The organism is Emticicia sp. 17c, from assembly GCF_037153985.1.
GTDB lineage: Bacteria > Bacteroidota > Bacteroidia > Cytophagales > Spirosomataceae > Emticicia.
Genome location: NZ_JBBAYI010000002.1, coordinates 115,343 through 230,685, shown reverse-complemented (window position 1 = coordinate 230,685; position 115,343 = coordinate 115,343). Strand labels below are relative to the sequence as shown.

96 protein-coding genes and 2 tRNA genes (1 of these 98 cut by a window edge) are annotated in these 115,343 nt (G+C 40.8%); 58 read left to right on the top strand and 40 right to left on the bottom strand.

Annotated features, from left to right (window positions below; genetic code table 11):
- Together WAA15_RS05495 and WAA15_RS05490 are read right to left on the bottom strand one after the other, a co-directional pair.
- Window positions 1-1,324: the 5' portion of a hypothetical protein gene (locus tag WAA15_RS05495; protein ID WP_337041568.1), read on the bottom strand. It extends 380 nt beyond the left edge of the window; only the first 1,324 of its 1,704 coding nucleotides appear in the window; its start codon is at window positions 1,322-1,324; its stop codon lies off the left edge, out of view.
- Window positions 1,325-1,383: 59 nt separating this feature from the next.
- Window positions 1,384-3,186: an alpha-amylase family glycosyl hydrolase gene (locus WAA15_RS05490; protein ID WP_337041567.1), complete on the bottom strand. Its 1,803-nt coding sequence runs from the start codon at window positions 3,184-3,186 to the stop codon at window positions 1,384-1,386.
- Window positions 3,187-3,390: 204 nt separating this feature from the next.
- Between WAA15_RS05490 and WAA15_RS05485 the strand changes: the two genes are divergently transcribed.
- The 4 genes from WAA15_RS05485 (at window position 3,391) to WAA15_RS05470 (ending at window position 7,607) form a co-directional block, all read left to right on the top strand.
- Window positions 3,391-5,472, top strand: a complete 2,082-nt coding sequence (locus WAA15_RS05485; protein ID WP_337041566.1) for a helix-hairpin-helix domain-containing protein — start codon at window positions 3,391-3,393, stop codon at window positions 5,470-5,472.
- Window positions 5,473-5,875: 403 nt separating this feature from the next.
- Entirely contained in the window at window positions 5,876-6,307 is a 432-nt protein-coding gene (locus WAA15_RS05480) for a GNAT family N-acetyltransferase (RefSeq protein WP_337041565.1), read from the top strand.
- Window positions 6,308-6,322: 15 nt separating this feature from the next.
- Window positions 6,323-6,889, top strand: coding sequence for a DUF1572 domain-containing protein (locus WAA15_RS05475; RefSeq protein WP_337041564.1), 567 nt, complete (start codon window positions 6,323-6,325; stop codon window positions 6,887-6,889).
- Window positions 6,890-7,043: 154 nt separating this feature from the next.
- A complete protein-coding gene (locus WAA15_RS05470) occupies window positions 7,044-7,607 on the top strand; it encodes a DUF4136 domain-containing protein (RefSeq protein WP_337041562.1) in 564 nt (187 codons plus the stop codon).
- Between the two features lie 83 nt (window positions 7,608-7,690).
- Here WAA15_RS05470 and WAA15_RS05465 read toward each other — a convergent pair whose 3' ends face one another.
- A complete protein-coding gene (locus WAA15_RS05465; RefSeq protein ID WP_337041560.1) occupies window positions 7,691-8,839 on the bottom strand; it encodes an acyltransferase in 1,149 nt (382 codons plus the stop codon).
- A 524-nt stretch (window positions 8,840-9,363) separates the two neighbouring features.
- On the opposite strand from WAA15_RS05465, the gene WAA15_RS05460 reads away from it, so the two are divergent.
- Window positions 9,364-10,260 carry a hypothetical protein gene (locus WAA15_RS05460; protein ID WP_337041559.1) on the top strand — a complete coding sequence of 299 codons (897 nt, stop codon included), beginning with the start codon at window positions 9,364-9,366 and terminating at the stop codon, window positions 10,258-10,260.
- Between the two features lie 4 nt (window positions 10,261-10,264).
- Here the strand turns inward: WAA15_RS05460 and WAA15_RS05455 are convergent, their stop codons facing one another.
- Window positions 10,265-10,663 carry a GNAT family N-acetyltransferase gene (locus tag WAA15_RS05455; protein ID WP_337041557.1) on the bottom strand — a complete coding sequence of 133 codons (399 nt, stop codon included), beginning with the start codon at window positions 10,661-10,663 and terminating at the stop codon, window positions 10,265-10,267.
- Between the two features lie 486 nt (window positions 10,664-11,149).
- Between WAA15_RS05455 and WAA15_RS05450 the strand changes: the two genes are divergently transcribed.
- The 17 genes from WAA15_RS05450 (at window position 11,150) to WAA15_RS05370 (ending at window position 29,457) form a co-directional block, all read left to right on the top strand.
- Window positions 11,150-12,394, top strand: a complete 1,245-nt coding sequence (locus WAA15_RS05450) for a c-type cytochrome (protein WP_337041556.1) — start codon at window positions 11,150-11,152, stop codon at window positions 12,392-12,394.
- A 101-nt stretch (window positions 12,395-12,495) separates the two neighbouring features.
- Window positions 12,496-15,534: a TAT-variant-translocated molybdopterin oxidoreductase gene (locus WAA15_RS05445; RefSeq protein WP_337041555.1), complete on the top strand. Its 3,039-nt coding sequence runs from the start codon at window positions 12,496-12,498 to the stop codon at window positions 15,532-15,534.
- 61 nt (window positions 15,535-15,595) lie between these two features.
- The gene (gene nrfD, locus WAA15_RS05440; protein WP_337041554.1) at window positions 15,596-16,975 is read left to right on the top strand and encodes an NrfD/PsrC family molybdoenzyme membrane anchor subunit; all 1,380 of its coding nucleotides are present in this window, start codon (window positions 15,596-15,598) and stop codon (window positions 16,973-16,975) included.
- Between the two features lie 31 nt (window positions 16,976-17,006).
- Complete coding sequence (locus tag WAA15_RS05435; RefSeq protein WP_337041553.1) at window positions 17,007-17,528, top strand: DUF3341 domain-containing protein; 522 nt, start codon at window positions 17,007-17,009, stop codon at window positions 17,526-17,528.
- A 109-nt stretch (window positions 17,529-17,637) separates the two neighbouring features.
- A complete protein-coding gene (locus WAA15_RS05430) occupies window positions 17,638-18,252 on the top strand; it encodes a cytochrome c (RefSeq protein ID WP_337041552.1) in 615 nt (204 codons plus the stop codon).
- 88 nt (window positions 18,253-18,340) lie between these two features.
- Window positions 18,341-19,681, top strand: a complete 1,341-nt coding sequence (locus WAA15_RS05425) for a quinol:cytochrome C oxidoreductase (protein WP_337041551.1) — start codon at window positions 18,341-18,343, stop codon at window positions 19,679-19,681.
- A 91-nt stretch (window positions 19,682-19,772) separates the two neighbouring features.
- Window positions 19,773-20,903, top strand: coding sequence for a cytochrome c oxidase subunit II (locus tag WAA15_RS05420; RefSeq protein WP_337041550.1), 1,131 nt, complete (start codon window positions 19,773-19,775; stop codon window positions 20,901-20,903).
- A 40-nt stretch (window positions 20,904-20,943) separates the two neighbouring features.
- Window positions 20,944-22,821 (top strand): cytochrome c oxidase subunit I, encoded by a 1,878-nt coding sequence (locus tag WAA15_RS05415; protein WP_337041549.1) that lies wholly within the window; start codon window positions 20,944-20,946, stop codon window positions 22,819-22,821.
- A gap of 58 nt (window positions 22,822-22,879) precedes the next feature.
- Window positions 22,880-23,857, top strand: coding sequence for a COX15/CtaA family protein (locus tag WAA15_RS05410; protein ID WP_337041547.1), 978 nt, complete (start codon window positions 22,880-22,882; stop codon window positions 23,855-23,857).
- Window positions 23,857-24,738, top strand: coding sequence for a heme o synthase (gene cyoE / locus WAA15_RS05405; RefSeq protein ID WP_337041546.1), 882 nt, complete (start codon window positions 23,857-23,859; stop codon window positions 24,736-24,738). The genes WAA15_RS05410 and cyoE overlap by 1 nt, the downstream gene beginning before the upstream one ends.
- Before the next feature lie 23 nt (window positions 24,739-24,761).
- Window positions 24,762-25,361, top strand: a complete 600-nt coding sequence (locus tag WAA15_RS05400; RefSeq protein WP_337041545.1) for a cytochrome c oxidase subunit 3 — start codon at window positions 24,762-24,764, stop codon at window positions 25,359-25,361.
- Between the two features lie 69 nt (window positions 25,362-25,430).
- Window positions 25,431-26,177, top strand: a complete 747-nt coding sequence (locus tag WAA15_RS05395; protein WP_337041543.1) for a cytochrome c oxidase subunit 3 — start codon at window positions 25,431-25,433, stop codon at window positions 26,175-26,177.
- A gap of 71 nt (window positions 26,178-26,248) precedes the next feature.
- On the top strand, window positions 26,249-26,587 hold the full coding sequence (locus WAA15_RS05390) for a cytochrome C oxidase subunit IV family protein (protein ID WP_337041541.1): 339 nt from the start codon (window positions 26,249-26,251) through the stop codon (window positions 26,585-26,587).
- Complete coding sequence (locus tag WAA15_RS05385) at window positions 26,584-27,288, top strand: SCO family protein (protein WP_337041540.1); 705 nt, start codon at window positions 26,584-26,586, stop codon at window positions 27,286-27,288. The genes WAA15_RS05390 and WAA15_RS05385 overlap by 4 nt, the downstream gene beginning before the upstream one ends.
- A gap of 12 nt (window positions 27,289-27,300) precedes the next feature.
- Window positions 27,301-27,831, top strand: a complete 531-nt coding sequence (locus tag WAA15_RS05380; RefSeq protein WP_337041539.1) for a DUF420 domain-containing protein — start codon at window positions 27,301-27,303, stop codon at window positions 27,829-27,831.
- A gap of 4 nt (window positions 27,832-27,835) precedes the next feature.
- Window positions 27,836-28,090, top strand: a complete 255-nt coding sequence (locus tag WAA15_RS05375; protein WP_337041537.1) for a hypothetical protein — start codon at window positions 27,836-27,838, stop codon at window positions 28,088-28,090.
- A gap of 164 nt (window positions 28,091-28,254) precedes the next feature.
- Window positions 28,255-29,457, top strand: coding sequence for a Gfo/Idh/MocA family protein (locus WAA15_RS05370; protein WP_337041535.1), 1,203 nt, complete (start codon window positions 28,255-28,257; stop codon window positions 29,455-29,457).
- 33 nt (window positions 29,458-29,490) lie between these two features.
- Here WAA15_RS05370 and WAA15_RS05365 read toward each other — a convergent pair whose 3' ends face one another.
- Window positions 29,491-30,534, bottom strand: coding sequence for a DNA/RNA non-specific endonuclease (locus WAA15_RS05365; protein WP_337041534.1), 1,044 nt, complete (start codon window positions 30,532-30,534; stop codon window positions 29,491-29,493).
- A gap of 254 nt (window positions 30,535-30,788) precedes the next feature.
- Here WAA15_RS05365 and WAA15_RS05360 point away from each other — a divergent pair, with 254 nt between their 5' ends.
- Complete coding sequence (locus tag WAA15_RS05360; protein ID WP_337041533.1) at window positions 30,789-32,630, top strand: family 16 glycoside hydrolase; 1,842 nt, start codon at window positions 30,789-30,791, stop codon at window positions 32,628-32,630.
- Window positions 32,631-32,656: 26 nt separating this feature from the next.
- A complete protein-coding gene (locus WAA15_RS05355; RefSeq protein WP_337041532.1) occupies window positions 32,657-34,585 on the top strand; it encodes a c-type cytochrome in 1,929 nt (642 codons plus the stop codon).
- A gap of 6 nt (window positions 34,586-34,591) precedes the next feature.
- On the opposite strand, the gene WAA15_RS05350 is transcribed toward WAA15_RS05355, so the two are convergent.
- Entirely contained in the window at window positions 34,592-35,470 is an 879-nt protein-coding gene (locus WAA15_RS05350; protein ID WP_337041530.1) for an AraC family transcriptional regulator, read from the bottom strand.
- A 142-nt stretch (window positions 35,471-35,612) separates the two neighbouring features.
- Here WAA15_RS05350 and WAA15_RS05345 point away from each other — a divergent pair, with 142 nt between their 5' ends.
- The 10 genes from WAA15_RS05345 to WAA15_RS05300 all read left to right on the top strand — a co-directional run bounded on the left by WAA15_RS05345 (window position 35,613) and on the right by WAA15_RS05300 (window position 48,397).
- Window positions 35,613-37,265, top strand: a complete 1,653-nt coding sequence (locus tag WAA15_RS05345) for a UxaA family hydrolase (RefSeq protein ID WP_337041529.1) — start codon at window positions 35,613-35,615, stop codon at window positions 37,263-37,265.
- Window positions 37,266-37,302: 37 nt separating this feature from the next.
- Window positions 37,303-38,163: a fumarylacetoacetate hydrolase family protein gene (locus tag WAA15_RS05340; protein WP_337041528.1), complete on the top strand. Its 861-nt coding sequence runs from the start codon at window positions 37,303-37,305 to the stop codon at window positions 38,161-38,163.
- A gap of 5 nt (window positions 38,164-38,168) precedes the next feature.
- Window positions 38,169-38,948 carry an SDR family oxidoreductase gene (locus WAA15_RS05335; protein ID WP_337041526.1) on the top strand — a complete coding sequence of 260 codons (780 nt, stop codon included), beginning with the start codon at window positions 38,169-38,171 and terminating at the stop codon, window positions 38,946-38,948.
- Between the two features lie 2 nt (window positions 38,949-38,950).
- Window positions 38,951-39,289: an L-rhamnose mutarotase gene (locus tag WAA15_RS05330; protein WP_337041525.1), complete on the top strand. Its 339-nt coding sequence runs from the start codon at window positions 38,951-38,953 to the stop codon at window positions 39,287-39,289.
- A 94-nt stretch (window positions 39,290-39,383) separates the two neighbouring features.
- Entirely contained in the window at window positions 39,384-40,844 is a 1,461-nt protein-coding gene (locus WAA15_RS05325; protein WP_337041524.1) for a sulfatase family protein, read from the top strand.
- Between the two features lie 261 nt (window positions 40,845-41,105).
- Window positions 41,106-42,479: an SWIM zinc finger family protein gene (locus tag WAA15_RS05320; protein ID WP_337041522.1), complete on the top strand. Its 1,374-nt coding sequence runs from the start codon at window positions 41,106-41,108 to the stop codon at window positions 42,477-42,479.
- A gap of 8 nt (window positions 42,480-42,487) precedes the next feature.
- On the top strand, window positions 42,488-43,696 hold the full coding sequence (locus tag WAA15_RS05315) for a DUF5691 domain-containing protein (protein ID WP_337041520.1): 1,209 nt from the start codon (window positions 42,488-42,490) through the stop codon (window positions 43,694-43,696).
- Between the two features lie 43 nt (window positions 43,697-43,739).
- On the top strand, window positions 43,740-44,834 hold the full coding sequence (locus tag WAA15_RS05310; RefSeq protein ID WP_337041519.1) for an ATP-binding protein: 1,095 nt from the start codon (window positions 43,740-43,742) through the stop codon (window positions 44,832-44,834).
- A 5-nt stretch (window positions 44,835-44,839) separates the two neighbouring features.
- Window positions 44,840-47,155 carry a DUF5682 family protein gene (locus WAA15_RS05305; RefSeq protein ID WP_337041518.1) on the top strand — a complete coding sequence of 772 codons (2,316 nt, stop codon included), beginning with the start codon at window positions 44,840-44,842 and terminating at the stop codon, window positions 47,153-47,155.
- 45 nt (window positions 47,156-47,200) lie between these two features.
- Window positions 47,201-48,397, top strand: coding sequence for a VWA domain-containing protein (locus WAA15_RS05300; RefSeq protein ID WP_337041517.1), 1,197 nt, complete (start codon window positions 47,201-47,203; stop codon window positions 48,395-48,397).
- A gap of 25 nt (window positions 48,398-48,422) precedes the next feature.
- Here WAA15_RS05300 and WAA15_RS05295 read toward each other — a convergent pair whose 3' ends face one another.
- The 8 genes from WAA15_RS05295 to WAA15_RS05260 all read right to left on the bottom strand — a co-directional run bounded on the left by WAA15_RS05295 (window position 48,423) and on the right by WAA15_RS05260 (window position 58,838).
- The gene (locus WAA15_RS05295; RefSeq protein ID WP_337041516.1) at window positions 48,423-49,907 is read right to left on the bottom strand and encodes a tetratricopeptide repeat protein; all 1,485 of its coding nucleotides are present in this window, start codon (window positions 49,905-49,907) and stop codon (window positions 48,423-48,425) included.
- A 178-nt stretch (window positions 49,908-50,085) separates the two neighbouring features.
- Window positions 50,086-52,827 carry a family 78 glycoside hydrolase catalytic domain gene (locus tag WAA15_RS05290; RefSeq protein WP_337041514.1) on the bottom strand — a complete coding sequence of 914 codons (2,742 nt, stop codon included), beginning with the start codon at window positions 52,825-52,827 and terminating at the stop codon, window positions 50,086-50,088.
- 186 nt (window positions 52,828-53,013) lie between these two features.
- Window positions 53,014-53,087 (bottom strand) — tRNA-Pro (locus WAA15_RS05285).
- Between the two features lie 73 nt (window positions 53,088-53,160).
- On the bottom strand, window positions 53,161-54,813 hold the full coding sequence (locus WAA15_RS05280) for an FAD-dependent oxidoreductase (RefSeq protein WP_337041513.1): 1,653 nt from the start codon (window positions 54,811-54,813) through the stop codon (window positions 53,161-53,163).
- A 158-nt stretch (window positions 54,814-54,971) separates the two neighbouring features.
- Window positions 54,972-55,823 (bottom strand): carboxylating nicotinate-nucleotide diphosphorylase, encoded by an 852-nt coding sequence (nadC, locus tag WAA15_RS05275; RefSeq protein ID WP_337041512.1) that lies wholly within the window; start codon window positions 55,821-55,823, stop codon window positions 54,972-54,974.
- A gap of 41 nt (window positions 55,824-55,864) precedes the next feature.
- A complete protein-coding gene (locus tag WAA15_RS05270) occupies window positions 55,865-56,635 on the bottom strand; it encodes a type III pantothenate kinase (RefSeq protein ID WP_337041510.1) in 771 nt (256 codons plus the stop codon).
- Between the two features lie 159 nt (window positions 56,636-56,794).
- Window positions 56,795-57,169 carry a VOC family protein gene (locus WAA15_RS05265; RefSeq protein WP_337041508.1) on the bottom strand — a complete coding sequence of 125 codons (375 nt, stop codon included), beginning with the start codon at window positions 57,167-57,169 and terminating at the stop codon, window positions 56,795-56,797.
- Between the two features lie 25 nt (window positions 57,170-57,194).
- A complete protein-coding gene (locus WAA15_RS05260) occupies window positions 57,195-58,838 on the bottom strand; it encodes an ArnT family glycosyltransferase (RefSeq protein WP_337041507.1) in 1,644 nt (547 codons plus the stop codon).
- Window positions 58,839-58,974: 136 nt separating this feature from the next.
- Here WAA15_RS05260 and WAA15_RS05255 point away from each other — a divergent pair, with 136 nt between their 5' ends.
- Window positions 58,975-59,754, top strand: coding sequence for a response regulator transcription factor (locus tag WAA15_RS05255; protein ID WP_337041505.1), 780 nt, complete (start codon window positions 58,975-58,977; stop codon window positions 59,752-59,754).
- A 291-nt stretch (window positions 59,755-60,045) separates the two neighbouring features.
- Here the strand turns inward: WAA15_RS05255 and WAA15_RS05250 are convergent, their stop codons facing one another.
- On the bottom strand, window positions 60,046-62,460 hold the full coding sequence (locus WAA15_RS05250; RefSeq protein WP_337041504.1) for an alpha-ketoacid dehydrogenase subunit alpha/beta: 2,415 nt from the start codon (window positions 62,458-62,460) through the stop codon (window positions 60,046-60,048).
- A 286-nt stretch (window positions 62,461-62,746) separates the two neighbouring features.
- Here WAA15_RS05250 and WAA15_RS05245 point away from each other — a divergent pair, with 286 nt between their 5' ends.
- The 5 genes from WAA15_RS05245 to WAA15_RS05225 all read left to right on the top strand — a co-directional run bounded on the left by WAA15_RS05245 (window position 62,747) and on the right by WAA15_RS05225 (window position 68,087).
- Complete coding sequence (locus WAA15_RS05245) at window positions 62,747-63,175, top strand: DUF1573 domain-containing protein (RefSeq protein WP_337041503.1); 429 nt, start codon at window positions 62,747-62,749, stop codon at window positions 63,173-63,175.
- Window positions 63,176-63,362: 187 nt separating this feature from the next.
- Window positions 63,363-64,568, top strand: a complete 1,206-nt coding sequence (locus tag WAA15_RS05240; protein ID WP_337041502.1) for an ATP-grasp domain-containing protein — start codon at window positions 63,363-63,365, stop codon at window positions 64,566-64,568.
- 3 nt (window positions 64,569-64,571) lie between these two features.
- Window positions 64,572-65,921, top strand: coding sequence for a glutamine synthetase family protein (locus WAA15_RS05235; protein ID WP_337041501.1), 1,350 nt, complete (start codon window positions 64,572-64,574; stop codon window positions 65,919-65,921).
- A gap of 12 nt (window positions 65,922-65,933) precedes the next feature.
- Window positions 65,934-67,304 carry a GntP family permease gene (locus tag WAA15_RS05230; RefSeq protein ID WP_337041499.1) on the top strand — a complete coding sequence of 457 codons (1,371 nt, stop codon included), beginning with the start codon at window positions 65,934-65,936 and terminating at the stop codon, window positions 67,302-67,304.
- 90 nt (window positions 67,305-67,394) lie between these two features.
- Window positions 67,395-68,087 (top strand): sulfite oxidase-like oxidoreductase, encoded by a 693-nt coding sequence (locus WAA15_RS05225; RefSeq protein WP_337041498.1) that lies wholly within the window; start codon window positions 67,395-67,397, stop codon window positions 68,085-68,087.
- 67 nt (window positions 68,088-68,154) lie between these two features.
- On the opposite strand, the gene WAA15_RS05220 is transcribed toward WAA15_RS05225, so the two are convergent.
- Together WAA15_RS05220 and WAA15_RS05215 are read right to left on the bottom strand one after the other, a co-directional pair.
- Window positions 68,155-69,003, bottom strand: coding sequence for a T9SS type A sorting domain-containing protein (locus WAA15_RS05220; RefSeq protein WP_337041496.1), 849 nt, complete (start codon window positions 69,001-69,003; stop codon window positions 68,155-68,157).
- Between the two features lie 122 nt (window positions 69,004-69,125).
- Window positions 69,126-69,842: a pyridoxine 5'-phosphate synthase gene (locus WAA15_RS05215; protein ID WP_337041494.1), complete on the bottom strand. Its 717-nt coding sequence runs from the start codon at window positions 69,840-69,842 to the stop codon at window positions 69,126-69,128.
- 226 nt (window positions 69,843-70,068) lie between these two features.
- Between WAA15_RS05215 and WAA15_RS05210 the strand changes: the two genes are divergently transcribed.
- Both WAA15_RS05210 and WAA15_RS05205 read left to right on the top strand, forming a co-directional pair.
- The gene (locus WAA15_RS05210; protein WP_337041492.1) at window positions 70,069-70,518 is read left to right on the top strand and encodes a GatB/YqeY domain-containing protein; all 450 of its coding nucleotides are present in this window, start codon (window positions 70,069-70,071) and stop codon (window positions 70,516-70,518) included.
- Window positions 70,519-70,593: 75 nt separating this feature from the next.
- Window positions 70,594-71,751: an iron-containing alcohol dehydrogenase gene (locus tag WAA15_RS05205; RefSeq protein ID WP_337041491.1), complete on the top strand. Its 1,158-nt coding sequence runs from the start codon at window positions 70,594-70,596 to the stop codon at window positions 71,749-71,751.
- 195 nt (window positions 71,752-71,946) lie between these two features.
- Here WAA15_RS05205 and WAA15_RS05200 read toward each other — a convergent pair whose 3' ends face one another.
- The 3 genes from WAA15_RS05200 to WAA15_RS05190 form a co-directional block, all read right to left on the bottom strand.
- Window positions 71,947-75,633 carry a PVC-type heme-binding CxxCH protein gene (locus tag WAA15_RS05200; protein WP_337041489.1) on the bottom strand — a complete coding sequence of 1,229 codons (3,687 nt, stop codon included), beginning with the start codon at window positions 75,631-75,633 and terminating at the stop codon, window positions 71,947-71,949.
- A gap of 81 nt (window positions 75,634-75,714) precedes the next feature.
- The gene (locus tag WAA15_RS05195; protein ID WP_337041488.1) at window positions 75,715-76,839 is read right to left on the bottom strand and encodes a Gfo/Idh/MocA family protein; all 1,125 of its coding nucleotides are present in this window, start codon (window positions 76,837-76,839) and stop codon (window positions 75,715-75,717) included.
- Window positions 76,840-76,927: 88 nt separating this feature from the next.
- Window positions 76,928-77,755, bottom strand: a complete 828-nt coding sequence (locus WAA15_RS05190; RefSeq protein ID WP_337041487.1) for a sugar phosphate isomerase/epimerase family protein — start codon at window positions 77,753-77,755, stop codon at window positions 76,928-76,930.
- A gap of 143 nt (window positions 77,756-77,898) precedes the next feature.
- Here WAA15_RS05190 and WAA15_RS05185 point away from each other — a divergent pair, with 143 nt between their 5' ends.
- Complete coding sequence (locus WAA15_RS05185; protein WP_337041486.1) at window positions 77,899-78,774, top strand: AraC family transcriptional regulator; 876 nt, start codon at window positions 77,899-77,901, stop codon at window positions 78,772-78,774.
- On the opposite strand, the gene WAA15_RS05180 is transcribed toward WAA15_RS05185, so the two are convergent.
- The 3 genes from WAA15_RS05180 to WAA15_RS05170 form a co-directional block, all read right to left on the bottom strand.
- A complete protein-coding gene (locus WAA15_RS05180) occupies window positions 78,771-79,559 on the bottom strand; it encodes an SDR family oxidoreductase (protein WP_337041484.1) in 789 nt (262 codons plus the stop codon). The two genes, WAA15_RS05185 and WAA15_RS05180, sit on opposite strands and share 4 nt — an antisense overlap.
- A 141-nt stretch (window positions 79,560-79,700) precedes the next feature.
- Complete coding sequence (locus WAA15_RS05175; RefSeq protein ID WP_337041482.1) at window positions 79,701-80,303, bottom strand: YceI family protein; 603 nt, start codon at window positions 80,301-80,303, stop codon at window positions 79,701-79,703.
- Window positions 80,304-80,367: 64 nt separating this feature from the next.
- On the bottom strand, window positions 80,368-80,766 hold the full coding sequence (locus tag WAA15_RS05170; RefSeq protein WP_337041481.1) for a hypothetical protein: 399 nt from the start codon (window positions 80,764-80,766) through the stop codon (window positions 80,368-80,370).
- 138 nt (window positions 80,767-80,904) lie between these two features.
- Between WAA15_RS05170 and WAA15_RS05165 the strand changes: the two genes are divergently transcribed.
- The 4 genes from WAA15_RS05165 (at window position 80,905) to gmk (ending at window position 83,780) form a co-directional block, all read left to right on the top strand.
- Window positions 80,905-81,780, top strand: coding sequence for a winged helix-turn-helix domain-containing protein (locus WAA15_RS05165; protein WP_337041480.1), 876 nt, complete (start codon window positions 80,905-80,907; stop codon window positions 81,778-81,780).
- Window positions 81,781-82,024: 244 nt separating this feature from the next.
- Window positions 82,025-82,636, top strand: a complete 612-nt coding sequence (locus tag WAA15_RS05160; RefSeq protein ID WP_337041479.1) for a sigma-70 family RNA polymerase sigma factor — start codon at window positions 82,025-82,027, stop codon at window positions 82,634-82,636.
- Window positions 82,637-82,769: 133 nt separating this feature from the next.
- Complete coding sequence (locus tag WAA15_RS05155) at window positions 82,770-83,069, top strand: zf-HC2 domain-containing protein (RefSeq protein WP_337041477.1); 300 nt, start codon at window positions 82,770-82,772, stop codon at window positions 83,067-83,069.
- A 108-nt stretch (window positions 83,070-83,177) separates the two neighbouring features.
- Entirely contained in the window at window positions 83,178-83,780 is a 603-nt protein-coding gene (gene gmk, locus WAA15_RS05150; protein ID WP_337041476.1) for a guanylate kinase, read from the top strand.
- Between the two features lie 42 nt (window positions 83,781-83,822).
- Here gmk and purH read toward each other — a convergent pair whose 3' ends face one another.
- The 4 genes from purH to WAA15_RS05130 form a co-directional block, all read right to left on the bottom strand.
- A complete protein-coding gene (gene purH, locus WAA15_RS05145; protein WP_337041475.1) occupies window positions 83,823-85,343 on the bottom strand; it encodes a bifunctional phosphoribosylaminoimidazolecarboxamide formyltransferase/IMP cyclohydrolase in 1,521 nt (506 codons plus the stop codon).
- A 362-nt stretch (window positions 85,344-85,705) separates the two neighbouring features.
- Complete coding sequence (locus WAA15_RS05140; RefSeq protein WP_337041473.1) at window positions 85,706-86,257, bottom strand: cob(I)yrinic acid a,c-diamide adenosyltransferase; 552 nt, start codon at window positions 86,255-86,257, stop codon at window positions 85,706-85,708.
- The gene (locus tag WAA15_RS05135) at window positions 86,254-88,722 is read right to left on the bottom strand and encodes a hypothetical protein (protein ID WP_337041472.1); all 2,469 of its coding nucleotides are present in this window, start codon (window positions 88,720-88,722) and stop codon (window positions 86,254-86,256) included. Before WAA15_RS05135 ends, WAA15_RS05140 begins: the two co-directional genes overlap by 4 nt.
- Window positions 88,706-89,728, bottom strand: a complete 1,023-nt coding sequence (locus WAA15_RS05130) for a hypothetical protein (RefSeq protein WP_337041470.1) — start codon at window positions 89,726-89,728, stop codon at window positions 88,706-88,708. The genes WAA15_RS05135 and WAA15_RS05130 overlap by 17 nt, the downstream gene beginning before the upstream one ends.
- Before the next feature lie 179 nt (window positions 89,729-89,907).
- Here WAA15_RS05130 and WAA15_RS05125 point away from each other — a divergent pair, with 179 nt between their 5' ends.
- The 7 genes from WAA15_RS05125 (at window position 89,908) to nusG (ending at window position 94,920) form a co-directional block, all read left to right on the top strand.
- Window positions 89,908-90,417 carry a hypothetical protein gene (locus tag WAA15_RS05125; protein WP_337041469.1) on the top strand — a complete coding sequence of 170 codons (510 nt, stop codon included), beginning with the start codon at window positions 89,908-89,910 and terminating at the stop codon, window positions 90,415-90,417.
- A gap of 21 nt (window positions 90,418-90,438) precedes the next feature.
- A complete protein-coding gene (locus tag WAA15_RS05120; protein WP_337041468.1) occupies window positions 90,439-91,632 on the top strand; it encodes an S-adenosylmethionine:tRNA ribosyltransferase-isomerase in 1,194 nt (397 codons plus the stop codon).
- A gap of 65 nt (window positions 91,633-91,697) precedes the next feature.
- A complete protein-coding gene (locus WAA15_RS05115; protein WP_337041467.1) occupies window positions 91,698-92,399 on the top strand; it encodes a porin family protein in 702 nt (233 codons plus the stop codon).
- Window positions 92,400-92,531: 132 nt separating this feature from the next.
- Window positions 92,532-93,851, top strand: a complete 1,320-nt coding sequence (gene tyrS, locus WAA15_RS05110) for a tyrosine--tRNA ligase (protein ID WP_337042166.1) — start codon at window positions 92,532-92,534, stop codon at window positions 93,849-93,851.
- A gap of 217 nt (window positions 93,852-94,068) precedes the next feature.
- Window positions 94,069-94,139 (top strand) — tRNA-Trp (locus WAA15_RS05105).
- Between the two features lie 25 nt (window positions 94,140-94,164).
- A complete protein-coding gene (gene secE, locus WAA15_RS05100) occupies window positions 94,165-94,347 on the top strand; it encodes a preprotein translocase subunit SecE (RefSeq protein WP_337041466.1) in 183 nt (60 codons plus the stop codon).
- Window positions 94,348-94,368: 21 nt separating this feature from the next.
- On the top strand, window positions 94,369-94,920 hold the full coding sequence (gene nusG, locus WAA15_RS05095) for a transcription termination/antitermination protein NusG (protein ID WP_337041465.1): 552 nt from the start codon (window positions 94,369-94,371) through the stop codon (window positions 94,918-94,920).
- 69 nt (window positions 94,921-94,989) lie between these two features.
- Here the strand turns inward: nusG and WAA15_RS05090 are convergent, their stop codons facing one another.
- The 6 genes from WAA15_RS05090 to WAA15_RS05065 all read right to left on the bottom strand — a co-directional run bounded on the left by WAA15_RS05090 (window position 94,990) and on the right by WAA15_RS05065 (window position 101,076).
- A complete protein-coding gene (locus WAA15_RS05090; RefSeq protein WP_337041463.1) occupies window positions 94,990-96,225 on the bottom strand; it encodes an RNA polymerase sigma factor in 1,236 nt (411 codons plus the stop codon).
- Between the two features lie 56 nt (window positions 96,226-96,281).
- Window positions 96,282-96,632: a YciI family protein gene (locus WAA15_RS05085; RefSeq protein WP_337041462.1), complete on the bottom strand. Its 351-nt coding sequence runs from the start codon at window positions 96,630-96,632 to the stop codon at window positions 96,282-96,284.
- Window positions 96,633-96,728: 96 nt separating this feature from the next.
- On the bottom strand, window positions 96,729-97,424 hold the full coding sequence (locus WAA15_RS05080; RefSeq protein ID WP_337041460.1) for a hypothetical protein: 696 nt from the start codon (window positions 97,422-97,424) through the stop codon (window positions 96,729-96,731).
- A gap of 128 nt (window positions 97,425-97,552) precedes the next feature.
- Window positions 97,553-97,939, bottom strand: a complete 387-nt coding sequence (locus WAA15_RS05075; RefSeq protein WP_337041458.1) for a hypothetical protein — start codon at window positions 97,937-97,939, stop codon at window positions 97,553-97,555.
- A 10-nt stretch (window positions 97,940-97,949) separates the two neighbouring features.
- The gene (locus tag WAA15_RS05070; protein WP_337041457.1) at window positions 97,950-100,031 is read right to left on the bottom strand and encodes a beta strand repeat-containing protein; all 2,082 of its coding nucleotides are present in this window, start codon (window positions 100,029-100,031) and stop codon (window positions 97,950-97,952) included.
- Window positions 100,032-100,146: 115 nt separating this feature from the next.
- Entirely contained in the window at window positions 100,147-101,076 is a 930-nt protein-coding gene (locus WAA15_RS05065) for an alpha/beta hydrolase (protein WP_337041456.1), read from the bottom strand.
- Window positions 101,077-101,293: 217 nt separating this feature from the next.
- Here WAA15_RS05065 and WAA15_RS05060 point away from each other — a divergent pair, with 217 nt between their 5' ends.
- From WAA15_RS05060 to WAA15_RS05050, 3 genes are all read left to right on the top strand, one after another.
- The gene (locus tag WAA15_RS05060; protein ID WP_337041454.1) at window positions 101,294-104,014 is read left to right on the top strand and encodes a DUF1553 domain-containing protein; all 2,721 of its coding nucleotides are present in this window, start codon (window positions 101,294-101,296) and stop codon (window positions 104,012-104,014) included.
- A gap of 16 nt (window positions 104,015-104,030) precedes the next feature.
- Window positions 104,031-105,497 (top strand): DUF1501 domain-containing protein, encoded by a 1,467-nt coding sequence (locus WAA15_RS05055; protein ID WP_337042165.1) that lies wholly within the window; start codon window positions 104,031-104,033, stop codon window positions 105,495-105,497.
- Between the two features lie 100 nt (window positions 105,498-105,597).
- Window positions 105,598-107,607 carry a TIM barrel protein gene (locus WAA15_RS05050; RefSeq protein WP_337041453.1) on the top strand — a complete coding sequence of 670 codons (2,010 nt, stop codon included), beginning with the start codon at window positions 105,598-105,600 and terminating at the stop codon, window positions 107,605-107,607.
- A 50-nt stretch (window positions 107,608-107,657) separates the two neighbouring features.
- Here WAA15_RS05050 and WAA15_RS05045 read toward each other — a convergent pair whose 3' ends face one another.
- Both WAA15_RS05045 and WAA15_RS05040 read right to left on the bottom strand, forming a co-directional pair.
- Window positions 107,658-108,827 carry a glutathionylspermidine synthase family protein gene (locus WAA15_RS05045; RefSeq protein WP_337041452.1) on the bottom strand — a complete coding sequence of 390 codons (1,170 nt, stop codon included), beginning with the start codon at window positions 108,825-108,827 and terminating at the stop codon, window positions 107,658-107,660.
- 53 nt (window positions 108,828-108,880) lie between these two features.
- Window positions 108,881-109,555 (bottom strand): hypothetical protein, encoded by a 675-nt coding sequence (locus WAA15_RS05040; protein WP_337041450.1) that lies wholly within the window; start codon window positions 109,553-109,555, stop codon window positions 108,881-108,883.
- A gap of 199 nt (window positions 109,556-109,754) precedes the next feature.
- Between WAA15_RS05040 and WAA15_RS05035 the strand changes: the two genes are divergently transcribed.
- On the top strand, window positions 109,755-111,515 hold the full coding sequence (locus WAA15_RS05035) for an ABC transporter ATP-binding protein (RefSeq protein ID WP_337041449.1): 1,761 nt from the start codon (window positions 109,755-109,757) through the stop codon (window positions 111,513-111,515).
- A 44-nt stretch (window positions 111,516-111,559) separates the two neighbouring features.
- Here WAA15_RS05035 and WAA15_RS05030 read toward each other — a convergent pair whose 3' ends face one another.
- The 5 genes from WAA15_RS05030 to WAA15_RS05010 form a co-directional block, all read right to left on the bottom strand.
- On the bottom strand, window positions 111,560-112,129 hold the full coding sequence (locus tag WAA15_RS05030) for a precorrin-2 dehydrogenase/sirohydrochlorin ferrochelatase family protein (protein WP_337041447.1): 570 nt from the start codon (window positions 112,127-112,129) through the stop codon (window positions 111,560-111,562).
- Between the two features lie 2 nt (window positions 112,130-112,131).
- Window positions 112,132-112,623 (bottom strand): GAF domain-containing protein, encoded by a 492-nt coding sequence (locus WAA15_RS05025; RefSeq protein ID WP_337041445.1) that lies wholly within the window; start codon window positions 112,621-112,623, stop codon window positions 112,132-112,134.
- 33 nt (window positions 112,624-112,656) lie between these two features.
- On the bottom strand, window positions 112,657-113,697 hold the full coding sequence (locus WAA15_RS05020) for an LLM class flavin-dependent oxidoreductase (protein ID WP_337041443.1): 1,041 nt from the start codon (window positions 113,695-113,697) through the stop codon (window positions 112,657-112,659).
- Window positions 113,698-113,722: 25 nt separating this feature from the next.
- The gene (locus tag WAA15_RS05015) at window positions 113,723-114,229 is read right to left on the bottom strand and encodes a hypothetical protein (RefSeq protein ID WP_337041442.1); all 507 of its coding nucleotides are present in this window, start codon (window positions 114,227-114,229) and stop codon (window positions 113,723-113,725) included.
- Window positions 114,230-114,307: 78 nt separating this feature from the next.
- Window positions 114,308-115,102: a (Fe-S)-binding protein gene (locus WAA15_RS05010; RefSeq protein ID WP_337041441.1), complete on the bottom strand. Its 795-nt coding sequence runs from the start codon at window positions 115,100-115,102 to the stop codon at window positions 114,308-114,310.
- Window positions 115,103-115,343 lie beyond the last annotated feature (241 nt).

The following is a 115,343-nucleotide window of genomic DNA, read 5'->3' as shown; positions in this document are numbered from 1 at the left end:
TGTTATTAATAGAAGTTCCTTCAAAATAGCCTAATTGGCCTTTACAGATGAAGTCTCCTTTTTCAGAAGTAGTATTAAAAATGAAATGAACATCAAGGCTGCCCTTATTCATGAAATAGGTATGGAAGTCGGCATAACACACAGGGTTTTTCAGTAGTGGCAAGCTATCGTTGGTTGCGTGTAGTACTCGGCCCTTGATATGGTCAAAACTGATAAATCCGGTAAGTTTAGCTTCGGGGTCATATTCCGAATAAGTTACCTTTACGTTACTGATAGAAACGGTGTCGATATTTATTTTAAGACCGAGTTTTTTTAGCAGTTGGTGTGGGTATTCGCCTACCTTGTTCCGAACCTTACGGGGGTAACGCTTATCATTAAACACCTTAACATAGCCACTATCAAGACTCAGATTATTGGCATAAAGTTTAATTTCAGGAAAGAGTTTGTCAGGATGAATGTCTTTCATGATAATATTCTTGAATTGTACTTCGGTGCGGTCGCGGCCACCTGAGGCTTTGGCAAAACTCATTTCATCGAAACGAGGTTTAAGGTGATACTCTTTGACGGTCAGCGTTCTTTTTTTCAGCGAAAAAACCACATCTTTCAACAGGTTATCGGCCAACTGGTTTTTATCGGGCAAAGTGGTTTCCTTGAGTGTAAAAGTGTAATCGTGTGCATAATAAATTCTTTCACCAGATTTATGGGCCAGCGAGTCAATGAGTACATCGGCAATATCAATATTCAAATGCTCAACTACACTCTTTTTCGGTGTTTTTGTCTCATAGTTTTCATAAGTAAGATTTACATCGTTGAGCGAAACCTTGTTTATACTTAATGATGTAAGATACTTTGATATGAACTGATAAGGCGTTTTTCGTTCGGCAGATTGCTTGTCGGCGTTATAGTCAAAATTATTATGACGAAGTGTAATAGCAGGTTTCTGAACAACAATGTTGCTCAGATTCAAGGTTTTACTAAAAATAACCGACAAAGGAAATACTCCTGTGAGGCGTATGGCCGGTACTGAGATGGTGAGCAAATCGTTAGGAGCTTTTTTTAAAGCGTGTAATCTTCTGTAAACCAGTGTATCGGGTGTAAACTTTACATCAGAAATAAATACCTGCCCCATAGACGGATTATAGGTAATGTCAGAAAACGAAATACTATACAGATGGTTTGAGGCCTTTTCGACACCTTTCCTGATACGGCTGGTTACTAGAGGCTTTAAGAAAAAAAAGCCACCGATGGTTAACAAAATCAGGATGACAAGTATACCGCCGGTAATACCAATCGCAATTTTTTGCCATCGATGCTTAATTTTCATAGTGGTTGTGTATTTAAAAAATGAGTGTGCTATGCACGCCAGTGCATAGCACTATATGTTTAATCCTGCGAGAGTACCAATGCACTATAAGGGCCAACAGAAATTTCGCCCATAATAGTGTCATTTTCTGTGAGGGTATTTACTTCTGTGCATTCAGTATGCGTAAAATCAGACTCATAAGATTGTGAGTCGCCATTAAAACGAACCAGCCATTTGCCTTCTGCCGGAAACCTGACAGAATAATTGGTAATTGCTTGGTGAGAAAAATTCATGATTACAACGGTGGTGTCGCGGTTACCTCCTTCAAGCCATCGTTGAAATGCGATAAGTTTTTTATCATGGTCAAGTGCCAGTAGTTCGGTATGTTGCCCCATCAGCCCAGCCGTAGTTCCTGTCAGATTCCTGCGTAAATGAATCATGTCATGGTACATATTTGAGATTCCTTTCAGGTCTTTCAGGCGGTCCCAGTCCAGCGGTTCGGTATCTTTAAACCAGCTATCCTGCTGAATGGTTTGCCCCTGAAATATCATAGGTATACCCGGCGAAGTTAAAACCATAACGGCACCTAGTGTAGCTTTTTTTCTGGCAAACCAGCCTGTGGCATTCCCTGGCTCAACTTCTTCAGCAACTCTGGCGCGTCCGTTAGCTACTTCATCGTGCGATTCTGTAAACACTACACGTCGCATGGCATCATCGTTATAACGGTTCAATAGTGCCGAGCTGATGAGGTTCATGTCGATATATTCGTCTGATGCCTGTGTGAGTACATTACGGAGCGGGTGTACAAAGTCGGCATCCCATTGTGAGCCATAGCCTAGCCCGCCGTTTTGTACATTATCAGTAATGAAATCATGCCCGTGCATATCTTCCGCTACTACAAGCGCGTTAGGGAAACGCTCTTTTACTTCGTTGTTTATCCATTTAATCATGTTTAACCCTTCCTGCAAGTCATGGGCTGGGTTGCCATCGGCATGTACATTTCTGATATAAGGCACCATGTCCATCCGCAAGCCATCTACTTTGTAGTCTTCCAGCCACATAATGGCATTATCTTTAATATATTTACCTACTTCTGGGCGTTCATAGTCGGGGCGGGTATCTCCCCAAGGCGTTGTCGAACGCCAGTCATTATAGAAATAAATACCTCCCTTACCGTTTTCGTGCCAGCCATCAAACTGCCATAAGTCGAGGTCTGACGGCCCAAAGTGGTTATATACCACATCTAAAATAACAGCAATACCTAATTTATGAGCTTCTTTAATAAAATCCTTGAAAGCCACGGGGCCGCCATATTCGGTTTCAATGGCATAAGGGTGTGCGGGGTTATATCCCCATGATAAGCCCCCTGCAAATTCAAAAGGTGGCATAATTTCAACGGCATTAATGCCAAGCCCTTTCAGATACGGCAGCTTTTTGATGGCATCATAAAAAGTACCTACTTTTTCGGGGTCAGGTCTGTTAAAAGTTCCTATATGAAGTTCGTAGATAACCAGTTCGTTCCATGATGGCATCTGGAACTTAACATTTTCCCAGTTATAGGCTTTCGGATTATAAACTATCGAATTGCCCACAGAATTGGTTACTTGACGGGCATAAGGGTCATTTTTGTAAAGATTTAGCTCTCCATTCTTAATAAAAAACTTATATTGCTCTCCTTCTTTAGCATTTTCAACGTTTACACCCCAGCAACCATTTTCTCCGGCAACTAGCGGATTCGCCCCTTCATTCCATTCGTTGAAATCGCCTATTACCGATACGTAGTCTGCATGGGGAGCCCATACTCTAAAAAATACGCCATGTTGGTGGGGGGTAGCTCCCATGCAATTAATATAAATCTCAGTTTGATTTTCTATGTTACGCATATCATAAGTGGGTTTAATATCTACAATTTTATAAGTGGATTTTCTATATACTTTATAGGTAAAAAATATGTGCCAGCTATATGTAGCTATTTGATGGGAAAAAAACTCTACAATACCGTATAGAAAATTGTTTTTATAGGAGAAATTCCTAATTTTGGCTTGATGTGGATTCCCCGCAATTGCTATTAATTTACCTGCCAATTTATGCTCGTTGACCAAAAAAGAGACTGTGATATTAATTATGCAACCAACCAGTTTTTAAAGGCTTTTTTGTCGCTAAAAATGATATTAACAGGCTTGCTAGTTAGTTTTTCAAGCATAGCAGTAGCTCAGGCACCTCCACGCCCCGAAATCAATCTGGATGAGTTCATACAGCGTGTTTTCCCTATGCAGCAAGAGAGTATTAACTATGAAGATGTATATGAGTCGTTGTTTCAACTCTATCAGAACCCCTTAGATTTGAATACGGCTACTTATGAAGAACTTTCGGCTTTATACGTTCTTTCGGTGATACAAATTAAAAACCTGCTGGCTCATCGGGCACAATATGGTAATCTGTTGAGTATCTATGAACTTCAGGCTATAAACGGATTCGATATAGCTACTATTCAGCAACTATTACCTTTTATTGTAATTAAAACAGATTTTCAGCTTCGCGAATTCCCACAGTCGTTGGCGGGGGCTACTGACCATTATCTTGTATTAAGGGCTAGCCAGACACTAGAGCCTAGCAAGGGTTTTGTGCAAGACAAATATCAGGGGTCTCCGCAGCAACTTTATTTACGTTACAGGCTAAGTAAACCAAAGGATTTTCAGATAGGACTACTGGCCGAAAAAGATGCCGGAGAAAAAAAATATCTTGATTTTTACAGCTTTCATGTGCAACTGCAAAACAAAGGCAAGCTGAAAAACCTTGTACTGGGCGACTATCAGGTGCAATTTGGGCAGGGGCTTATATGTGGGGCTGGCTTTTTTCTGGGTAAAGGGAGCGAAGCAGTAACAACTGTTCGCCGGAGTAATATGGGTATTCGGCCTTATGGTTCATTGCTCGAAACCGGCTATTTCAGAGGAGCCGCCGCTACGTACGACTTGAAAAAAGTTGATCTGACAGCTTTTTACTCATTTACCCGCCGTGATGCCAGCGTAGATGAGGGCAATGGCGAACAGGAACAATATTTTAGTTCAATATTAAGTTCGGGGTATCATCGTACAACAACCGAAATAGCCCGAAAAAACCAGATTACAGAGCAAAATATGGGGCTTAATGCTACTTTCAGGTTTAATAACGGTTATATTGGTGCTACCTTGCTGCATACCCAGTTTAATGCTGTGCTGATGCGTAAACCTCGGCTATATAATATTTTTGAATTTACTGGTAAACAAAATACAGTGGTAGGCGCAAATTTTACCTACACATGGCAGAACTTTAACTTTTTTGGCGAAGCCGCCCGAAGCGCCAGTGGTGGAGTAGGTATTACGGGCGGATGGGTAGCAGCGTTGAATAGGCAACTAGAGTGGGCAATACATGTGCGCCATTATGACAAAGACTTTCATAGTTTTTACGCCAATGCACTGGCCGAAGGTACACGTACTATAAACGAACAGGGCATTTACTGGGGTTTGAAATACAGCCCTAAAAGAAACCTCGTTTTTAGTGGTTTTTATGACCGCTTCCGGTTTCCGTGGTTGAAATATCTGGTAGATGCTCCCTCTCAGGGCTTCGATTATCTGTTAAGAGTGGCTTATCAATTAAACAGGAAAGTCTCTTTTTATGCCCAATACCATGAAGAGCAAAAAGGTAAAAACCTGCCTGATAATACTACCCCCACCGACATAGTGGTAAATACTATCCGGCAAAATATACTTGCCAATATGGACTATACCCCTGCACGTAACCTGAAATTACAAACCCGCATACAAGTGAATACTTTTCAGTATGAAGGAAAAACGAAGTCGGTAGGTTTTGCCATCATGCAGGATATTGAGAAAACAATAAAAAGACTTTCTCTCAAAGGTCGTATAGCTTATTTTTTAACTGACGACTACGACTCACGTATTTATGCTTTTGAAAACAATGTATTATATGCCGTTTCTTTTCCGGCTTACTACGGAAAAGGTATAAGAGCATATCTGACAGGGAGTTACAGCATTAATTCCCGAATTGATTTATGGGCGCGCTATGCACGCACGCAACTCAAGAACCAGACAAGTATAGGTAGTGGCAACGACGAAATTAACGGCAACCATAAATCGGATATTAGTTTACAATTACGTTATAAGTTCTGACGAACCTGCAATGACCTGAAAACATGATTGACATCAAAGGTCAATAGTATTGTATCAAAATAGTAATGTAACAATCAATACAGATAAATGATTAATGTTACCAAATATCTGAGATAACCTATTAATATCTTCCCGATTTTGGGTATACCTTCTTTCAGAACGTTAGAATAACTAGGTGTAGCCAGAGTAAGTCTGGGCCTATCTTGTCTGAAAATAGCTCTCAAAACCATGCAAGACATGGCTTTGAAGCTAAAGAATTATGAAGAATTGTCCGAAATTGTGAATAACGATATTTCAACCGATTACCTAAAAGGTTTAGTCAACAAATAGTTGTTTCAGAATGATTTAATTGATTAGTTTTGTAGCCATATCATCTAACCGTAACATTTAAAAAGGAGGAATATTGGCATTAATCATTGCAGAAATGACAGAGAAAGATTTGCCCGCTTTGCGAGAATTATTTTTAAAAGTAAGGCAAAAAACCTTTTTCTGGCTCGATAACAGTAGTTATAATTTATCTTCTTTTGATAAAGAAACCGACGGAGAATATATCATGGTAGCCTATCTTAATCAGGTAGTAGTTGGCTTTGTTTCTCTTTATTCTCCCGATAATTTTATTCATAATTTGTATGTTCATACCGACTACCAGAATCAGGGTGTCGGAACAGCCCTGCTTAAAGCTGCCATCATACAAATGGCACCATTGCCTGTGCGTTTAAAATGCTTGAAAGAAAATAAAAACGCCGTAGCTTTTTATGAGAAAAATGGTTTTCAGGCTAAAAGTCAGGGAATATCTTATGAAGGAATTTATATCTTGTTTGAGTACGAGAGTTAAACCATTTAATTGTCTATGACAGATTATCTTGATAGTGCCCGAAAACAGTTCGAATATTACAAAATGTTAGGCGACAAAACATTTGCTCAGTTGTCGGACGAGCAGTTGTTCTGGCAATACAACGAGCAAAGTAACAGTATTGCTGTAATTGTAAAACACTTGTGGGGTAATATGCTTTCTCGCTGGACGGACTTCCTGACGACTGACGGTGAAAAAGAATGGCGTGAGCGAGACGCAGAATTTGAAAATGATATTGCCAACAAAGAGGAGTTATTGCAAAAATGGCAGCAGGGGTGGGAGTGCCTCTTTCAAGCATTAGATGGCCTTACAACCGAAGATTTAACAAAAGAAATATATATCCGCAATCAGGGGCATTCGGTAGTAGAAGCTATTAACAGGCAATTGGCGCATTACCCTTGCCACGTGGGCCAGATACTATTTATTGGTAAAATGCTTTGCGGCGAAAACTGGAAGTCGTTGTCAATACCCAAAGGAAATTCAGGTGTTTATAATGCCGATAAATTTGCACAACCTAAGCAGAAACAACACTTTACCGATGAGTTTATCAAACCTGCCGAGTAAAAACCTCCGGTTTGATGTTAGTTAATATTTTATGTTCTTCTCGTTGTGGTTTTTAACACTATTTAACATATTATATTGCCCTGTTGTAAACGGAATAAGGCCCAGAAACGTTAATATAGTGTAATAAAACTTAAACCATAAGCGTAGAAGAAAGATGAATGGTCTATTTAAAAAGGCCTTGCTCATCGGGATGATAGGGCTGGGCATTTCAAGCGTAAAAGCACAGGTAAGTACTCATAAAGACCCAACTGCTGACTTTAAAGATTATCATACATTTGCATGGCTTAAGCCTGATGTTCAAACAAAGAACCCACTCTACAACAATGAACTGATTACAAAAAATATTCAGACAAACGTAGATAATGCTTTGTTGGCAAAGGGTATGAGTATTGATACCAAACAACCCGATATATTGCTGAGATTCCATACCGATACCGAGAAAGAAATGACTCGTGGCGGTAGCTTCGGGCCAATGTATCCGATGATTGGGTACGCACGTGTGGGTCGGTATATAATGCCTTACAATATGGGCTATTGGGGTGGTGGATACTCGGCACCTTATAGCTATACCAAAGGAACGCTGGTAATTGATGCCATCGATACCAAAACCAATAGGTTAGTGTGGCAGGGAAGTATCTCTGCGGCAGTCAATTCGCGCAGAATTGATAAACAGATTGAGAAAGGTGTAAGTAAAATCATGAAAAGATACCCTGTCTAGTTAGCTTTGGGCAGGCAGGAGCCAATAAGCAGAAAAACACCTCCGAAAGAGGTGTTTTTCTGCTTATTGAATATATTTAAAAATCAGGCTAGTTTTAAATGCGCTTTCACTCGTTTTTTTAACTTCAAAAAGATAAATACCAGCAAATAACTCAGCGATAAAGCAATAGCAAACAATGCAATCTGAAACAATACAAACCTGCTTGCCGAAAGAGAAACACAATACTTGACCCATGCCGGAAACAAATTCACCAATTGGGTTATAAGTATACTATGTATAAGGTACACGCCATAAACATGGTATTGCGGATGAAGTCTATTAAGCCATAGCAGGCTATCGGTTTTCAGTAAAAGTAAAAAAACAAATGCAAACAACAGCGCATTACTCATTCTGATAGACCCGAAGGCATCGGTGCAGCCTTGTACTTTCAGGTATATACTTTCGGTGCAGGCTACCATAAACAGCAATAAAATGATAAGCCATATTTTATTGGTCTGTATTTTTTCGATAAACTGGTGTACTACCGCTAACTTACGCTTTAACTGAATACCCGCCCACATAAAAAATACATAGCCTAGCCAAGCTTTGGTATGTGTTTGAGGAACCCACCCTAAGTAAAGATTAGCACCATAAAATATACTGATTAATAGTAAAACTAACCCAAACCAATATTGATTTACTACTTTTCTGAAGGCAATAATAATACATGCCGAAAATAAAGAAGCCGGTACAAACCAGAATGAAGTATAAAGCAGAATATTTTTTATAGTAGAAAAGCTTAGAATTATCAGGCTTTTAAGGTACTGAGGGTCGAGCAACTGGCCAATTGATATTTTAGGTAGCATTTCTAACGACACACAAACCATTAGTACTATCAGCCACGGCATTATTGTTTTCCGAAAGCGTTTTTTCAGGTAGGCAAATATGGTATAGTTTGCCAGCTTGCTATTTAGAAAAAAACCTGAGATAATAAAAAATGAAATGGTTCCGATACGGCCAAACTGTACAATAAAAGCCTGAAACAGTTTGTCTGCTACGTGAGGATAGTTTTTGTCTTCAAGCCCAAGCAGAGAATGACACCAGACGATTGAGCAAATAGCTACAAACCTGATTACATTCATTTTATTGGCATACGACTTAGCTAAAGCATCTGTATTTTTGATATTAACAGATTCAGTCTTTTGAAGAGTAGTAAGTGCTTTTTCAAGGTAAGTTATTCTTTGTGTTTCCATCTGGAAGTGAAGTGGTTATATTCTCTTTCTCGAGGACAGAAAGAGGACTTTTAGATAGTGGTTGATTAAATTTTTTAATACGCAACAAAACAGAGCTCTGACGAGCTTTTATGATTTTAATAATTTAGCTAAGGAAAATTACTTTCGACCCAATCAGCCTATGTTGAGTTGAGCAGATAAGTACTTTTCACATTTGTTTTTACCTTAAAATACTAGCAAACAACTTGCCAAGATGAAAAATGAATCGATAAAAATATCAGGTTATTTTTTTTATGGTTGCACGTAAACATTCCTCATCCTTTCAATTACAGCAGTTAATGTAGTTTTGCATCCGAAATAAAAATAACATAGAATTAATTAGCCAGAAGAGATAGAAACAGATGATTTGTTTGAGCCCAAAGCCCTGATAAATCAACAAAAAACAGAATATTGATATCAGCCTGCCACACTGAGAATTTTCGTTGTGCTGAAAAACAAAAAACGCTAAATATCTGTTAGCCAATAATCAGTTTATATGTTTTGCAATGGTAAGAGCAATAGTAAAAGCCTTCTTCTTCGGAAACTATTTTTATGGACTGTGTGCCGTAGCTCTTTCCATAGAGGCTACTTTACAACAAGGGTATACCCTTAGCCAGTCTTATTATTATCTTCTGGTTTTTGCCATAACGGTCTGGTTTTATACATTGGCATATATAACCGACCCGTCGTTGAGTTCGTCGGCTAACCCCAGAGTAAACTGGTACATCAAGCACCGAAAATTTGTTAATTCCAGCCAGATAATATGCCTTTTCATTAGCTTACTGGTGGGTGTATACGTAGCTGTTGTTTATTGGCATAGTATGCTTTATATGTCATTTAAACAATTATTCCCTATTCTTCTCACACCTTTGGCGGCGGTTTTCTATTACGGGCTTAGTTTCTTGCCTAAATATAACTTACGAAAAGTAGGTTGGCTGAAACCCTTTGTTATAGGGTTTACGTGGGCTGGGTTAATTACCATAGCACCCATAATTTTTTATAACCTCACGCATCATTTGCCACAAGGTATCAGCCCTATTGGTTGGTGGTTGTTTCTGAAAAACTTTATGTTCGTATCGGTACTTTGTATTATGTTTGATATTAAAGACTACGCCAGTGACTCAAACTATAACGTAAAAACCTTTGTAGTAACTAAGGGGCTTCGTTATACTATCTTTAGTATTATTCTGCCCCTAAGTGTTGCAGGGTTAGTCAGTTTTCTGATTTTCGGAAGCCTGAATCATTTTTCAAACAAACGCCTTATCCTGAATATATTTCCTTTTATTGCCCTGATAATTGTATCTTATGCACTGCATAAAAGGCGAAATATCTTTTTTTACCTTGTTATTATTGATGGCCTCATGCTTTTTAAAGCCATTTGCGGCATTATTGCTTCATTGTAGAGGGTTATTGTTCACGGAAAATAATAAACCCATTCTCAACGGTATTCATACCTATTTTGGGGTAGTACTCCATAGCCGTAGGCACCGATAACAACAATACCATCGACTGCTCGCCTGCCTGCTCTTTTGTTAACCACACCAGTTTCTTGCCAATACCCGATTGTTTGTAGTCATGTCGTACAGCGAGGTCGGCCAGATAACAACTCCATGCCCAGTCAGTAATCGAGCGGGCAATACCTACAAGAGTGTTTCCATCCCAAGCCGATACAACCAGATTTGAATTGGCATACATTTTGGTAATTCTTTCTATGTCATGAGTAGGGCGGGGCAGTCCGGCATTTTCATATAATTCAATTATTTGTTCAGCCGTTGGCCTTACATCAGTACTGAAATGAATCTCCATGTTTAAGATAATATTAAAATTTGGGGTTAATAATAAAATACTAATACACTTGTATTTAAATATAAATTACTGATATTGAATGATTTAAATAGCTATAATAGCCCAAAAAACAAGCTTGGTATATAGAAGCACGTAGTATCAGGGCGGAAAATTATTGTAAAACAGTTGTAATAAAAATACCTTGACCGTATATTTGTACCCATAATGAACCCTTACCTAAACAGAAAAAAATTAACAAATACTGATGAATATACGTTTCATTTCTGCGTATAATCTTGCTAAAATACCATTCCAGTAATATCGCTATATGTGGATTACGGAATGGTATTTTTTGTTAAGACGCTTATAGTCAAGGGTTTATGTTTTTATTTAAAATTATTCTAAATTACTGTAAAAAATAAAAAAAGTTAAAAAACCTATTTGATTGAATACAATCGTAGCGTAGTTTTGCAGTCTGAAAATTAGGTTATACTACTTACATATAATATGATTCGTAATTTTTATAAATCAATTTTAGCACTTGCTGTTGTTGTCATGGTTTCATTCAGCAGCGCATTTGCACAAGATTCAACCGCCACCGCGGCAGCACCAGCTGGAGGAGGAGATACAGCCAAAGGAGAAACGTTATTCAAAAATAACTGTGCTCAATGTCATGCTCCTACCAACGAACAAGTAGTAGGCCCTGGCTTAGCCGGAATCGAGTCTCGCAGAGACTTCGCTTGGCTTAAAAAATGGATTAACAATCCGATGGGTGTTGTAGCCAGCGGCGACAAATACGCTGTTGAGCTCTTCAACAAGTTTAACAAAACCCAGATGACAGCTTTCCCGAACTTCACTGATGATGACGTGAAAGCAATTCTGGCGTATGTAAAAAGTGCTTCAACGCCAACTACTACCGAAACGAAAGGCCCTAATGGCGGCGGCGATGCCAAAGCAACTGATACAGGTAGCGGTAAGTTCATTAATGTTATCTTGGTTTCTTTGTTAGTAATTATGGGCTTGGTACTAGTTGCCTTGCTAGGTATTCTACAATTACTTAACAAACTTACTGGTGGTAGCACTACTGAAGGCGTTCCAAGTACTTCATTTGGTGAAAGACTTCAGAATGGTATTAAAAATGTGGTAGCCAATAAAACTGTTCGTACAGCTGTTATCTGGGTATTCGTTCTTTTAGCAACCAAAGCTACTTTCGATGGTCTTTACGGCATAGGTATTCATCAAGGATACGCTCCTAAACAACCTATTGCTTTCTCTCACAAGCTGCACGCCGGCGAAATGAAAATCAATTGTGCTTACTGCCATACAGGCGTGTACAAAGGAAAACAATCAGGTATTCCTTCGGCAAATATCTGTATGAACTGCCACAACACTATCAAACGTGAGTCGCCAGAAATTCAGAAAATATATACAGCTATCCAGAACGATAAGCCTATTGAATGGGTACGTGTACACAACCTGCCTGACCTAGCTTATTTCAACCACGCTCAACATACTAATGTAGGTGGTCTTGATTGTAAAAACTGTCATGGCGAAATCGACAAAATGGAAGTTGTACAACAACGTTCTACTTTAACAATGGGATGGTGTGTTGATTGCCACCGTAAAACGGAAGTAAACGGCAAAAACAATGCTTACTACGACAAGCTGATGGAAGCACACAGCATGGCAAGCAAAAACACAATGAAAGTAGAAGATATCGGTGGATTAGAGTGTGCAAGATGCCACTATTAATCTTGTATCATTACACAAAGCAGAATAAATTAATTAACATAGATATTAAGTCCGTTTAACAGGATTTAAAAATATAAATACTTAAATCAGCAGTTATGCTCATGGAGAATACTAATAAAAGGTATTGGAAAGGGGTTGAAGAATTAAAAAACGATATTGAGTTTGTAAAAAATGCAAATCGTGAGTTTAATTTAGACGATATTGACACAGTCGAACCTACGCACCGCCGTGATTTCTTGAAAGTGTTAGGCTTTGGGGTAGCAGCCGTTTCATTGGCCGCTTGCGACGCACCCGTTCGTAAAGCTATTCCTTATCTTAACAAACCTGAAGACGTAGAGCCGGGTATCCCGAACTGGTATGCCTCGACTTATGCAGAAGGTGGCGACTACTCAAGCATTCTGGTAAAAACCCGTGAGGGGCGTCCTGTTAAAATCGAAGGTAACAAGATGTCAAGCCTTACAAGAGGTGGAGTGAGTGCAAGAGTGCATGCATCTGTTTTGAGCCTGTACGATAACGAGAAACTGAAAAATCCTAAAAAAGGAACCAGCGATATTTCTTGGGAAGACCTTGACAAAGAAGTTGTAGCAGGTTTATCGAAAGGAGGTAACATCCGTATTGTTTCAAATACTATTCTTTCTCCTACGTTTAAGAAAGTTATTGCTGATTTTATTGCAAAATACCCATCTGCGAAACACGTTACTTATGATGCTAACTCTGTTTCAGGATTAATTCAAGCCAATAGCGAATCATTCAATCAGGCAGTTGTACCAAGCTACGATTTTAGCAAAGCTAAAGTAATGGTGGGTATCAACGCCGATTTCTTAGGTACTTGGATTTCGCCAGATGTTTATGCAGCACAATGGGCTGACACACGCCGTTTGAGTAGTGCTAAAGGTGGTAAAAGAGAAATGTCTCGTCATTTCCAGTTTGAAACCGGAATGACAATTACAGGCGCATCTGCTGACTATCGTTCAATGATTAAACCTTCGCAAGAAGGAGCAGTAGTTGTTGCTTTATATAATAAAGTTGCTGCCGCTTTAGGAAGCGCACCAATTTCAGGCCCTGCTGTTGAGGTACAAAACCTTGACAAATGTGCTAAAGAATTAGTAGCAGCTAAAGGTGCTTCAATTGTAGTTTCTGGATCGAACAATCCGGCTATTCAAACAGTAGTTAATGCACTGAATAGCTTGCTACAAAACTACGGAACTACCATTGACCTCGGAAATCCTGTAAATTTCCGTCAAGGAAACGATGCCGAAATGAATGCCTTCATTAATGAAGTAAAAGGCGGACAAGTAAGCACTGTATTGTTCCTTTCAAACCCTGTATATGACCACATCAGAGGTGCCGAACTAGGCGAAGCACTTGGTAAAGTAGCTACTTCGGTATCGTTTGCTGCAAAAGCTGACGAAACAGCCTCTAAATGTAAATATATTGCTCCTGCTCCTCATTATCTGGAGTCTTGGGGTGACGCAGAACCTAAAAAAGGTTTCTACTCATTAATGCAGCCTACAATTTCTCTTATTTACAATACACGTCAGGCTGAATCAAGTTTATTAACATGGATTGGTGTTTCAAATGATTATCAGGCTTATCTGAAATCAAACTGGTCAAAAAATATTCTTTCTGGTGGTAAATCGTGGGTACAAGCCTTGCATGATGGCGTATATGAGCCAGGTGCAAGTGCAACAGCCTCGGGTGCTTCATTCGGCGGAAATCTAGCCGCAGCAGCGTCAGCTATTGCAGCTATTAAAGGTTCAGGTATTGAACTTTCAGCGTTTGAGTCTATCGCTATCGGAACGGGTGCACAGGCAAACAACCCTTGGTTGCAGGAAATGCCAGACCCAATTTCAAAAGTAACTTGGGAAAACACCATTGCTATCTCTGAAAAAACAGCAAAAGAAGCAGGTATTGCTCAAGGTGACTGGGCTACACTAACAGTAGGAGGCAAGTCTATCGAATTACCTGTGTTAATTCAGCCGGGTCAGACACATAACACAGTTTCTGTCGCTATTGGTTATGGCCGTACAGCCGCAGGTAAAGCCGGAAACGTTGGTGCTAATGTATTAACATTATTATCAAACGGACAATTCTGGGCAAATGATGTTAAGCTAGCAAAAACAAAAAGTAATTATACATTAGCTCAAACACAAACACACAATACTGTAATGGGCCGTGAGGCAGTAATTCAGGAGTCGGTGTTGAGCGAATACGTGAAGAATGTAAAAGCTGGTCGTTTTGAACCAACAATACAAACTTCAGAAGGTATCAAACGTGCTAACCAGATTACCCTCTGGAATGGACACGAGAAGAAAAACCATAGCTGGGGAATGGTAATTGACCTGAACCTTTGCCACGGTTGCGGTGCTTGTTTAGTAAGCTGCCAAGCTGAAAACAACGTACCAGTTGTAGGTAAAGCAGAGGTAGCCCGCGCCAGAGAAATGCACTGGATTCGTCTGGATCGTTATTATAGCTCTGATGCTCCACATGAAGAAGGTTACAGCCCAAGCGGCTTCAAAGCTATGGAAATAGCTTCTGAAAACCCTGAGGTTGTTTTCCAACCTATGATGTGCCAACACTGTTCAAACGCTCCTTGTGAAACAGTTTGTCCGGTTCTGGCAACCACTCATAGCTCAGAAGGCCTTAACCAAATGACTTATAACCGTTGTATCGGTACACGTTATTGTGCCAACAACTGCCCTTATAAAGTACGTCGTTTCAACTGGTTCAAATACTTTGAAAACGATAATTTTGATTACCACATGAATAACGACTTGGGCCGTATGGTACTTAACCCAGACGTAACAGTTCGTTCAAGAGGGGTAATTGAAAAATGTTCAATGTGTGTGCAACGTATTCAGGCAGGTAAATTAGTAGCTAAAAAAGAACACCGCCGCCCAGTTGACGGAGAAATCCAGACAGCTTGTTCGCAGTCTTGTCCTACTAATGCAATCGTGTTTGGTGATATGTTAGACCCAGAGTCACAAATCTCTAAAATCTTGTCAGTAGAAAAAGAAGGAAGAGCGTTCCACGTATTAGAAGAGATTAACGTTCAGCCACAATTGAGCTATCTGACTAAGATTCGTAACAAAGAAGGTGTTGCAAAATCAGAAGTTAAACACGAAGAACATCATTCGTAATTTTGACTGAAACCAGTCACTTTAGTTAAGAAAATAGCATATTCAATAAATAAAAAAAACTATGCACGTAGTTTCACCTATAAGAGAAACTTTAGTATTGAGTGGTAAAACCTACCACGATGTAACTGAAGACATTTGTAAACAGGTTGAAGGAAAACCTACCAAAGAGTGGAAAATTGTATTCGGAATCTCAGTGTTAGTATTACTGTATGGTACTGCATGGGTATGTTGGACTTGGTGGGAAGGTCTCGGCGTATGGGGATTGAATAAAACCGTAGGTTGGGCGTGGGACATCACCAACTTCGTATGGTGGGTAGGTATCGGTCACGCCGGAACACTTATTTCAGCCGTACTATTGTTATTCCGTCAGAAATGGAGAACATCAATTAACCGTGCTGCTGAAGCGATGACAATCTTTGCCGTAATTTGTGCGGCGTCATTCATCGTAATGCACATGGGGCGTCCGTGGTTAGCTTACTTCGCATTACCATTGCCTAATACCTTTGGTTCTTTGTGGGTAAACTTTAACTCACCTCTTGTTTGGGACGTATTCGCCATTTCGACTTATTTCTCAGTATCTTGTTTGTTCTGGTATATCGGTCTTATTCCTGACCTTGCTACCATCCGCGACCGTGCAACAGGCATTCGTAAAAAAGTTTATGGTGCTTTAGCGCTAGGCTGGACAGGTGGTGCAAGAGGCTGGGCCAGATATGAAGATGTGTCATTGATTCTTGCTGGTCTTTCAACACCACTCGTACTTTCGGTACACACCATCGTATCTTTCGACTTTGCAACTTCCGTAATTCCAGGATGGCACACTACTATCTTCCCTCCATACTTCGTAGCTGGTGCTATTTTCTCTGGCTTTGCCATGGTGCAAAACCTGATGCTCATAACACGCGTAGTATATAAACTAGAAGATTACGTAACTTTAGAGCATATCTCATTAATGAATAAAATCATTACCCTAACAGGTTCAGTTGTAGGTATTGCTTATATTACAGAGTTTTTTATTGCAGCTTATTCGGGTGTTGAATACGAAAAATATGCGTTCATTAACCGTGCTACGGGTCCGCTTTGGTGGTCTTATGCAGCCATGATGTTCTGTAACGTGGTTTCTCCTCAGTTGTTCTGGTTCGAGAAAATCCGTAGAAACATCGTAGTGTCGTTCTTTATGGCAGTAGTTGTAAACATCGGTATGTGGTTTGAGCGTTTCGTAATCATTGTAACTTCGCTTCACAGAGATTATCTACCATCAAGCTGGACGTACTTTACGCCACGTTTGGGGGATATTTCAGACTATATTTTCTCTTTTGGTTTCTTCTTTACAGCATTCTTATTATTTGCCAAGTTCTTACCAGTTATTAACATGGCCGAGGTAAAATCTGTATTGAAATCATCATCAGAAAAGTATCCTGGAAAAGAAAAGAAAACAGCATAATCAATAAGAATCAAGAAACCATTATCAGACAATGGCAGATAACAAATATTTAGTTGGTGTTTTTGACGACGAAGATGAAGTTTTACACGCAGTCGGAGAAGTAAGACACAGTGGTATTAAAATCCATGAAGTATATAGCCCTTTCGCTATTCACGGTCTTGACCGTGCGTTAGGGTATAGCCGCCCAAGAATGGGTATCGCAGCTTTCTTGTTCGGTATTACCGGAACTTGCTGCGCTTTATTGCTGACTTTCTGGACTATGGGTATTGACTGGCCTATTAACGTAGGGGGTAAGAATTTCTTCCCATTCCCAACTAACGTACCTATTATGTTCGAGCTGACAGTGCTTTTAGCTTCTTTTGGTATGGCATTTACTTTCTTTATCATGGAAGGTATGGGGCCAACTGCAAAGCCAATCATCTTTGACGAAAGAAGTTCCGATGATAAATTTGTAATGGCGATTGATTTATCTAAAAACAAATTGTCAGAAGGCGAAATTACCACTATCTTGAAAAAATCAGGTGCGTCAGAGGTAAACGTGAAAGAAGCCTAATTAAAGAAAACAAGGAGTAGGCCAACGGCTATTCGAATCAATATACAAACAGAACATTGATGAGTATCAGAAAACTGACTCATACAATTATACATTAATTTGTTTTCAAATGAAATTTTCAGTCAGAAATATCACGCTTGCGGTAGCAGTAACAACTTTCTCAGCGGTTGTTTTGTCATCATGCCATGATAACAACAGTACAGGCTGGGAGTTCGCTCCTAATATGTACAATTCTCGTGCCTATGAACCATTAACACAATGGCGTGAAAATAAAGTGAATCCTGATGGCAAGAATATGCGTACGCCAGTAGCGGGTACTATTCCTCGTTCAAACTACCATACTTCATTTTTACAAGATGACAGTACCGTGGTTAATGACCTGATGATTTACAACCTGCCAAAGGATAGTATTGCAGTTGCAGAAGTAACTTTAAAGAACCCTATTCCGTGGTCTGATGCAGTAGAAGAAGAAGGAAAGGTGCTTTATGAAAGAAACTGCCAACATTGCCATGGCGAGAAAGGTGCAGGCGATGGCCCCGTAGGTAAAGTCTACAAAGGTGTGCCTAACTATGCTACCGACGCTTATAAAAACATGAACGATGGACACATCTTCCACGTAATTACTTACGGAAAAGGTCGTATGTGGCCACATGCCTCACAGGTAAACCCTGAAGAACGCTGGAAAATAGTTCATTACGTACACAGATTACAATTAGGAAATTAATAACGCACCCCCATCCCCTAAAGGGGCGTGTTAGGAAATATTATCATGATTACCCCTCTTTAGGGGCGGGGTTCAAATTTCAAGAATAATGGCTCATAATACTCACGAAATTCCTTCAACAGAAGAAAGATTTGAGTTTACATCCGAATCTAAAAGCAAATTATTAATTGCTGCAGCCTTAGGTGTGGTTTTGGTTGCACTCGGAATGTTTCTTTTACATAAAGGCTGGTCAATAGGTGTTTGGGAATCACATGGTGCTGAACACGGAGCAGCTGCCGGACATGAAGGCGGCCACGCTGCACATGGTGGTGGCGAACACGGAGCAACCTTGATAAACCGCCTGATTGCCAACCTGTGGATGAACAGTGTATATTTTCTTGGAATTTCGGTGGTTGGTATGTTCTTCATGGCCTACAACTATGTAGCAAAGGCCGGATGGTCAGTATCTATCAAACGTGTAGCTGAAGCATTCCCTTCGTTTATCATTGTTCCAGGTCTTATCCTGATTATTTTATTTGCTATCCCTTCTACACGTCACATGATTCTTCACTGGACACACCACGGAATCATGGAAAAAGGAAGTGAAAACTACGATAAAGTAATTGCAACGAAATCATGGTACCTTAACCTTCCATTCTACGCAATCCGTTTGGTTGCTTATGTAGGTGTATGGTATTTCTTATGGACTTTAGTTCGTAAATACTCTTTGTTGGAAGAACAAGAAGGTGGCTTGGATAACTACTATAAAAGCCGCAATATTTCTAAAATATTCTTGTTATTCTTCGCTGTTACCTCTTCAACCTCAGCTTGGGACTTGTCGATGTCAATCGATACACACTGGTTCTCAACCATGTTCGGTTGGTATCATCTAGCAAGCTGGCACGTAGCAGGCTTGGCAGCTATTATGTTGGCAGTATTAATCTTGAAAGATAAAGGCTATTTGAAAGCAGTAAATGACAGCCACCTACATGACTTAGGTAAATTCATTTTCGGTTTCTCAATTTTCTGGACATACGTTTGGTTCTCGCAGTATCTATTAATTTTCTACGCTAACTTACCAGAAGAAACTATCTACTTCCGTGAGCGTTTCACAGGTTATGGCGGGCGTTACTGGTGGCCATTCCATATAAACTTTGTGCTTAATTTCTTCTTCCCGATTCTTGTCCTGATGGCAAGAGATTCAAAAAGAAGACCAACTTTCTTGAAATTGGCTTGTGGTGCTATTCTGGTTGGTCACTGGTTTGACTTCTACCAAATGCACATGCCTGGTATTGCAAAAGACCAGGGAGGTATCGGAATTATTGAATGGGGAACAACACTTACTTTTGCCTCATTGTTTATCTTCTTCGTTGGAAGAGAATTGGCAAAAGCAAATCTTTATCCGAAAAAACACCCATTCCTTGAGGAAAGTTTGCACCACGACATCTAACAGAATGTCAGGTAATTTAAATGAATATTATCGAATAATTTTTTATAGAATACAAGGATTAAGTACTTATAACTTGTAAATTTTTAGTAACATGACCTTATTAATTGTTATTTTAGCTGTTGTGTTTTTGATATTAACCATTATGGTTATTTCTAAAACCCAAACTCTATTGAAAGGTGTAAAGAAAGAGTCAGAAGTAGAAGACACAATCACTGATGGAGCAAACAACATGAATGCTATTGGATTATTTGTGTTCTGGGTTGTAAGTGTTGTTGGTGTAGTTTGGTCATTTAACTATGCAAAGAAAGACTTCTTAATATCTTTTGGAGACCTGCCAACGGCTTCTTCTGCGCATGGAAAAGATACCGACTACTGGTTCTGGTTTGGTATGACTGTTATTACAATAGCTTTCTTCGTTGTTAATACTGTATTATTTTATTTTCCATTAAAATACCGCTATAACAAAAACCGTAAAGCATATTTCTACCCTCATAACAATACGCTCGAAATAGTGTGGACGCTTATTCCGGCAATTGTAATGGCAGGCTTAGTATTTACAGGCTTGACAGTTTGGAACCGCGTAATGTCAGATGCACCGAAAGATGCAGAAGTAATTGAAATTATGGGTAAACAATTCGGATGGCAAGTGCGTTATGGTGGTGTAGATGATGAAAAACTAGGAAACTATAATTATAAATTAATTAACGACGCCGAAGGTAACGAATTTGGAATAGATTTCACAGATGAACACTCATTTGATGACTTTACAAGTAACACCGAAATACATATTCCGAAAGGAAAACCTGTGTTGTTGAAAATCAGAGCAAGAGATGTATTGCACAGCGTATTTATACCACATATGCGTGTGAAAATGGATGCAGTGCCAGGTATGCCAACTAAGTTCTGGTTCGTTGCTGAAAAAAGTACAGCCGATATGCGTGCTGAATTAGGTAATCCAGATTTTAAATATGAAATCGCTTGTACAGAAGTTTGTGGACGTAGCCACTTTGCCATGAAACTCTTATTAGTAGTTGATGAGCCAGCTGACTATGCAAAATGGAAAAAAGAGCAAAAATCTTTATTAGCTACCAAGCCTGAGTTCATTGAAAAAGTGCCAGCGAACCTGAAAGCAAAAGCAATGAAGTATATTACGCCTGAAGCAAGCTCTGACAGCACGACTGCTTCAACAGGAGGAGCAACAACCTCAGCATCGTTGAGATAATTAATACGTAACTAGAAAAAAATTTAAAAAATAGTAATATATGGCAGCAGTAGCACACGCAGACGTACATGCCAACGAACATGAGCACGCTCACGAGCACCATGAGCAGAGTTTCATCAGAAAGTATATTTTTTCTGAAGACCATAAAGTAATTGCTAAGCAATACTTGATTACTGGTATTGTGTGGGCTTTGATTGGCGGTTTCTTGTCGTTAGTGTTTCGTCTACAATTAGGTTTTCCGGGAATTGACTTAGGTTGGTTAAAACCTATTCTTGGAGAAAGATGGTTTGATGAAGCGGGTAAGCTAGACCCTAACTATTACATTGCACTTGTAACAATGCACGGAACCATCATGGTATTCTTTGTATTAACAGCTGGTTTGAGTGGTACTTTCTCAAACTTCCTTATACCGTTACAAATTGGTGCAAGAGATATGGCATCAGGATTTATCAATATGTTATCATACTGGTTCTTCTTCTTGTCAAGCGTTATTATGTTTGCGTCATTATTTGTTCATGATGGTCCTGCCGGTGGTGGTTGGGTAATTTATCCGCCATTGAGTGCATTGAAAGATGCTGCTCCGGGTTCAGGAACGGGTATGACTCTCTGGTTGGTTAGTATGGCTATCTTTATTGTATCAAGTTTATTAGGTAGTGTGAACTACGTAACTACCGTTATTAATTTACGTACAAGAGGGATGACTTTCGATAAAATGCCTCTTACAATCTGGGCATTTACTTTCACTGCTATTCTGGGTATTTTATCATTCCCTGTACTATTTTCTGCGGCCCTATTATTGATTTTTGACCGTAGTTTCGGAACTAGTTTCTATCTGTCAGATATTTATATTAACGGACAAGCATTGCCTAACCAAGGTGGTAGCCCTATCTTATTCCAGCACTTATTCTGGTTCTTGGGCCACCCTGAGGTATATATCGTAATCCTTCCGGCATTAGGTATGACATCTGAAATCATTGCTACTAACTCTAGAAAACCAATTTTCGGTTACAGAGCCATGATTTTCTCAATGCTAGGTATCATGTTCCTTGCGTTCATTGTATGGGCTCACCACATGTTCATGACAGGTATGAACCCATTCCTTGGTTCAGTATTCATGCTCTTAACCCTGATTATCGCGGTACCGTCGGCCGTTAAAGCCTTCAACTATATCACAACCATGTGGAGAGGTAATATCGTATTTACTCCTGCCATGATGTTCTCAATTGGGCTGGTATCGTTCTTCGTATCAGGTGGTGTAACGGGTATTATTCTAGGAAACAGTGCGCTTGATATTCAATTACACGATACTTACTTTGTGGTAGCTCACTTCCACTTAGTAATGGGTTCTGCTGCTTTCTTTGGTATGGTTGCTGGTGTTTATCATTGGTTCCCTAAAATGTTCGGCAGAATGATGAACTCTACTTTAGGGTATATTCACTTCTGGATTACATTCGCAGGGGTATATGTGGTATTCTTCCCACAACACTATCTGGGTATTGCAGGTTTCCCAAGAAGATACTACTCTTACACAGGTTTTGATTTTACCAATAAATATCAGGATTTAGCAGAACTTAGTACAATTGCGGCAATCGTAGTATTTGCAGCAAATATAATCTTCTTGTTTAACTTCTTCTATTCAATGTTCTGGGGTAAAAAAGCAACAGCTAACCCTTGGAGATCGAATACATTGGAGTGGACAACACCTGTAAATCCAGGGCATGGTAACTGGGAAGGCGAAATTCCGGTAGTTTACCGTTGGCCTTACGATTACAGCAAACCAGGTGCAGCAGAAGATTTTATTCCACAGAATATCCCGTTTTCGGCTACTCTTGAGTCAAATCTGGAGCATGAAAACGAATTGATACAAGAGGAAAAAGAAATTGAAGGAATTAAATTCAATCATGCTATTCCTGATTGATAAAGATTTTACGAGTGAATAGCTTTAGCAATAAAGCTATTCACTAAATAATAAAATCATGGTAACTTTCAGAAAACTTGGTGTCTGGACAATCGGAGCGGTTTATTTACTGATTTTGGTGGGAGGTATTGTTCGAGCAACGGGTTCAGGAATGGGATGTCCTGACTGGCCAAAATGCTTTGGTACATGGGTTCCTCCAACTGACATATCTCAGTTACCTGCTAATTATAAAGAAATCTTTGGAGCAAAGTTAAAAGGCGAAGTCGAGTTCAACGCTGTTAAAACATGGGTTGAATATATAAATCGACTCGTGGGAGTGTCGATAGGTATTCTTATCTTTGCAACATTTATCGCTTCTGTTCGTTCCTTCTGGAGAAAAGACAGAACCATAGTCTGGCTAAGTTTCATTGCATTTATTCTAGTAGGATTTGAAGGATGGTTGGGTTCAAAAGTAGTATCAACAGAACTTCATCCGGTTATGATTACCTTGCACATGTTATTATCAGTAATAATTGTGTTTGTGTTATTATATGCAGTAGCGAGGTCATATAATTCAGTACTGGAAGTTGAAGATATTAAAGAATCATTTTCAATAAGTTTTTTGCTCTCATTACTGATATTACTTACGCTTGGTCAGGTATTATTAGGTACGCAGGTAAGAGAAGTGGTTGACCAAGTGGCAGCTATAATGGGAGAACACCTGAGAAATGATTGGGTGGCCCAGCTTGGAGGAAAATTTGAACTCCATAAATGGTTCTCTTTAGTGGTTTTAGGCTTGCATATTGCGTTTATATATAGAATACTCAAAAACAACGCTCATAGAGGTATTATCTATCGTTTTTCGATTAGTTTGATAACTCTCATAGCAATCGAGATGGCTTCAGGCTTGATTTTAGCTTATTTGGGTCTTCCGGCGTATGCTCAGCCAGTACATCTAACCATTGCTATTCTTATTTTAGGAGTTCAGTTTGTGTTGTATTTGTTATTAAACAAAGAGCGGGTTTTCAGAGGAGTAACGGCATTTTCATCGAGGTAATGAGTCAATCAGTGAGTCAAAATATAATTAGTGTCAAGCTCAGGGCTTTATACGATATAACCAAGTTCAGGCTATCAGCGACTGTGGTTTTTTCAAGTGCCTTTGGGTACATACTAGGTTCTGATGAAGTAGATTGGTCAAAATTAGTTCTTTTCTGTATTGCAGCGTTTTCAACTACGGCAGCAGCTAATATCATTAACCAGATTATTGAAAAAGATCTGGATAAATTAATGAAACGTACAGAAGACCGGCCAATTCCGAGTGGTAGATTATCAGTAAGAGAAGCTGCCTTTTTCGGTTGGGGGCTGGCCGTAATAGCTATGTATATTCTGTTTTATGAATTTAATTTCAGAGCAGGCTTACTGGCATTGTTATCAATGATACTGTACGGGTTTGTGTATACTCCATTAAAAAGAGTAGGCCCAATAGCTGTGGCAGTAGGTGCTTTACCCGGGGCTTTCCCGCCCATGATAGGCTGGTTAGCTGCAACTAATCATTTCGGATTAGAGCCGGGCATTTTATTCGCTATTCAGTTTTTCTGGCAGTTTCCTCATTTCTGGGCTATTGCTTGGGTATTGGATGAAGATTACAGCAAAGCAGGATTTAAGTTGTTGCCATCTAGTGGTGGCCAGAATCTTAATTCTGCCATTCAGATAATGATTTATACATTGTTTTTGCTACCTCTGTGTTGGGTACCCTACTACATGGGCATGACAGGTATAAATTCGGCCGTAGTGGCCATGGTTTTCGGAGTGCTTTTTGTGATTCAGACTTTTCATTTAATGCGAAAAGTTGACAGAAAAGCCGCTTTACAATTAATGTTTGGGTCGTTTATCTATTTGCCAGTCGTTCAGATTGCCTATTTATTTGATAAAATGTAAGACCCACCTAGATTTTTGACAAGATGAGAGAGAAAGAAATAAAATTACCTTTAAGCAAATTAGGCGAAGAACCTAAGCCTGTTTTATCGGTTAATAAGTGGAAATTCATGGTTTGGCTCTTCATTATTACCATTATTATGCTTTTTGCTTCACAAACAAGTGCATATCTGGTAAGAAGAGCAGAAGGTAACTGGGTTGAGTTTAATATTCCAACAATTTTCTGGTTTAGTACGCTTGTATTGATAATAAGTAGTGGTTTTATGCACGTTTCACTTATTTCAGCTAGAAAAAACAACCAGTCGATGTTGAAAATGGCAGTAGCCATTACTTTTATTTTCGGGCTTGCATTTTTAGCAATGCAATACCTTGGTTGGCAAGACCTGCAAAAACAAGGAGTATTTTTAAAGGGGAATCCCTCAGGCTCGTTCTTTTATGTATTTACGGGGTTGCACATGGCACACCTTCTGATAGGGTTAGGTATTCTGATAGGTACATTTATCATGGCTTTCAGAATGAAGATTGATTCAAAAAATACCTTACTCGTAGAAGTGTGCGCAACAGCATGGCATTTCCTTGATTTACTTTGGGTATATTTATTCGTATTTTTATTGTATTTTAGATAAACTTTTTACAATTTCAAGCTTTAAGCAGGCAACATTTATCACCTGTTTGAAACGTAGAAACTATCAGCTATGGCAAGTGCAAATACCTCAACAACCGCTGAACATTTGATGTGGAAAGGTGGAATCCAACCGATGAAAGTTGGTTACGGAAAACTAATGATGTGGATTTTCCTTCTTTCCGATACTTTTACTTTTTCAGCCTTACTTGTTTCTTATGGTTTGGTGCGATTCAGTTTCCCAACCTTCGAAGGATTAAGAAAAAACTTTGAATTTTCAAACGCATGGTGGCCTATCCCCGAGCGCGTATTTGAGGCAGTTCCATTTTTGCATGGTGTGCAGGCTCCGCTGGTATTCGTAGGAATTATGACGTTTATCTTGATTATGAGCTCTGTTACAATGGTGCTAGCGGTTGAAGCCGGCCACCGTCGTGATAAAGCTGATGTTGAGAAATACATGCTTTGGACTATTCTGGGTGGTATTGCGTTCTTAAGCTCACAGGCTTGGGAGTGGACACACTTTATCCACGGAACAGAAGAAGGCTTAACGCTAGCCAACGGTACTAAAGTGTTCGGTGCTAATCTTGTGCAAAATCAATATGGCCCGCCAGCTTTTGCCGATTTCTTCTTCTTTATTACTGGTTTCCACGGAACCCACGTGTTATCAGGAGTAGTGCTTAACGTCTTGGTTTTCTATAATGCTGCTAACGGTGTTTATGAACAAAGAGGACACTACGAAATGGTTGAAAAAGTTGGTCTATACTGGCACTTTGTAGATTTAGTTTGGGTATTCGTATTTACCTTCTTTTATCTTGTATAGACAGATTATAGCATAATGATTTCTGGCGGTACAATCGCCGGATTTGGTTAAACTTAAAATATTGAACTAAAATGGCGCATCATACAGAACACCACGAAGAGAAACTTCCAGCACAAACCAAAGAAATCTGGAAAACGTTTTGGATACTATTAATTATTACTTCATTTGAGTTCGTAATTGCATTTACAGTAGATGCAGACCATTATAAATGGACAAAAATCGGAATCTTCGTGATTCTGACAATTGTAAAGGCTTATTATATTGTGGGTATCTTCATGCACTTAAAACATGAGGTTAAATCCTTAATCTGGACTATAATCCTGCCGTGTATCTTTGTTGTGTGGTTGATTGTTGCATTAATTATCGAAGGTGGATACATCGGGCTTATCCGTAATTTATTTACAAAATGAGTAAAAATACTGTTAAAGCCGGAATACTAATAGTAATATTAGTAATTCCGGCTTTTATCTTTATATTTCTGAAACTGTTCGGAAATAACTATTACAAACTTCCGTACCTGATGCCCGAACTGACCGAAGAAGGGCAAGTGATGATGAAAGGTGCTGACACAGTTTATCATCGGATACCTGATTTTGAACTGATTGACCAAAACGGGCAAAAATTTTCTTCTGCTCAAACAAAAGGTAAAATCTACGTAGCCGACTTCTTCTTCACTCGTTGTGGCACTATCTGCCCTAAATTAAGTTCTTCAATGCTTAGGGTACAGGATATATTTGCCAATGATGCAGACGTGCTTATGGTTTCGCATTCGGTTGACCCTACCCACGACACCCCTGCTGTAATGAAAGAATATGCCAAAAAATATGAGGCCCATGAGGGTAAGTGGTTCTTTCTGACAGGAGATAAAAAAAGTATATATGATTTAGCCATTAAAGGCTACAAATTGCCGGTGGCAGATGCCTCAGAATATGATAAAAACATCAAAAACGTTGATGAGATGTTTATCCATTCAGAGAAAATTCTGCTTATCGATAAAGAGGGGTATATCAGAGGCATTTATGATGGCACCTTCAATGCAGATGTAGAAAGGCTAATTGCAGAAGTAAAAGTATTACAAGAAATATATAAAGACCAAAAAACATCTCGTTAAGAGACCAAAAAAATGGAAGCACGTTTAGAGAAAAAATCCATGTTATGGATAAACGTACTATCGGTAGCTATACCGGTGGTAGTAGCCTTGTTGTTGGGGATTCGTCAGAAATTTGATTTCGGTGCCTGGACCAAAACCTTACCACATGTTATCGGAATCATTAACTCCCTTACCAGTGTTTTATTATTGTATGGGTTCTATTTAATTAAACAAGGAAAAATAGAACAACATAAAAATGTAATGACAGGAGCTTTCCTTTTAGGAGGTTTATTTTTAGTTTGCTATGTGGCGTACCATATCACAAATCAGAGCACAGCATTTGGTGGTGAAGGTTTTGTTCGTTATCTTTATTTCTTCGTTTTGATTAGCCACATTGGGCTTTCTTTTGTTGTTTTGCCGTTGGTGCTAAGAGCATATTATTTTTCATGGACTAACCAGATTGCAAGGCACCGTAAAATTGCAAAAATTGCTTTCCCGATTTGGTTATATGTATCAATTACAGGTGTAATTGCGTATTTAATGATAAGACCTTATTATGTTTAAGAAAATGAAAGCATTCAGAGTTATCATAACTACTATGGTGTTTTTGCTGGTAAGTTGCACATTCACGATGGCACAATGTGCCATGTGCCGAGCAACAGTAGGAAGCAACCTGAGCGAAGGCCGTGGAGTAATAGGAACAGGCATTAATGATGGAATTTTGTACCTGCTGGCTATTACCTATTTGTCAATACCAACGCTTATATTTATCTGGTATCGTAGTGCAAAAAAAGAAATGTTATTGAAATTAGGCCGTAACTAGCCTGTTCTGAAATATTATTGAATAAGACAATCAGGAATCTGCTACTTATTGTGGCAGATTCTTTTTTATTTCCATACCGTACGTTTTCTATTTCTTTATTATCTTGCATCGTGCTTGTATAGACAAGCCTCTTACAATCTATCAACCTTAATAATATTTTAACCATGAGTAACAAACCCCATAGAATTGCCATGTTGGGTACTGGCCTTATTGGCTGGTTTTATACCAAATCTCTGCATGAGCATCGTCGCCCTGACCGTGTGCAAGTTGTTTATTCGAGAAGCGAAGAACGTGGAAAAGCCTTTGCTGAAGAGTGGAATATTCCGAAATATACCACAAGCATGGAAGAGGCTATTAAAGATAAAAGCATTAATACCGTAGTAATAGGCTTGCCAAATGACTTACATTTTGAGGCCATTAAACTATGCTGTAAATACAAAAAAAATGTGCTATGCACTAAGCCTCTGGCACGTACGGGTGCCGAAGCCAAGAAGATGCTCGACATGGTAGAGAAAGCCGGAATATTTCATGGGTATCTGGAAGACCTAGCGTATACGCCCAAAACCTTGCATGCCTTGCAATCGGTTAAAAATGGTGTAATTGGCCGTGTAACTTGGGCGAGGTCACGCGAGGCACACCCTGGCCCGCACTCAAGCTGGTTCTGGGATTTAAAGAAAGCCGGTGGTGGAGCAATTGTTGATTTGGGCTGCCATTGTATAGAAATTGCCCGTAACTACATAGGAAAAGACATAAAACCCGTAGAGGTAATGTGCTGGGCTGCTACGCAGGTAAAACCCATTGAAGCCGAAGATAACGCCATTGCATTGGTAAAATACGCGAATGGAGCCATTGCACAGTTTGAAGTGAGCTGGTCGTTCAGAGGTGGAATGGATTTAAGAGATGAAGTAGCAGGTACAGAGGGGGTAATCAGAACTGACCATTTTATGAGAACAGGTTTCGAGATGTTTACAGCAGCTACCGAAGCCAGTTATGTAGCTGAAAAAGCTGAAAGTGCCTCAGGATGGTTGTTTCCGGTAGGAGATGAGGTAAACTCGCTGGGCTATACACACATGTTTACCGATATGTTCGATAACATGGATAACGGTACCGAACCTATGGAAACTTTTTATGATGGGTATATCGTAAATGCCGTAATAGATGCCTGTTATAAATCGGCTAAGACCAAAAAGTGGGAACCCGTCATGATAAAAGACTGGAGAGGCCGAACTGATGTAACCGAGCCATCGCCATTTGTAGAGTATGATGCCGATCATTGGCATATCAAGGATGAGTTTTTACCCGATGGCCGCAAGAAAGTCATTCTGAAAGAAAAAACCACGGGGAATATCATTCAGCGAGTAATATAACAGTAGAGTGGGGAGTACCCACTCTTTTTTTATTCAATCATCAGTCCATAAGTCCCAGTCGCTTACAGCTTCTATTTTATTCTCGATATCGTCAGGTAGTTTAGCAAAAAAATCAAGTCCTGTTACTTTTTCTATCTGGTCAATCGGTACCACATAGCTACTCATTCTTTTACCGTGAAGGGCTTCGTTGGGTAATAAAAACGCAATAGCACGAGCATTTTTAGCAGAACCAGCAGGATAATACAACACAATTTTATAAAAAAAAGTAGGTACAGCCACCTCATTATACCGTCCGATGGTTTTCATACCCTTAGTTAGCACAGGGCCTGTAACAATGTATAACTCTTTGTCACGCAAGGCCCAACCTCTTACACGGCTTTCGATATTCTCCCAGATACCACGGTTAAAGTCAGGTACTTGCGGGCATATATTGCTCATATAAAAAGTTTCATTCATAAGCTCTTGGCAACACTTGAAGTCGGCCGCAGGAACCATGTGGCCACGGTCATAGCCAGAGTTACTGTAATCGGTCGAGAGGGCCGAATTATTCTCCACCTTTTTATCAGGTATAAACTGGTTGTCGCCTCTGTTGGCGCGGCCTTTGGTATATTCTCCTCTTAATTTATGAACCACCCATGCAGGTACTTCATATTTTTCTTCATAACGCAGAATATAATTTTTATGTCTGATAATTTCATCACTTTTGCTAATAGCAGGCAAGGCAAAATCAGGTATTACGTCGTCGGCTACGGGCGGGGGTGAATCCTCCTTATCCAGAACCTTGTCTTTGATTTTATCAAAAAGAGATTTATGGTCGTCCGAACTTTCATCAGATTTTGAGTTATCAGTTTTTTTATTGGTGGCAGTGGCTTCATTATTGTTTTTTGTGGCAGTGGCTTCATTATCAGGCTCAGGAGCTTTGTAAGGGTTTGGCTCATCTTTAGCTGAGCCTTTGGTTTTAAAAACACCCGATACTGTCTCCCAGAGCTTACCAATGGGGCCGGGTTTGTCTTTATAATAAAGAAAATAGCCAATACCAAAAAATATCAGAATAAGAATAATGCGGTTGGATTTCATGAAAGGAATTTTACTGTGCTAAGGTGTTAAATATTTGTTGCAAGTTTACAACAAAACGAAGAAGTATAAGCATTTCTGATAGCTTTTCTTGAAAAGTATTTACGAAGCAATATTTCTGATTTTAGGTAAGAATTGTAAAAAATACACTTAAATTCATAAGGATTCTTTGTATTAATTAGCCTATTTCTGTGCAAAACCCCTTTCAATTCCTGACAATTGCTATTACATTTGTCGTTTCAAACAAAAAATTACCTATGAACACAAGATTCCTCAAAAAAATCCTATTCTGTGGATTATTGGTGAATGCGGCCTACGCACAACAGATAATTCCGCTGAATAACATGGATGCTTTTCGACCCACACAAGGACAATGGAGCGTTGTCAATGCGGTAGAAGCAGATTTTACAAAGCCCAACGACCTACACAAAAAAGACATTTCAACAGGTATCACTGGTGGTATTTTATTATGTGAGCATCCTCCCGGAAAATATGGTATAGAAATGGACCTGCTCACCAAAATGGAGCATGGAGACCTTGACCTCGACCTTGATTTCATGATGGCCAAAGGCTCAAACTCAGGTATTTATTTACAAGGACGTTACGAAATCCAGTTGTTTGATAGCTGGGGTAAAAAACTTCCTAAGTATAATGACGTTGGCGGTATCTATGAACGCTGGGACGACTCAAAACCAGAAGGTTCAAAAGGGTATCAGGGTGTTGCGCCTCGTATTAATGTGGCTAAAGCACCGGGTTTATGGCAAAATATTAAAATTTCTTTTCAGGCACCAAGATTCGATGCCAGTGGCAAGAAAATAGCCAATGCCCGTATCTTGTCTATTTACCTCAACGGAGTGTTAATTCATGAAAATGTAGAGCTTACAGGGCAAACCAGAGGAGCTTGGGAAAACAATGAAGTTGCTATGGGGCCTCTTCGTTTTCAAGGAGACCACGGCAATGTAGCTATCCGTAATATCAAATATAAAAGTTACAACCAGAAGGTATTATCATTCAAAGACCTGAAATATGGTGTTTATAAAGGAAATTTCAGAACGATTGGCGATATAGAAAAAATCAAACCAGAGTATAGCGGTAACCTGAACAGCCTGAACTGGGCGGTAACCAACGCCGAAAACGAATTTGCCGTAAAATATGTAGGCAAAATTGTAGTGCCTGAGGCCGGAACCTACACCTTTACGACCACACATGGTGGAAACACAGAAGTGAAAATCAACGGTCAGCAGGCATTTAAAAATGGCTGGATGATGTCAGACCCTGAAGGTAGAAAAGTAACACTTGATTTACCAGCCGGAGAAGTACCATTTGAATTATACTACTGGAAAGCCGATGGCTGGTTACAACCATCGTTAGGCTTATATGCCGAATCGGCAACGGTGCGTAAACATCCGTTACACTCGGCCAATTCTACAATGGTTAATAACCCATCGTCACCTATTTTATTGGGTACTGACGTTGAGCCGGTGCTATTGCGCTCGTTTATGGATATTAAAGAAGGCGACAAAAACAAGCGAATTGTACATGCCATTTCGGTTGGAAACAAAGAAAATATACATTTTACTTATAATCTTGACAACGGTGCTTTGTTTCAGGTCTGGAAAGGAAGTTTCTTGAATACAACACCTATGTGGCAAGATAGAGGCGATGGTAGCTCACGACCAATGGGTAGTCTTATGCCCCTAGGCGATAGCCCATTGGTAATGGTGCTTGATTCACCTGATAAATCGTGGGGAACCGTAGATGCTACTTTCCGTACACGTGGGTATGAGTTGGACGAAAACGGCCAGCCAACTTTCAAATACGATGTTTACGGCGCAAAAGTTTCAGATAAAATAACACCAGTTGAAGAAGGTAAAATGCTGAAACGTGAAATTGCTGTGAATGGAACCGTAAATAATCTTTACGCCAGACTAGCTTCGGCAGATGCTATCAGTAAAAATGCTGATGGAACCTACAACGTGGGTGATGGTACTTACCTCATAAAACTGAATGAGGGTAACGCAAGTATCAGAACTGTAAGTGGCAAACAGGAATTAGTGGCACCGCTTAACGGAAAAATCAGCTATTCGATTATTTGGTAAAACAGAGGCTTTAAAATTTGAGCAGAATGAAAAAAATATTTAAAACACTCCTTTTTTCAGTAGCGATTGTTTCTGCCGCTTGGGCGCAGAATACGGCTGAAAATGATTATTATCGCATTATTACGCTACCCGTACCCGAAAATATGCTGCTTGAGGTAGGGGGTATTACTACATTGCCTAATGGCGATGTAGCATTGGCTACCCGTAGGGGAGACATCTGGGTAGTAAATAACCCTTATATGGCTGGTACAGCACAGCCGTATTTCAAGAAATTTGCTAGCGGATTGCACGAAATTCTAGGCTTAACCTATCGTAACGGGGCTTTTTACTGCGCACAACGTGGCGAGCTTACCAAACTTATTGATAAAAACGGTGACGGTAAGGCCGACGTATATGAAACAATAGCCACTTTGCCTATTTCGGGGCATTACCACGAATATAGCTATGGCCCTAAGTTTTTGCCAGATGGTTCTATGATTGTAACAGGCAACGTGGCCTTTGGTGACGAAGAATGGTGGAGAGGTGAAAGTAGAGTGCCGTGGAGAGGCTGGGCCGTGAGAATTACAGAAGAAGGTAAAATTGAGCCGTATGCAACTGGTATGCGCTCGCCTTGCGGAATAGGCATGATAGACGGGGAATTCTGGTATGGTGATAATCAGGGTGACTGGATGGGTTCAGGCTTTATTGCTCAAGTAAACAAAGGTGACTTTATGGGGCATCCTGCTGGCTTACGCTGGACAAGCGACCCTAACTCGCCGGTGAAACTAACTACCGAACAGCTATATGCCAAAGTAAACCCTAGAAAAGATAAAGATGCCAACGGATACTATATTAAACCCGAAAACATCGAAAATGAAAGAGGAGTATACTTGTTTGAACTGAAAAAGGATATTCCCGAACTAAAAACTCCGGCTGTTTGGCTTCCACATGGTATTTTGGGTATCTCTACTTCTGAAATCCTGAAAGATGAAACCAACGGTGGTTTTGGCCCATTTGCAGGACAAATATTTGTAGGTGACCAAGGTAAAAGCAATATTTCCCGCGTATTTATCGAAAAAATCAATGGCGAGTATCAGGGGGCATCATTTATGTTCCGTGAAGGTTTCCAATCGGGTATTCTTCGTATGACATGGGGGCAAGATGGTTCGTTGTTTGTAGGCGAAACCAATCGCGGTTGGGGTTCGGCAGGTAATACCACCGCAGGAATCGAACGTCTGGTATGGACAGGTAAAATGCCTTTCGAAATGAAAGCCGTAAGAGCAATGCCTGACGGATTTGAAATTGAATTTACAAAACCTGTAAGCAAAGCAACCGCTGCCGATTTCAAAAATTATCAGGTACGCAGCTTTATCTATAAATATCATCCGGTGTATGGTAGCCCTACCGTAGGCGAAAAATTCCTGAATGTAAAGGGGTTAAAAGTTTCTGAAGATGGCATGAAAGTACGTTTGCTAGTAGAAGGCTTAAGAGACCATTTTATTCATGAAATTAAAGCCGATGGCGTAAAAGACGGCGACGGAAAAGGTTTATTGCACAGCACTGCTTTTTATACCCTGAATAATATTCCGGCAGGCGAAAAACTAACTGGTTTTGTGCCTCGTCCGGCCAATTTGCCTGTAACTGGTACAAGTGTAAAAGCAGAAAAACTCGTAACTCCTGACGATAAAACTGCGGCCAAAGCACCTGCTAAAAAAGCCGTTCCGACTTATGACGAAATCAAGCCTTTGTTACAAAAACATACTTGTGTAGCTTGTCATCAGGCAGATAAACGTCAGGTTGGCCCTGCATTTAAAGATGTAGCTAAACGTAAATATTCAGACGAAAAAATTGTGGGTCTTATTTATAAGCCAAATCCTAAAAACTGGCCTGACTACGCAACTGAAATGGCTCCTATGCCACAAGTGCCTAGAGAAGATGCCTTGAAGATTGCCGCTTGGATAAACTCATTGAAATAAAACCCACTAGGGTTTTAATCCTCCAAAAACCTGCCGATACTCGGTAGGTTTTTGTTTTTTCAGTAGCCTGAAAGAACGGTTAAAATTAGAAAGGTTATAAAAACCACAGTCGAAAGCAATTTGCTGAATACTCTTGTGGTTTTCAATCAGCATACGGCAGGCATATCCGATGCGTACCTCTGTCAGAAACTGGATGTATGTTTTTTGTGTACGATTTTTAAAATATCTACAAAAATTTGGCACCGACATATTAGCAATAGTAGCTGCCTCCTCAATAAGAATTTTTCGGTTAAAGTGCGAAAGCGTAAATTCGTAAATGCGGTTAATGGTGTCGGCATCAAACCGATGATAAGATTCCACAAACCCTTCGCTACTTAGCAAACTAAGCTCATCAGACGTGGCTATGATTTCCAGCATTTGCAATAAGAGGCTAATGCGCTGTACACCGTTGCTGTTATGCAATAGCTTGTCAAATAAAGGTAATATAGTGGCCTTAGTATTGCCTGAAACCCGTAAGCCTCTTTTGGCTCTTTCAAAAAGCCGTCTGATATTTTCCATTTCTTTCAGGTCAAGAAAATCTTTTCCGAAACAATCAGGTAAAAACTGAATCACCTGTGCTTCAGCTTTTAAACCAGAGTTCTCTGAAAAATAAATAGCATCATTTTTCCAGACATGAGGCAAATAGGCCCCTAATAATATCAATTCACCTTCCGAAAATTCTTCTATACTATCGCCTACAAAGCGGGTACCTTTACTTTCAACAATATGGGTAAGCTCTAATTCGGGATGGAAATGCCATTTATCATAAAGAAAAGGCAAGGTATCTTTACGAGCAACAAATGAGTAGTTGGCTGAAATATTAACTTTACGAAGTACTGCCTGCACAATTTATTGATATAATGTTATCTTAAATAGCTTACTTTTATAAAATTGATAATATTTCATCAAAAGTGTATAATATTTCATAAAAAAACTAGAGGAATGAATTGTATTTTTGTAAGATATTTTTTAATTCCACTTATTATATATGCAACATAAAGTTCTAAAAGTAAATCCTTCTGACAATGTAATAGTGGCACTTCGTAACTTGGAGGCCGGAGAAAATATTGAGTTTGAAGGAGAAACTTATACCTTACCGCGTTCAATAGCAGCCAAACATAAATTTGTTACCCAAGACCTGCAAACAGGCGACCACGTAACCATGTATGGCGTTTTGGTTGGAAAAGCTACACAACCGATTAAACGTGGTGAGCAAGTCACAACTTTTAACCTCAAACATGAATCTGAAGAGTACTCGGTAAACAAACGCGTACCGCAAACCAACTGGCAAGCACCTGACGTGGTGAAATGGGAAAACAGAACTTTTATGGGGTATCATCGTTCTGATGGTCAGGTAGGCACAGCCAATTACTGGCTGGTAGTGCCTTTAGTATTTTGCGAAAACCGTAATATTCTTAAATTAAAAGAAGCCTTCGATAAAGCTCTGGGATATGCCTTTCCTGATATTTATCTACGTCAGGTAGAAGACTTGGTGCAATTACACCAAAAAGGCCAAACCACAGGCATTGATTCTTACAATCAGGAAACCACAGGTAATGCAGCAGGTAATCGTTTATTTCCTAACCTTGATGGCATTAAGTTTCTTACACATGAGTCGGGTTGTGGTGAAAACAATCAGGATTCTGAATTACTGGCTGCCCTGTTTGCCGCTTATGCAAACAATGCCAACGTGGCAGGAATAACCGTCTTAAGTTTGGGTTGCCAGAAAACCCAGTTTACTGATTTGATGAACGAAATCAAAAAACGTAATCCTGAATTTGACAAACCTATTTTATTGTTCGAGCAACAAGCCTATGGAACTGAGTTCGACATGATGTCGGCTGCTATTAAAGAAACCTTCAAAGGCTTGATTGAAGCCAATAAACTCACTCGGCAGCCCGCACCCTTATCAAAACTGAATATCGGGCTTAAATGCGGTGGGTCTGATGGGTTCTCGGGTATCTCGGCTAATCCTGTATTAGGGCATTTATCCGATATAGTGGTGGCTCTAGGCGGAAATACATATCTGGCCGAATTTCCTGAACTATGTGGTGTTGAGCAGGAATTAATTAACCGTTGTGTTACTAAAGAAAAAGCCGAAAAGTTTGAGTATCTGATGCGTGACTACGCATCGAAAGCAGAAGCAGTAGGAGCAGGCTTTGACATGAACCCATCGGCCGGAAACATAAAAGACGGTCTTATAACAGATGCTATCAAGTCGGCAGGGGCGGCCAAAAAAGGCGGAACAGCACCCATTGTTGATGTCTTGAATTATACCGAATTAGCCAAAGAGCCGGGTCTGCATCTGGTATGTACACCCGGTAACGATGTACTGGCTACCACGGGTAAAGCTGCATCAGGAGCAACTATTATTCTTTTTACCACAGGGTTGGGTACACCCACAGGTAATCCTGTGTGTCCGGTAGTAAAGGTTTCAACCAATACGCAACTGGCCAAGAAAATGCCTGATATTATTGACTTCGATTGCGGAGAGATTATTACCGGAGAAAAAACCATTGAGCAAACCGCAGAAGAATTGCTGGAATACTGTATCAAGCTGGCTAGTGGCCAAACCATCACTAAAGCACAACAATTGGGGCAAGATGACTTCATGCCTTGGAAAAGAGGAGTAAACTTGTAAAATGAATTATTAGGACATTCAGATAAAAATATTGACCATGAGATTATTACGTTTTGGAGAGTTTGAACAAGAGCAGCCAGCCGTTGAATTAATTGATGGAACCCGCATCGATGTTTCGGCTTTTGGCGAAGATTATACAGAAAAATTCTTTGCAACCGATGGGTTGGTACGTTTGGCTGCATGGGTAGAAACCAACGCAGAAACTTGCCCTAAAGTACCTGAAACAGCCAGACTAGGCTCTTGCATTGCGCGTCCTTCAAAAATTGTTTGTATAGGCTTAAACTATGCAAAACACGCCGAAGAAACCAATGCCCCTATTCCGAAAGAACCTATTATTTTCTTTAAATCAACTACTGCTCTTTGCGGCCCTTATGACAACGTGATTATTCCTAAAAACTCTGTGAAAACAGATTGGGAGGTCGAACTGGCAGTGGTAATTAGCAAAAAGGCTTCGTATGTAACAGAAGAAGAAGCTATGGACTACGTGGCAGGCTATGCCTTGCATAACGATTATTCGGAAAGAGAATTTCAGATTGAACGTGGGGGGCAATGGGTAAAAGGCAAAAGTGCCGATACGTTTGCACCATTGGGGCCTTTCCTTGCTACTAAAGACGAAATCGAGAATCCACACGATTTGCCTTTGTGGTTAACGGTAAATGGAGAAAAATTGCAGAATTCCAGTACCGACGACATGATTTTTAAAATTCCGTTCCTGATTCATTACCTGAGCCATTTCATGACCTTGTTACCCGGCGATGTAATTTCGACAGGTACGCCTTTTGGAGTAGGGCTTGGTTTCAAACCTCCACGGTACCTGAAAGCAGGTGATGTAGTTGAACTGGGTATTGACGGGCTGGGTACACAAAAACAAATAGCAGTTGACTATTCTAAAAATTAAAGCAAATGAACCTAAATTTAAGCGATAAGATAATTATTGTAACAGGCGGTGCCAAAGGTATAGGCGAAGGCATTGTAAGAGTATTGGCAACCGAAGGGGCTATACCTGTAATTATAGGCAGAAACGAAGCCGATAACCTGAACACATTGGAAGCCATTGGCGGTAGTAGTAATGGTTTTCAGGTAGCAGCAGAGTTGAGCGACCCCGAAGAATGCCGTAAAGCAGTAGCACAAGTAATAGAAAAATATGGTAGAATAGATGGTTTGGTAAATAATGCCGGAGTAAACGATGGCGTAAATCTTGAAAACGGCAGTTATGAAGCATTTATGGCTTCATTACACAAAAATCTGGTGCATTACTATCTGATAGCCCATTATGCCTTGCCCGAATTAAAGAAAACAAAGGGAAGCATTGTAAATATTGGTTCAAAAACAGCAGAGACAGGGCAAGGGGGTACATCGGCTTATGCTGCGGCCAACGGTGGTCGTAATGCCTTAACGCGTGAATGGGCTGTTGAACTCTTAAAATATGGTATTCGTGTAAACTCGGTAATAGTGGCCGAATGTTACACACCGCTATATGATAAATGGATTAAAACTTTGCCGAATCCTGAAGAAACTTTGCAGAAAATTACCGAAAAAATACCTTTAGGTAACCGCATGACAACCGCCGAAGAAATTGCCAATATGGTTGCTTTCTTGCTTTCGGAGCGTTCGAGCCACACCACAGGCCAGTTGATTCATGTAGATGGCGGGTATGTACATTTAGACAGAGCCTTAATATAACTATGAAAAAATATTGTCTGGCACTTGATTTAAAAGATGATGCTACACTAATAGCAGAATACGAAAAATACCACGAGAAAATATGGCCTGAAATAGCCGAAAGCATTACGTCGGCAGGTATTTCAAATATGCAAATTTATCGTATTGGTAACAGGTTGTTTATGATTATGGAAACCGAAGATAATTTCTCGTTTGAACGAAAAGCAGAAATGGATGCCAGTAATCCTAAAGTGCAGGAATGGGAAACACTTATGTGGAAGTATCAGCAAGCCCTGCCTATGGCAAAACCCGGTGAAAAATGGATATTCATGAATAAAATCTTTGATTTGCAACAACAGTAACCTTCCTCTTTTATAGATGTTTGTTAACAGCCATTTGAAAAATTGGCTGTTATTTTTTTATTTGCGTATATAGTTACTATTCAACCATCCAGAAATGAAAATTAACAGTATACTTCTATTAGCCGTTGCCTTGCTTATTGGCGCAAGTTCATGGAAAAAACCTCTGGCAACAGCTACTCCTAACATTGTCCTGATTTTTATGGACGATATGGGCTATGGTGATTTGAATTCTACCGGAGCCCTTGATTACCAGACACCTAATATCGATAAATTAGGCTTTGAAGGTATTCGGTTTACCAATTTTCTGGCGGCTCAGGCAGTGTGTAGTGCTTCAAGAGCAGCCCTGATGACGGGCTGTTACCCTAACCGTGTAGGTATTGCCGGAGCTTTAAATCCTTCTCAAAAAATCGGCCTTCATACCAACGAAGTAACCATTGCCGAAATGCTTAAACAAAAGGGCTATGCAACGGGCATTTTCGGTAAATGGCATTTAGGGCATTACAAGGAGTTTCTACCCTTGCAGCAAGGATTCGATGAATACGTCGGTATTCCTTATTCAAACGATATGTGGCCCGTAGACTATGACGGCAAACCCATTACCGACGAGAACGATTACCGTAAGAAAACGTATCCGCCCCTGCCACTTATTGAAGGAAATGAGCAAAAAGAAACCATCAATGACTTAGCAGGGCAAGATAAACTAACTACTTTATATACAGAAAAAGCCGTTGGGTTTATCAGAAAAAACCGTAACAAACCCTTCTTTTTATACCTGCCTCATTCAATGGTACACGTGCCGCTTGGGGTATCAAACAAATTTAAAGGCAAAAGTAAACAGGGTATGTTCGGCGATGTTATGATGGAGGTAGACTGGTCGGTAGGCGAAATCATGAAAGCATTGAAAGAAAATGGTCTTGACAAAAACACACTCGTAATTTTTACAAGCGATAACGGCCCGTGGCTTAACTTTGGAAACCATGCGGGGTCGGCCGGAGGTTTCAGAGAGGGAAAAGGAACCGTATTTGAAGGCGGGCAACGTGTACCTTGTTTAATGCGTTGGAAAGGTACAATACCAGCAGGGCTAATCTGTAACCAGCTTACATCTACCATTGATATTTTTCCTACACTGGCACGTATTTGTGGCACCACGCTACCCAACCACAAAATTGATGGAGTAGAGATTCTGTCTTTAATGAAAGGTAATGTGAACGAAACCCCACGAAAATATTTTTATTATTATTATGCCAATAACGAACTGAGGGCCGTTCGTCGTGATAACTGGAAACTGATGTTGCCACACAAAATTGAGCGTACCTACGAAAATGTTTTACCCGGTAATAACGGGTTTTCGGGCAAATATGGTAATATAGAGCTTTCACTGGCGTTGTATGATTTGAGACGAGACCCGGGCGAAGAGTATGACGTAAAAGAACAAAACCCTGATATTGTGGCAGAACTTCAGCAAGTAGCCGAGATGGCCCGCGAAGATTTAGGCGATGCCTTACAGAAAAAACAAGGCAGAAACGTAAGACCCGTAGGCGAACTGAAACAATAAGCACAAAAAAACTGGTATCAATGCCTTGCAGTGGTCTGAAAACTGGCCACGCAAGGTTGAAATAGTAGAGGTTTAAGCTGGAAATATCATAAAAAAATAGTATATTTGAAATCAGAATTTTGTTAAAACTAAAAAGCATGACCTCTCATAAAAGTGTACTTTTTTATAAAAATACATAGAATATAAAGGTAATAACTACCGTTATTTTACACACAACGTCCTGATTATTTTAATCCTGCTAGTCTATTGCTGCGATAATTCATGAGTCATTTTACAGAAGACCAAGTAACCCAATTGGCACCAGATGCCTCTTCTCTGAAATCTGGAAAAGAATTAGCTAATGAACGAAAATGGGTGTCTTTCGCCCGTAACGAGCGCGTTTTGTGGGGAGAGGTTCAGGGAAGTGGCAAAGACCCTTACCGTACCCAGATTGACCTCCAGCATATTGCCTTCAAATGCTCTTGCCCCAGTCGTAAGTTTCCTTGTAAACATGGTTTAGGGCTACTTTTTATTTTTGCCCGTAACCCCGACACCATCAAGCATCAGGCTGACGAACCCGCCTGGGTAGCTGATTGGATGAACAAGCGCGAAACCAAAGCCGAAGCTAAAGTCGAGAAAGAAATAAGCCAAGAAGATGCTCCTAAAAAGCTGGAAAAGCAGCTAAAAGACAAAGAGAAAAGACAGAACGAACGGCAACTAAAAGTAGAAGCAGGCGTGGCAGAACTGGAACTCTGGCTGCGTGACCTCGTAAGAACGGGTTTCTTGAGCTTGCCCGAAAAGGGAAATGCCTTTTTTGAAAAAACAGCCGCACGCATGGTGGATGCTCAGGCAACCGGACTGGCAAATCTGGTGAGAGGGTTTAATAAAATCAATTTTTATCAAGGGGCTAACTGGCATACCGAAGCACTGGCTTTATCGGCCGACATCTACCTTTTACTCGAATCTTTCAAAAATCTGGATAAGCTGCCCCCGCTTTGGCAAGAAGATATAAAAAACAGAATAGGCTGGAATACCTCACAAAAAGACCTGCTAGCTGAAAGTAATGATTCCAGTATTATAACTGATACATGGCTGGTAATAGGCCGCCAAACAGAAACAGAAGAAGACATAACCATACAACGCAACTGGCTGTATGGGTTTACTTCAGGGCAATATGCTTTAATCCTGAATTTTGCCTACAAAAATACCCCCATGCCCAATTTATTAATAGAAGGCGGTTTCATAGAAGCTACATTGGTTTTTTATCAGTCAAATGCACCCTTACGGGCCATCATAAAAGAACAGACCAATAGCAGTGCGGTTGTCGATACTGTTAATCGCAAAGGTATATATACTTATTGGGAGCAAATGCAAGAGGCCTTTGCTCAACAGCTTGCGGCTAACCCGTGGCTGAACAATGTGCCGTATATGGTCGAAAAACTAACGCTGGTAACCAATAATAGTCAATGGCTGTTGCAAGATACCGAAGGTGGTTTAATGCCCCTTCACCGTAGTTTTACAGACAAACAAATATGGCAATTGCTGGCATTAACTGGAGGTAACGCTGTTGATTTGTTTCTGATAAAATCAGATAATACGGTGTTGCCTTTGGGCATTTTTAAGCAGCCTGACCACACCTATCAACTTTTGAAATAAATCTCAGGATGGAAATCTGGAAACAACTCATCAATATTGCCTTATTAGGAACCGACAAACTGCCATTATCGACAGAGCTATTGCCCCCCAAAATTCAGGATAAACTCTTACCTGTTAATCAACTCGAAAGAGAGAGCTATTTCATGAAAGCTGCGGCTTTAACACTTGCTTACAAAAGGGCTGGCGAACAGATTGACAAAGCTACAATGCCTGCCATTATGCCCGCTGAGGCAGAATTACAGCCCTATTGTAGCCAAAAGGCCATACTGATTCTAAAAAAACTGCTTGGCACAAGTCCACGGAATATGTCTTTACTGGCTCTCTGGATGGAAAAATGCGCTACACAAAGCCAGATTATCCCGCCCGATATGCTGGTATCAATACTAGAGTTAGGAGCAGAAAAAAAAGCCAGATTTTTAAGAGAAGATATCAGAAAAATAATTGGTAAACGAGGCGAGTGGCTAGTGAAAATTACAAATAACTGGCAATACGTTTTACCTCAATACGAAGAAACACGCTGGCAAGAAGGCAGAATAGCCGAGCGTAAAGAAGCCTTTGAAATAACCAGAAACAATAATCCTGTAAAAGCCTTTGAGTGGTTAAAGGCTTCATGGACGCAGGAAACTGCAAAAGATAAAAAAGAGTTTTTACTGATGCTCGAAAAAAACCTTAGTGTAGCTGAAGAGCCTTTTTTGGAAGATTTTAAGGCAACGCTGGTGGCAGAGAAAAAAACTGATAAAGCCATTAACAAAGAATTACTGGTAGTAACAAACAACCTGTTGCAAAAAATAGAAAAACTAAAAGGTAAACCTGTTAGTCAGAAAGTAGGTTTGTTGGGAAGTCTGCTGAAAAAAATCATTACCGATACCATGCTTGAAGAAGAAAAAGAATTTTTGGCAGAAGTACAATGGCAGAAGTATGAGGAAACAAATAAAAGACTGGAACTCATGAGCCATTTATCGTGGTCGGCCGAGTTTAGCCAGAAAGTTCTGGAAGGAATAGCCAGCGAGCGCACGAATCATTATCAGATTCAGACTTGTGGCCCTGTTATTTTAGAACTTTGCCGTTGTTTCCACCCTCAGACGGTTGTATATCTTGAGAAACTCCTTGTTGACGAGCCGTCAGGGTGGCATTCAAAATATTATAACGAAAAAGTAACGCTTCCGTTATGGCAAGCATTGGAGAGCATCAGCGAAATTGAAAATGTATTCAAATAATATAACCATACTCAAGTCTATAAACTTTATAACATAAAACAGAATGAACGCCTTACGTCAATATGCCGAGATTCAGTTTGCTGAAGAACTAGAAGAGTTAAAACAACAAGAAAAAAGAGCTTCTGCAACCACCAAATATCCGCCTAACTGGCTTTTATCGCCGCAGTCGGTAGTTACTTACCTGATGGGTGGAAAACTCGATAATGGTTTTGAAATAACGCCTAAATATATTGGTAGCCGTCGATTAATGGAAATCGCAGTAGCTACGCTTACAACCGACAGAGCCTTACTTTTATACGGTTTACCGGGTACGGCCAAATCGTGGGTGGCCGAGCAACTTGCAGCCGCTATTTCGGGTAATTCTACTTTATTGGTGCAAGGCACAGCCGGTACAGGCGAAGAGGCCATTCGCTACGGCTGGAACTACGCCCGCCTGCTGGCCGAAGGCCCTAGTGAAAATGCTTTGGTAGTTACTCCTATGATGCGGGCCATGAAAGACGGTAAAATTGCCCGTATTGAAGAGCTTACCCGTATAACTGCCGATGTACAGGATACGCTCATTACTATTCTCTCAGAAAAAATGATGCCTATACCTGAGTTAAATACAGAAGTACAGGCCGTTAAGGGGTTTAATGTAATTGCCACCGCTAACAACCGCGACAAAGGCGTAAACGAGTTGTCGGGGGCATTGAAACGTCGTTTTAATACAGTTATTCTGCCTGTGCCTGAATCTCTCAGCGAAGAAATAGACATTGTACAACGGCGCGTGAGTAGTTTATCAAAAGCATTAGAGCTACCAGCCGAAGCTCCAGCCCTAAAGGAAATCCAGCGTATTGTTACCATTTTCAGAGAGTTACGCGCAGGCGTAACCGAAGACGGCAAAGTAAAAATTAAAACACCAACAGGAACCATGAGCACTGCCGAGGCTATTTCGGTAGTAAATAACGGCTTGGCATTGGCTGCTCATTTTGGCGATGGTATATTAAATGCACAGGACCTTGCCGCAGGTTTGGTAGGAGCCGTAGTAAAAGACCCCGTACAAGACAAAGTAGTCTGGAATGAATACCTTGAAACAGTTGTGAAACCTCGTGAAGACTGGAAAGATGTTTATCGGGCATGTAAGGAAATAACACTTTAATACACATGGTTAATATATTAGGAATCCGACATCATGGGGTTGGTTCGGCAAAAAATGTATTGGCTATGCTTAAAAAGCTGGAACCCGATATTATTTTAGTTGAAGGCCCACCTGAACTAGAGCCTGTGCTTTCATGGGTAAATAACAAACTGCTTAAACCTCCGGTATCTATTTTAGGGTATAACATCGATACCCCCAAGCAAGCCTCTTTTTACCCTTTTTCTGAGTTTTCACCAGAATGGCAGGCTATATCCTATGCCAACGCCAAGCAAATTCCTGTTCGGATGCTCGATTTACCTCTGGCTATCAGTTATCAACTTGACTTAGACAAGGAGCAGGCACTACAAAAAGCAGAAGAAGAAAAAAAACAGAGCCAGATTGAAAATAATGAAAACCCCGATAATGATATACTTGAGCAACTGGCACGCTTGCCCCGCAAAGAGCCTATTGCCTATTTCTCAGAAATAGCAGGCTACACAGATAGAGAACTATGGTGGGAACATAACTTTGAGCAAAAATACCTGACCGAAAATGCCGAGCAGCATTTTGAGGCAATCATGCTCATGATGGAGAACCTCCGCCAAGCCGGAATACCTTCTTCTATGGAAACCGAAAATGTTTTTCGGGAGGCCTATATGAGAGAAATCATCCGAAAAGCTCAAAATGAATTTTATTCCCGAATAGTAGTAGTTTGTGGCGCATGGCATGCTCCGGTTTTAAGAGATTTAGAAAATACAGCCAAAGCAGACACAAAAATTCTGAAAGGTTTGCCTAAAACCAAAATAAAAATAGGTGCAACATGGATACCGTGGACAAACGCCCGCCTTTCTATGTTTAGTGGCTATGGGGCTGGTATTACTTCACCGGGCTGGTACAGACATCTCTGGAAATACCCCGAAGATACCGGTATTCACTGGCTTACTAAAGTAGCCCGTTTGTTTCGTAAAAAACAGATGGATATTTCAACGGCCCATGTGATTGAAACTTTTCGCTTGGCCGAAGCTCTGGCAGCATTAAGAAGTCTGCCTCGGGCAGGTTTGAGTGAACTGATCGAGGCTACCCTTTCTGTGATGTGTATGGGCGATGCCATCCTGCTGGAGTTAGTTAGAAAAGAGTTAATCGTAGCCGATATAATAGGAAAAGTTCCTGACGAGCTTCCCAAGCACCCGCTTCAAAATGACTTTGAAGAAAATACCCGAAAGCTACGCCTTCAACAAAGCCTCGACTACAAGGAATATGAGTTTGATTTGCGTAAAGAAACCGACCTTAACCGGAGTATCTTCCTGTATCGCCTCTTGGCTTTAGATATTCCTTATGGCCAACAAACTTTTGCCCGCTCAAAGGGAACCTTCAAGGAAGCATGGCGTTTAAAATGGGAACCTGAAATGATGATTGCCCTTATTGAAAAAAGTATATGGGGCAATACTATTGAAATAGCAGCATCGACTTATTTACTCAATAAAGCTCAGCAGTCGGCCTCTATTGCCGATTTGGCCGCGCTCATTCAACAGGCTATTCCTGCCGAATTGTTTGTCTGTATAGAAAGTCTTTTATTCAAGCTGAACGAAATTGCCAGTATTGCCGCCGATATTGCCGAACTCATGAAAACGGTTGTTCCGCTGGTAAGTATCAGCCGCTACGGCAATGTCAGAAATACCGACCTGTCGGCAATTAATACGCTCATAGAAGGCTTCATTACCCGTATTGCTATTGGTCTGGCTAATGCCTGTTATGGGCTGGACGACGCTAGCTCTGAACGAATGTTTGAGCAAATAAAACAGGTGAATGATGCCGTTCGGCTTCTGAATAACGAAACCCTTGCTGCAACGTGGGAAAAAGCCTTGTTTGAACTATCAGAAAAACAAGGGGTGCATCCGATTATTATTGGCTGTACCTGCCGTTTGTTATTCGATGCCAAACGTATAGATGAGCAACAAACGGCCAGATATTTTGGTCTGGCTTTATCAAAAGGGCAAGAAACCATATATTCGGCTGGGTGGCTCGAAGGCTTCCTGAAAGGGAGTAGTATGATTCTTTTGCTCGATAATATCTTGTGGAATTTGCTCTATAAATGGGTGGCTGAATTACAGGGTGATGCTTTTCTTGAACTGCTGCCCATATTACGCAGAACATTTTCAAAATTTGAAGTAACCGAACGCAAACAATTAGGCGAAAAAGCAAAAAAAGGAACAAGTTTGCTTGCTAGTGTGGCCGAAGAAAGTAGTGAACCCGCGGGTTTCAATGCCGAACGGGCAAACGCAGTGCTGCTAACTATTGCTCAATTATTAGGCATTGCTGCGCCAGAACAAAAAGAAGTATAGAACACACACTTGAACTGAAAACGACCTAAAAACAGCGTAATTATTATGCAAAATCAGGAGATACTGACTCGTTGGAGACTTATATTAGGAGGAGAAGAGGCCGATGGAACCGGATGCGTGCTTTCAGGCCAAGAAGCGCAGATTGATGCCGCTTTGGCCGCTTTATATGAATTTGAGCGAAAAAGAAAATTCAGTTATGAGCAAGACCCCAAAAACAGAAAAGGGGGAAGTGAATCATCGAACCCATCAATAGCCCGCTGGTTAGGAGACATCAGAAATTATTTTTCGGATACCGTAGTGCAGGTGATGCAAAATGATGCGTTGAAACAACCCGAGCTTCGGCAAAAGCTCATGCTTGAACCCGAAATTCTGGAGCAGGCTACCCCTGACGTAAGGCTGGTAGCCACTTTAATGGAATTAGGGAAGTTGATTCCGGCAAAAACTAAAGATACTGCCCGAAGGGTAGTACAAAAAGTAGTAGACGAATTGATTGATAAACTACACCAGAAAACAATTCAATCAATTACAGGGGCATTGAACCGCAGCGTGCGTAACCGCCGGCCCCGCTATAATGAAATTGACTGGAATACGACTATCCGTAAAAACCTTAAGCATTATCAGGCAGCCTATAAAACTATTATTCCTGAGGAACGTATCGGATACGGCCGAAAAACCCGCCGCTCGTTAAAAGATATGGTGCTTTGCCTCGACCAGAGTGGCTCTATGGGCCAGTCGGTAGTGTATTCGGGTATTTTTGGTGCGGTAATGGCGTCGTTGCCCATGATTAAAACCCAAATGGTGGTTTTTGATACAGAAGTGGTCGATTTAACAGAAGACCTCCGAGACCCTGTTGAACTACTATTTGGCGTGCAACTAGGAGGGGGAACAGATATAAATAAAGCATTAAACTACTGCCAGCAGGTTATTTCCAAGCCTGACGATACTATTCTGGTACTAATTACAGACCTGTATGAAGGAGGAAACGAACAGCAAATGCGAAAAAGAGCAGAAGAACTGGTTGCTTCTGGTGTTCAGGTGATTTGCTTATTAGCTCTTGACGATTCGGGAGCTCCTTCGTTCGATATGCAAAATGCCAGATTTTTAAGTAGCTTAGGTATTCCTGTGTTTGCCTGTACCCCCGACCTCTTCCCTGAGTTAATGGCTGCTGCTATATCAAAACAGGATTTAACACAATGGGCGGGTGATAAAGAAATTGTGCTAAAAGGACAAAAAACAGCATAACAAACAAGCAAATACAGGCAACGATTTAAATGCTTGATAGATAGGTGTTGAGGTCGCTGTGTTCTATTTTCTTTCGTAAGCGATATTTGTTTTTTGTTACGCTTTCGTTAGAAATACCCAACATACCAGCTACCTGATTAGTAGAAAAATTCAGGCGTATCATGCAAGCCATTTGCGTTTCGGTATCTGTCAGGTTAGGCACTTGCTGGCGTAAACGGGTAATAAATTGTGGGTGTAGCCTTTCAAATTTCAGCCTGAAATCTTTCCATTGGTCGTCGGTTAATATTCTTGCCTGATTAATTTGTTCAAGTAGATTATTGGTAGAAGCCTCGTCTTTTATTTTTAAATCTTTAAGCTCATTCTCAATCTGGCTGATAAGTTGGTTTTTCTCAGCTACGGTGTCGGCAAAAGATTCTAATTGTGTTTGTACCAGCGACAGTTCGGTTTCGGCCAGTTTGTGTTGTGCTTTTAGCAGGGCGTTTTTTTGCGAAAGGCTCTTGCGTTGCAGGTAGAAAATAACAATAATAAACCCTAGTAACAGCGTACCCCCAATAAAAAGCCATTTTTGTTGAGCAAGCCTGTTTTGCAAGTTAATGTTCTCAAGCTCTTTTTCGTTCATTCGGAGTCGGGTTTCCAGTTCGGATACCCGTTGTTTGTTTTCAATATTAGCCAGAAGGGTATCTATCTCGTAAAACTTCTGTTGATACCGGAATGCTTCTTTGTAGTTACCCTGCAACGAAGCCCATTCAGTACGGATGAAAGCTATCTGACGGTCAAAATACGGAGAGCCTACTTTGGCAGACAAAGCCTCTGCTTTTTTAAAATGCTCGTCGGCTTCTTCAAATTTTTTCTGCCTGATTAAAGCTGCGCCTAAAATAGCCTCACCTCTTAAAATCGCCCCTACATCGTCTGATTTTTGGGCCAGAGCCAGCCCAAGCATGACAGGTTGTAAAATTTTGTTATAATCGCCCTTATCGTAATAAGTGCTTGCCATGTTCAGGTAAATATCTTTCAGATTAACAGTATCTTTTGAGGTTATGGCCATTTTTAGGGCATCATCAAACACCTTTAACGATGCCTCAAACTTTTTATCATCACTCAGGCTTACCCCATAGTTCATGGTAGCCGTAGTTATATGTGCTTGGTCTTTGGTAAGAAGTATGTAGTCAAGGGCTTTTTTTGTATAATAGGTTGTTTTGGCGGGGTTATGCTGAAACTGGAAAACCTGTGCCAGTGCATTATAAATACGGGCTAGTTTTTCATAGTTTTTGTTTTTTTCAAAGACCGGAATCGCCTCAGTTGCAGCTTTGATAGCTTTTTCAGATTCTCCGCCTTCTCCGTAAAACCAAGCTAATTTGGCAAGGCTAATGGCTCTTTCCTCAGGGTTACTCTGAGTAACTACCAGTGCCTGATAGTATTTGATAGAGTCCTGTATTCCTGATTGTGAAAACAAGGAACCTGACACAAAGAAGCTAAAAAAAAGAGTTAGAAGGCAAACGATATAACGCATAAAACAAAATTAGGTATTGCTATTTTATAAGGCAAGTAGTAAAATATTGTATGAGAAAGAAAACCAGAAAAGATAGACATAACCGGAAAAAAAACGGAGAAAATAAAATCTGACCCGTCTGGATAAATGAATGCAGCTAAGTCAGATTTTATAAAGATTTTGGCAAAAAACAAATTATCTATTTCTTTACCCTGAATGTATAATGGCCACTACCTACTTTTACTAACTGATAACCTGTTTCATAACTGCTATTTTGGAGGTCTTTTCTGTGAGCAATTTCCTGATTACTTTCTGTAATTTCCTGATTTGGCTTTGCCGGAATGTATACAAGTGCAGTACTGCCAACAGGCACTTTTATTGTCATTTCAAATTGCTTTTGCTGGTTTTTCCAACTGATACCTGCTTGCCCATTAATGGTTTCTGTGAAGTAGCTGGCCGATGTCAGGTCAGCCACTGGCATAGGCTTGAATATGATTTCTTTGTAGCCCACATGTGCGTCAGAAATCTGCATACCAGCCAGATGCGTATAAAACCAGCTTATGCCACCGCCAAACATCGGGTGGTTATGCGAACCTTCGTTGTTCCATTGTTCACGGGTGGTGGTGCTGCCTAACGCTATCCAGCTACCAAAACTGGGTTGGGTAGTTTTGTTCATGGCCGCATAAGCCAGTTCATTCAGACCATTATCGGCCAATACTTCAAAGAAATAGCGCGTGCCGAAAATACCTGTGTCCAGATGCCCATTTGCTTCGGTAATATCTTTTTTCAACGCCGCTATAACTGATTGGTATTGCGATGGCTCTACACCCATTTTCAAGGCGAATATGTTAGCTCCGTATTTGCCAAAAGAACCTTGTTTTTCGTTATAGAAAGTATTTAAAAATGAATTTCGGGTTTTGTGGGCAAGTGCCTGATAAAACTCGGCATCTTGCGGTTTATTCAGAATATTGGCTACTTTGGCGGTGATGTCGGCACAAAGCCAGAAATAGAACGTATGCACCAGTTCATCGGGCGGGAGAGTGCCTACACCAGCCCATTCGCCCAGATTCCACCACTGTAAAGGTTTGTTGTCATTCCCTACTCGCTGCGAGTGCATAATGCCTTTATTGTTAACCCATGTTTGCATGTAACGGATGTAGCCCGTCATTCCTTCATAGTTTTCGGCCAGTATATCTTTGTCATGATAATGCCTGTAAAATTCCCACGGAATAATATGTATGGCAGCCCCCCATGCTACCCCACCGCCACAGCCCGGTTGCCACGGTGCGCCATTGGGAATATAGCCTGTTGCCGGAGTTTGCGCATCCAGCATATCGCGAATCCATTTTTTATAAAAGGCTTTTACTTCAAAGTTGTTCATTACAGTGTGGCAGGCTACCTGTGCATCGCCAGTATACCCCGAACGCTCCCGATGTGGGCAGTCAGAAGCAATACCGCCGTGCATATTATCGAGTTGTGAACGTTTCCAGATATGATTTATCTGATTAAAAAGCATATTAGATGTTTCAAAACTAGCCGACTCGCGCACACTCGTATTGATGGCTTCGGCCTGTATATTTTCGGCTTTTAGTTCGCCTTTCCAGTTGCTTATTTCTACTGCGCTGAATACAAACCAGTTAAAACGTGGTGCATAAGTTGCATTGGGTTTGCCGCTGAACGTATACGTGTTTTCACCGGAGTACAGGTTTGCATTGAAAGTCATTTTGATGGTATGGCCTGCCGGAGCTGATACGTTTTTCAGGCGTACCCAACCCGAAATTTCTTCGGCAAATGAAACCTTATAATTGCCATTTGGCAGTTTTTCAATTTTCAAGGGTTGGTATACTTTTGTAATTTTATCAGTTGGGGCTGTGTGTGCTACCAGCTTGCCGAAAGGAGCTTGTCTGTTAATGGCATTTTGCCATTGGGTGTCGTCGAAATCAGCTTTACACCAGTTGGGTTGTTCTTGGCGAGCATCGTATATTTCACCATCATAAACGAGGTCTGAAATAATAGCCGATTTAGCCACCTTCCAGCTTTTGTCTGACACAATCAGTTCTTCGGAGCCATCGTCATAAATAATATGCAGTTGGGCAATAAAACGAGGCGACCCATAAGAGGCCGTCCAGAACTTTGGGGCATTATAAAAGCCATTGCCCAGTATTGCCCCGATAGCATTAGCACCCTGATGTATTTGCTTAGTAAGGTCATAAGCCAGATACATAACCCGATAGTCACGGAAGTTGTCGGGTAACGAAATATAAGCGTCAGCTAGTTGTGGTCTTTTACCATAATTGGTCTGATTAGGAACCAGACAATCGTCAGAGGCTTTTTGGCCATTCACATAAAACTCAAAGTAGCCTAAGCCAGTGGTATACACTACGGCACTTTTGATTTTTTTTGAAACTCTAAAACTCTTGCGTAAAAGTGGGGCAGGAGGAGGTAATATTTCGGTGCGTTGGTCGGGGCCGCCTTTGGGTTTAGGAATAGCCTCTTCGTTTTGCCACGGCGCACCAATCCACTCAGCTTGCCAGTCTCGTGGGTTAAGTAAGCCTATATGCCATTGATTGATATTACTCCACGCCGAAGGTTTTCCGTGTTTGTCCCAAACTCTTACCTGCCAGTAACAATTCATTCTTGATTGCAGATTTCTGCCTGCATATTTTATATTGGTGTTGGCATCGTTCAGAATTTTGCCTGTATCCCATAAATCGGGTTTTTGTAATTGGGCAACGCTTGATGCCACTCGTATCTGATACGCCGTCTGTGCCTGATTCCGTTCGTTATTAGGCGATACGTTTATCCATGATAATCTGGGGTGGAGTTCATCAACAACTGAAGGGTTTTCCAGATACTCACAAGTAAGATTCTGGATATTGAGTTGCCCGAATGTTAAGCTGACACCAGCGCATAGCAAAACAACAGAAAGGATATATTTCATGATAGAAAAGGCAAAAAATACTTGCCCGATTAATATAAGGTTGAAAAGAACAGGTTCATAAAAATAGTTATTTTTCTGTTAATGGGCTTTGTTTAGGCAAGAATTGTATGTTTTAGTTTAACACAAGCCTTTATGTAGGTTTGATGCCAAACAAAAAACCTCTTAGGAAAGCCCTAAGAGGTTTTGTCGGGATGACAGGATTTGAACCTGCGACCTCACGCCCCCCAGACGTGCACACTACCAGGCTGTGCTACATCCCGAAACATTCTCGGTAAGTATTGATGAGAATGTTGCAAAAATACATGAAAATTGTTTGTCGTCCAACAACAAAACTCAATACTCTAATCTTTGTTTATCTTTCAGAAGTTCGGCTTGCAATGTGCTATAAGGTAAGGCTTGTGGCGTAACTTTATTATTAATGGCAAGTACGGCAGCCGTAGCAGCCGATTGCCCCAGAATCATGAATACTGGTTCCATACGGATAGAGCCAAAAGCAATATGAGAACTTGATACACACACAGGTACCAGTAAATTAGTACATTCGCTGGCTTTAGGCAAAATAGCCCCATAAGCTATTGAATAGGGTTTGTCAGGGTGTACGCCAATATCTCCTTCGTTTTGTACGAATCCATCGGCTTTTACATAGCGTTGAATATTATGAGAATCCAGCGAATAAGACCCCATTCCTACCGAATTAGGTACTTTAGTTTTGCCTAGTGCATCGGCTTCGGTCATCACAAATTCGCCTACCATACGCCTTGCTTCCCGAATATATAGTTGGTGTGGCCAACCTCCATTATCTTTAAATTCGTCTTTAGGTAGCCCCCATTGCTGCATTTTTTCATGCACATCGGCTGGCACGCGGGGGTCGTTCTGTAAGAAGTACATCAAGCCCTTCTGATATAACTCATGGTCTTTTATAATCTGTTTACGGCGTTCGTAACTGGCTTCGGGGTAGTCGTAGTTTTTGCCTATATAATCCGTGCTGAAAGGACCGTGGTTATTGGTATCGGTTTTTCGATTCGGAATCGGGTCATATTTATCAAAGGTTTCGCGCCAGCCCGAAGCAAATACCCTTGCCAATAACTCATAACGGTCGGGGTTGTAGCCTTCTGGTTTCGGGAATGGAATTCTGTTGTCGGGGTTACTGCTCAGGCACATCCTGAAACAATAGGCTTGTATTTTGTTATCGCCTGTGCCGTATTCGCCCGGAGGGGCGGCTGATACCTCAGATAGCAAGCCACTTTTAGGGTTGTCAGGAATCTTGTAAGGGCTTATTTTACTTTTAAAATGATGGCCGTGTTGAAAAACCTCTGTTTGTACGCCATTCCATTTTTCATTATAAACGCTGTTGGCTTCTCTGCCTACATGATAAGACACCCCCGCTGCTGCCATGAGGTCGCCTTCATAAGTAGCATCTATAAACATTTGCCCTTCGTAAGTATTTCCGCTTAATGTACGGAACGAACGAATGGTTTGCGCTTGTTTGCTGATGCCTTTTTTTGAGCGGTCGAGCCATTCATCTCTATAAATTGTTAGGTCGTATTCTTTGGCAAAGTCTTCAAATACCTGTTCGGCAGCGTGTGGTTCAAATATCCACATGGTACGGTTGTTGCCGTCAATGGCAGGAGTACCCTGCCCTTTGTTTCCGTATTCTTCGCGTTTTTGCCATTGCCAAGACGCAGGTTTCTGGTAATGTGTATACAAACGTTGATAAAACTCGCGTGACAAACCGCCTATTACTTCTTTGTTGCCAGTGTCAGTAAACCCTAAACCACCCGACGACAAACCTCCCAGATGTTTGTCGGGAGATACAATGATAACAGACTTGCCCATTTTTTTGACCTGCACAGCCGCTATAACAGCGGCAGACGTGCCTCCGTAGATAATAACATCGGCTTTACGGACTTGTGCTTTGCGGGAGGTATGGCTCGGAGAAATAATCAGAACTACAAAGAGCCATAGAAGGAGTGAGATTTTTTTCATAGAGGGGTTGAATTGATATATATTGAATAAGCAGGTAATTTATTAAATAAAAAGCTGAGTTCTTAAGAAATTCTGTATTCGTTTGGTAGAGATACCAATAAAAAAGCAGTTATACTACTCCGAACGGTATAACTGCTTAAATAGTAACATAACTAAGATTATTTAACGGCTTTCAGGCTTAAGTCGAGGCTTTTAGCTGAATGAGTAAGATACCCCAATGAAACATAATCAACTCCGCAGTCGGCGTAGTTTCTGACATTGGTTGGAGAAATGCCGCCAGAGGCTTCTATCGGGTAGCGTCCGTCAACTAGCTTAACGGCTTCCCGAATATTGTCATAACTGAAATTATCAACCATAATTCTGACAACACCACCTATATCGAGCACTTCCTGTAATTCTTTCAGATTTCTTACTTCAATTTCAATCGGAAGATTTTTTTGTGTAGTTTTCAGATAATGCTGAGCAGCCTCTAGTGCATTTTTGATACCACCCGCGTAATCAATATGGTTATCCTTGATAAGAATCATATCAAAAAGCCCGAAACGATGGTTTACACCGCCGCCAATCATTACGCCCCATTTTTCCATCATTCTGAAACCCGGCGTAGTTTTGCGTGTATCCAGTACTTGTGTTTTGGTTCCTTTTAGCAAATCTACTACTTGGCGCGTGGTGGTAGCAATGCCACTCATGCGCTGCATACAGTTTAATACCAAACGCTCGGCGGTCAGAATTGAGCGGTCGCGGCCTTCTACATAAAAAGCAACATCGCCATACTTTACAGGTTTACCATCCTTGATTAATACCTGCATTTTCAGGTCTTTGTCAACCGTTTGGAAAATCATTTTGGCTAAAGCAACACCAGCCAGAATTCCGTTATCTTTTACTAAAAGTCGGGCTTTGCCCATAGCATCGGCCGGAATCGTCGAAAGAGACGTGTGGTCTCCGTCACCTATATCTTCGGCCAAGGCACTTTTAATAAATTTTTTAATTGCTCTTTTATCTAGTTCCATATCGCACAAGCCCCGAGGGCATTTTACCTGAATTATAATGTTTATGGTTGTGATTCGCCAATAATGCGTAGCCCTTCGAGGGTTAACTCACGGTTTATCTCAACAAATTCGCCATGTAGTGTTGAAATAATAGACGAAAGCCCTCCCGTAGCTATGGCTATGCAATCGCCGCCTAGTTCTATCCTTATTTTCTGAATCATGTTTTTTACCAGCCCTTCATACCCCCACAAGATACCCGCCTGAATGGCATGCACCGTATTTTTGCCCAACACCGACTCAGGAAGCTCGAGCGGCACATCGGGTAACTGTGCTGTGTTCGAAAACAAAGCCTTTACGGCTGTGCGCAGCCCCGGAGCTATCGAAACCCCCAGTACCTTGCCGGTTTCTGAAACTACTGTAAAAGTAAGGGCGGTGCCGAAGTCTACTACCACACAATTGCGTTTGTACTTGGTAAAGGCAGCTACGGCATTGGCTACGAGGTCGCTGCCAATTTCGTTCGGGTTATCTATCGAAACCTCAATAGAAGGAAAAATATAGGCATTGACCACAATTGGCTCTATGCCAAAAATATTTTTAATTAACGATTTGAAAATAGGAGTGAGCGGCGGCACAACGCTACTTAGTACAACTTTGGTGATGTCGGCGTAGCGTAGTCTGTTTTCTAAAAAATATTGCCGAAAACGATACTCAAAAAAGACATAGTTTTCGTCTTTTAGCGATTTTATTCTGAAGTTATGAAGCAACTCAGTGCCTTCAAAAATTCCAAAAACGGCGTCGGTATTGCCGACATCTATCACTAATAAATTGCTCAAGAGTTAAATTTTAAAGTTAGAAGCTCAAAGTTTGCAAAATCTTGTCAATCTCTCAAAACTTTTTAGAAAGAATTAATCCTGATAATAATAAAGAGAAACTTACAGGCAATCAGATTGCTGATTTTGTATAGCAAGGAATATAAAGAATAGAATGAGGCTTTAGGAGACCCGCCACGGTGGATTTTTACGGTTATGCCCGGCATGATAAACAATTATCTGTGTATTATCTAGGTCTTTCAGTCGTGCTTCGCGCCATAGCCAGGGCTTATCGTTGGGGAGTTCTTCAATAATAAAATCTTTCCGAATCAGTTCGCTTATTTTGTCGTCTACGTCTGCTACTTCAAAATAGACCCAGATGCCTTCGTTATTAAGCGGTTTTTCGGCATAATGAATCGAAAAAGTTGCCTCTCCTTCAGGGCATTCAAAGCGGGCATAGTGCGTGTCTTTTACAATAAGCCGAAGTCCAAGTTGTTCATAAAATTCAATAGACTTAGCAATATTGGTTACGGGTACTGTTAACTGATTCAGATTCATATTTGACATCGATTAAAGCAATCAATCAGAGGTTACGCCTTTTTAAAAACACAAAGCCGTTTTTTTCTTCGATAAATTCCAGATTCGGATGATTCCGGTACTCGTCATAACGGTCAATACGGGTTACAAAAAAAACGGGTTTATCTACTTTCCCATTCAGCAACCATTGCCCGAACTCATCCTGCGTCATGTTTGAAGTAGAGGCGGGCGCGCTGTTGGGTTTTTTCTGAAAATAAAACAAATGAGCATAGCTTTTAAAGCCCAATACACCAACGTAGACATCCTGCCCACTTTTTGACTGGTAAAAATCAATGGCTGCGCCTTGCGTATAACGTTCAATTTTAGGAACTACCACTGCTCCAAAAGAAAACAGACAAAGGGCCGTAGATAGGGTTAAACCTGTAATAAAAAGCCATTTTTTTTGTGTTGATTCGCTTCTGGCTAAGGTAAAAACGAGTATTAGCAGCACCAGCAAATAAGTAATACCTATGAGTATTTCAAAACCATTCCAGTTTACTTTAGCACTCAGGTTTTTTACGGCGAAAGGGTCTTTAATGAGCGGAATAAGTGTATCGGCGTGCATACCTACATAAGGCACGGCAATGAGTATAATCGATAAAGCAATACCGATGCTTAACAGCCCAATGCTCAGCCATTTGTTCCATTTTCTTTTCTGGGTTAGCCAATCATACAGAAAACTTGCTGCCAGAAAAGAAACAGGAAAATAAGCCATTGATGAATAATGGACAATTTTTGTGGTAACAATACTGAACAAAATCATAACTACCCAGAAGGTAACTTTCATCCAGTTGCCGAATTTATCCTGTTTGGCAATCAAAGCCGGAATTGCGAATACCGACATCGGAAAACACCCCAGAAGCACTACCACAAAATGATAGTAGAACGGTTGCCCATGGCCTGCATCTGGTGTGCTGAATAACCTGACCTGATATTGAAGAAATTCTTTAAAAAACCAGAAGCCATTATGTATCAATTCGTTAGCAAACCATAGCGAGGCAATTGCTATGCAGGCAACAGAAAAAATAAATAATTGTTTAAATGTGAAAATTTTGGTAAATTTGTTATAGAATATCCAGTATGATACAACTGCTAAGCCCCATATAAGCCCACCTACCGGGCCTTTAGTAAGGATTGACAGGCCGATAAATATACCGGATACAAGCATATATCTGGCTTGTGTTTGCGCCTTAAAGGTAAAATATATTCCCAGAAAAATAAATAAATTGAAAGTTGGGTCTATAATACCCGACTTAAAATAAAGATGCGGAGTAAACGCGCCTAAATAAATTAAAGCCCAGATTAACCCAAAGTTTGCATTTTTAATACTTTTGCCTATATAATATAAAACCCAAAGAGTAAGACATCCAACAAGGGCATTTGAGAACCGTGCAGAAAACTCATTAATGCCGAATATTTGCATTGCCCCTGCCTGCATCCAGAAGAAAAGCGGAGGTTTTTCCCAAAAAGGTTTATAATCAATCTGTACTTTGCTGTAATTCCCCGTTAGAATCATTTCTCTGGCTGACTCGGCGAAATTAATTTCGTCCCAGTCAAATAAATGTACGTTTCCTAAAAAGGGAAAAAAGAAAATAATTCCCAATGCTATAATAAGAAACGGGTAATATTTCTGATGAATTTGGATACTCATTCAAAGAGGTTAAATTTTTCCCAAATGTAGGAATAAAAAGACCTCAGTGCCATAACCACACACAAATAAATGGTAAGGAACTATAAAGAGCCAGAGGAAATCGAATTTATTTTAATCGTAAAATCAAAACTGCTATATGAATTTGTCAAGGGAAACAGAAAAAAATTTACAAAAACTAAAAGAAACAATTAATAAGTATTATCCTGAACCAATTGATATAAACTATGAAAAATACCTGAGCCAAACAGGCGTTTTCAATTTATTTAATCAAAATCAGGGGTGTTTAACAATAATTTTCGATATTAAACATTTTAAAATAGTAAATATTAGTAAAAATATTATTAACTTTACGGGGCATAACAAAAAAGAGTTTGGAGAAAACTTTATTTCGTTAATAGCTCCTGAGCATATTTCATTTATTAATGTTTTTGCTGCATGGATAATAACCACCTTAAGAAACCTTTCGAAGCCGTATATGGCAGAATATTTTCTTAATTGTTGGGGAATAAATGTACTCCATAAGTCGGGGGAAGTTATGAAATGGTACTTAAGTGCTTTTCCTCTCGAACTCGACGGAACCGGAAAGCCTTTATTAGTGTTTGTATCAGTACAAGATATTACTCATCTGATGAAAGGCGACGATTACTGGATAAGAGGGGTATTCGGAAAAGAAGAAAAGAAGATTTTTGTTTATCATTCTAATGAAAACAAAAGTAGTGAGCAAGAGATTGTATCAGAACGCGAACAAGAAGTTTTGAAATATATAATACAAGGCCTGAATACGAAGCAAATTGCCAGTATTTTACACATCAGCCATAACACAGTAGATAATCATCGCCGCAATATGCTGGCCAGAACAGGCACCCGCGATACCACAGCTTTGATTCATTTATGTAAAATGATGGGCATTATTTAAAAATATTTCAAATTTTAAGATATTTTATATTTTAGTAAGTGATTGATAATAAGCGATTTGTAATTTTAAAATTCTAGAGTAGTCAAACTGACTATTGTTATATTTCTAAATTATTAAGAAATCGCACACTTAACTAAAAAACTCACTTTTTTAGTCACAGCAAAAGTTGTTTTGGGTTCATCGGGGGACAGATTTTGCCCCCTTTGCCTTTTTATAGGGGTCTCAACAAAAAAACGCAAGCCCTAAGGCTCGCGTTAGTTTATTAAAATCTCTATTTTCTTCTCAGTAGTATCAGTACAATTCAGGAAAATCAGTAGGGCGCACTTCGCGCATAATTTCATAAGCAGCTTCAAAAATAGTTTCCGCATTCGGTTTTGAAAAATAATCGCCATCAGAAGCATAAGCAGGGCGATGAGCCTGAGCCGAAACAGCTTTAGGGGCAGAATCAAGCCAACGGTAAGCCTGTTGTTCGTCAAGTACCTGTTGCATCATAAACGCCGAAGCACCCCCCGGAACATCTTCATCGGCAAAAATCACCCGATTGGTCTTTTTAATCGATTCTACAATTCTGTGATGAATATCGAACGGCAATAACGATTGTACGTCTATCACTTCAACATGAATTCCCACTTGTTCTAGCTGATTAGCGGCTTCCATCACAATACGACACATAGAACCGTACGTAACAATGGTAAGGTCGGTTCCGGTTTTCAGCACTTCGGGTACGCCGAGCGGCACACAAACATCAAGCAGGTTTGCAGGTAGTTTTTCTTTGATTCGGTATCCGTTCAGGCATTCAATAATCAGAGCGGGGTCATCACCTTTTAAAATGGTGTTGTAAAAACCAGCAGCCTGTACAAAATTACGTGGCACCAGTACATGTATACCGCGCATACAACCTAACATTGCCGACATAGGAGAACCCGAATGCCAGATTCCTTCTAGTCGGTGGCCACGTGTGCGTATAATCAAAGGAGCTAGCTGCCCTCCGGCTGTTCTGTATCTGAGCGAGGCTAAATCGTCAGTAAGCGTTGCAAGTGCATAATAAATATAATCGAAATACTGTATTTCTACAATCGGGCGCAAACCACGCATAGCTGCCCCAATACCTTGCCCGATAATGGTAGTTTCACGAATACCCGTATCAGTAACTCTTAATTCGCCGTATTTATCCTGTAAGCCTGCAAAGCCCTGATTTACGTCGCCAATTTTACCAACATCTTCGCCAATGGCAAACACACGAGGTTCATGTGCCAGCAATTGGTCAAAATAGGTATTAATAATCTCTCGGCCGTCTACACTGGTGCTGCGCTCGTCATATTCAGGAGCAACGCCTTTTACGTGCATCGGAGAGGTAGGGTATTCGCTTAAAAGATGCGTATTAAAACGCTCTTTGTTTTCGATAGTAACTTTCTCAAGCCAAGTAATAATGGCTTTTTTTGCCTGATGCTCTTCAAAACGCATGGCAACCAATGCTTTTTTAACCGTACTGATAATTTCTCTGCGAACCGGATTTTCGGTGTGTTCCAGTTCTTCTGTGAGTTTTGTCAGTTCTGTGGTTTGTTTACTTTCAGCAACAGCTTTTTTCAGTAACTGCATGGCCGACTCAATATCAGGCTTTATTGAATCCCGATAAGCAGACCACGCGGCATTGCGCGATTTCTTGGCTGTTTCTTTGGCTTTGTTTTCAATTTCCTTTAGTTCTTCCTCGTTCGCGTAGTCGTTCGATAAAATCCATTCTCTGAAATGAAGGTTACAGTCAAATTCACGCTCAAAGGTGAGTCGCTCTCTTGATTTATAACGCTCATGTGAGCCTGAAGTAGAATGCCCTAGTTGTTGTGTTACTTCTATTACATGAACCAGAACAGGAATATGGTGGTCGCGGGCATAAAGAGCAGCCCGCTGATACGCCTCAATCAGTTCGGGGTAATTCCAAGCTCTGGCTACAATAATTTCTATACCATTGGTATCGTCTTTTTTCTGAAATCCGGCCAGTGCCTCCGAAATACTCGATTTGGTAGTCTGGTATTCAATCGGCACCGAAATGCCATAACCATCGTCCCACACCGAGAAGATAACAGGTATTTGTAAAACGCCAGCGGCGTTAATTGACTCAAAAAACATTCCCTGCGACGTAGAAGCATCGCCGATTGTGGCGAAACAAACTTCATTGCCGTTAACAGAAAAATTGCTAAGAAATGCTAAGTCGGGGTTTTGTCTGTATAATTTGGAGGCATACGCTAAGCCAATCGAGCGGGGCATTTGGCCTGCGGTTGAAGAAACATCGCTGACAGTATTGTAAAGTTCGGTCTGGTTGAGCCATTCTCCTTTATCGTTTATCCAGCGGTTTCCGTAGTGGGCATTCATCGACCTACCCGCCGAAAACGGGTCGTGTGCAATATCGGGGTGGGCATAAAGCTGTGCAAAGAATTGTTGCCATGTAAGCCCGCCAACCGCTGCCAGAAACGTCTGGTCACGGTAATACCCTGACCTAAAATCACCTTTCCTAAAAACCTTCGACATGGCTATCTGAGCCAGTTCTTTACCGTCGCCAAATACTCCGAAATTAGCCCTGCCCATAAAAACATCTTTACGGCCTGTTATACTAACTTCCCGGCTTTCACAAGCAATTCGGTAGTCGTTTAAAACTTCGTCTTTTGTTAAAAAAACATCTGTTGAGGTAATTAGGTCTGATGTTCCAGTCATGCTCTCTATTTTGAATGGTTAATATAGCAAGGCGCATCCATGCAAAAACAATAAATATACCTTACTCAACTTCCAAAAAAATGAAAATTAGTTGTCATACTAACTAATTGTGTTGTAAAGTTAAGGGAAAATATTTCATTTTTCAAAAAATGCCCCCACTAAAGCGTTTTTGTTAATGACTTGTTAAAAATTTGTTATATATATGGTATTTAGTATTTATTTGCGTTAGAAATAAGCTTTACTAATAAAACGGAATTTATTTTTAACTTTAAATCGTTTAAATCTAATGAAAAAATTATTTTCAACAATTGCGGTGGTTTTTGCATTTGTAGCCTCAGTTCAAGCACAAGGAGTTTTAAAATTCAACAAAGAAGTACACGACTTCGGTAAAGTAAGCGAAGGCCCATTGGCTACTTATAGCTTTGAAGTAACAAACACAGGAACAGCTCCGGTTGTTATTTCAAATGCAGCGGCTTCATGCGGTTGTACTACTCCTGAGTGGTCAAAAGACCCAATCATGCCGGGTGCTAAAAGTACTATCAAAGTAGGGTATAATACTTCAGGCCGCCCTGGTTCGTTTACAAAAACTATTACAGTGTCAAGCAACGCCGAAAACGCAACAATAGTTTTAACAATTAAAGGTGAAGTAGTTGCCCCATCAGCAGCACCTGCCGCGGCTCCGGCTTCAGCACCAAACGGAAAGAAAAAAGTATAATTTTCGATATTATATATTTTCAGAATCGGCCACTTGCTCATGAGCAGGTGGCCGATTTGTTTTTATACCCTGTGGGTTTATGCGATAAACAAATTTTTACTTTTCGTTTCTCAGGGCTTGCCTAAGTAAAAAAAAATATCGAATATCGAATAAAATTCGATTGCCCTTAATATCTAAATCTTAGATTATGAATTTTCTTTGTATCTGTACCTACTTCAAAGGAGCCGAGTTTCTGAAATCTTGTAAAGCCGAAGGGAACAACGTTTATTTGTTGACTAATAAAAAACTGGAACATAAGCCCTGGCCGAGAGAATCGATAGATGAAATATTCTACCTCGAAAATATCGACAATACTTTTGAAACCTATCATACTATTCTGCAAGGATTGGCACACCTGATGCGTAGTAAAAAAATAGACCGGATTGTAGCTCTTGATGATTTTGACGTAGAAAAAGGGGCATTAGTACGTGAACATTTCAGGATACCCGGTATGGGGCAAACCACGGCCCGATATTTCCGCGACAAACTGGCTATGCGTATTCAGGCAAAAAATTCGGGTATTAATGTGCCTGCTTTCAGCCCACTTTTTCATGATGTAGACATTACCGAATACCTGCAAGCAACAGCGGCTCCGTGGGTAATTAAGCCCCGTTCAGAAGCCTCAGCCGCTGGTATCAAAAAAGTACATAATTTTCAGGAAGCATGGGATACCATTCATAGCCTCGGCGAAGAAAGACATAATTTTTTAATTGAGCAATTCAAGCCCGGCGATGTGTATCACGTTGACGCGCTAACAGTAGAAGGCAAAGTGATTTTTGCCAGATGTAGCCAGTACCTGAACACCCCATTTGAGGTTGCACATGGGGGCGGCATTTTCCGTTCGGTGACGGTTGAGCATGGCTCTAAAGACGAGAAAGCCCTCAGGAAAATGAACGAGCAGGTAATGAAAGCCTTTGGCATGAAGTTCAGTGCTTCGCACACGGAGGTTATTAAATGCCACGAAGATGGGAAATTCTATTTTCTGGAAACAGCCTCAAGGGTAGGAGGGGCTAATCTGGCCGAAATGGTCGAGTTTTCGTCAGGTATTAATTTATGGCGTGAATGGGCAAAAATAGAAACAGCCGTAGCCACAGGCGGAAGCTATGAGCTGCCACCTGTGGATGATTATTACTCAGGAATTGTAATATCGCTTTCGGCGCATCAATGGCCCGACTACACCCCGTTTAATGACCCTGAAATAGTGTGGAAAATGGATGATGAATACCACGTAGGGTTAATTGTGCGCGCCAAAAGCCGCGAAAGAGTATTGGAATTAATGGAAAAATATGCCATAATGATTCGCGATTTAGGCTATCATGCCTCTGCGCCTGCACCTGATAAACCCGTACATTAAACTATGACTACACAAGAAATTCTTGATTACGTAAATTCACACCCATCTGGAAAAGTGAAACTGGCTGTTGCCGATATTGATGGTATTTTAAGAGGTAAATATATTAGCAAACAAAAGTTTCTTTCTGTAATTGAGGGAGATTTAGGCTTTTGTGATGTGGTTATGGGCTGGGACATGGCCGATGTTTGTTATGATAATACCGACTTTACCGGATGGCATTCGGGTTACCCTGATGCAAAAGTTAAACTCGATTTATCGACCTTCCGTAAAATTCCGTGGGAAAACAATATTCCGTTCTTTCTGGGCGAATTTATTGAAGAAGCTGCCGAAATATGCCCAAGAAATGTATTAAAACGTGTAATACAGCAAACCGAACAGGCAGGGTTTAAACCTTTTTTCTCGCAGGAGTTTGAATGGTTCAATTTTGAAGAAACCCCCGTTTCGGCCAATGCCAAAGGTTTTCAGAATCTTACTCCAATGACTCCGGGTATGTTTGGTTACTCGATTCTGAGAAGTACATTGAAAAACGACTACATGACGGCTTTGTTTGAGCATCTGTCTGAATTTGATGTGCCGCTCGAAGGGCTGCATACCGAAACAGGCCCCGGTGTTTATGAAGCGGCCATTACCTACTCTGATGTACTAACAGCCGCCGACAGGGCTTTGCTCTTCAAAACTTCGGTGAAGGAAATAGCCTATCAGCAGGGTATTATGGCCACATTCATGGCAAAAATCAATGAAAACCTGCCCGGTTGTAGCGGACACGTACACCAGAGCCTTTGGGATACCGACGCTAAAACAAACCTTTTTTATGACCAGAATGCCCCTAACCACATAAGCGAACTCATGCAGAGTTATATGGCAGGGCAGTTACATTGTTTGCCCCATATTTTGCCAATGGTAGCGCCTACCATTAACAGCTACAAGCGGCTGGTAGAAGGCGCATGGGCACCTACAACCCTTACATGGGCTGTTGATAACCGCACGGTAGCTTTGCGTGCATTACCTATCAGTAAGAAATCCTGCCGGATTGAAACCCGTGTAGTAGGCTCAGACACCAATCCGTATCTGGCTTTGGCTGCTTGTCTGGCTGCGGGGTTGTATGGAATCCGTAATAACTTAAAGCTAAACCAGCCAGCCACCATAGGTAATGGTTATAAAGATGTAAGCAATGGCGTACTACCTAAAAACCTTGATGAAGCCACAAATACCATGAGAAACTCGGCAATTGCCAAGGAGTTGTTTGGTGAAAAATTTGTTACGCATTTTACCCAAACCCGCGACTGGGAATGGCGGCAATATGCCAAAGTGGTAACAGACTGGGAACTAAAAAGGTATTTCGAGATTGTTTAATTAGCTCGCTACATGATTATATTCGTTGTTTTTCTGGCTATTGTTTTCATTATTCTGTCTTCAACAGTTCTTAAACTACACCCTTTGGTTGGGCTTTTAGTAGCGGCTTTGGGTGTAGGTATTTTTGCAGGAATACCTATCGATAAACTGGCTGAAACCATTGGTAAAGGTTTTGGCGAGTTGATGTCAAAAATTGGCTTAATGGTTATTCTGGGCTGTGTGATTGGGGCAATACTCGATAAGTCAGGAGCAGCCATTAAAGTAGCAGATATTATTCTGAAACTGTTTGGTGAAAAATATCCGGCATTTGCCATGTCGGTTATCGGGGCCATTGTAGGCATACCTGTTTTTTGCGATTCAGGCTTTATCATTCTGGCGAAACTCAACAAAATCGTAGCCAAAAAGACAAACAAACCCCTTGGTACAATTGCTATTGCGCTTTCAGGAGGGCTTTTTGCAACACATACATTGGTGCCTCCAACACCCGGGCCATTATCGGCAGCGGGAAATCTTAATTTGACACATGGCATAGGTCTGGTAATTCTGATAGGCTTGGTAGTATCAATTCCGAGCTTGTTCTTATCTACATGGTTTGCTCAGAAATATGCCCGAAATCTGGCTATTATTAAAGACCCTGAGGAAAACTGGAACGATACCGACCATAAAACACTACCATCAGGCTGGAAGGCCTTCATGCCCATATTGTTGCCTATTTTGTTAATTACTATTGCATCGTTTGCCAAAATTCTGGATTCAAATGGAACAGGGGCCAATACCAGCACCTTTGTGCTGAACAAAACATTTATCAAATGGCTGAGTTTTTTGGGTAGTCCGTTAGTTTCGTTCCTGATAGCTATTTTTTTCTCTTTCTCGTTGTTTCCTGAAAAACCATTCGAGAAAATATTTGCCTGTTTTAAAAGCGGTATAGAGCATTGTGGTACAACGCTGGTGTTGGTAGGCGCAGGTGGAGCTTTTGGGGCAATTCTGAAAGAAACAGCTTTAAACAATATGGTAAAAGATTGGCTTGTTGCCAATCAGACCTCTGGCGTTATGTTCCTGCTTATTGCATTTGTGGTGGCAGCGTTTTTTAAAACAGCACAAGGGTCAACCACTACTTCAATGTTGCTGACATCGAGCATTCTGGCTCCGCTGCTTGCTTCGATGGGCTTTTCAGAGCCTTTAGATTTGACACTACTTGTGATGGCCATAGGAAGTGGCGCCATGACTGTCTCTCATGCCAATGATGCGTGGTTCTGGGTGGTTTCGCAATTTACAGGGCTAACCCAGCGTGATGCCTACCGAACGCACACCGTGCTTTCGGGTTTACAGGGTATTACAAGTTTACTAGTGGTTTGCTTCATATATTTTCTGACACATATTTAATAACCACGCTGATAACAAGTTGAAAAAATAGTAACTAAATCTGCTTGAAACGTGTTATACTATTTTACTTCCGAATAATTATGCTTACTCATGGAAGAGACTACTAAACTTGATAAAATTATTGAAGCGAGAATGAAACTGAAAGCTCGCTTTGAAGAAAAAATGAAAAATACGCCATCGGTAGCAGATGACCGACCGATGGGAAAAGGACCTGTAAACCGCCACGGAATGCCACAATTACCAGTAGGGCAGACTATTACCCAAAAATGGCCTGTGCTTGACTTGGGGTATCATCCGAATATTACGTTAGAACGCTGGCGGCTGACAATTGACGGAGAGGTTGAAAACCCTGTTGTACTCACATGGCAGGATTTTATGGACTTACCACAGGTAGAGGATACCAGCGATTTTCATTGTGTAACTACGTGGTCAAAAATGGATATGGTATGGAAAGGAGTAAGGCTCATAGATATAGCGGCTTTGGTACAGCCTAAAGAAACCGCCACCCATATTATGTGTTATGGTTATGATACTTACACAACTAATGTGTCGATGGAAGAAGCCTTGAAACCTGATGTACTTCTGGCACATACCGTTTATGGCGAGCCACTCGCCAAAGAACACGGTGGCCCAGCACGTATGATAACCCCCCAGTTATATGCCTGGAAGGGCTCAAAATGGATAAAGCGAATTCAGTTTTTGCCTAAAAATAAATTAGGCTTCTGGGAGGAACGAGGTTACTCAAATACTGCTTATCCGTGGCGAAATGATAGATATAGCTGAGATATACATAAAAAAAGGAGTCACATAAACTTATGCGACTCCTTTACGTTCTAACCTTTATTTATCACTATTCTTTGTTTTCTGGTAAACTTACTCTCTTTACAGTTCCATCTTCTCCTTGGGTAACCATCACAAAAACAACACCTTTTTGTTTACCAATGTTTACCTGACCTACATATTCGCCCGTAAAATCTTTTATTTCTTCTTTTGCTACCACGTTTCCTTTCAGGTCTAGCACTTTTATGCTTACATCGCCTTTCTGTTGGCTACTAAAACGAATATTCAATACCTCTGTTTTAGGGTTATTAGGATACACATCCAAACCACGGATAGTTTTGCTTGCGGCACTGCCATCAAAAGCAAAAACATCAGGCAAGGCACGGAATTCAAACTTCAGGTCACGACCCATCTGATTGAGGTCATTCTCCAGCCCTTCCATGTTCAGGTCAAGATTCAAATCTTCCATAACATCGTTATTTCTGCCTCCATCCCGACGATATACCCGTACACGTGGTTTGTCTCTGATAGTTATTTCGTCATCATTATGCTTGAAATTTCTGGTACGAGGTCTTTCTGTGTCAAAACTGAAGTGGTCATCTTCTTCGCGCGTATAATCTCTGTCTTCATTGTCAGAAAAACTTTCGACTTCTACTTTTGTACCACGCACGTTATCTTTATTTTTTGCCATTACAGAATCTTGATATTCCTGAATCAGGTTTTCTTTCTGTTTGTCGGTCAAACCTGTGGCATCAAAACTTTTTTCGTGCACTTTGGTTTTACCGTCAATGTCCTGTTCAATCCTGATACGTACAGTACTTTTTTTATCTTTCTTGGTTTGGGCAAATGAAGCTAGAGAGGCAATAGTAAATAGAGCCAATAAGCCTGCTTGTAGAGATTTGCTGAATGTAGCTTTCATAATTTTAATGCTTTTTTTAGAACTTTAAAGTAATAGACAACCTTTGCTTGAATAATGTTGCACAAACATAGCAAACAGGTAGCAGTATTGGCTGTTAAAGTTTCTTAAAAATTGTTAATAAACTATGCTAACTGTCTCAGATACAGCTGAATAGTATTCTCTAGCCCATAGTAGAGCGCATCACAGATAAGCGCATGACCAATTGAAACCTCTAACAAATTCGGGATATTCTGTTTAAAATAAGCCAGATTTTCGAGACTTAAATCGTGGCCGGCATTTACGCCAAGGCCCACTTGCTCGGCTATTTTGGCAGCTTTTGCATAGTCTCTGATAGCCGCTTCTTTATTAGCCGGATAAACGTGTGCGTAGCTTTCAGTATATAACTCAATGCGGTCGGTACCTGTTTCGGCAGCACCTTCAACCATCCGTTCAATAGGGTCAACAAAGATAGAAACCCTACAACCAACACTTTTAAAAGTAGCCACTAAATCTTTTAGTCGTTCGCGGTGAGTAATGGTGTCCCATCCGGCATTTGAAGTAATGGCATTAAGGGCATCAGGTACCAATGTAACCTGTGTTGGTTTGTTGGCAAGCACCAGTTCAACAAATTTTGCCTCGGTCGGATTCCCCTCAATATTAAATTCAGTAGTAACAATCTGCTTCAAGTCATAAACATCCTGATAACGAATGTGGCGTTCGTCAGGGCGGGGATGAACCGTAATGCCTTGCGCACCGAATTTCTCGCAGTCAATGGCTGTTTTAACCACATTAGGCATATTTCCACCACGAGAATTTCTTAAAGTTGCTATTTTATTAATATTTACTGATAATTTTGTCATGGTTTTTGATTTATATAGGAGAAAGGTAAAAGCAAAGCAGAAAAGAAGAAATTGCTGCTATTTCTCTTTGAGTTAATAACTGAATCGTGGCAATAATGAGTTCCCGATATAGAACTAAAATAATATTTCTCTAAATTCATTCTGTCCACCGAAACGATTCCAGATTTTCGGTTGTTGAAAGAAAATTAGGGAATCCTAATCGAATGTACAATAAACTACCAGCAAAATGGCACTAAAAACAGAAATTGACGCACAAATTAAAGCAGCAATGCTTGCTCGTGACGAGGTACGGAAAACAGCTTTGCGCGACATTAAAAAACTAATTTTATTGGAAGAAACCAAAGAGGGAAAATCAGGCGATTTGACACCTGACGAGGAGTTGAAATTATTAACCAAAGCTGCCAAACAAAGAAGAGAATCAGCCGATATTTATCGTCAACAGAATCGCCCTGATTTATTGGAAAAAGAACTGGCCGAACTGGCAGTAATTGAAGAGTTTTTGCCAAAACAATTATCGGAAGACGAGTTGAAAGTAAAATTACAGGAAATTATTGCTCGTGTAGGAGCCTCAAGCCCTGCCGATATGGGTAAGGTAATGGGAGTAGCTTCAAAAGAACTGGCAGGCCTGGCCGAAGGTAAAGCTATTTCAGCTACTGTAAAAACGCTTTTGGCTTAACATATTTACTTTATATTTTGTTATAGTAATGCCATGTTGTTTAGCATGGCATTACTATTTTAAACCAAAAAAGCAATGTTCAATAATTTTGTTTATCAGAACCCCGTAAAAGTTATTTTCGGAAAAGGACAAATTGCTCAGTTAGACAAACAACTACCTAAAGAAGCTAAAATTCTGCTTACCTATGGCGGGGGCAGTATTTTTAAAAATGGTGTATATGAGCAAGTAAAACAAGCCCTGAAAGGCAGACAGGTAATAGAATTTGGTGGAATTGAAGCCAATCCCACTTATGAAACATTAATGAAAGCCGTAGAAATAGGGAAAAAAGAAAACATTGATTTTCTGCTGGCTGTGGGAGGTGGGTCAGTGCTAGACGGTACAAAGTTTATTGCCGCAGCCATTCCGTATGAGGGAGACGACGCATGGCAATTAGTAACAGGCAAGGCCAGAATCAAGACCGCTATTCCGCTGGGTGCGGTGCTTACGTTACCCGCAACTGGCTCTGAGATGAACTTTTTTGCTGTAATAAGCCGTAAAGAAACCCATCAGAAGAAAGGTATGGGGAATCCGTTATTGTATCCGGTTTTTTCTGTTCTTGACCCTGAAACAACTTACTCTCTGCCGCAGCATCAGGTGGCTAACGGTATTGCCGATGCCTTTACGCATGTAATGGAACAGTACATGACCTACCCTGTTAATGCCGAGATTCAGGACCGCATGGCTGAATCGACCTTGCAAACATTAATAGCCGTAGCACCTAAAACCTTAGAGAACCCAACTGATTATGAAGCTCGTGCCAACTTTATGTGGGCAGCAACAGTTGCCTTGAATGGTTTTATGGGAGTAGGTGTGCCACAAGACTGGGCTACTCATGAAATTGGCCATGAGTTAACGGCTTTTCATGGAATAGACCACGGCCGTACGCTGGCAACAGTATTACCCCATTTAATGAGAATAAAGAAAGATGAAAAGCGTGGTAAACTGATTCAGTATGCTCAAAGGGTATGGAACCTGCACGGAACAGACGATGAGCTAGTAGAAGGAGCAATTCAGAAAACAATTGATTTTTATGAATCGCTTGGTGTGCCAACTAAAGCCAGTGCTTATGGTGTAGGCCATGAAACCATCGAAAAAATAGTACAGCGTTTCAAAGATAATAACGTAAAGCTAGGCGAAAGAGGCGATATTACTCCTGACGTGGTAGGCGAGATTCTGGAAATGAGTATTGCCTGATAATAATACAAAAGAGCTTTGATAGTAATCAAGGCTCTTCTTAATTAAAATGAGTTGGCCACATATATGCTTCTTCTGATTAATGAACTAAAAAATATTACAGTAGTACCCCAAACAAAACAGCCCCTCAATCGAAGGGCTGTTTGTTATAAAAATTACAATCTATTGTAACGTATTCCTTTATCTTTAAATTTTTTATTTCACTACTTTCATGGTACCAAACATGAGTCGCCAGTGCCCGGGGAAAGTACACACAAAAGGGTAGTCTCCTACCACTGTCGGTGCCGTGAATTTAAGCCGATACGTTTCGTTCGGATTCACCAATGGCGTAGCCGCTACCACTTGCGGAACATTCGGCACATAATTCTTTTCGGCTGCGTCTTTTTGGGTAATCATTTTATCTGCCGCTTTTCCGATAATTTCCATGCTTTTAGGCTTACCAATAACAATATTGTGTTGCATGGCATCGGGGTTTTCAAAAACCAACACTACTGGTTTTCCGGCTTTTACGGTAAACTCCTTTTTATCAAACTTCATCTCTTCTTTAATCGATTTGATAGTGATAACGATAGCATCTTTGTCGTCGTCGGCATTACTGCTTTTTAAACCCCATGCAACCAGTAGTTTATTTAAGCGTTCGGCATTAGTTTCTGTAAGCCTGTTACTCAGCGAGGTTAAAAACTTCTGATTATCGGCTGTAACAGTTCCTTTTTTACGAGGATTCCAGCCATTCGACATTCCTTTTAGCAAGGCTGTATTTTCAGTAACCGGAAGTTTATCCCAATACTTAAGCATGGCTGCCAGTGTATCGGCAGGCATAACAGAAGCATAACTTTTAACGGCTCTTTCAAGGGCAAAAGTTGAAAGTTTTTGCGCCTGCTGGAATGTAATCTTCTTGCTATAAAAGTTATTTTTCTCGTTATTTTCTTCAATTTTGTTTTCGTAATCAACCATAATGCTAAAAGTGTAATCTCCTGCTATATCGGTTGAAAAGAAGAAGTCGCCAGACCAAGGGCCATTAGTGTTTTTTGAAATAGTGACGGTTTCGCCCGGAGCTATACCTGTGTTATGTACCATACTCCAGATGGTTGACTTCTGGTTTTGTCCGGTAATATCAATTTTTAAAGACACCACATTGCCTTTTTTTACTGAATCCTTGCCATTATTCTTTACATCAACAAAATATCGCATTCCTTCACGCACATAAGGCGATGCCGGCTCTGCACGTAAATTAGTAATTACTAAATCAACACCATTGGCAGGGGCTGGTAAAGGCTTGGTAGCTTCTTTGCTGCTTGCCGTAGCAGAAGTACCATGATTCATGGCTGAGTGGTCATGGTTCATAGGCATGGGCTGTGCATTTGCTAGTTTGCTCAGGTATTTTTTCAATAAAACCGATTTATGGCTGGTTAGGGCAGCGGCAAAGGCATCAGGTAGCCAGCGGTCGTTACTTTCGGTTGCTTGCTCCATGCGTGTCAGAAGAGCTTGCTCTGAGGCCGTTGTGAGAGGTAGTTCGCTTAACGCTAATACGGCGTTCAGTACTACTAAAGGTTCTTTGTTATTCAGTAAATCGTTTTGCAGAATAATATCTACTGAGCGTGTATCAGCAGGTAGCACTTGTATCGCGTTTTTCTGTACGGCCCATGAAGGGTGTTTCAAGGCTCCAATTACGGCGTTTAGTGCTTCTTTATCATTTTCAATAGCTCCAAGCCCTTTTAATGCCCAAAGTGCATGAATAGCTGCCGTATTCAGCCCTAGTTCATCAACTGAAGGGTCTTTTATTAAATCTATCAAAGCCGGAACTACGTCTGTTTTGCCACGTTCAACCAATAATCTTTGTGCGTGGGTACGCCAGAACATATTGCTATTGCGTAAAGCACTGATAAGTTCTTCGGGGCGGTCTTTACTGAGCGACAACGGCGTATAAGCGGGGGCTTCTTTCCAGCCTACTCTATAAATACGGCCGTGGGTATAATCGCGCAAATCGGTTTGGTAAGCATTGCCTAACCCGTTTTCAAAACCTTTAGGTACGGGGTTATGCTGAATAATAAAGCTATACCAGTCGGCTACCCAAACAGCCCCGTCAGGGCCAACTTCTGCAAATACAGGAGCAAACCACTCGTCGGCGCCTGCCATCAGGTTGAACGCCTCTTTATCTTCGTAGTTAGTTCCTTTTTTCTCCATAAAATTTTGGTGAACAATATGCCCTGTTGGTTCAGTTACGAAGGCAATCTGATTCCAGTAGTTTTTTGGGAACGCTCTTGCTGTATAAAAATTATGCCCCGATGCTGCCGTAAAGCCTCCGAAAACATCTACCTGTCTTACTTTGGTAGTAATAGGTTTCATGTCTTTGTGTGTGTCGGTTGAGCGGCTGCCGTTGTCGGTATTAAAACCAGGGTTCAGAAAGTTTTTATGCGGAATAGCCATATACCAGCCATGTGCATTATTGGCCGTAGACCCAAATACATCGCCGGCTTCGTTAAAGCCCATACCCCAAGTATTGTTCGATGTACTGGTTACCCATTCGAGTTGTGAGCCATCGGGTTTGAAGCGGAACAAAGCCTGCCCGAATTTCAGGCTATCGGCTGAGCCTACTTTTCCTTTAAAGCCCGAATACCCTACACAACCCCAAACCCAGTTATCGAAGCCGTAGTGCAGGTTTGATGGCCCCGCGTGGGTATCGCCTGTGCCAAAACCTGTAAACAGAATTTTCTTTTCATCGGCTTTGTCGTCTCCGTCAGTGTCTCTCAGGAAAATCATGTGCGGAGCCTGTGATACTATCAGGCCACCATTGGCAAATACCATTCCTGTGGGTATACTCAGGCCGTCGGCAAAACGGGTAAATTTATCAGCCTTGCCATCTTTGTTTGTATCTTCACAAATCAGAATGTAGTCACTTCCGCCTGTATCTTTTCTTTCGTTAGGGTAATCTTTCGTAATAAGCACATATAGTCGGCCTTTTTCATCCCACGACATAGCAATCGGGTGCTGCACGTTTGGTTCGGCCGCAAACAGGTCGAGCGTAAAATCGGCTGGCACCTGTATATGCTTTATCGATTCTTCAGGCGAGAGCGGCAATTGCTGCATTTGCACACCCGGACGTTTTTCGTAGTTAGGAAGTTTGGCTTCTCTGTATGCAAAAGGTTGAGGATTAAGGGCTGCATGTGCTGCTCTTGCGTTTTCGTCTACGGCCCAAACAATGGCATTATAAAGTAATTGTTGAAAATTACCGTTGCTCCATGTGTTGTCGTCGTGGCCGTAGGCGGTATAAAATACACGTCCTTTGCCATAAGTACGGGTCCAGGTATAAGGCTCAATATTTGTTTCAGGGCGGTCGCTGGTTTGGTCTGCTTTTATTTCACGTACCATCAGCACGTTGTTGTCGGGCTGCAAGTGGCTATGCAGATAAGTTTCGTCATACGTCCTGATTGGCCCCAAGTCTTTTACTATGAGGTGTGTTGGCAATACTGTTTTAGCCTGAATGGTGTCCATTTTATGCCGCCAGAATTGCCCGCCTACCATTTTTACATATTCGGGCGAATTGCGAAAACAAAAAGAGGCGCAGTGAATAGGTAAAATACCTTTGCCAGAGGCAACATAGTCGAGTAGGGCTTTTTCAGCTGCTGGCGTGATTTCGTCCCAGTTGGCATAAATCATCAGGGCATCATATTTTGCCAGATTTTTTGGGTTTATATCTTCCAGATGGTCGGTATAAGTGAAGTTTACTCCTTTAGAACCCAAAGCCGCCATTAATGTAGGAAGCCTTTCGATAGGGCGGTGATGGCCGTTGTCGCCTAAGAATAAAACCTCCAAACGGCGAGCTTTTTGCGCTTGAACGCCTTGCCAAAGCAAAACAATCAAGAGTATTAACGTTTTTTTCATGAGATGTTTAAATGTCAGCGTTTTAATACTTGTAGTGATAGGCAGCAGAAGGGGCGAAATAACGTTTCGCCCCTGTTATATTTATGCGTTTTGGAAGTCAGGCAAATACATGATTTTGCCACCTTGCAGAGCAGATTCGTGAGCCAGAATACCCACGCTAGTCCAGTTTGCTGATTGAACTGCATTCGGGAAAGGGTCACGGTCTTCGATAAGGGCCATAACAAACTCATGTGCCAGATGCGGGTGTGACCCACCATGCCCTGAACCCTGCGTGAATGACAAGTGATTGTTCTCGCCTAAGTCATAAACACCTTTGGTCGTAAATGGCTGAATACCCTCTGGTAACAGATGGGCGTAATCTGGTACGGTTACTTTTTCCGGAATTTCATGTTCAGGCTTTTTAGCTGTATGAATGATATGCTCTTCATGCTCAATTAATGCCCATTCAAACGATTTCTTAGAACCGTATACCTCAAAACTTTCTCTGTACTGGCGTGCTACATCGAATAATGAACGGTATACATAAGCACTTAAATCGCTATCTTTAAATTTGATATGAGCCGATTCAACGGCAAATGGTGAATTATGTATCTGAGCCAGTTCTTCGCGGATAGTTCCTGAGCCAAAGCAAGATACATACTCGGCTTCGAGTTTTAATAAACCGGCCACAGGCCCTACACAGTGGGTAGCATAGTGCATAGGTGGTAAACCAGGCCAGTAGTCAGGCCAGCCGTCCATATCTTGCTGGTGGCTTGCTTTCAGAAACTGTACTTTGCCAAGCTCGCCTTTTTCATAAAGTTCTTTTACAAATAAAAACTCACGGGCATACACAACCGTTTCCATCATCATGTATTTTTTACCCGTTTCTTTGCAGGCTTTTACAATGGCCATGCAGTCTTCAACACTGGTAGCCATAGGTACAGTGCAGGCCACGTGTTTGCCTGCATAAAGGGCTTTCAGGCTTTGCTCAGCATGATTCGGAATCGGAGAGTTAATATGTACAGCGTCAATATCGGGGTCTTTTAGTAGTTCGTCATAGTCAGAGTAGCGTTTTTCAATACCAAAAGCATCACCAATCTGATTTAGCTTTTCCACATTACGTTGGCAAATGGCATACATATTTGTATGTGGGTGGCGTTGGTAGATGGGGATGAACTCGGCACCAAAACCAAGCCCGATAATAGCTATATTAATTTTTTTTGACATGGGTTGAATTATTTTAATTGAACTTCAAATCTTTTCAAAGCAATGTATTTTGCTTGGGTGTATTATTTACAGCCTAATAACCTGAAAATCAGGCTAGGCTGTTTTTTAAAAATGCAAGGCTGTCGGTCATTAATTGCGTTTCCGAATCGAACATTTTACGCCATATATTGGCTACTGCCAGTTTCTGGCTGAATGCCTCTACCGATAACCAGCCATCATAGTTAATTTCCTGCAAGGCTTTAAAAACCTCTTCCCAGTTTATGTTTCCTTGGCCTACTGTACTGCGGTCATTTTCAGAAACCTGCACATGTATCAGATGTTTTGATAGTTTCCTGATAGCATCGCCAAGATTTTTTTCTTCAATATTGGCATGAAAAGTATCAAACATTATTTTACAGGCAGGGTGGTCAATGTCTTCTACGAGTTTGATTAATTCATCGCTTGACGATACCAGATAACTCTCAAAACGATTCAGGTACTCTAGCCCTAACGTAATTCCGAAGCTATCGGCATAATCGGCCAGTTCTCTGAGATTTTCTACGGCCCATCTCCATTCTTGTTCGGTAGGTGGCTGCCCTGTAAACTGCCCCAAAGCTGAGTGATAAGGCCCGTTAAGTAAATTAGCCCCCAAAACCAAAGCACAATCAACGGCTCTTTTGTTACGCTCCAGTGTAGCTTTTCTGACGGCGGGGTCAGGGCTTATCTGGTTAAAGTCCGGCCCGCAGATGGTTACGGCAATTCTATCGAGTTCCAGTTCATCCAGTTTCTGCCGCCAGTTATACCAGTGCTGTGGTTCTGTATCAAAAATAGGTACTTCTACGCCATCAAAACCCATCTCTTTTATTTGTTCCAGTACCGGAAAAAGGTCTTCGTTAATCTCTGTCCCCCATAAAAGGAGGTTCATCCCAAACTTCATGCTGATATGTTTACAAGTTTCATATTACAAAACTATCTTAAAAAAGTACAAAAAAATAAGCCTAATTTTACTAATACTGACTGTATTTTGACTTTATTTGTTTTTATAACGTAATTTAGTGTTAAAATTCAGAATGCAAGCTTATGAAACCACTGCTCAAAAAATCGGTCGAAAGTGCTGTTTATTCTTTTACACTCAAAGAGCTTATAGAGCCACATTTCGACCCGAACTGGCACTTTCACCCGCATTACCAGTTGTTTACGGTTCTGGAGGGAAGCGGTACACGATTTATCGGAGATAATATCAAACATTTTGAAGCAGGCGATACCGTGTTTCTTGGGCCAAACGTGCCACATCTCTGGCAAAGTGACCGAGTTTATTTTGAGCATAATTCCGGTTTACGAACGCATGGCATTGTTATTTATTTTACTGAGGATTTTCTGGGAAATGGATTCTTTGAAAAAAGCGAAATGTATGGGCTGAAGCAGCTACTCGAAAGCGGAGAAAGGGGGCTGGATATACTCGGCTCTACCAGAGAATATATCAGGCATGAATTGCAGCAACTTAGTCATTCGGAAGGTTTTGAACGAATAATGAAGTTTTTGGCGATGCTTCATGAGTTATCACAATCAACCGAATATGAGTATATAGCCAGTTTTGGTTATGTAAACACACATAAAGTTTCAGAAACAGAACGTATGCAGAAAGTACACGAATATGTAATGAAACATTTTAAAGAAGAAGTCCGGCTGAGCGAACTGGCCTCACTAGTAAGCATGAGCGATTCTGCTTTTTGCCGATACTTCAAGAGCCGAACTAATAAGACTTTCTTTGATTTTATAGCCGAAATACGTATTGGTCATGCCTGTAAGCTATTGCACGAGGGCCACCTGAGCGTTACACAAGTGGCTTATGAAAGCGGCTATAATACTATTTCTAACTTTAACCGTCAGTTTAAAGAAATCACAGGCAAAACACCTTTTATGTACCAGAAAGAATATGCCAAAGGGCCTATTTAAACACCATTCAGCCTGCCGCCATCCACAGGAATACTGGCTCCATTGATTGACGCAGCCGCTGGCGAACATAAAAAAGCAATAACGGCACCTGTTTCTTCGGGAGTTGTAAAACGCCCGATAGGAATATCTTTTATAAGGTCTTGCTCAACTTCCTTGATACTTTTGTTAGTGGTTTTGGCTCTTGTTTCGTTTATTTTTTCCAGACGTGTAGTAGTGGTATACCCGGGCAATACATTATTGGTTGTAATGCCATACTTGCCCAATTCATTTGCCATTGATTTGGCCCAGTTGCCCATTGCCCCACGAATGGTGTTCGACACCCCCAACCCAACAATAGGTTGTTTCATACCTACCGAAGTTATATTTACAATACGGCCGAAACCCGCACTTCTCATAAAAGGAACTACGGCTTGGGCTAGTAGCTGCGCAGCAAGAACATGCGCCTGAAAAGCCGCATTGAACTGCTCAAGGTCTGCCTCGATAATAGCACCAGCCGCAGGGCCACCCGTATTATTCACTAAAATATGTACTTCGGGGTATTTGGCTAAATGTTTATCTATACGAGGTTTTATCTGGCTCGTTTTAGAAAAATCAATAGTTAAGTAACGGTGCTTCTGGTTTTTCTTACGTGGAAGCGTCTTTACCACATCTTTTAATTTTTCTTCGTTGCGGGCTATTAAAGTAATATTAGCCCCTAGCAGAGCCAGTTCTATGGCGGCGGCTTTACCAATGCCTTGTGTGCTGCCACATACCCATGCAGTTTTGCCAGTTAAATCAAGATTCATGCGATGCGTTTTTTCTCAAAGGTAGTGCTTTGTACCCTCATAAAAAATAACAACACCACTTATAAAGTAATAAAAATACCCAAACCTCATAAAACCAATATGAGGTTTATGAGGTTTGGGAGTATACGGGCTTTCGGTTGTCTATTGCTTGGCAAAGACCAAATCAACGGCTATTTTAATTTCGTTCGAAATCATGTTTTCTTTCATCTGCGACAGAAAATTATATGCCTTATAAGTAACGCCCCATCTGGTGCGGTCAATACTTATTCGCCCTTGTGCCTTTATTTGTGTTTTATCCTGATAAATAGTGGCCGGAAACACGATGGCGTTCGTACTACCCCTTAATGTAAGATTACCCGTTACGGTATATTCATTAGGTTTGGCACTTGCTATAACTTTAGTAATGGCAAAGTTTGCCACAGGAAACCGCTTTGTATCAAAAAAATCTTCTGATTTGAGGTGGTCTGCCAGATTTTTCCGGCCTTTCTCATCTTTTATGTCAGTATTTACAATACTATTCATGTCGATAATGAAATTTCCTCCTTTAACCTTGCCGTCAGGAAAAGTAATTAAATTGCCCGCGCTTACAATCATTGTTCCCTGATGCCCGCCGCCAACTACTGGCGAGCCTTGCCAGATAATCTGGCTTTTATCGGGTAGTAATTTAAAGGTAAGGTCAGCAGTTTTTGTTTGTGTAAAGGCTTGTGTAGCAAGAAATAATAAAAAAAGTGATAGCTTCTTCATAAAAACTAAGTAACAAATTATAAACAAATACACACTTCGGCATGAGGCCGAAGCGTGTAAAACTTTATTTCACTGCAATTTCATTATGTGGCAAAGCGTGTTTGTCATCAACAGTAAGCAATACTATCTGGTCGCCTTTTTTACAATGCGATAAAATATTTTGCACTTCTACGGTCATGAAATCTTCTTTTGAAAATAACTTAATGGTATTGGTTTCTTTTTCACGGATAGCAACCTTGAACGGAATTTTATCAATAGCCTTGCTTTCTTTTTCGTTGAGCTCTACTGTATTAACTGTCAGAGGGCCAGTTGCCTTTAAAGAAATTTCATTTTTGTAGCCCGTTTTTGTATATTGGTCTACAATCATTTTATTGCCCAGAAAGGCAGCCGAGCAAACCTGTTGGCTAAAAGCACCGGTAGCTAGGGCAGAACAAAAAAATGCGGTTGCAATAAGTTTCTTCATGATTGTTTTCTGTTTGATTGAATAATGAGCCAAATGTATGGTAGATAAAGCCAGCAGAGGTAAAACGAATGTAAAAAAGTGTAAAACGTATGTAATTCTAATAAAACTGACTCATCTTTACTTTATTTTTGTCAGATTATGAAAGCAAAAATTTATATCACTGCACTAGCTGTTTTTGCGGCTATTGCCTTATCAGCAGGAACGCTCGTTGTAAGCAATTCGGAGGAGTTTTTAGAGAAGCGTGCCATACTGGTTGTACGTGAAATCGGGCATCAGTTATTGTTGCACGCGGGCGATTCTACGTCGAGGGTTTTGCCTGTTAAAAAATTAGACGCGCATACTTTTCAGCTCGAATTTCAAAGCCAGTTTTCGTTTTTTCCCGACACACTTGTGAAAATTATACATCAGCGGCTGGGCAATGCCCAATTACCCCTCGACTACATGGTGAACGTTTTTAACTGCTCGAGTGGTGATATAATATTTGGTTATGAAGTACGCACACAAAACAATAGCATTATGCCATGCTTGGGCAGGGGCCAACCTGTTGGTTGCTATAAAATACAGATAGCTTTTACAGGAACTTACGGCTTACCAAAATTTGTAAACTTCTGGTGGATACTAGGAGGAATACTTATAGGTGGTATACTTTTTTCATTATTTAATAAAAAAAATATTCAGCAGCAAAAACAGCCTGAACCTGTTGAAGAAACGCCTTCTATCACCATCGGGAAGTATGCTTTTTACCCTGAAAGGAGTTTATTGGTGAACGAAAAAGAACAAGTGGAGTTGTCGGACAAAGAAACAAAAATATTGAGCATATTTGCCACTAACCAGAATCAGGTTGTGGAAAGAGACAGGCTGCTCAAGGAAGTATGGGAAGATGAAGGGGTTTTTGTAGTAGGGCGAAGTTTAGACGTATTTGTATCGAAACTGAGAAAAAAACTTCAAGGCGACGAAGCCGTTAAAATTTCAAATGTACACGGAAAAGGATACAAACTAGAAGTAGCCGGATAAGCCAGAATATACATAAAATGCCTTTTGAGAAGATATTCGGATATTATACCTCAACAAATGAGGAAAATATTCCATTTATCCCGATAAAAGGCCGTTTCAGGTAAATTTACTTTTCCGTGAATTTTATTCTATTTTTCTTGCTAAAATTCGTAACTTTACCGAAATTATGGGGGAGTATATAATAAAGCTACTACAACGCCTGTAAATGAATATTTATAGGTCTTATAAAAAAGCAACTAGGCTTATGGAAGAAGAAATAATTGAAATAGAAAGATATTCTGAAAAAGAAAAATACGCCGTTTTTGATAAAGAGTTCATGCCCCACATTGACTCAATGTATAACTTTGCTTTTCGCCTGACAAATGATGAAGATGATGCCAATGACCTTGTACAGGATACGTACCTGAAAGCATTCCGGTTTATCAATTCGTTTGAACGTGGAACTAATGCAAAAGCATGGTTGTTTAGAATTCTGAAAAACAGTTTCATTAACGACTATCGTAAGAAGAGCAAAGAGCCTTCTAAAGTTGATTATCAGGACGTTGAAACTACCTACAACTCGGTTGAAGATGCCGAGATGGAGGCAACCACCGACTTGCGTACTGAAACTGTGCAGGATATGATTGGCGACGAAGTAGCCAATGCATTGAATAGCTTGCCAGTTGATTTTCGGACAGTAATTATCCTTTGTGACATCGAAGGTTTTACTTACGAAGAAATGGCAAAAATTCTGGATATACCTATCGGAACGGTAAGGTCCAGATTACATAGGGCGAGAAATTTATTGAAAGAAAAACTGAAAAGCTATGCTTCTTCGATGGGTTATAAAACCGACGAACTGGCAGAGCAGAGCTGATGCGGCGGGTCTGGAAAAGACTATTAAATTGAGATATTAATTCTATAATAACGTGCCAACAGCCCTAAGTGCTGAAAGCATATTTAAAACATTTTATTGAGGGAAAATATGTTGTCCCCTAAACATTATACCAATGAAAGAAAGGTGTGAAAATCATCAGAAGTGTATGCAGATGATACAGGCTGTACTTGATGGGTCGGCAAGCCCTGCCGAAATGGAACATTTTAAATTACACATGGACGACTGCTTGCCTTGTATAGAGGGTTACAAACTTGAAAAAAGTATTAAAGATGCTCTTCAGGTAAAAATGGAAAAGAAATGTTGCCCACAATCAACAGTAATAGATATAAGATCGAAAATTGGGCTAGGTTTGTTGATATTAGGATTTTTGTTTGTAGAAGTAAAACTGTATCATTTATTATTTAGTTGTTGATTTCACTATCTTTGCAGGATATTCAGCCATCAGATTTTAAAATCTGATGGCTTTTTTGATAATTTTCTAGCTACTCACCCTGCCAAAGCAGGGCATAAATGATTTTCAATGAAAGGCAAAGCCATTATATTTTGCGCTCCCTCAGGTTCGGGCAAAACAACCATTGTGAAACATCTGATTGATAAATACTCGAATCTGGGTTTTTCAATTTCAGCCTGCACGCGTGATAAACGCGGGCGTAACGAAGAAAATGGTAAAGATTACTATTTTCTGAGTATTCATGACTTCAAGGAAAGAATTGATAACGAAGAGTTTATTGAATGGGAAGAAGTGTATCCGGGTGCTTATTATGGTACTTTGAAGTCGGAAATTGAAAGACTTTGGGATGAAGGCAAGAATGTGATTTTCGATGTGGACGTAAAAGGTGGGTTAAACCTGAAAAAGTATTTTGGCGATAACGCCTTGGCTATTTACGTAAAAGTACCGTCGATGGAAGAATTGGAAAAACGCCTCAGAAACCGCGGAACCGACAGCGAAGATAGTATTTCAAGAAGGCTCTATAAAATGAAATTTGAAATGGAGTTCCAGAATAGATTTGATGTGATTCTGCTAAATGATGACATAGAAACCTCTTGGAAAAAAGCCGAAGACCTCTACGAAAGTTTTGTAAGGAACGAGTTGAAAATTGAAAAAAAACCTCTAGAGATTTAGTTAAATAGTGGCACGGCCTAAAACCGTGCCACAGTTATTTTATTAATGCAGGAAGTGTCTTACACCTGTTAGCACCATTGCTACGCCATTCTTGTTACAGAAATCAATTGAATCTTGGTCACGGATTGAGCCTCCGGGCTGAACCACAGCCGTAATGCCGGCTTCGTGTGCAATTTCTACGCAGTCAGGGAACGGAAAAAATGCTTCAGATGCCATTGCAGCTCCTTTCAGGTCAAAGCCAAATGTTTTTGCTTTATCAATGGCCTGTTTTAAAGCATCCACGCGTGAGGTTTGCCCTACACCACAAGCTAAAAGCTGCCCATCTTTGGCTAACACTACGTTATTCGATTTCAGGTGTTTGCATATTTTCAGGGCAAATTCGAGTGCTTTTACTTCATCCTCGGTTGGTGCTTTTTCGGTAGCTACTTTAAAATCTTTGCCTGTTTCAATTGCGTTGTCTTTATCTTGCTCCAATACCCCATTCAGAAGCGTACGGAATTGCTTCTTGCTCAGCTCAACAGGTTTTCTGATAAGCAAACGGCGGTCTTTTTTCTTTTTCAGAATGCTTAAGGCTTCTTCATCGAACGATGGGGCAATTAGTATCTCAAAGAAAAGTTTGTGAAGCTCTTCGGCAGTTGCAACATCAACATGTGTGTTGGTGATAATTACCCCCCCGAACGCCGAAACGGGGTCACAGGCAAGGGCATTTACATAGGCTTCTTTAGCTGTCGGAGCCGAAGCAACACCACAAGCATTGTTATGTTTGATAATTACAAACGAGGTTTCGCTAAATTCATCAATTAAACGCACACAGGCTTCAACATCCATCAGGTTATTATACGATAACTCTTTGCCATGAATCTGCTCAAACATCTGGTCTAAATCGCCGTAGAAAGTAGCGGCCTGATGCGGGTTTTCGCCATAGCGTAATTCTTTTTTCGGAAGGGCAGCAAAGTTCTGAACAGTGGTGTATACATCGTTGCTGAAATAAGCATGAATGGCCGTATCATACTGCGAACTCATGGCAAAGCCTTCCATGGCATAGCGGCGGCGGTCGGCTAAGTCAGTAGCACAACCTTTTTGGTGCAGAATATTATACACATCATCATACTGATTACGCGACGATACAATTAATACATCGTTAAAGTTTTTAGCTGCTCCACGAATCAGAGATATTCCACCAATATCAATTTTTTCAATAATATCTTCCTCATTTGCGCCTGAAGCAACTGTTTCCTGAAAAGGATATAAATCTACAATTACTAAATCAATAGACGGAATTTCAAACTGAGCGGCCGTTTGTATATCTCCTTCATTATCGCGGCGGTAAAGAATGCCACCGAAAACTTTAGGGTGAAGTGTTTTAACACGCCCACCAAAGATTGACGGATAGCTGGTTAAGTCTTCTACGGCTGTAACCGGAATACCCAGATTTTCGATGAAACTTTGTGTGCCTCCTGTCGAGAAAATCTGTACATCGTGTTCATGAAGAAGTTTAACTATTTTATCTAAACCATCTTTGTAATAAACCGAAATAAGAGCCGATTGTATCTTCTTAGTCATTTTGGAATGATTTTTGCAATGTATTATGATAATAATGTAAAGGTCTTGTGCCAATCTTTTGAAAGTCTGGCAAAAAAAACGAAAGTGCAAAATTAGTGCTTTTTCGCAATACGACAGCATTTTTCGATAAACATTAAAAAATAGTGTTTATTGCTGCCAAAAATAGACTTTTGAGGGCTTTATTGAGGGAGTTATAAGTTTGCTCAAAAAAGCAATATCCCGAAAAAATACAAATTCGATAAAAAGATTTCTTCAGGTGTAAAGTAGTGGAGGAACGAAATATCCTCGCTACTGAGCGTTTCTATACTCATGCAAGTTTTCGGAAGGAGACTTGCATTTTTTTTGCCCTAAAAAAATTATGTTTACATACGGGGTTTCCAAGTAATTTCTTCGCTTTGTAGTTCCTGCGTCATCATACGTGAAAGTACAAAGAGATAATCAGATAAACGATTAAGGTATTTAATAATCGTTGCATTTACTTCTTCTTCGCCCCCTAGCCGAATCGTGAGCCGTTCGGCTCTACGGCATACCGTTCGTGCAAGGTGTGCAAATGAAACAGACTGATGCCCACCCGGTAAAATAAAAGCTCTGAGCGGAGGGAGTTCGGTATCCATTTTATCCATTTCATTTTCGAGTAGAGCAATATCTGCTTCTGTTAAAGTCGGAATAGGTCGTTTTCTGACCTGCTCAGGTTCCGAGGCCAAATCTGCACCAATAGTAAATAGCCTGTCCTGAATTTCTTTCAATAAATCGCGGCGCATTTCATTAACGGGCTGGTCTCTTACCAACCCTATCCATGCGTTGAGTTCGTCAACGGTGCCATAGCACTCAATTTTTAAATCTCCTTTACTTACTCTTCTGCCGCCTACGAGCGATGTAGTTCCTTTGTCTCCGGTTTTAGTGTAAATTTTCATTTGCCTGCCAGAAAATCTTTATAAGTACTGCACTCCTGAATTAGCTGATTTTCGTAATTGGTTTGTTGATACTTGGTTTTGAGCAAATTCAGATAAGTTGAATATTTTTCTTTTTTTAAAGTTGATAAAGTCTGTTTTATTTCTGCTTCTTTTTTCTCTCGTTCTGCCTCAGGAAGTAAATACAGGTCATCGTCATATAACGCATGAGAAGCTAGGGCATATCTTATTTGTTGGCAGGTGGCTGCCAGATAACACGCTTTAGCTGCATATTCGGCGTTAGGTGCGGTCTTCATGGCTTTATCGAAATAGTGTAAAGCCTTTTCAGAGGTATAATAGTCGTCGTTTTCGTTGGTTTCTTCTACACTACTCCAGCCTCTGCGAAGCAGAACCCAGCTATTGCCAAAGTAGCTCATATTATAAGAGCCACAGCCTAATAACAACCAACTTTCATAATCGTTTGGATTTTTGTTTACTTTTTCCTGTAATTCGGCCATTCGGAGAGCAAACGACAGCGGCGTTACCCTCTGTTTGGGGTTGGCATCGCCCAAGCCATTTAAATGAAAAGGATTTACATCTAAATAGGTTTTATAAGGCTCATCTTGCCAGATTGATGTTGAAACATGTTTCCACGAGTCGGCAGCTTTGGCATAATTATGTTCAGACAAGGCTCTTCGACCCAATACAGTGTACAGATAGTTATTATCTAGTTTCGTAATTTTTACAAGCCTTTTGTCAAAATCGCTAGGCTTACTTTTATTAAAGAAATCGAGTGTATAATTAATAGTAGCCGAAGAAGTAGAATCTTCAATGGCATACATGTTTGTACTGCTCATAAAAGAGGCTACATCTACCCAGCCATCTCGTTGTGCAGTGTACCCCAGTTGTGAAGAAGCCAGAATCGACAGAATAAATGCCTTTGCTCTGTTTTCGGGGCTGGCAGTTGTCACAAGTGTTTTGGTTTGACTGGTTCCTTCTTTAGCTTTTTCTTTTTTGCCAAAACAACCCGAAAGCCAGCCTAACGATTCGTTTTCTTTCGGTGATGCTGTTGTAGTAGATGCTACCCCGTTTTGGCCTTCCGAAAACTCGTCGGGAGCATTCAGCCCTAAGTATTTGGCCGCCATAATTTTACAGGCCGCATTGAAATTATTAGCTGTTCTGAACTTGTCCGAACGAGCAAAGCGTTCCAGAAAAGGAATTACGTTTTGCTCCATTTCTGGCGTTACCGTTGGCGATTCAGTTACTGCCAGAATCAGCTCCTGCATACCAATCTGGTCTTGTATTCCCTTGTCGGCAGTCGGAATAGCCTTTGCTTTCGCAATTAATTCATGGCTTTTTTTGTAGTCTTTGGCTATGAAAGTCAGATATGCCGCAGCAGTATACCAAAACGGCGACTGTTTTAACTCAGGTTTTTCGGCTGATTCGAGCGAAAAAGCCAATAGTTTATTAAAATAACCTGGGGCATCAGTTTTCATATTCACCTTTTTCAGCGAATCTAAACCCCAGAAGTCATATTGCAGGCTTTCAGGGTTATTAAAGAAGAAATATTCGTTTTTGTTAATTTCGCGAGCCATTACAAATTCAAGCATTGGGTGCTTGGCATCTAACTCGCGTATTTCTTCTAGCATTGGCAAAGCATCCTGAAAAGGAAGTACTGCCGTAGCAGCATATACATTAGCTTTTTCAGCATTGGTTTTACAAAGTTTCAGGGCTTCGTCTTTCAGCCTCGGTAAAAAAATACGCAGGCTCAAATGCGCTTCTTTGCGTCGGGTAGGAGCTGTTACAAAAACCTGTGAAAAATGATAATAAGCCTGAGTTGAATCTTTGGCGTGCATATAAGCCCCAGCCACGCGCGAATGAGCCCAGTCGCTTATAAAGGTTTTAGCCTGAAGTGGCTCTACCATTTTCTGATACAGTTCGATACTCTTCTGCGGATTGCCCATCATATCAGCCAGTTTTACAGCCTGATACCCCAGTCTTTCTTTCACGAAAATATCTTTACTCTGGCTGTACCTGCCCTCAACGTCGGTTAGCCAGTCTGCATATTCTGAGGAGTTGGCTTTTGGGGTGTTCTCATAATCACCGTCGGCCGCTTCAATCTTTTTTGCCAGAATCAGATACTCGCTGGCTTCGGTTTTTCCTTTTTGTTGTAAAGCACTACTCAGGCCAAGTGTATTTTTGTTCTCTTCGTTCGGATAAAGTTCGTCAGTAACTATTTTTTCAGACACACCTGCATATTTTGCCCAAGCTTTTGTGTTTTCTGTCTGGTCAGGCGGAGAAGTTGCTTCGTCGTCCCAGTATTCAGTGGTATCATACAAAAACTGAGACGTAAAATTATAAGGGTGAAACTGCGCTTCGTTACTGGCACTCTCGGGCGAAAAAAAGCTCTTGAACTCGTCGTAGTCAAAGGGCATAGGGCCGCAGGCCATCAGGAATAAAATAATAATAGATTTAGTTCGGTAACTCAAACGAAAGAAAGATTTGTTGAAGCTGGGCATGACTGTAATTAGATACGGTATTGGGGTCTAAATAATAGAATGCAAATGTAAGTTTTTGTGTTGAAATTTGTTTACTTAATGCTTTAGAACCTTTTAAAAGTTCTTCGTATTCAACTTCTTCTGCCCGAATTATATCGCCTTTACGCAAGGAAATCCCGAAGGCCTGCGTATCATACAAGACAGTATATCTGTTGCCATCTTTTTGTAGGAAATTCTGCTGGGCAAGCACTTTGCTACCTAGCTTGTTTACTACTGTCATGAAACGATTATTACGGTAGAAAATTGCCCAGTTAAACAAGGGAAAAACAAGGTCAAGTGCCAGCGGATACTGGCTTAGTGTGGCCGTATACTGTGAGGCCGCATCGAGGTCATAAATAGAGTTTTTAATCTGTGTTTTTTTCCAGTCCGACATATTATAAAACATGAGCATTCCTCGGTCAACGGGCGGAATCCCCGTTTTATGGGCAAACTTAATCTGGTGTAGCCTGATGGTAGCCGATAGAGTTTTTTCTGCGCTGTATTTCCTGAAGAGTTCCAGTAATTTAAAGTATTTCAGTTTTGTGCTCAGAGTCCAGTCACAATCAAACTGAATTTCTGAAAAAGACGGTGCTTTCCAGTTATTTCTCAGTTGGGAATCGATAAGGCTTGCCAGCGAGTCGAGATATTTTTCAGGTGTACGTTGAAGTGTCTGGTTAGTAATAAATACAGCCGGAACCACCACCATGTTTTTCGGAATAGGCTCATCAAAACGTACGGGAGCTTTTATGGTGGCTTTGTTTCGGGTTAAATCCCAGTCTACATCAAATGCTTTTATATATAGCTTGTTAACCTTGCAGGCAGTAAGCATTTGTTTTTCGCTTTCGCTTAGTTGAAAAGAAGATTTCCAGTAATAAAAAGCTCTTGTAACATCTTTAGGAGGAGTGTCCGACTCACAAGCCAAACAAAGCAATAAAAACAAAAACAAATACAAACGCATGTAGATAGCTTACCGAAAAAGTTTAACAAAGATACTAATCTCTTGAATGAAATGAGTTTTTTTAATAAAAATCTAATTCTCTGCTTTAACTTTGTGGCATAAAACTAATCGCGCTACACGATATGTTCTGTTTAAGTAGTTGTTTAATAAAGTAGCTTATAACCTAAAATTACCCACTAATGTCAATATCACACATATTTTTTAATTTCTGGCGTAAAGTTTCTATGCCATTACTGGCTGTTACGTTAATTATATGCTATTTTACTTTTCCTGATAATGTGGCGGTGCATCATACCTCGTCGGGGCGGCCAGATGGGTATATCGACCGACAGGATTTCTTTTATATTTCGTTTGGGGTTATTATAGTCTTTAATTTGTTGTTGAACCTTTTGAAAAATCAGGTCGAAAAACTGAATTTTGCTCAGATAAATCCTAATAGCATTTGGGCGAAGGATTCAGACGCACTTAAAAAACTATTAAACAGTTGGTTCGATGCCTTCATAGCTCTGGTAAATACTTATATGGTTTTTGCCTTGATAGCCCTGAGCCGCATTAACCGCACAGAAGACCAGAAACTTGATATTAACTATGACTGGTTTGTTATGGCAGGGGCTGCGCTTCTGTTAATTATTATTTTTTATTTACCTATCAGGTTGCTTTACACTAATCCCTCAAGTAAAGAAGCCTAGTACATTTTTCCGGCTAAGTGTATGACAGAAATAGATTTAGAAAAATATACGTATCATTTGCCCGATGAGCGGATAGCCCGATTTCCCGTCGAGCCAAGAGATGTTTCTAAACTGTTGGTATACAAGCAGTCAGAAATAAAGGAAGATAAGTTTTATCGGTTGGTGGGGTATCTGCCGAAAGATGCTTTTCTGGTATTTAATAATACAAAAGTAATACCGGCCCGTTTGTTCTTTCAGAAAGACAGCGGTGCTTTAATTGAAATATTCCTGTTGAATCCGGTTGAGCCTTCGAGTGTTATTTCGCAGGTAATGGAAACAACACAAAGCTGCACATGGGTTTGCATGATTGGCAACAAAAAACGGCTAAAAGGAAAACTGCAAGGCAAACATACAATTCATGAAACAGACGATTTGGTGCTGGAAGCCGAACTCATCGATAGTGAAAAAAATCATGTGCGGTTTTCATGGAATAACGCCACACTAACCTTTGCTGAAATTGTAAAGTATTTTGGGCAGATTCCGTTACCACCTTACCTGAAACGCCAGACAGAAGAAAAGGACTACGAAACTTACCAGACTGTTTACTCAAAAAACAATGGCGCAGTAGCTGCCCCAACCGCAGGTTTACATTTTACCGAAAAAGTTTTGTTCGACTTTGAGGAGCATGACATCAACTATGATTTCATTACGCTGCACGTAGGCGCGGGTACTTTTCAGCCAATTAAGGTGCAAAATGTAGTCGAACACCAGATGCACTCTGAGCAGATTGTGTTTGAAAAAGCTTTTGTTGAAAGGTTATTGAAGTACCATACTTTTGTTATTCCTGTGGGTACAACCTCTATGCGTTCGCTAGAGAGCCTGTACTGGTTTGGGGTGAAACTATTGCAGGGAGACGAGACATTTTTTATAGAAAAACTATTTCCTTATCAGGATAAACAGGCTGTGAGCATTGAGGCTTCCTTGCAAGCTACATTGCAGTATATGAACAGCAAAAATATTGAACAACTTGTTGGCGAAACCGAGATTTTTATATTTCCCGGGTATCAGTTTCGGGTTTGTAAAGGAATAATTACTAATTTTCACCAGCCCGATTCTACCTTAATTCTGCTTGTAGCGGCATTTGTAGGCGATGATTGGCGAAAAATTTACGATTTTGCCCTGAAAAATAACTTTCGTTTCCTGAGTTATGGTGATTCTTCGCTACTGATTCCGTAATTTTGCCAATCAAAATTCGTTATGGTTAAAAACCACTATTCTAAAATCTCTTTTAATATTCGCTGATGAAACAATTATTTAGTCAAGGCCATACAAAAAATACTTTTTTCTGGGGTTTTACCTCTGTTTTAGTTTTCGTTAGTGTATTGTCATCTGCTCAGATACGCCCCCTTAGCCAATACGGTTTCAAAGTAGGCACAGGCATTTCAAAAACTTCTATTATTGATAACCAGACCAACATTATACCTAAGTTCAGAAATGATTTTAATGTCGGGCTGTTCTATCGTCGGAACATCAATAAATTCAGTGTTCAACCAGAGTTATACTATCAGGTAAGAGGTGGGAGTTTCAAAGCAAGCACTAATTTTGCCGAAACAGGTAACCTTATTCTGCGTAACTACTACCGTTATGTAAGTGTACCTTTATTGTTCGGCTACGAAGTAGCCAGAAATATATCAGTAGTAGCCGGCCCCGAATATGGCGTAGCTTTAAACGCAGGCACTTCACACGGGCCTTATAATAATACAGACTTTAATGTGGTTGCGGGGGTAAGAATTGATATGCTTGACATTGCTCATTTGTTTAGTATTAATATCCGTTATGTGCACGGCTTGTCAAATACAACTAACAAGACCTATACATTGGCTGATAAATCGGTTATTCCGTTAAACTTTCAGAACAGAACTTTACAGATTTCGGCTACTTATAATTTCAGCGATTATTACAACTGGTGGAGAAAACACGGTGTGAGCAAAAAAAAGAAGTAATTCATGATGATTTGTTAAATCGTTCGTAAATTTGCAAAAGATTAGTGCCACGCCCATAAAAGCGTGGCACACTTATTAATTATAGTTTCAATATTTCCCACCGAAGTGGGCGTGCCGACGAATCGGTTGAGTATGAATTTTATTGAAGAACTCCGTTGGCGTGGTATGCTGCACGACGCCATGCCTGGTACAGAAGAACAACTGAGTAAAGAACTGACCGCCGCTTATATCGGGTTCGACCCTACGGCAAAATCGCTCCATATCGGAAATCTGGCAACTATTATGCTTTTAAAGCATTTTCAATTGTCGGGCCATAAGCCTATCGCGCTGGTAGGTGGAGCCACCGGAATGGTAGGAGACCCCTCAGGTAAATCGGCCGAACGCCAGTTTTTATCAGAAGAAACCCTGAGAGACAACCAAGAGGCTATTCGTAAGCAGTTATCCAGATTTCTGGATTTTGATTGCGGAGAAAACTCGGCAGAAATTGTAAACAATTATGACTGGTTTAAAGAAATCGGATTTTTACAGTTTTTGCGAGAAGTAGGAAAATACCTGACGGTTAACTACATGATGTCGAAAGACTCTGTTAAAAATCGCTTGCAAACAGGTATTTCATTTACCGAGTTTTCGTATCAGTTATTACAGGGATACGATTTTTATTGGCTATATAAAAATAAAAACGTTCGGATTCAGATGGGAGGCTCCGACCAATGGGGGAATATCACTACCGGAACCGAACTTATCCGACGTAAAGAGTCGTCAATTACAGATGAAGAAAATACAGACGATGCCCATACGTATCAGGCATTTGCACTGACAACCCCACTTGTAACCAAAGCCGACGGAACCAAATTCGGGAAGTCAGAAGGGGGTAATGTATGGCTCGACCCAAGCATGACTTCTCCGTATACTTTTTATCAGTTCTGGCTAAACCAGTCAGATGCCGACACTCCTCGTTTGTTAAGAGTATTTACACTTTACTCAAAAGCAGAAATCGAAGAAATTGAAAAACAACACGCCGAAGCACCACATTTAAGAATTGCCCAGAAAGCACTTGGCAAAGATGTAACTATTCGTGTACATGGCGAAGACCAATACGAATTGGCTTTAAAGGCATCGGAGGTGTTGTTTGGTAAAGCCACGCTGGAAACCTTACAGAGCCTTGATGAAAATACATTTACAAGTATTTTTGAAGGAGTGCCACAAACTGAAATTACAGAAGAAGAGTGGCAAAACTGCCCAAGTGTGCTAGATTTGATTTCGGTAGTAACCCGTAATGAAGTGTATCCGTCAAAAGGCGAAGCACGCAGGGCTATTCAGGGTAATGGCGTAAGCATTAACAAAGTAAAAATTACAGACGAAAAACTCAGCGTATCGGACTTGCAACTGCTGCAAGGAAAATACTTACTGGTAGGCAAGGGTAAAAAGAACCATATTATTAAAGTAGGTTAAGTTGTCTGGAAAATATCTGAAGTCAGCGGCAGCTCAAAACTTCTGCTGACTTTATTAAATAAACATCTGTAATAGTAGCAGTATTTCTCAAGCAGGAGTTTCGGCGTACTAAAACAGAATTTTATAAATAATATTTGCCATAATTTTATTGCGGGTATTTGTGAAGAATAAAAAAAGTATCTATCTTTGCAACCCCAAAGCTATTTTGGTAACATACACGGGCATAGTATAAGGGTAGTACGAGGGTCTCCAAAACCTTTGGTCTGGGTTCGAATCCTGGTGCCCGTGCAAGTATTCTAGAACATAAAATTTTATGCAACAATTTTTCAAAAACTCTTGGGAAGAAGTAACCAAAGAGGTAACATGGCCAAAATGGAGCGAACTTCAATCAAGTGCAACACTTGTACTGATAGCTTCAATTATTTTTGCCTTGGTTGTAGGTGTAATTGATTTTTTGATTGATAGTGGTCTTAATTTATTTTACCGGTCAATCTAAAACCTTAAATTTTTGCTAACGATGAGCGAAATAAATTGGTATGTTGTCAGAGCAGTTTCGGGTCAGGAGAAAAAAATAAAATCCTACATCGAAAATGAAGCTATTCGTCGCAAATTAAGTGATTTAGTTCCTACGATCTTAATTCCATCTGAAAAAATAACAGAAGTTCGTAACGGAAAAAAACGTGTTCGTGAGAAGAGTTTCTTCCCGGGCTATATTCTTATCAATGCAGACCTTAACAATGGTGAAGTGCTGCACATGATTAAAAGTATGCCAGGTGTTATTGGCTTTCTGGGCCGTAACAATGGTACATCCTTAACGCCTGAGCCACTTCGTCAATCTGAAATTAACCGTATTTTAGGTGTGCAAGAGGAAGTAATCGGCGAAATAATTTCTCCGACGTTAAGCTTTACAAAAGGCGAAAACGTGAAAGTAATCGACGGGCCTTTCAGTGGTTTTGACGGAACCGTAGAGGAAATTAATGAAGATAAGAAAAAACTAAGTGTGAGCGTAAAAATATTTGGGCGTAGCACACCAGTTGAACTAGGATACATTCAGGTAGAGAAAATGTAATTCAAAATATTATTCGAACAAAATCCCTTCTGCTTCTGCGGAAGGGATTTTTGTTTATAAGGCTTTGAGTTATGTTGCCAGTAGGCTCTCTAGCTGTTGTTTGATAAGGTGTTTATCTGCTTTTGTTCTGGCTAATTGATACGCCATCTGAAAATGTGCTATGGCTTGGGGCGGGCTTATTTCTCTGTATAGTTCACCCAGTAAAGTAAAATAGTACTGGTTATCATGTAGCGCCAGTTTTTCAGCTTCTATAATAGCGGTGGCTTTTCCGTATACTTTCGCAAGGGCAAATGTTCTGTTTAATGCCGCAATAGGCGAGTACTCAAGTATTAATAACTGATTGTAAAGCTGTAAGATATTGTCCCATTTTTCCTGAGTATCGGCCTTCAAAGTATGCCAATAGGCAATACTAGCTTCAAGATGGTATCTGGATATTTGACTACCCTGTGAAGCCTGATGCAAAAAGTAAGCACCTCGCTCGATTAATTCTTTGTTCCAAAGGTTTTCGTTCTGGTCATGATAAAGAATTATTTCGCCATTTATGTTTTTTCTGGCCTCAAATCTGGAAGCATGAAAGCACATTAACGATAATAATGCTTTTACCTCAGGCTTGCTGGTCGAATCGTTTTCAGTAAGCAGGTAAGTGAGCCGCATAGCTTCCAGACAGAAATCATTGCGCAATACCGTATCTTGTGTTTCAGAATAGTAGCCTTCATTAAAAAGCAGATACAAGGTTCGTAAAACAGCTTCTAATCGTTTCGGTATTTCTTTTTCAGGAGGTAATTCGATAGCTATTTTTTCGGTGCGTAGTTTCTCTTTTGCTCTGAAAAGCCGCTTGTTGATGGTTTCTTTGTTAGTCAGGAAAGCGTTGGCGATTTCGTCAATACCAAAACCACATAGAACGCGCAGAGCCAGCCCTATTTGCGCTTCAACAGGAATAAGCGGATGGCAAACAGCAAATAGCATTTGCAACTGGCTATCGTTTATATTTTTATCAGAAAGGTCAATTTCGGCGGTATGGATTAGTGTTGCCTGATAACTAAGTTGTAGCTCGATTTTTTCATTGAAAATCTGCTTTCGGATAGTATGATTTTTGGCTTTGTTCTTAGCCACAGTATAGAGCCACGCTGTTGGATTTGGAGGTAAACCCTGATAAGGCCATGTTTCGGCAGCTAGCAGGAAAGTATCGCTGGCGATGTCTTCGGCAGTTTCGATGTATTCAATACCCAGAAACTTCGATAAGACTGCAACTATCTTCCTGAATTCTGTTCGGAATAGGTGCGGTATTAGGTCTTGCTGTTTCATTGGTTAGCGTTATGAGCCTCTCATACAAGAGGCTCTCCGAAAAAACAAAGCTGTTATTAAACACTATCGGCTTTGGCAATTTTTCTTACTTCAACTGTGTTGCCTTCGCCCTGCAAAACAGGTGCCCCTTTGGCAAACTCAACGGCTTCATCAATCGATTCCGCCCTTACAATAACATAGCCTCCTATGGTTTCTTTAATATCTCCGAATGGCCCATTCGTTACCACATTGTTGTAGCCTACTACTTTGCTGTTTTCGAAGGGTAGGCCATTCCCGCCTACATATTTATTTTGGGCGGCAATGCCACCAATCCAATCCATGGTTTGTTTCATCCAGCTTTGTATTTGTTCCGGTGAAACTACTCCGCTTGCGTTTTCATGTCTGAAAATCAAAATGTATTCGTCCATCTTTTTAAAAGTTAATGTTTAAAAATGTTTTTACAATAACATGACAAGTGAGCTTGCCCAGATTGGACAATCATTTTATTGAAATAATTGCATCAGCTATTTAATGAGTTTCAGTTTCCTGATATTTTCGTCGCTAAGAGTAATATTGTAAAGCTGTTTGTTCTTTAAAGCTATTTCGGTTTCTACGTAAGCCAGCATAGTCATAGAGCTATTAGTGTTAATGTTAGCCCTGACCTTATTTATAAAGCAATTATCGTCAAGTACATAATTGCACGATTTATTAGTTGCTAGGTCAAGCTGACCAATTTCGCATTCATAAAATCTGATATAGCTACTTCTGTTATCAACCTTTAATTGAGGAAGTTTCATGTCCGAAAAAAAGGTCTGAGTTGCCTCTGCCTGATAATACTTCATATCGGATGTATTGATGTAAATCTGTCGGTAAATGGGGTTTTCTTTTGTTGATTCAGGAGTTTTATAAGTATGAATTATCAGGGTATCTCCCTGATAACTTATATCGGTGTATTTCATGAACGAACGGTGGAACTCAAGAGAAGTAGTTGTATCTGGTTTAATGTATACTTTTACAGGTCCTAAATCACATTTAATGACAACATAGCTGAAATCATGTACAGGAATTTTTTTATAATGGTCAGGCTGTATAAGGGTATCATACTCGGCTACTCCATGATTTTTTTTATGTTTAGGTGCTTTTTTAAAATAATACCAGCAGCCATAGCCGGCTAATATTATTACTAATATTGCAATAATTGCAGTAAGCTTTTTTTTCATCTTGGTTGTTTACTTAAGTAACAAATAAAGACATTTTTATTAAATAAAACTATATCTGATAAGTGGGGCGGAGGCGAAATAAAAAAGGCTACCCGAATGGATAGCCCTATGATTAGAACAAAAACAACTTATTCTTTTTTAACTTCTTGCGTTGGCAGAACAGGTTGACTGGCTTGTGTTTGTTTAGCTTCTTTATCACGAATTGCCTTTGCTTCACTTTCGCTCATTTCACTACTCAATCCCTTTTTGGGAGATACTCCGCCTACCTGATTAGAGGTAGCAGGGGCATTGGTTGAAAAACTATATTTGTCACCTTCAAGTTTTCCTTCTTTCATGGCTTTTGCTAAGCTAGAGCCTTCAAAGCCTTTGTCTTTTACAACATTGGTTGTAGTAGTGGGGGCATACAATAAGCCCGGAACTTTGTTATTCTTTATTAGCTCGAAATTATCTTGTGCTTTTAATTTTGTACAAACTAAAATACTAAATGAGCAAAGGAGGTATATTATCTTTTTCATGGGTTACTGGTTATTTTATACTTACTAAGACTTTAATTGTTGAGATATTTTCAGAGTTAAACTCTTGCAGAGCTTTACCAATTACCTGACCGACCTCAACTTTTTTGCGGTCGGCCTTCATGGCTACTCCGGGTATAGAAGAAGTTACCAGCATATCGCCTCTTTTGATTGCGCCCCCTTCCAGACAAACCTTTGTTGGTATTACGCCTACCACGCCCATCGGTACTTTTCCTGTAAGTTCTGTATCGATGTTTTCTTCGGTTAGTAATACGCCCGGTTTTGTGGCATAAACACCAGCTACAAGGTTAGAATATGGCTCGGCTGATTTGGCTACGGTGCGGTCTTTATCAACAGCAATTACCAGCACGTCGCCCGGTTCAAAATTTTTAATGTTGGTGTCTACATCAAATGCTTCGGCTACGTCGGCACCACTACTAACAGTTCCGCCATTAAAGTAGCCCGTACCTGATTTATTAATACGGGCAACGTTTGAACTATTGCTTTGAAAAACGCCAATATTACCACTTGAACCAGTATGGTTTACAAAAAAGGCTGTACCTGTACCCGCATTCAATACCTGAACAGTTATATTGGCATTAGATGTATAAGTATTTTCGAAGCGTGCTACCTTTGTAGAACTTGACCCCGCTAACCCATAAAATGAGTATCCACTACCACTGGCAAGGCTATAAATGGCATTTCCTGAACCATCTGTGTAGGAAGAAATAGCATTACCTGAGCCACTTGAGTTTGATGAATAAAATAAACCAGCTACGCCACCAGTCCCCGACGATTCCCCATATACCGCGGCAGTACCAAAGTTGGCAAACTGTGAGTTGATTTCGCCTTTTAAAGCCGCAGAAGTGCCTGTTGTTCTGTTTACTGTTGCACGAAGAGCGGTGCCATTTCCTACTGTTTTAACTGAAACAACATCGTTTGTATTAGATTGATTAAAAATTTCAAATCTACCGGCCTTGCCATTACTGTAAGTAGGTACCCAGCCGTAAACAGCGTTACCTGCCCCATCAATATAGCTTTCTACACCATTGCCATCTTTAGCTACATTGGCGGTAATGGCATTTCCTTGGCCTTCAGTTATGGCAACTAAGCCTTTGCCACTACCTGAGGCATTAGAAGCATAGAAAAGCCCCGCTACTCCGCCTGTACCTATGGCGGTTCCGAATACACCGGCTGCTCCAAAATTTCCGAAAATGGTATTTACTTCGCCCCTTACTGCGGCTGAAACACTATTGCTATTATTTACCGTAAAAGAGGCTGCATTCCCTAAAGTATTATAAGAATTATTACCAAGGCTATTTGTAACCACCTCAAATGTATTGTAATCGTTGCTAGAGTTAAAGTTTTCAAACCTGCCTGCACGCCCTTTACTACCGGATATCCCAATTTGCCCGTATACTCCAATACCTTCACCAGAAGTACTGGTAGCCACAAAGCCTCTTACTCCATATCCACCACCATCGTTACGGCCTACTACCGATCCGGCAATGTCGCTGGTGGTTCTTCCTACCACAGCTTCGCCGCCGCCATTGTTGTCACCCACAATACCTGCCGAGGTAATGGCGGTGGTTATCCCCTGAATACTAAACCCGCTACTAGTTGAGCTTCGGATACCTGTACCAGAGCCTGAGGTTGAAACATTAATAACAGTACCATTACCCACAGTATTTGCCTCAATTACATTATTATTGTTAGCATTGTTGTAGATAGAAAAATTGGCTGCAACCCCATTTGTAGAAGTTGCAGTCAGGCCGACACCTGTGTTGCTGTTGCCATAAAGGCCGTACCCATTGCTCGAAGAGTTACCATAAACACCAATGCCACTAGGTGTAACACCATAAACGCCCCACCCGCTACCATTCTGACTACCCCAGACCCCGATGCCTAGCCCACCTGTGCCGTTGTTAATTCCTCTGATTCCGGCTGAGAACCCACCGGGTGATGTTGGTATAATAACACCTAAAACACTGTAAATGCTTGCGTCTGTGCTTGGATTTTTAGCTTCAATAACCTGTGCATAAAGTTTTGAGCTGATAGCTATAAAACAAATTAATAGATGTTTGTACATTTTCATAAAGCAAACGTTTTTTTATGAAAATTATAAACTGCACTTTGCGGATACAATTTTCTCTATGAAAATGTGGCGTATTTTTTACTAAATGGTAAATAAGTGAGATTTTTCAGGTAAATCAGGGCTTTGTGAGTGTGGTTTTCAGAAACGTAATAACCTTTTCCCTGATGGCGGTTTCATCAAACATTTCGCCGTAATGTGGGGCATTTTTTACAATAATTAACTCGTTCTGAACTTTAGCCAGCGTAAGCCATGAACTAAGCAGTTTCGATTGCGCCGCAGGTACAGACTCATCTTTTTCTCCCTGAATAATTAAAAAGGGTGGGTCGTTTTTATCTATGTAAGTAGCAGGGCTGGCAAATTTGGCAAGGTCTGGGCGTTCAAGTGGCGACGCTCCCAATAAAATACTAACCGAGCTTTTAGGGGCATTTTCATCTTCAGGTTTTAAAGTAGCCAGAAAATCGGCAGGGCCATAAAAATCAACAACGCTTGTGATATGAAACGAGGTTTTACCCGACGGGCTAAGAAAAGCTCCTACTTTATTGTTATGTGACAACGCCAGCAAAGAGGCCAGATGTCCACCAGCCGAAAAACCTATCAATGCAATTTTATTACGGTTATAGCCGTACTTTGAAGCATGTTGGTAAAGATACTCAACGGCCTGATTGCAATCCTGTATTTGTGCCGGAAAAATAGCCTGTGTGCTATACCTGTAATCGATAGAAGCCAGCGCAAAGCCGTTGTTAAGTATAGCCGAAATAGTCTTTTTCATATAACTCATGTCGGCATATTTGTCGTTGAGCATCCATGCACCACCATGCACCCATATAACCAGCGGAATATCTCCTTTGGCATCGGCTGGCATATAAATATCTAGCAGATGCTTTTTGAGGGTATCGTTCGCGTACGGAATATTGGCATAGAGTTTTGTACCAGCCGGAAAAAAGGGCATAACGCGGTTTGTAACTTGTGCTAAAGCAACAGAACCCACAAAAAACAAAAACAAGGTTGATAAAACGGCTCTGTTAAGTAAAAAATATCGTTTCATAGGAAGGGGTATTATAGTAAAAGATACTTCAAAAGTACTCAAAAACTGTGTAGAATCCTGCTATCGGGTTAAACATAATCTTCGGGATGTACTGCTTTTAGATAATTTTATATTTAAAAATAATATCAAAAAAGTACAAAAAAATAACAGAAATCTACTGGCTAGTCCTTTCGTTATCTGTTAACTTTGTTCACTTATCGGGTTTATTACTTAATCTATGCAGATTCGCCTAATCTTTATATCAGCCATTATCATTACTATATTTTCTATCGGGTGGAATCACTTTCATAATTCCTCCTCCGATGCCATCGATTATAGTACACAAGTTAAGCCTATACTTAATAAACATTGTATTTCGTGCCATGGAGGTGTAAAACGTCAGGGCGATTTCAGCCTTTTGTTTCGTAATGAAGCATTAGCCAAAACCAAGTCAGGAAAAGCAGCTATTGTGCCTTTTCATCCCGAACAAAGTGATTTTATCAAACGACTCACACACCCCGACCCCGATGAACGAATGCCTTATAAGGCTGCACAGTTGAGCCAGCATGATATTGATATTCTGACACAATGGGTAAAAGAAGGGGCTAAATGGGGCGACCACTGGGCTTATGTTCCACCGCGTGAAACGAAGGTTCCCAATAAAGGAATCTGGTCAGGCTTGTTTGGCTTAGGGCAATGGGAACAGAATGATATTGATTACTTTGTTAAAGCAAAACTGGAAGAAGAAGGCTTAAGCCCAGCTAAAGAAGCTAATCGTAATATATTGGTGCGCCGTGTGTGTTTCGATTTAACAGGCCTCCCACCAACGCCAGAGCAAGTCAGTAAATATGTAATTAATGAAGAACCCTATGAAAAACTGGTAGATGAATTGCTGGCCTCAAAACGCTTTGGGGAACGTTGGGCCTCTATGTGGCTTGACTTAGCCCGCTATTCGGATAGCCGTGGGTATCAGAAAGATAACGGGCGTACTATCTGGCGTTATCGGGATTGGGTAATTGATGCGTTTAATGCCGATATGTCTTTCGACCAGTTTACGAAAGAACAACTTGCAGGTGATTTACTGCCATCACCAACCGAAAATCAACTGATTGCAACAGCGTTCCACCGGAATACCATGAATAATGATGAAACCGGAACATTAGATGAGGAGTTCAGGGTAGCAGCCGTAATTGATAGAGTAAATACCACCTTTGATGTGTGGCAGGGAACTACCTTTGCCTGTGTGCAATGCCATAGCCATCCGTACGACCCTTTCCGTAATGAGGAGTATTACAAAATGATGGCATTCTTCAACAATACACGAGACGAAGACACGCAGGATGAAGCACCTAATTACCGGAAGTTTTCAGACCAAGACGAGCAAAAGCTCGATAGCCTTACTCATTGGATTAAAACTAAGCTAGGCGACTCTGGAAGCCAGCAATACCGTCAGTTTCTCAGAAGTCTGGAACCACGCCACCATGCACATTATGCCGATAACTACGTAAATGGTGCTTTACTAGGCGACCGAAACATTGGCCTCAGGCATAAAGGAACCTGCCGCTTACCCGATATACAGTTAACCAATAAAAATACATTTCTGATTAGCTACGTAAGTAAAAACGTAGGGGGCTACCTAGAACTTAGGAAGGATAAACCCGATGGAGAAATACTAGCCAGATTAAAACTGGATACTACCAGTAAAAATAAATTATTGTTTATTGCCATAAAGCCTGCCGAAGGCAGGCATGATTTGTACCTGACAGGCAGCAATACCCGTACAAAACCTGAGCAGGATGTGTTTTCGATAAACTGGTTTACGTTTATGGAAGAGTTTCCGAAGGGAGACCCCAAAAAATTCTCGGATTTCCAGTATCTGATTACAGCCAAAACCCAAAATACGCCCATCATGCTTAAATCTGACCCTGACTATGAACGCAAAACACATGTTTTTGTCAGAGGTAACTGGTTGGTGCATGGGCAGGCAGTAGAACCCGATGTGCCACATTCAATGAATGCTTTTCCTGCCAATGCACCTCGTAACAGGCTAGGACTGGCCGAATGGCTATTAAGTAAAGAGAACCCCCTTACGGCCCGCACAATGGTAAATCGTTTCTGGGAACAACTATTTGGTATTGGTCTGGTAGAAACACTGGAAGATTTTGGGACACAAGGAGCTAGACCTTCTCATGCAGAATTGCTCGATTTTCTGGCACTTAAATTCAGAGATGAATATCGCTGGAAAATGAAACCTCTACTCAAATACGTGGTTATGTCGGCTACTTACAGACAGTCGTCTTTCAGTAGTAATTCATTAACCCAGAAAGACCCTCAGAATCGTTTGTTGGCACATGGGCCGCGTATCAGGCTAACGGCCGAAATGGTAAGAGACCAAGCTATGGCTGTGAGCGGCTTACTGAGTAACAAAATGTATGGTAAGCCTGTAATGCCTTATCAGCCCGATGGCGTGTGGCAGGCTGTAAATAGTAATCTTAATTACAAGCAAAGCGAGGGCGAAGACCAGTACCGACGCGCAATATATACTTTTGCCCGCCGAACGGGGCCTTATCCGCAGCAAATTACTTTTGATGCGCCAAGCCGTGAAATATGCACTCAAAGGCGTATCCGTACCAACACGCCTTTGCAAGCCCTGCAATTGCTGAACGACCCCGTTTTTATAGAGGCATCGAAAGGGCTGGCTATACTGATGCAAAAAAATGCCCGCATAATTGATGAACAAATCGATTGGGTGTATCAGCGGGTTTTTACACATACAGCCCCCGAAGACGACAAAGAAGCTCTCAAACGGCTCTACGAAGTATCGTTGAAGCAATTCAGGGCAGAACCCAAAAAGAGCAATGCCTTTTTAAAAGAAAATAAATCGAAACCAGAAATAGCCGCATTAACTGTTGTAGCTAATGCCATCATGAATCTGGATGAATTCGTCACTAAACAGTAAGCAGATGTCTAAGAAAATGAACCTCTTTGAGGAAATAAGTGAGACCAATTTGCAGGCTATTAAGCGCAGGCATTTTCTGAAACAATGCACTGCGGGGCTTGGCATGATGGCCCTGGGGTCGCTAACGGGCTGTTTCAATAGTAAAGATAATTTATTGACGGCCAATCCGCTTGCCCCTAAACTACCACATTTTGCCCCTAAAGCCAAAAGTGTTATTTATCTGCACATGGCTGGTGCGCCCTCGCAACTGGAAATGTTCGACTTTAAGCCGATGCTCCAGAAATGGCATGGCAAAGAATGCCCCGAAGAGTTTTTAAAAGGTAAAACGTTTGCATTTATCAGAGGTGTTCCTAAAATGCTGGGCCCGCAAGGGCAATTTACACAGCACGGGCAGTCAGGTGCATGGATTTCGGACTACCTGCCTTTTTTTCAGCACATGGCCGACGACGTTACGTTCCTGAAAGCCATGCACACAGACCAATTTAACCATGCTCCGGCACAGCTATTTATGCAAACCGGTAGCCCACGTTTAGGTAGGCCGGGTATGGGAGCATGGGCCACTTACGGGCTTGGTTCCGAAAACCAGAATCTGCCCGGGTACATTGTGCTTACCTCTGGCGGAAAATACCCTGAAGGGGGGAAAAGCATTTGGGGAAGTGGGTTTCTGCCGTCGGTATATCAGGGGGTGCAATGCCGCTCTAATGGCGAGCCTGTTTTATATGTGAATAATCCTGAGGGTATCAGCCGCGATTTACGTAGAGAAGCCATCAATACCATTAATGAAATTAATCAACGCCAATACGAAGAATTTAAAGACCCCGAAATTTTAACACGTATTTCGCAGTACGAACTGGCCTTTAAAATGCAAATGACTGTGCCGGAAACCATGGATATTACAAAAGAACCAGCCAAAATCCATGAATTATATGGCACAAGCCCGGGCCAGACCTCTTTCGCAAATAATTGTCTTTTAGCCCGAAAACTGGTAGAAAACGGCGTGCGTTTCGTGCAGTTGTACGATTGGGGATGGGATATGCACGGCTCGAGCAAATCAGAGTCAATAGAAAGTGCTTTGTGGGAGAAATGCCGCCAGACCGACCAAGCTATGTCGGCTCTTTTGCTCGATTTAAAACAAAGAGGGCTGCTTGAAGAAACATTGGTAGTATGGGGCGGCGAGTTTGGCAGAACACCCATGCAGGAAAACCGCGACAACAAACCTGCGCCATTCTTAGGACGCGACCACCATATTGAAGCCTATACCATCTGGATGGCCGGCGGAGGTATTAAAAAGGGTTTCACACATGGCGAAACCGACGAGCTTGGCTATTACGGCGTAAAAGGAAAGACCCATGTACACGATTTACAGGCAACAATTCTTAACCAGTTAGGGCTTGACCACGAAAAACTCACCTACGATTTTCAGGGGCGTCCGTTCAGGTTAACCGATATTGGTGGTAAGGTAATTAAAGAAATAATTGCTTAGGCAGTATTACTGTTACAAGCCATAAATTAAGTGGCAACACATTTCTGTGTTGCTATTTTTATCTTCTATATTTGCCATAATTGTCAACAAAATTATGTCTATGAAATACCGGCTAATACCTGTTTTTTTTGCTATTATCTTTTTGGGGGTCATCAGGCTTGCTAAGGCTCAGAACTGGGAGTATATCTCGTCGGCTTCGGGCAGTATTCCGCTTAACTGGAAAACAACGCAGCAAACAGCCTCAATGGCAGTAGATATTGACAACGATGGCATACAGGAGTTAGTAATGGGCTGCCGTGAAAAAGCCCCCGTACTTATCTATTTTAAATATGATTATGCCATTGGCTGGCGGCAGTTTGTTATCGAAAAGGAATTGTTGCCCATTGAAGCAGGTGGCACTTTTTATGACATTGACAACGACGGCGATAAAGATTTGGTGTTTGGTGGCGACTGGCAAAGCAATAAAATATGGTGGTGGGAAAACCCCTATCCGTTTTATAATCCTAATGTAGGTTGGCAACGCTATGAAATTAAAAACGACGGGCAAACCCAACACCACGACCAGGCATTCGGCGATTTCAAACAAACGGGTAAAGCTCAGCTAGCTTTCTGGAATCAAGGAGCTAAAACTTTGTTTATTGCTGATATTCCGGCAGAAGCAAAGACTGCCAGACAATGGCAATACGAGCCTGTTTTTGTGGCCGGAGAAAAAGAAAAAAAATCATGGTATGCCGAAGGCTGCAAAGCAGCTGATATAGACGGCGACGGCTTTACCGATTTAATAGCGGGTAATTACTGGTTTAAGTATGTAGATGGTGGTTTTAAAGCCATTAAATTTGGTGAGGAAGGGGGTAGAGTAGTAGCAGCCAAATTTAAGGTAGGTAAAAAGATGCAGATAGTGGTTTCGCCGGGTGATGGCACAGGTCGGCTGCTTTATTATGAATGTACAGGCAGTGCCGAAGTACCAGAAAACTGGAAATCCAGAGATTTAATAGGTCGGGAAATTATTCATGGCCATACGCTGGAAGTTGCCGATATTAATGATGATGGGAATCTGGATATTTTCTGCGCAGAAATGGCAAAATGGTCTGAAAAGCAACCTACTCCTGATAACCCGAATGCAGAAGCCTTTATTCTGTATGGTGATGGTAAGGGAGGCTTCAGAAAAACAGTATTTCAGAAAGGCTTCGGTTTTCATGAAGGAAAAGTCTTTGATGTAGATGGCGACGGAGACATTGATATTGTGTCGAAACCCTATAACTGGAATACTCCGCGGCTAGATATGTGGCTCCAGAACGGTACAGGGCAAAAGCAGGCTAGTATCAGTAAAGTACTCGAAAACCGCATTGGCTTGGAACTTTACAGCCTCAGAGACTACTTTAAAACAGATGTTACCACAACACTGGCTTATGTAAAGAGCCTTGGCATAAAAGAAGTAGAGGTGGCAGGTACTTATAATATGAAACCTGATGATTTCAGAAAAGAACTCGATAAATTTGGAATAACCCCATACAGTACTCTTTTAGACTTCGGATTGTTCAGAGATAGCCTTGATAAAGTAATAGCTACGGCAAAGGCATTAGGTGTAAAATACGTTGGTTCGGCATGGATTCCGCACAAACCTAACCAGTTCAGTAAAGAAGATGCCGACAAAGCCATTGCTATTTTTAACAAAGCCGGAGCCACACTGGCAAAGGCAGGTTTGCATTTCTTTTATCATTGCCACGGCTACGAATTTAAACCAACCGAAGACGGAACCCTCTTTGATTATATAGTGCAGAAAACTAACCCCGCCGAAGTCAGTTTTGAGTGTGATGTATATTGGGCTTTTCATGGAGGGCAAGACCCCGCCTTGTTGTTAAAGAAATATAAGGGTCGGTTTATTGCCATTCATATTAAAGACATGAAGATGGGGCAGGCAACGGGTGAGTTATCAGGCGGTACACCCCTTACCTCCGATGTAGCAGTAGGCACAGGGCAATTAGATTTTCCTGTAATTTTGCGGGCAGCTATTCAGTCTGGGGTAAAATATTATTACATAGAAGATGAAAACGCCGAAGTAAAACAGCATTTGCCTGTTACTTTACGGTACTTAAGAGCATTGAAATAACAGGCAGAGGTCTCTCAAAAGTCGTGTAGCTTTTGAGAGACCCTTTTTGTTTATTCAATAATATGCCCGCAAAACTGAGCTTTGTTATCAATTATTTTGCCACCTTTACGAAAACCTAATCCACAAGCTTCGCCTGCAAAAAATACGCCTGCCTGATAGTAATTTCCTGTTTTATCTTGCAAAAACTCGGTGTATTCCTGAAAAACTGTATTTTGCTCAAAATACTCTCCATCGTTTTCTTCTAACGGATACCCCGACGCCGAAATAATTCTTACGTTTGCACCTTCACGCCCGAACAATACTTTTTCTACACTTGGTTTGCCTGCAAGCGTTTGAGTAGAAGTTTCGAGTAGCAAAGGGTGATTCGGGAATAAATCCCACAATATTTTGAGAATGCCTTTCGACTGAAACAATAGCGTATATGCCGGATTCAGCACAATTGCTTTCTGATTAACAACTATCTGGGTAAGTATATCGGCCAGTTCGGGTTCGTCCCAGCCAATGTATTCCCACGGAATTAACTTAAACCAGTAATCATATCTGGTAAAACTGCCATCTTTAGCATTCTGCTTGTAAATACCTTCAACAGGCGAAAACTCCACTTCTTCGATATATTCAAAAGCTACTTCAAAACCAGCTTCTCTGGCAGCTTCTCCCAAAACTTGCATATTGGTGTCATCTTCGGGGTAATCTTTCATAGTTGTAATAAGCAACGATGGCTCAAACCCCGGGTTTTGTCTTTGTATTTCCCTGAAATTCTCTGCAAGGCTTTCATACAAGGTATTGAACTGGCTGCTTTCATCTAAATTATTGGCTTTAAGCGAAGCCCACTGTACAATGGCTGTTTCGGGTATACAGGTGGCAGTATCGGCATTAAACTCAATGAGTTTGATAGGTTTGCCATCTAAACCCCCACTTAAATCAAAGCGGCCATAAAGATGCCACTGTTTGTCGTTGTCCCACGAAAACTTAACAAGATTAACCAGGTTTTCGGGTATGCCTAATTCATTGAACAGGTTATTATCGATTACATATTGCGCTGCTTCAATAAACATTTCATAAAGTGTGTTGGCTGCTTCGTAATAGGCTTCTGCTTCTTTTTCCGACACCACAACCATGTCGTTAGTAATATAAGGCAAAGTATCTTCGCCTAACATCCAGTCCCAGCCAGCATTTCTTAGCGATTGCTGCGGAGGTGTTATTAATTGTTTGAGTTTCATCTTTGATGGATTTCAGTTAAAAGCGATTAACCGTGTCAATAATCGCGTCATGATTAAGAATGGTGGCTACTATGCCCCGAACTATGGAAGAAACCACTTTTGCCACCGGCGGGCCTTGCCATAGTAGTACGCGAATGCCCGATATTTTCATGAATCTGGCTCGATTTATTAAATGCAGCCGTGGTGGCATAATAACGCATCATACCGCCATAATAACCGTGGCGTCTGTGGTAAGAGCTATCTTTGGGTGTAGCCTTATTGGCTTGCAAACCTGTTGTTACATCAGGGCGGTAATTGGCATAATTTGGGCTGAGCGTTTTAGCTAACAGATAACCCATACCTCCAAACAAGAGTGCATTCGATAGGTTATCGCTATGGCCTATGTTAGTAGGGTGCAAAGCCACCTCTTTGTCAATCAGAGTCTTTACTGCTTGCGGCGAAAGCGTATCTTTTTTGCCATCAAGGTAAGTGACAATGGCAATAGAGCTATCGGCAGGAACTTCTGTTTCGTCGGTAATTTTAAATACATCTTTTGATGTTTCTGTAATATAAGTTCTTACTCCTTTCGTATAAACGTCTACTTCTTCGTAGGCATAATCACTTTCGTCGTCTGAACTACCACAACTTTGTAAAGTAAAACTACTGCCCAGAATGGCCAGAGCCAGTGTACTACTGATAGTAATATCTTTTACTTGTCTGATAAAAGAACGGGAGCTAACGGGTGTCATATCGGTTTAGTTTTGTAGGGCAAAGTTTTTTTAAAAATAAAGATAAAAAAAGAATCTTTGTAGGAAAGGTAATTTAATAGAAAGTTTTGGAAAAAAACTTATATGAAACCCAGCCAGAACTCCTCAAAAGCATGGAATTATTTACGAAATCAGTTTGTTTGTTTAGATGTACCTATACATTATTTCCAAAGGATTTTAGATGAAACTTCTTTTACACTATCTCAGCCGTTATCGTTGGCAGGTTGTTCTGGCATTGATTTTAGCGGCAATTAATCAAACATTTTCGCTGCTTGACCCTTATATTTTCGGAAAGCTCATTGATAAATACGCCAATCGTGCCAAAGACTTTACCGAATCAGAATTTTTATCAGGTGTTTTATTGATGTTACTGGCAATTGTAGGTGTTGCTATGATAAGCCGCATAGCTAAAACATTGCAGGATTACATGGTAAACATGATTATCCAGAAACTGGGAGCCAATGTTTTTACCGATGGCCTCAGGCACACACTTAAGCTGCCGTATCAGCAATTTGAAGACCAACGCAGCGGTGAAACACTTTCTGTATTGCAGAAAGTACGCACAGATACCGAAAAGTTTATAACTTCGTTTATTAACGTAGCTTTTACCTCGGTGGTAGGCATTGTTTTTTTAACAGTATATTCGTTAAGTGTAAACTCGTGGCTCATAGCTATTTACTTTGTAGGAGCGTTTGCTTTAGCTTCTTTGACAAGAGTACTAAGCCGGAAAATTAAAGAAATTCAGCGCGTAATTGTAAAAGAAACCACGGCACTGGCAGGTACTACGACCGAATCGCTGCGTAATATCGAGTTAATCAAGAGTTTGGGCTTAACAGCGCAGGAAATCAAACGCCTTAACCAGAATACCTTTAAAATTCTTCAGTTAGAGCTTAAAAAAGTAAGAGGCGTGCGGAGTATCAGCTTTATTCAGGGTACATTCGTGAACTTCCTGCGGCAATGTATTCTGTTTGTTTTGTTGTTCCTGATTTTCAGAAATCAGATGAGTGTGGGGCAGTTATTAAGTTTACAGTTTTATTCGTTCTTTGTGTTTGGCCCTATGCAGGAAATCGGTAATGTGATTATTGCTTATCGTGAAGCCGAAGCCTCTTTAAATAATTTTGACAAACTACTTAGCAAACCCGTTGAAGTAACCCCCGAATCTCCGTCTACTTTGGGTACAGTGCATCATCTGCAATTCGAGAATGTGAGTTTCAAGCATTTGTCGGCTCATACTTATGCACTTGATAATGTAAATTTTGAAGTAAAAGAAGGCGAAACAGTTGCTTTTGTGGGGCCATCAGGTTCTGGAAAAACTACTTTAGTAAAGCTACTCGTTGGATTGTATAATCCGTCTAGCGGAACAATTTATTATAATAACCTGCCTTCTAACGAAATTAATATCGAAGAGTTGCGCTCACAAATTGGTTTTGTTACACAGGATACACAGTTGTTTTCGGGTACTATCAAAGAGAATTTATTATTTGCGCATCCGAATGCAACCGACGAGGAAATAGCCGATGTGCTGGAAAAATCTGCCTGCCAGACACTTCTGGCTCGTGCAGATAATGGCGTTGATACAGTGATAGGCGAAGGAGGAATCAAGATTTCGGGTGGTGAAAAACAACGCTTATCGATTGCCAGAGCATTGTTGCGGAATCCGAAAATTTTTGTTTTTGATGAAGCTACTTCTGCACTTGACTCTCTTACTGAGGAAGAAATCACCAATACAGTAAAGAGTGTAACAGCACAAGGCGACTACATAACCGTCATGATTGCCCATCGGTTAAGTACGGTTATGCACGCTGATAAAATCTTCGTTCTGGAACGTGGACAAATTGTTGAAGTAGGCAGGCACGAAGAGCTATTGGCAGAAAAAGGACTGTATTATGCCATGTGGAGACAGCAAATCGGTGAAAGAAAAAACACCCTTGCCGTAGCATAGATTTTGGTTAAAAAAGCACCTATGAGACCTTCACAGGTGCTTTTTTATTGGCCTCGCATTACTCGGGTAATTTCATTCAGTTTCTGGACTTTTTCCTGAAAATCGCCTTTCAGTTTGTTTCTGATTGTTTGCAGGTTATCGAGGGTTTCCTGTAAATTGTCGGGCAGTATTTCTTCCAGTATTTCCCTAAAACGCTTGGCAAATGTAGGCGACTTACCGTTGGTCGAAATTGCTATTTTTAAATCGTCTTTCTGTACTACCGAACTCAGATAAAAATCACATAAATCGGGTGTGTCGGCAATGTTTACCAGAATTTTTCTGGCTTTACAATCTTCCTGCACCTGTTTGTTCACGGCTTTGTCGTTTGTGCCGGCAATAACTATATCCGCATTTTCAAGATGAGTATTTGCATACGCGGCATAAATCAGCGTTACGCGATGTTTTTGTGCCAGTGCTTTTATTTCGTCTCTGATTTCAGGAGCTACAAGTGTAACACGGGCCTGTGGTGAGTTTCTGAGTACGGCCTCCAGTTTTTCTAAACCTACGTTACCCCCCCCTACAATTAAGGTATGGAGTTCTTCGAGCTTTAAAAATATCGGAAACAACGTATTCATATTTATGCCTTAAAAGTTTTTTCTAATAAACGTATCAGGCTTTCAAGCCCTTCTTTATCTGTCTCTGAAAAATCATCTAGTTTATCGCTGTCTACATCAAGCACCATCGCAACATTGCCTTTACTATCAAAAACAGGAACTACAATTTCTGATTTCGATGCCGAACTACAAGCAATATGCCCCGGAAATTCGTCAACGTTAGGTACAATTATGGTTGCTTTGGTACGGTAACAGTAGCCACAAACGCCTTTATCAAAATTAATACGTGTGCAGGCAATGGGGCCTTGAAAGGGGCCTAAAACCAGTTGGTTGTCTTTCTTTAAATAAAAACCAACCCAGAAAAAACCAAAGGCTTCTTTTAGCACAGCAGCTATGTTGGCCAGATTAGCAATGGTATCTGTTTCTGAGCCAATAAGTGCTTCTACCTGCGGTAACAGGGTGTTATAAACTTCTTTGCGCGAGGCCGTTTGTGGTATATATAGGGTTTCAGCCATAGTAATAAATAGTTTGGGAGTCCTGCGTACTTGTTATTTACTCAGGGCTAATGCTTTTTTTACCTCAGGAGCTACTTTTGTGCCAAATAACTCAATGGTTTTCAGGATTTTTTCGTGCGGAATACTGCCCTTAACCATTTGAGCTAAAAAACGGGTATGATTAAATAATTCTGATTGGTAAAGTATTTTGTCAATAACCTGTTGCGGGCTTCCTACAAAAAGAGGTCCGTCTGGCAAACATGAATATTCGAACTGTTCACGTGTGATTGGCGACCAACCGCGTTCTTTGCCGACACGATTCATCAGTTTTTCGTATGAGGGCCAGAATTCATTCTGGGCTTGCTGCGAGGTTTCGGCAATATAAAACTGAGAATTAATACCTAACTGAAATTTAGCAGGGTCATGGCCGGCTTCTTTGTATGATTGTTTGTATAAATTAACAAAAGACACATATTGGCTAGGCCGCCCACCCAGAATAGCCAGCGTCATGGGGAGGTTCATTTTTCCGGCTCTGATAGCAGAACCCGGTGTGCCGCCAACAGCTAACCATATTGGCAAAGACTCCTGATAAGGGCGTGGATAAACGCCGAGATTATGAATAGGGGCCCTGAATTTGCCTTTCCATGAAACCACTTCTGATTGGTTAATTTTTACTAACAGGTCGAGCTTTTCAATAAAAAGCTCGTTGTAATCTTGTAAATCGTAGCCAAACAAGGGAAACGATTCTATGAATGAACCTCTACCTGCCAGAATTTCAGCCCTACCATTCGAGAGAAGGTCGAGTGTGGCAAAATTCTGGAATACACGTACGGGGTCGGCCGAGCTTAATACTGTTACCGAGCTCGACAGACGTATGTTTTTGGTAACCGCAGCAATAGCGGCCAACGCTACTTCGGGTGCCGAAATAATAAAATCTGGTCGGTGGTGTTCACCTACGGCAAATACATCCAAACCCACTTCATCGGCCAGTTTGCCTTCGGCTATGAGTTCCTGCATACGCTCATGTGCATTGATTGCCTTGCCTGCTACACCATCGGGATGCACTTCTCCGAATGTACTGATACCTAATTCCATGCTAAATCTGTTAAGAGAAGATAAATTAAGCCAAAGTGCCTATGTTACTGAAAAACCTTTTCAGGTAGCTTTCAGAGGCTTTTATTTGCCACTTGGTTGATAAATCGGCTAGTGTATGAATGTTATTGTTGTTAACAAAAATGATTGTATCGGCGTTGATTAGGCCGTTTTCAATAGCTTTTTTAGGCTGAAAAATAGAAAACGTTTTAATTTCATTGCCATCAAGATAAGCCTGAGAGCGGTCGAAGAAATCGATATTGAGTTGATTACCCAATTCTTTAAACCAGCGGGTTGACGCATCTATCGAACAACCACTGGCTTCGTGTTGGTTTTCGTCGAGGGCAATAACTACAAAACGATTATGTAATACCTTTACTGATGCCAGTAATGCAGCCCCATGCGCAGCCCATTGGCTCACAGCGGGTTGCAAAGTAGTTTCGATAATACTAATTTCGTTATCGGTAAGGGCGCGGTTAGCCTGATAAATCCAGATACGCGCACTCGAAGGAAGTTGTTCAAAAGCAATATACATAATACAGGTTTTATTCTTGTAACTTAACATTGAATGAACCTGTAAAAGTTCTTTGATGAAACCAACAAATATGAAACCTTAAAGTGTCTGAACCAGCAACTCGGCTAGGTCATATACTTTTACTTCGTTTTCCTTTTCTTTATTCTTTACCCCGTCCGACATCATTACCATGCAGAAAGGACACGCCACGGCAATGGTTTTTGCACCAGTGGCTAGGGCTTCTTCTATGCGTTCAATATTTATATCCTTATTCCCTTTTTCGGGTTCTTTAAACATTTGTCCGCCTCCGGCTCCACAGCATAAACCATTGGTACGGCAGCGTTTCATTTCAACCAAATCGGCATCAAGTTTTTCGAGTAACTGGCGCGGAGCTTCATAAATATCATTAGCCCTGCCTAAATAGCATGAGTCATGGAAGGTTATTTTTTGTCCCTTAAATGAGCCACCTCCTTCAATTTTTACACGACCTTCGTTAATCAGTTGCTGTAAATACTGCGAGTGGTGAATAACTTCATAATTACCACCAAGTTCGGGGTATTCGTTTTTTAATGTATTAAAACAATGAGGGCAGGCTGTTACTATTTTTTTTACGCCATAACCATTAAGCACCTGTATGTTCTGTTGCGCCAGCATCTGGAACGTAAACTCATTGCCTGCTCTGCGGGCGGGGTCGCCCGTGCAGCTTTCTTCTGTACCTAAAACAGCAAATTTAACCCCGATTTTATTCAGGATTTTAACGAAAGCAATGGTTACTTTTTTATATCTGTCATCGAAAGAACCCGCACAGCCAACCCAGAAAAGAACCTCAGGCTCTTGTCCGTTCATGGCCATTTCTGCCATTGTTGGTACTTTATATTCAATAGTATCTGCCATAGTTTTGTTGGTTAATACATGATTACTGAATCATGATGCAAAGCAAAAATAGTATGCTTGCATAATATTTGCAATAGTAAACAGTAAAATATTTGTGGGCAGGGTGTATATCTACTTAAATAAACCAAAGGTTATTGCTTTACCACAAAAGCATACAACTTACAAAAGTACAGAACCGGAATTTTTGTAAAGATTCTTTTTTTATCAATATTGGGCTTGTCGGGATTATGAAAAAAGAATA

Coding starts and splice junctions, on each gene's coding strand:
- WAA15_RS05245 (WP_337041503.1), top strand. CDS start 62,747: ATGAAAAAATTATTTTCAACAATTGCGGTGGTTTTTGCATTTGTAGCC.
- WAA15_RS05120 (WP_337041468.1), top strand. CDS start 90,439: ATGACAGAAATAGATTTAGAAAAATATACGTATCATTTGCCCGATGAG.
- WAA15_RS05165 (WP_337041480.1), top strand. CDS start 80,905: ATGAAAGCAAAAATTTATATCACTGCACTAGCTGTTTTTGCGGCTATT.
- WAA15_RS05225 (WP_337041498.1), top strand. CDS start 67,395: ATGGAAGAGACTACTAAACTTGATAAAATTATTGAAGCGAGAATGAAA.
- gmk (WP_337041476.1), top strand. CDS start 83,178: ATGAAAGGCAAAGCCATTATATTTTGCGCTCCCTCAGGTTCGGGCAAA.
- WAA15_RS05125 (WP_337041469.1), top strand. CDS start 89,908: ATGTCAATATCACACATATTTTTTAATTTCTGGCGTAAAGTTTCTATG.
- WAA15_RS05085 (WP_337041462.1), bottom strand. CDS start 96,632: ATGGACGAATACATTTTGATTTTCAGACATGAAAACGCAAGCGGAGTA.
- WAA15_RS05130 (WP_337041470.1), bottom strand. CDS start 89,728: ATGCGTTTGTATTTGTTTTTGTTTTTATTGCTTTGTTTGGCTTGTGAG.
- WAA15_RS05420 (WP_337041550.1), top strand. CDS start 19,773: ATGACCTTATTAATTGTTATTTTAGCTGTTGTGTTTTTGATATTAACC.
- WAA15_RS05455 (WP_337041557.1), bottom strand. CDS start 10,663: ATGGAGATTCATTTCAGTACTGATGTAAGGCCAACGGCTGAACAAATA.
- WAA15_RS05465 (WP_337041560.1), bottom strand. CDS start 8,839: ATGGAAACACAAAGAATAACTTACCTTGAAAAAGCACTTACTACTCTT.
- WAA15_RS05160 (WP_337041479.1), top strand. CDS start 82,025: ATGGAAGAAGAAATAATTGAAATAGAAAGATATTCTGAAAAAGAAAAA.
- WAA15_RS05250 (WP_337041504.1), bottom strand. CDS start 62,460: ATGACTGGAACATCAGACCTAATTACCTCAACAGATGTTTTTTTAACA.
- WAA15_RS05395 (WP_337041543.1), top strand. CDS start 25,431: ATGGCAAGTGCAAATACCTCAACAACCGCTGAACATTTGATGTGGAAA.
- WAA15_RS05020 (WP_337041443.1), bottom strand. CDS start 113,697: ATGGAATTAGGTATCAGTACATTCGGAGAAGTGCATCCCGATGGTGTA.
- WAA15_RS05290 (WP_337041514.1), bottom strand. CDS start 52,827: ATGAAATATATCCTTTCTGTTGTTTTGCTATGCGCTGGTGTCAGCTTA.
- WAA15_RS05025 (WP_337041445.1), bottom strand. CDS start 112,623: ATGGCTGAAACCCTATATATACCACAAACGGCCTCGCGCAAAGAAGTT.
- WAA15_RS05310 (WP_337041519.1), top strand. CDS start 43,740: ATGAACGCCTTACGTCAATATGCCGAGATTCAGTTTGCTGAAGAACTA.
- purH (WP_337041475.1), bottom strand. CDS start 85,343: ATGACTAAGAAGATACAATCGGCTCTTATTTCGGTTTATTACAAAGAT.
- WAA15_RS05365 (WP_337041534.1), bottom strand. CDS start 30,534: ATGAAATCCAACCGCATTATTCTTATTCTGATATTTTTTGGTATTGGC.
- WAA15_RS05170 (WP_337041481.1), bottom strand. CDS start 80,766: ATGAAGAAACTTATTGCAACCGCATTTTTTTGTTCTGCCCTAGCTACC.
- WAA15_RS05390 (WP_337041541.1), top strand. CDS start 26,249: ATGGCGCATCATACAGAACACCACGAAGAGAAACTTCCAGCACAAACC.
- WAA15_RS05255 (WP_337041505.1), top strand. CDS start 58,975: ATGAATTTGTCAAGGGAAACAGAAAAAAATTTACAAAAACTAAAAGAA.
- WAA15_RS05430 (WP_337041552.1), top strand. CDS start 17,638: ATGAAATTTTCAGTCAGAAATATCACGCTTGCGGTAGCAGTAACAACT.
- WAA15_RS05060 (WP_337041454.1), top strand. CDS start 101,294: ATGCAGATTCGCCTAATCTTTATATCAGCCATTATCATTACTATATTT.
- WAA15_RS05045 (WP_337041452.1), bottom strand. CDS start 108,827: ATGAAACTCAAACAATTAATAACACCTCCGCAGCAATCGCTAAGAAAT.
- nrfD (WP_337041554.1), top strand. CDS start 15,596: ATGCACGTAGTTTCACCTATAAGAGAAACTTTAGTATTGAGTGGTAAA.
- WAA15_RS05090 (WP_337041463.1), bottom strand. CDS start 96,225: ATGAAACAGCAAGACCTAATACCGCACCTATTCCGAACAGAATTCAGG.
- WAA15_RS05345 (WP_337041529.1), top strand. CDS start 35,613: ATGCAACATAAAGTTCTAAAAGTAAATCCTTCTGACAATGTAATAGTG.
- WAA15_RS05360 (WP_337041533.1), top strand. CDS start 30,789: ATGAACACAAGATTCCTCAAAAAAATCCTATTCTGTGGATTATTGGTG.
- WAA15_RS05235 (WP_337041501.1), top strand. CDS start 64,572: ATGACTACACAAGAAATTCTTGATTACGTAAATTCACACCCATCTGGA.
- WAA15_RS05195 (WP_337041488.1), bottom strand. CDS start 76,839: ATGTCAAAAAAAATTAATATAGCTATTATCGGGCTTGGTTTTGGTGCC.
- WAA15_RS05010 (WP_337041441.1), bottom strand. CDS start 115,102: ATGGCAGATACTATTGAATATAAAGTACCAACAATGGCAGAAATGGCC.
- WAA15_RS05190 (WP_337041487.1), bottom strand. CDS start 77,755: ATGAAGTTTGGGATGAACCTCCTTTTATGGGGGACAGAGATTAACGAA.
- nusG (WP_337041465.1), top strand. CDS start 94,369: ATGAGCGAAATAAATTGGTATGTTGTCAGAGCAGTTTCGGGTCAGGAG.
- WAA15_RS05300 (WP_337041517.1), top strand. CDS start 47,201: ATGCAAAATCAGGAGATACTGACTCGTTGGAGACTTATATTAGGAGGA.
- WAA15_RS05470 (WP_337041562.1), top strand. CDS start 7,044: ATGAATGGTCTATTTAAAAAGGCCTTGCTCATCGGGATGATAGGGCTG.
- WAA15_RS05280 (WP_337041513.1), bottom strand. CDS start 54,813: ATGAAAAAAATCTCACTCCTTCTATGGCTCTTTGTAGTTCTGATTATT.
- WAA15_RS05030 (WP_337041447.1), bottom strand. CDS start 112,129: ATGAATACGTTGTTTCCGATATTTTTAAAGCTCGAAGAACTCCATACC.
- secE (WP_337041466.1), top strand. CDS start 94,165: ATGCAACAATTTTTCAAAAACTCTTGGGAAGAAGTAACCAAAGAGGTA.
- WAA15_RS05055 (WP_337042165.1), top strand. CDS start 104,031: ATGAACCTCTTTGAGGAAATAAGTGAGACCAATTTGCAGGCTATTAAG.
- WAA15_RS05080 (WP_337041460.1), bottom strand. CDS start 97,424: ATGAAAAAAAAGCTTACTGCAATTATTGCAATATTAGTAATAATATTA.
- tyrS (WP_337042166.1), top strand. CDS start 92,532: ATGAATTTTATTGAAGAACTCCGTTGGCGTGGTATGCTGCACGACGCC.
- WAA15_RS05425 (WP_337041551.1), top strand. CDS start 18,341: ATGGCTCATAATACTCACGAAATTCCTTCAACAGAAGAAAGATTTGAG.
- WAA15_RS05295 (WP_337041516.1), bottom strand. CDS start 49,907: ATGCGTTATATCGTTTGCCTTCTAACTCTTTTTTTTAGCTTCTTTGTG.
- WAA15_RS05475 (WP_337041564.1), top strand. CDS start 6,323: ATGACAGATTATCTTGATAGTGCCCGAAAACAGTTCGAATATTACAAA.
- WAA15_RS05175 (WP_337041482.1), bottom strand. CDS start 80,303: ATGAAGAAGCTATCACTTTTTTTATTATTTCTTGCTACACAAGCCTTT.
- WAA15_RS05330 (WP_337041525.1), top strand. CDS start 38,951: ATGAAAAAATATTGTCTGGCACTTGATTTAAAAGATGATGCTACACTA.
- WAA15_RS05220 (WP_337041496.1), bottom strand. CDS start 69,003: ATGAAAGCTACATTCAGCAAATCTCTACAAGCAGGCTTATTGGCTCTA.
- WAA15_RS05435 (WP_337041553.1), top strand. CDS start 17,007: ATGGCAGATAACAAATATTTAGTTGGTGTTTTTGACGACGAAGATGAA.
- WAA15_RS05385 (WP_337041540.1), top strand. CDS start 26,584: ATGAGTAAAAATACTGTTAAAGCCGGAATACTAATAGTAATATTAGTA.
- WAA15_RS05315 (WP_337041520.1), top strand. CDS start 42,488: ATGGAAATCTGGAAACAACTCATCAATATTGCCTTATTAGGAACCGAC.
- WAA15_RS05070 (WP_337041457.1), bottom strand. CDS start 100,031: ATGAAAATGTACAAACATCTATTAATTTGTTTTATAGCTATCAGCTCA.
- WAA15_RS05180 (WP_337041484.1), bottom strand. CDS start 79,559: ATGAATCTTGATTTAACTGGCAAAACTGCATGGGTATGTGGCAGCACA.
- WAA15_RS05335 (WP_337041526.1), top strand. CDS start 38,169: ATGAACCTAAATTTAAGCGATAAGATAATTATTGTAACAGGCGGTGCC.
- WAA15_RS05240 (WP_337041502.1), top strand. CDS start 63,363: ATGAATTTTCTTTGTATCTGTACCTACTTCAAAGGAGCCGAGTTTCTG.
- WAA15_RS05210 (WP_337041492.1), top strand. CDS start 70,069: ATGGCACTAAAAACAGAAATTGACGCACAAATTAAAGCAGCAATGCTT.
- WAA15_RS05185 (WP_337041486.1), top strand. CDS start 77,899: ATGAAACCACTGCTCAAAAAATCGGTCGAAAGTGCTGTTTATTCTTTT.
- WAA15_RS05265 (WP_337041508.1), bottom strand. CDS start 57,169: ATGAATCTGAATCAGTTAACAGTACCCGTAACCAATATTGCTAAGTCT.
- WAA15_RS05400 (WP_337041545.1), top strand. CDS start 24,762: ATGAGAGAGAAAGAAATAAAATTACCTTTAAGCAAATTAGGCGAAGAA.
- WAA15_RS05490 (WP_337041567.1), bottom strand. CDS start 3,186: ATGCGTAACATAGAAAATCAAACTGAGATTTATATTAATTGCATGGGA.
- cyoE (WP_337041546.1), top strand. CDS start 23,857: ATGAGTCAATCAGTGAGTCAAAATATAATTAGTGTCAAGCTCAGGGCT.
- WAA15_RS05410 (WP_337041547.1), top strand. CDS start 22,880: ATGGTAACTTTCAGAAAACTTGGTGTCTGGACAATCGGAGCGGTTTAT.
- WAA15_RS05485 (WP_337041566.1), top strand. CDS start 3,391: ATGCTCGTTGACCAAAAAAGAGACTGTGATATTAATTATGCAACCAAC.
- WAA15_RS05340 (WP_337041528.1), top strand. CDS start 37,303: ATGAGATTATTACGTTTTGGAGAGTTTGAACAAGAGCAGCCAGCCGTT.
- WAA15_RS05035 (WP_337041449.1), top strand. CDS start 109,755: ATGAAACTTCTTTTACACTATCTCAGCCGTTATCGTTGGCAGGTTGTT.
- WAA15_RS05075 (WP_337041458.1), bottom strand. CDS start 97,939: ATGAAAAAGATAATATACCTCCTTTGCTCATTTAGTATTTTAGTTTGT.
- WAA15_RS05260 (WP_337041507.1), bottom strand. CDS start 58,838: ATGAGTATCCAAATTCATCAGAAATATTACCCGTTTCTTATTATAGCA.
- WAA15_RS05380 (WP_337041539.1), top strand. CDS start 27,301: ATGGAAGCACGTTTAGAGAAAAAATCCATGTTATGGATAAACGTACTA.
- WAA15_RS05200 (WP_337041489.1), bottom strand. CDS start 75,633: ATGAAAAAAACGTTAATACTCTTGATTGTTTTGCTTTGGCAAGGCGTT.
- WAA15_RS05230 (WP_337041499.1), top strand. CDS start 65,934: ATGATTATATTCGTTGTTTTTCTGGCTATTGTTTTCATTATTCTGTCT.
- WAA15_RS05370 (WP_337041535.1), top strand. CDS start 28,255: ATGAGTAACAAACCCCATAGAATTGCCATGTTGGGTACTGGCCTTATT.
- WAA15_RS05050 (WP_337041453.1), top strand. CDS start 105,598: ATGAAATACCGGCTAATACCTGTTTTTTTTGCTATTATCTTTTTGGGG.
- nadC (WP_337041512.1), bottom strand. CDS start 55,823: ATGGAACTAGATAAAAGAGCAATTAAAAAATTTATTAAAAGTGCCTTG.
- WAA15_RS05320 (WP_337041522.1), top strand. CDS start 41,106: ATGAGTCATTTTACAGAAGACCAAGTAACCCAATTGGCACCAGATGCC.
- WAA15_RS05375 (WP_337041537.1), top strand. CDS start 27,836: ATGAAAGCATTCAGAGTTATCATAACTACTATGGTGTTTTTGCTGGTA.
- WAA15_RS05450 (WP_337041556.1), top strand. CDS start 11,150: ATGATTCGTAATTTTTATAAATCAATTTTAGCACTTGCTGTTGTTGTC.
- WAA15_RS05065 (WP_337041456.1), bottom strand. CDS start 101,076: ATGAAACGATATTTTTTACTTAACAGAGCCGTTTTATCAACCTTGTTT.
- WAA15_RS05215 (WP_337041494.1), bottom strand. CDS start 69,842: ATGACAAAATTATCAGTAAATATTAATAAAATAGCAACTTTAAGAAAT.
- WAA15_RS05205 (WP_337041491.1), top strand. CDS start 70,594: ATGTTCAATAATTTTGTTTATCAGAACCCCGTAAAAGTTATTTTCGGA.
- WAA15_RS05115 (WP_337041467.1), top strand. CDS start 91,698: ATGAAACAATTATTTAGTCAAGGCCATACAAAAAATACTTTTTTCTGG.
- WAA15_RS05325 (WP_337041524.1), top strand. CDS start 39,384: ATGAAAATTAACAGTATACTTCTATTAGCCGTTGCCTTGCTTATTGGC.
- WAA15_RS05445 (WP_337041555.1), top strand. CDS start 12,496: ATGGAGAATACTAATAAAAGGTATTGGAAAGGGGTTGAAGAATTAAAA.
- WAA15_RS05140 (WP_337041473.1), bottom strand. CDS start 86,257: ATGAAAATTTACACTAAAACCGGAGACAAAGGAACTACATCGCTCGTA.
- WAA15_RS05460 (WP_337041559.1), top strand. CDS start 9,364: ATGGTAAGAGCAATAGTAAAAGCCTTCTTCTTCGGAAACTATTTTTAT.
- WAA15_RS05415 (WP_337041549.1), top strand. CDS start 20,944: ATGGCAGCAGTAGCACACGCAGACGTACATGCCAACGAACATGAGCAC.
- WAA15_RS05155 (WP_337041477.1), top strand. CDS start 82,770: ATGAAAGAAAGGTGTGAAAATCATCAGAAGTGTATGCAGATGATACAG.
- WAA15_RS05305 (WP_337041518.1), top strand. CDS start 44,840: ATGGTTAATATATTAGGAATCCGACATCATGGGGTTGGTTCGGCAAAA.
- WAA15_RS05355 (WP_337041532.1), top strand. CDS start 32,657: ATGAAAAAAATATTTAAAACACTCCTTTTTTCAGTAGCGATTGTTTCT.
- WAA15_RS05040 (WP_337041450.1), bottom strand. CDS start 109,555: ATGACACCCGTTAGCTCCCGTTCTTTTATCAGACAAGTAAAAGATATT.
- WAA15_RS05015 (WP_337041442.1), bottom strand. CDS start 114,229: ATGTATATTGCTTTTGAACAACTTCCTTCGAGTGCGCGTATCTGGATT.